The sequence below is a fragment of the Algoriphagus marinus genome (assembly GCF_001936475.1).
GTDB lineage: Bacteria > Bacteroidota > Bacteroidia > Cytophagales > Cyclobacteriaceae > Algoriphagus > Algoriphagus marinus.
Window position 1 is genome coordinate 576,714 of record NZ_MSPQ01000001.1, and the last position, 115,343, is coordinate 692,056.

Below are 115,343 nucleotides of genomic sequence, written 5' to 3' on the forward strand. Positions count from 1 at the left end.
CCCTTTTAACTATGGTACATTTGCGGGACTGATGGAAATAAAAGAATTCAACTATTCCGCGAATTTTTGCGAAGAAAATATATGGCACCTGTGCCAAAATCAAGAGTTGGTAGGGTTTTCGAAAAAAGTACTTATCATTTCCAATGCAAAAAGAAATTGCCCTTTTAAATTTCAGAAATCAATCAATGGAGATGAGGTAGTTTGGTGGAATTATCATGTGGTTTTATTGGCTGATAACAAGGATTCAGCATTTATTTATGATTTTGATTCAACCCTGCCGGTGCCTTCAACTGCAAAAGAATATTTCTCTAAAACTTTTGATTTTAGCATAAATGAGGGTGTGATAGATTCTCCATATTTCAAGATTATAGATTCTGACACTTATCTGGATTCATTTAATTCGGATAGAGGTCATATGAAAGACTCTTTTGGAAAATGGCTTTCTGAACCACCTAAATGGCAAATTATTGGAGGGGGCGGGGAACTACCATTGCCTGAATTATTGGATTTTACAGAAAGTAGTAAACACCAGATTTATAATCTTGATGAGATTTGGTCTCATGAACTGTCTTAATGCAAAGAATTTCGTCTAAATATTAATAGTTAAAATCTGGCAACTACCTGACATAAATTCTATTGTTAGGGGCAATCAATGCTCCTATTCAAATCTCCCTAAAAACTAGTTTGGAATATTTTTCAGGCTAATTTTTTGTGGATTTTATTTACCAGATATAAGGGCTAAATTTGTAACCTTTGATTTTTCAAACAAAATAAAAACTCAATATGGCTTGGTTTAAAAGAACTGATAAAGGAATTAAAACTTCGACCGCAGAGAAAAAAGATGCCCCCGACGGTCTTTGGTTTAAGACCCCAAACGGAAATATTATCCATACCCGAGAGCTCAAAAACAATTCTTACGTATGTCCAGACGATGATTTTCACGTTAAAATAGGCTCCAAAGAATACTTTGAAATTCTTTTTGATGGGAACAAATTCAAAGAATTGGATCTGAATATGAAATCTGGGGATCCATTGAAATTTGTAGACACCAAGCCTTATGGTTCTCGAATTGAAGCGACAATTACTAAAACTGAGCTAAATGACGCAGTAAGAACAGCTGTGGGAAAGATGAATGGCTTAGATTTAGTTGTTGCCTGTATGGATTTCAACTTTATTGGAGGATCAATGGGGTCTGTTGTTGGAGAGAAAATCGCTAGGGCCATAGACCATTCTTTGAAAAATAAAATCCCTTTCCTAATGATCTCCAAGTCAGGAGGGGCAAGAATGATGGAGGCTGGATTTTCCTTAATGCAAATGGCAAAAACTTCCGCTAAGCTTGCATTGCTAGATCAAGCAGGAATTCCTTATATATCTTTGCTGACAGATCCTACAACCGGTGGAGTTACAGCTTCCTATGCCATGCTAGGTGATTTTAATATTGCAGAACCTGGTGCCTTAATTGGTTTTGCTGGTCCTAGAGTAATTCGTGAAACTATCGGGAAAGATCTTCCAAAAGGATTTCAAAGTTCAGAGTTTGTTTTAGAACACGGATTCCTTGATTTCATCATCGATAGGAGGCAGTTGAAATCCAGACTTACAACTTTGTTAAACCTCTTGAACAATTAATCAGTTATAAAATTCAAGAGTATTAAAAATCAGGTCAAATTTGAATGATAATTTGGCCTGTATTAGTGATTAATAAATATATTTGTGCTCCCATATCGGGGTCAATCCATAAGAAAAATTAAACCAAAATTTCATGGGTTCTGTAATTATTACTTCCATTGTAGCATTTACCGTTATCATATTGCTACTGGTTTTTATTCTCCTTTTCGCTCAGTCTAAGCTTGTAGCTTCTGGAGATGTCAACATTATTATCAATGGAGACACAAGTTCACCGATCGTTACTTCGGCTGGTACTACGCTTTTATCCACTCTAGGTGGGCAGAAGATTTTTCTTCCTTCCGCTTGTGGAGGAGGAGGTACCTGTGCAATGTGTAAGTGTATCGTCGAAGAAGGTGGAGGAGAAGTCCTTCCTACTGAAGTCGGTCACCTTAGTCGAGCCGAACAGCAAAGTAATGTTCGCCTAGCTTGCCAAGTCAAGGTAAAAAACGACATGAAGATTCGGGTTCCTGAGGAAATCTTCGGCATTAAAAAGTGGGAATGCGAGGTAGTTTCAAACTACAACGTATCCACGTTTATTAAAGAATTCAAAGTAAAATTGCCTGAAGGTGAGACGCTTGATTTCGAATCAGGAGGATATATTCAGATTGATGTACCTGCGATTACTGTTAATTTCAAAGGCATGGACATCACTCCTCATCCGGATTTGGGTCACCCTGCGGATGTATATCAGAGCGATTGGGATAAATTTGGATTGTGGGATTTAGTCATGAAAAATGACGAGGAACTCTTCAGAGCATATTCCATGGCCAATCATCCAGCAGAGGGTAATATTGTCATGCTGACGATTCGTATTGCTACTCCACCTTGGGATCGTGCGAATAACAGATGGATGGATGTAAATCCAGGAGTTTGTTCTTCCTATGTGTTCTCTAGAAAGCCAGGTGATAAAGTAATGATCTCTGGTCCTTATGGAGAATTCCATATCAATCCGACTCAACGAGAAATGATCTATATCGGAGGAGGAGCAGGAATGGCGCCTTTAAGATCTCATATTTTCCATCTTTTCCACACGGAAAAAACTGATCGAAAAGTGTCTTATTGGTATGGTGGAAGATCTAAGAAAGAATTATTCTACACGCCTCAATTTAGAGATATTGAGAAAGATTTCCCTAATTTCCAATTTAATATTGGTCTTTCAGAACCACTACCTGAGGACAATTGGAAAATAAAGAAATCACTTGACGATAAAGAAGGAGATGGATATGTAGGCTTTATCCACCAAGTTCTTTATGATAACTATTTAAAAAATCATCCTGAGCCAGATGAGGTTGAATATTACCTTTGCGGTCCTCCTTTGATGAATGCTGCGGTATTAAAACTGTTAGATGATCTAGGAATTCCACAGGAAAACATCAGATTTGATGATTTCGGAGGTTAATAAAAATTTAGAATCCCGCTTCGGCGGGATTTTTTATTTAAGAACCATTTTTCATTATTTTTACCTCACACCATAGCCTAGTATGACTATTCAATCCTATTTTGATCCTGTAGCGGAATTCCTTTGGCAAAAAAAATTCCCTGACAGTTCGTTCTTTAAACAAATTCATTTCTACGGGGAAGAATTTCCCGATTTAAAAGGAGTTCAAATTGCCCTTGTCGGTTTAAAGGAGAATCGTGGAGCGCTGAAAGTAGAAAGTGCGAATCGTGGCAGTACAGAAATCCGTGAAAAACTGTATGAATTAAAGCGTGGCTTAGGATCCTATCGAGTAGCAGATTTGGGGGATTTAATTTCCGGTGAGACAATTCAGGAAACCTATTCTAAAATGCAGGAAGTAGGTGAGTACTTAATGAAAAATCAGATTCTTCCAGTCTATTTTGGGGGTTCTCATGACATGGACTACGGGCAATATTTGTCCTACGAGAAGATGAAGAAACTGGTCAGTCTCTTGACGGTGGATTCCAAATTCGATATGGAGGAAGAGGGCCCTAAGGTTGATCAGCATACTCAAGACATCATTTTACATCAGCCAAATTTCCTCTTTTCCTATTCTCATCTTGGTTATCAGAGTTTTTTGGTTGATCCCACTTTGATTAATGTTTTGGAGAAACTCTATTTTGAGCATGTACGATTAGGAGCTTTGCGGTCCGAATTTAAAGAAGTGGAGCCTCTGATTCGAAATGCTGATTTATTGAGTTTTGACATCTGCGCTATCCAATCTGCAGATGCTCCGGGTGCATTGGATGCTCAGCCTTTTGGTCTTACCGGAGAGGAGGCATGTCAGATTTGCTGGTTTGCAGGGACGAATGAAAAGCTTTCCTCCATAGGTATTTATGGCTACGAGCCTTATTATGATGATGCACCTAATAAAACCGCTAAAGTTATTGCTGTGATGATTTGGTATTTTCTTGAGGGGTTTTATTCAAGAAAAGACAGCCTTTCATTTAAAAGTAGTGATTATATTAAATACACGGTTTCGCTGGACGCAAAACCAAATAATCTCGTCTTCTATAAAAGTAAACGAAGTGGTAAATGGTGGTTGGAAATTCCGGTTAGCGATACAGAAAAATTTGATCGAATGAGTATCGTGCCTTGTAGCTATGCCGATTATCAACTCGCTCAAAAAGGAGAGATTCCAGAGCGATGGATTAATGCCCAGATTAAATTGCTTTGATGAAAGTCTTTAGTAAGCAGCAACTGGCTTTGAGAAATGGGCAGGACAAACCTGAGATTTGGGTCGCTTATAAAGGAATAATCTACGATGTTTCTGACTCAAGACTCTGGCGAAACGGGAAACATTATGAGCACTGGGCTGGTCAGGATTTGACCGAGGAACTTTCAGATGCTCCTCATACAGAAAAAGTTTTTGAAAAGTTTGAGCCCATTGGGCAGTTAGCATGATATTAATAGCAGATAGTGGCTCCAGTAAAACTGATTGGAGAGTTATCCATCAAGATGGACGAGTAAGCCAGCATAGAGGAGTTGGTTTTAATCCCTATTACCAGACCTCGGAGGAAATGGCTATTCAAATGCGGCATGATTTCCTTGTTAACCTGGAAAGCGAGATTAAAGAAATTTATTATTACGGAGCAGGATGCTCAAGTCCTGATCGAAAGGCTGAAGTTGTAGCCGCTTTGAGGACTATTTTTCCAAATTCAATGATTTTAGTGGATCATGATCTCGCAGCAGCAGCCAAAGCTACTTGTGGTCATCAGCCCGGTATTGCATGTATTTTGGGGACGGGTTCAAATAGCTGTGACTACGACGGGAAATCCATCATAGATACCAAACCAGCACCCGGATATATACTTGGTGATGAAGGAGGAGGAGGGTATGTGGGTAGAAAATTTCTAAGTGATTTTATTCATGATGAAATGCCAATTCACATTAAAGAAGAGCTTTTAAATAAATTCTCTCTCACTGCGACAACTATTCAAGAGCATGTGTATCAGAAACCTTTTCCCAATCGATATATGGCTAGCTTTTGCAGATTTATTTCTGAACACAAATCAGATCCTTATTGCTATATGCTTTACTATAATTCCTTTCAGGACTTTTTTAAAAAGCATGTTATGAAATATTCAAACTATCAGGAGAAGCCCGTAAATTTTGTAGGATCAATTGCTTATTATAATAGTGACATTCTCCGCAAAGCTGCATTTGACGCTAAGATTTCAGTTAACTTAATCATTGAAAGCCCAATTGCAGGTTTGACACTTTATCATCAAGAAGCCCTATGAAAGTAACTGAAAGTACCTCACTTTATGATAACCTTGAGCGTATGGAGGTAATCGAACTGCTTCAAAATATCAATCAGGAAGATCAAAAAGTACCTTTGGCGGTAAAGGAAGTTATTCCAATCATCGCAAAACTAGTTGAAGCTGTAGTTCCTCGGATGGAGCGAGGTGGCAGATTGATTTATATTGGAGCGGGGACGAGTGGCAGACTAGGTATTTTGGATGCATCTGAATGTCCCCCGACCTACGGAGTGCCATTTGACTGGGTTATAGGTTTGATCGCTGGAGGGGATAAAGCTATTCGAAAAGCTGTTGAAAATGCCGAGGATGATTCAGAACAAGCTTGGAAGGATATTTTAGAATACGGTTTCAATGTCGATGATACGATAATTGGAATTGCAGCTTCTGGATCAACTCCCTATGTCATCGGAGGGGTGAAAAACGCTAGGAAAAATGGACTCCTTACCGCAAGTATTACCTGTAATCCGAATTCGCTTTTATCCAAAGAAGTGGATTATGCAATCGAAGCTGTGGTTGGACCTGAATTTGTCACAGGAAGTACCCGAATGAAAGCGGGTACTGCTCAAAAGTTGGTTTTGAATATGATTTCCACGACAGTTATGATTAAGCTTGGACGGGTTAAAGGGAATAAAATGGTGGATATGCAGCTTTCAAATGCGAAATTAGTTCAGCGTGGAACAAATATGATCATGGAAGCTACTGGATTGGATGAAGCTACCGCCAAAAGCCTTTTGCTAAGCGAAGGTTCTGTCCGAAAAGCAACAGCTTATTTTTACAGTAAAAAGCAGTAATTGAATTTTTGTAAGCTATAGTATTTTATCTGATGATTGGGCGTATCTTTGCAGCCCGAATAAGAGGTTGAAAACCAATCCTTTATTAATTCACAATCAAATCCAGCAGTGATGCTGCAATTCCATGAAAAAGAACAATTCGAAAAAACCATTTTTCAACGAGGATAAGAAAGATTCCAAATCATTTAAAGGAGGTTTCAAAAAAAGATCCTCAGACCCTGATTTTGAAAAATCCGGATCAGATCGGAAATCATTTGGTAAAAAGGACGATTCATTTGGCAAACCTGCATCTGGAAAGAAGGCAGGATTTGGGGCTAAAAAAGCGAGTTTTAAGCCCAAGTTTGAGCGAAATGATTCCGAAAATAAATTCAAGAACACTGAAGATTCAAATACAGGGAAGAAAAAATTCTTTCAGAAGAAAGATGAATCAGGATCTGAAAGCAAGAAATTTCCTCCAAGAGGGGAGAAGCGTCCAGGAAAGTCCTTTGATAAAGATTTCAAATCAGACAAACCTTCGGGAAAAGAAGAGGGGTTAATTTATCGAGGCAGAGGGAAAGATCAGAAGCCAGTTTTTGAACCAGGAAGACCAGTTTATAAAAAAGAGAATAAGGAAGTTCGCGGATTTGGTAAGAAGCGATATGTAGATCAGGATACTAACCTAGAGCGACCGGATTATAAATTTGATGCATTGCCTTCTAAAAAGAAGAAGTTGGATGAAGCGGAAGGGGGTTTGATCAGATTGAATAAATTTATTTCGAACTCTGGAATTTGTGGAAGGAGAGAGGCAGATCAGTTGATTTCGCAAGGACTGATCACTGTGAACGGTGAGATTTGTACTGAGATGGGTCGAAAAGTTAAACGTACTGACCGAGTAGTTTATCAAGGAAGAAAGATCAATCCTGAAAAGCCAGTCTATGTACTATTAAATAAACCAAAGGATTTTATTACTACGACAGATGATCCAATGGATCGTAAGACGGTGATGAATCTTGTTGGGAATGCTTGTGAGGAACGAATCTTCCCTGTGGGAAGACTCGATCGAAATACAACTGGTTTATTACTTTTCACCAATGATGGAGAATTGGCAGCAAAGCTTTCTCATCCTTCCAATGAAATCAAAAAGATATATCAAGTCACTTTGGATAAGCCTTTGACTAAAAATGATGAAGAGGCAATAATTGAAGGTTTAACCTTAGAAGATGGACCTGCTGCGGTGGACGATTTGCAGGTTCTTTCCTTAGACCGTAAGATTATGGGGTTAGAGATTCATATTGGAAGAAACAGGATTGTAAGAAGAATTTTTGCCCATCTAGGCTATGAAGTTACTGCACTTGATCGAGTGATGTACGCAGGTTTAGATAAGAAAGACTTAAAGCGAGGACATTACCGATTTCTTTCTGAGCAGGAAGTTATTCGACTAAAGTTCTTTGTTTAAATTAAAAAAGCTCCTTAGGGAGCTTTTTTTATACAAATCCTTTCAGAGCCTTTTCCAGATCCCTCTTAGTTATTATTCCACCTTTTCGCCAAAGGATTTTACCTTTTTTAAAGAGAATATAGTGGGGGATAGATCGGACTCCAAATTGTTGGGAGAGCTGTGGATTTTTGTCTACATTCAATTTTAACAGTTTGATACGTCCTCCCAATTCTTCCAGCACTTCTTCAATAATAGGATTCATGGTCTGGCATGGTCCGCACCAATCAGCATAGAAATCCACCAGGATAGGTTCTTGGCTTTTAGAGATAGATTCTTTTGGATTTTTCTTGGGCATACTTCAAAAAAAAGGCCTTCCGATTTTTCAGAAGGCCTTAAATTACGTTTTGTTTTTCTTAGTTACCAGCTGGAGGGGTAGGAAGCTTAATGTTTAGCTTCGCAAGTACAAGTTCTGTAAACTTATCTTCCTCTTTGGTGTAAAGTAATATCGGAGCTTGGCCTGCAGTCTCAGCAAAGATATGTGTGTAGTTGTTTTCAGCAGCCACAGCATTGATCGCGTTCACTACTTTTGTTTGAACTGGCTCCAAAAGCTCTCCTAACTTTCTTTGATAAGAAACCTGGGCATCTTGCTCATACTTCTGAAGGTCACCTTGGATTTTAGTAAGCTCAGCTTCTTTTGCGGCTCTAGCCTCGTCAGTCATGCTTTGAGCAGCCTGCTGATAAGTTTGTACTTGGCGCTGAAAATCCGCTGCCTTAGTTTGGATATTGGTTTGTAATTGGGTCTGGTAGTCTTGGATATCAGCACCGATCTGTTCCATCTCTGGCATCAAGTCCATGATAAACTCCACATTTGTATACCCGATTTTAATTTCTTGCGCCTGAGCGACAAATCCTGCGCAAAGCATCACCACTGCGGAAAGGATAACTTTTACTTTCATCATTTTTTGGTTCTTTTTATTTGTTGTCTTCTATTCCTAATTCTTCCAGAACAAATTCCGAATAATCATGCCTTGGGTCTGTATAGATAATGGCAGATGGTTCAGCTGCTTTATCAAACAGGGTAGCTAGATTATTTCTTCTGGACACTTTTACTATTGCATCGTAGATTTTGGACTGTAAGGGCTGCATCAGTTCAGCTTGTTTCTGAAAATACTGCCCGTTGATTCCAAAGATCCTGTTGTAATATTCCTGTGAGTTTTTCTCTTTCAATTTTATCTGTTCCAGCCTTTGCTGATACATCTCTTCTGTCAATAAAACCTCTTCAGCTTTTAACTGTACGTAGAGTTCTTTTATCTCTTGGTCCAAATCTTGTGCCTGTTTCCTCCATTCGGCACTGATATTTTCTAACTCTTGCTGAATGACCTTATAATCCGGATGCTTATTCAGGATGTACTCTGAATCTATATATCCAAACTTTTGAGCCATTAAATGCTCGCTAGAGCCCATAAGGAGCAGCAAAAATACAATTTTCAATGATTTATTCATGGCTTGAATGCAGTTTCTGAGGGTTATTTCCTTCAAACGGATTGATTCCAGATTTAGCATAAATTAACCATTTAAACCAGAAAGTTTCTACTACCTGAATTGTTGTCCAATTGTAAAGTGGAATTGAGCTCCACTTGGTCTAAGCTGTCCAGGAATAGCGTCAAATCCATATCCCCAATCAATTCCAAGCAATCCAAATGCTGGCATAAAGATTCTAGCTCCCATACCTGCTGACTTTTTCAAATCGTACGGGTTGAAGTCCGCATAAGAACCCCAGTTATTTCCAGCCTCAGCAAATGCCAATACGAAAATGGTTGCAGAAGGATTTGGTGAAACCAAATATCTAACCTCCATCACATACTTATTATAGACAATACCTCCATAAGGATCAGGGTCAGCAGTTCCTCTAGTATCCCTACCTGGAGTGATCGATTGGTTTTCGTATCCTCTTAGACCGATGATTTCCTGGCCCAAAGCAAAGTTGTTAAAGGTCATTCCGTCCCCACCCATTACAAATCGTTCCAAAGGAATAATTCCAATCTTATTACCATATGAGCCTAAGAAGCCCATATGTGCTCTTGCACTTGCCACTAGTTTGGTGGACCCAAAGAGTGGGGTATAAATAGATGCATCAAACATCCACTTGTGGTATTCCAGCCACTTGTATTTCTCCTCATCTGGTGATTCTCGATCTATATTTTTATTCAATGAAGAATAAGGAGGAGTCGCTGAGATGGCAAGCATGATATTGGATCCGAATCTAGGATAGATAGGGTTATCCACGTTGTTTCTTGCAATCGTTGTATTTAAGGTGATACTGTTGGAAGTACCGGTCGGATAGCTCAGTCCAAAGGAAGTTCCGAACTGGTCAAATTCATAGACTTGGAACTGCAGGGAATTACTGACACTGAAATAATCATCCGGCCAAGTTACTCGTTTGGCCAAACCAAGTGTTACCCCTGTGATTTTAAAGAACCCAAGTTCATTACCAAAATTAGCTTGATTAAAGAAATCAACTTGACGCTGTACCGAGTGATTAAATGCAAAGCTTAATGCATTAGGTTTTTTACCTCCAAACCAAGGCTCAGTAAGAGAAACAGAATAATTTTGGAAAGACCTACCATTAGCCTGTACTCTCAAAGATAGCTTTTGTCCGTCACCTACCGGTAGTGGATCCCACTTGTCGAAATCACCAATGTTTTTGATTGAGAAGTTATTAAAGGACAAGCCAACAGTTCCCACAAATCCATAGAATCCTCCCCATCCACCGGATAGCTCAATTTGATCATTTGGCCGCTCTTCGAGTTCAAAAGTGATATCTACAGTAGCAGCTTCAAAATTTGGTCTAAGATCTGGATTGATTTTTTCCGGGTCAAAATAGCCCAACTGGGAAAGTTCTCGAATCGTTCGGACTAAAAGCGCCCGGTTAAATTTTTGGCCCGGTAAAATTCGGATTTCTCGCATCACCACGTGATCAGATGTCCGTTCATTGCCTTTAATATTGACGCTGTTTACGGTTACCTGCGGTCCTTCGAAAATTCTCATTTCGAGGTCAATCGAATCACCAGAAACATTGATTTCTACTGGGTCAATGTTGAAAAATAGATATCCGTTGTCTTGATAAAGTGAACTGACATCATCTCCTTTAGCCGGATCATAATTCAGACGTTTATCCAGCTTTTCCTTATCGTAAACATCGCCTTTCTTAATACCCAACTTAGTAAGTAAAACTTGATCAGGGTGAATAAAATTACCGTTGAAAGTGATATTTCGATAATAGTATTTTCTGCCTTCCTCTAGGGCAATATCAATGTTGATTTTATCCTGACCATAGTCATAGATAGAATCAGCTACAATCTTGGCATCTCTAAAACCCCTACTTTGGTAGAAATTGATAATATTATCCTTATCATTTCGATATTCTTTAGGAATGTATTTGGAACCGCTGAAGAAGTTGAGCTTGAAATTTTTATTGATATAATTTTTTGCATCTTCAGATGAAGCACTGTCAGTGTAGAATAGTGTATTTTTTACATCTGCAGGAGTGGCAGATTCTAATCTTGTGTAGGCATCTTTAAAGATGCTTACTCTAGCGTGCTCTTTGGTCTTTTTTAATTTGCCTTTAAGTTTAGAATCCGCAATTTCATTATTGCCATAAAAATCAATTTCGTTGATTCGGACTTTCGAATTCTGGGCTACGTCAAATCGTAGTTTTACAGAGTTTGGTAGGGTTGTATCTCGCTCTTGAATGATTTTGACTTCTGAGTTTAGAAAGCCCTTATCGATGTAGTATTTCTCGATATTTCGTTTCGCATTATTTAAGACGTCATCACGAACTACCCTGCCTCGGATATTTACTTTGTCCCTAAGTTCACTTTCCTGAGTTTTGTTCATGCCCGAAAATTCCACTCTTGAGAATCTTGGTCGCTCAGTTAAATCCAATAGAAGGTAAATATCTTCCCCTTCGATTTTAGTAACTAGAATTTTCACATCTCCAATTATTCCCTGTCCCCATAGCTTTTTCAAAGCATTGGAAATCGCATCTCCAGGCACTTCAATACGATCATCTACCTTCAGTCCGGAAAGAGATAGAATGGCAATTTCATCGAGTGTGGAAAGGCCTACTGCCTTTATTTCTGCAATTCTGTAAGTTTCGGGCTTTGCATAGTTTAGCTCCAAAATATCTATTGGCTTGCTCGAGGCATAGCGACTTTGACCCAAACGTATTTGTGCCATTGCTGAACTTGCCCAAATCAGACAAAACAGAATAAGTAAACTTCTTTTCATCAATTACTTAAGATTTAACTTGCTCACCTGTCATTCCAAATCTCCTTTCCCTTGATTGGAAATCGGAGACTGCGGCATTGAGGTGCTCTTTTCTAAAATCTGGCCATAATACCGGGCTAAAATATAGCTCCGTATACGCCAGTTGCCAAAGTAGGAAATTGCTTAATCTGAATTCTCCACTGGTCCGGATCATTAGTTCAGGATCAGGGATGCCTGCGGTATCCAGGTGATCGGCCATCACTTGTTGGGTAATTTCCGATGGTTTCAATTTCCCTTCTGAGATTTTTTGAGCAATGCGCTTTGTTGCTTGAGTGAGTTCCCATTGGCCACTGTAACTGAGAGCCAATATTACCTGAAGTCCAGTATTTGTGGAGGTAGTCTCTTTTGCCTCCTTCAATTTGGAATAAGCAGAAGGTGGAAGACTGTCTACATCACCAATAGATAGGAGTCGGATGTTATTTTTCATCATCATCGGAACTTCATCAGTAATGGTTTTTACCAACAATTCCATCAGTCCATTAATTTCATCTTGAGGACGAGACCAATTTTCTGTAGAAAATGAAAATAGGGTAAGGTATTCTACTCCAAGGTCTTCCGCACCTTCAATCGCATCCTTCACTGCTTGAATCGCATGTCTGTGACCAAAAATCCGCATGGCGCCTTTTTTCTTAGCCCATCGGCCATTGCCATCCATGATAATCGCGATATGTCGGGGGATTCTGTTACGGTCTTTTGTTTCCTTCATTCCAGTCGTTTCCGAAAGCCTACATTTTTTGGAGGTACAAAAATGCTATTTCTTTTTCAATAATCTACCCTAGGGTTCAATTAATTAATAAGCATAGCACCTTGTAGTCGCGAAAGTGTAACTAATCGTAACACCAAAGAAGTAATACCAATCCTTATCGTTTGGATTTCCAAAGTTGATCCCATAGGGTTCAGCTTGATTTGAGGGATTTACAAACCTCGGAATTGGTGGCTGTTTACTGTCAATTTTATCCAAGTAATCAGTTAAAGTAGGTCTAAAACCGATTTCAGATGCCAAAGTCCAACGATCATTGAGTCTGTATTTTACTCCACCTCCAAAAGGTAAGGTAAATGTTCCCAATGAATATTTTGTGGATTTATTGAAAGTAAACGTATTTCCTTTTGCTGTAAAGAAGGAATAGCCAATACCAAAGAAAGCATATGGGGAAAATCTGAATTCAGAACCAGTTCTCAGAAAGTCAAGAAAATTAAATTCCATCACTGCAGATCCTTCAATTATCCCTCCTCGGAATCGAGCATCTCTTACCCGAGCCAATCGATCTATTGGTTTAATGCTATCCGCTGCCTGTAGTATCCCGGAACTAATCCCCACTCTAAGCGTCCAAACATTGTCAAAATTTCTCTTGCCAAACAACGTGACTTGGGGTCCTAATTGGCCCAGGTCAATTTTTCTGATTATATCTCCGGAATAAGCCGCTACGCCTATTCCTCCTCCCAGTTCATATTCCTGAGCTTTTAACTCTTGAGATAAACTCAAAAGTAATAGACTGAAGATGAATAAGTGATTGAAAATCTGAAAATTGACCTTTTTCAAGACGATGCAAGTTATGAAGTACCTAACGTATAAAAAACGACTTCTCGTATTTAACGGGTTAATAATTGTTAAGCCAAAATTGAGATAATTTTCCCGAAAAGAAAATCAATTCCTCATATCGAAGCCCCAATTCAGTTTCTGACGAAGCGTATCGAAGAAATGATAATTTGGGAGTTTTACCAGCTTTGCTTCAAATACTTCCTTTTTGACAGAAAGTTTTACTTCTGAGGATACAGAGGTCGATCTAGAATCCAAAGAGATTAGAAATTTCTCTGTTCTTCCTTCAATTCTAAAGCTTATTTCACTTTCATCAGAGACGATAATTGGCCTTACATTTAAGTTGTGCGGACTTACTGGGGTGATTACTAGATTTTTTGCTTCAGGGGAAATTAAAGGTCCACCGCAACTTAGAGAGTATCCTGTTGAACCGGTTGGTGTGGCAACAATCAATCCGTCTGCCCAATAGCTGTTCAAATATTTTCCATCAATGTATGTATGAACTGTAATCATTGAAGAGGTATCTCGCTTATGAATGGTGAATTCATTTAGCGCAAAATTTAATCCATTGAAAAGCTTTTTATTTTGCTGAAGGGAAATCAGTGCTCTAGATTCAATTTGATAGTTATGATCTGCCAGGTGTCCTATTGCCTGGTCGATTGAATCTGTGGCAACTGTAGCTAAAAAGCCCATTCTACCTGTATTAAGACCCAAAATAGGAATTTCTAAATTTCCAACTTGGCATACTGCATCCAGTAGAGTCCCATCGCCTCCGATGGAAATCATGAAATCCATCTTTGCCATTTCCTCCTTGTTCTCAAGAACCCAATAGGGGGATACTAAATCCGAATGTGCTCTGATTTGTTTGTCAAATTGTTTAGTGACGAAGATTTCAAAATTATGCTTGGCTAAAGCTAGGAAGAGTGATTTGACCTCCAAAAAAAACTCCTTTTTCAAAGCCAAGCCATGAAGGGCGACTTTCATAATTTAAATATCTAAAAATCTAAGCAAGTTTCCGATACGATCCTCTTCACTGCTTGCCTCCTCGACTTCTTGGTATTGGTCCAGAATCCTATATCCAAATCTTTCTAAAGTGGCTTTAATATGGCGAAGTTCTGGCTTGTCGATTTTAAGGGTCAACTTGATTTTATTATTATCCAGTGGATCTGTTGAAATAAAAGAACTGAGAACTTTTCCATTTTCACTTTCAATGATTCTGGAGATTTCTGCCAGGCTGTATTCATTCATATTCATGGACAAAATCATCACGCTGCCATGGGATTGAATGGATAGGCTTTCTGCGAAAGCAGAAATTGAATCCTCCATGGTCACCACTCCGAGGTAGGTAGAATTTCTGTCCAAAATAGCGACTAAATTAGAGTGATGCTCTGAACTCACCCTAAGCACATCATAAATATGCTGATCAGCAAAAACCCAGCAACCGGAATTTTCTAAAGTCAGTTCTGAAATTAGAGTTTCCGGATTGTTCAAGTCAAAAATCAAGTCTCCATTTACCAGTCCCACGAAAACCCCATTGTCAACCACCGGTAGATTGTTGATTCGGATTTCTTCCATCCAAGACAAGGCCTTGCCAGTTTTGTCGCTTAGCTTTAATGGGGGAATGAGATTGTTTATGAATTCGTATGCTTGCATTTAAGAGAAAGATAGGGAATGATTTCAGATTTTAAAACGCTAGAATTCGGTTTCTTGTTCCAATTGCCGAATCTGAGGGGTTTTTGTTCGCCTTTTAAAAGAAGAAATTGTAACCTACTCCTAGTATAATTCCACCTGCAATTATCGCTGGAGAAGATATTTTGGTGAATTGCAACAACAGATAGGTACCCAAAATGAAAAATATGTTGATACCGTTAGCCTCAAGCGGTTCGAATAGTAAATAGGCAGCCGAGATCAGCATTCCACATGATACCGCATTGATTCCTTCCAAGGCTGCTCGAACTGGACGATATTTTTTTAACTGATCCCAAAATCGAATGACAAAGAAAATCAGAAAAATTCCAGGCAGAAAAATCCCTGCTGCAGCAATAAGTCCCCCGGCAAAGAAGCCAGCAGTGCCGAATTCTCTCATCGATAGCGCTCCTACGAATGAGGAAATACTAAAGGTAGGTCCAGGAATAGCTTGCGAAATGGCATATCCTGTCAAGAACTCTTCAGAACTTAAGAAATGTTTGAAGTCGACGAACTCAGTGTATAAATATGGAACCAATACTTGTCCTCCTCCAAAAATCAAACTTCCGTTTCTGTAGAAATTTTCAAAGAGTAGGATAGACTGATCCTTAGTAAGTGCACCTAAAATCGCTGCCAAAGCTAATGTCCCTGCCCAGAGATAGAAATTGGACCATTCTATTTTTAGTGGCGCATCCTTCTCCAATTTGGGTTGCTTCTTATATTTGATCGAGGTACTTAATCCACCTGCGATCAACAATAACGGGAAGATGTATGGGGAATTGTAGAAGAAAGAAATAAAGGTCGATATTAGAACTAGAACCATCGCCTCTGTTGTCTGAACCATTTTCCCGATGGTTTTTTGCGCAGCAAAAATTATAAATCCTATTGCCATAGGCTGTATAAAGCGCGCAAAATTCAAAGCTCCAGGGGTATTTTCTTGCAGAAAGAAAATCAAAATAGCTGCAAAAATCATAAACAAGGTTGCAGGAAGAATCCAAACAATCAATGCTAGATAAGCTAAGTTTGGTCCACCCACCCGAAAGCCAATAGCTGATATCAACTGAGTTGAAGAAGGGCCTGGGAGCATATTACATAGTGCATTTAGCTCCCAAAGTTCTTCTTCAGAGATATAAACCCTTTGTTTGACCATTCGCTCTAAGAGCATCGCCAAAAATGCTTGAGGTCCTCCAAATGCTGTCAAGCTGAGTATCAGGGTGTCTTTCAGGAAAAGGTAATAACGAACCCGCTTGACAGACATTTCTTATTTTTTTAGACCTAATTCACGAAGTCTCTCGTCAAGAAATTCTCCCGCAGTAATGTCTTCGAATTGCTTTGGATTCTGAGCAGTCACACAGCTCTCAAGGCAAGTCAAGTCCATCTCAGACCTAGGATGCATAAAGAATGGAATCGAATATCGACTAGAATTCATCTTTTCTCTAGGCGGATTAACTACTCGGTGAATCGTTGATTTTAGTTTTTTATTTGTCAGACGCTCTAGCATGTCTCCCACATTTACTACCAGCTGATCAGGAAGCGCAGTAATTGGAATCCACTTGCCATCTCTTCGAAGTACCTGGAGTCCATCAGCACTGGCTCCCATAAGAAGTGTAATCAAATTAATGTCTCCATGCTCAGCAGCTCGAACAGCATCAGCAGGAACTTCATCCGGGTTTTCGATAGGGAAGTAATGTATCTGTCTCAGGATCGAGTTTCCGTAGGCTACCTTGTCTTCAAAATAATCTTCTTCCAAATCCAATGAAAGTGCAATTGCCCGCAACATGGCTTTACCTGCATTTTCTAAAGTCCGATAGGCTTCATTGGCATCATTTTTAAATCCAGAGATCTCCGAAGGCCAAACGTTTTCAGGATATTCAACTTTTATAGGATCTGAATCAGGAATGTTGGAAAGTTCTTGACCCACATGGTAAAATTCTTTTAAATCACCAGTATTTCGCCCTTTTGCATGTTCTTTACCCTTTCCAGTATAACCTCTTTGAAAACCAATTTCCGGTTTTTCATATTTTGCTTTTATCTCATCTGGGAGTGAAAAAAAGTCTTTAATCGAGCCATAAAGACGATCCTGAAGGTCCTGAGATAGTCCATGGTTTTTGATGGCTACGAAACCAATGTTTTGGTATGCCTCAGCAAGTTTAGCGACAAAGGCCGCTTTTTGACTTGCAGAGCCACTTGTAAAGTCTGCTAAATCGAGGCTTGGGATTTCCTCAAATAAGATGTCCATGAGTTTGCTTTTTAATTGAAGAGCCAAATTTATCTTTAAATTAAATATCTTTATTCCAAATCGCCTCCCTCATGAAAAAAATCCTTACTATCCTCATCATTTTAGGGGTCATTTCAGCATGCAACTCTGAAAAGAAAAAGATTAATGAAGAAGTTGTTAATCTGCAGGAAGGTGAAATAATATCCTCTCCCGAGATTCCGAAGATAAGCTTTTTCCAGTATGAGGATTCATCTGCATATCCAGATGCAATTTTGGAATTATATACCCCTTTGGGTAATCAGATTTTCAAACCTGGAAAGGTTCCGTTTGAATTTAACATCAAAAACTTTCCTTTCGAATTAAACGAAAACCAAGAGTTTAAACTTTTCAACATTCTCAATGGTGGAGATCCTGTAGGTTTTTATTCTCCCATTTTTCAAAGAGAGTTGGCCGAGGGAAGCTATCGGGTAGTAGCATACCTGGTAGATGAAGAAGGACTTGCCCTAAAGAATTTTGGAAACTACATTGACAGAGACTTTCAAGTAGGAGATTCCAGGCCATTTCCCTATTCTGCCGAGCCATACCTTGCGCTTAATTTGCCCAGATCAAATCAGGTTTTCGATTTGGGTTCGGAAGTGGTTATTGATTTTTTAGTAGTTGGAGGAGATATGAAGCTGGACGGTCTTAAGGTGAAGATTCAGGTCAATGAGCTGACTTATGAGATTGATCATATGGCACCTGTACGTCTGGTAAATCTGCCGATTGGGAGCTATCAAGTGAAAGTTCAACTGCTTCGATCTGATGGAAAAGAACTTGAGGGACCATTTTCGAGTGTGAGTAAATCCATCATTGTTCGATAACATGATTATCTTTGGGGCTTTCATTCCTTAGATTTTATCATGCTGTTAGTTAATCAAATCAGAGAAAATTTTGCCGGTGTTCTTGCCGGTCTTCAAAAGCGAAATTTCCCCAATGCCGAAGCTGTTTTAAATCAGGCAGTTTCATTGGATGAGTTGAGGAAATCCACTCAAACTGAACGAGATCAAATTCAAGCAGAATCAAATGCGATTTCCAAAGAAATCGGGATTTTGATGCGAGAGGGAAAAGCAGAAGAAGCAGTCAAAATCCGCGAAAAAACTGCGGAACTCAAGACCCAGATCAAAGATTTAGAAGATCAGTACTCCTCTGCGGAGGAAGAATTGAGGCTTCTACTTTACACCATCCCAAATGTACCACATACATCAGTGCCTGCCGGGAAGTCCGCCGAAGACAATGAAATAGTGCTCGAAAGCGGGGTAATTCCAACTCTTTTTGAAGGGAAACTTCCGCACTGGGAGCTCATTAAGAAATATGATATTATCGACTTTGACCTCGGGGTAAAAATTACAGGAGCTGGCTTTCCAGTCTATAAGGGAAAAGGTGCAAGACTTCAACGCGCACTTATCAACTTTTTTCTTGACGAAGCGATAGCGGCAGGCTATATGGAAGTACAACCGCCAATCTTGGTAAATGAAGAATCTGGATATGCCACAGGCCAACTGCCTGACAAGGAAGGTCAAATGTATTTTGCAAGTGCTGATAATCTTTATCTCATCCCGACGGCAGAAGTGCCAATTACCAATTTGTATCGGGACGTGATTCTGTCAGAATCAGATCTTCCAATCAAGAATGTGGGTTACACTCCTTGTTTCCGAAGAGAAGCAGGAAGCTGGGGAGCACATGTGCGTGGACTGAATCGTTTGCATCAGTTTGATAAAGTGGAGATTGTACAGATCACACACCCGGAACATTCTTATCAGACACTTGAATCGATGAGTAGCTATGTTCAGGGTCTTTTGAAAAAGCTTGAGTTGCCTTACCGGGTACTTAGACTGTGTGGAGGCGATATGGGATTCACTTCTGCATTGACATATGATATGGAAGTGTATTCTGCCGCGCAAGAGAGATGGCTTGAAGTAAGCTCTGTTTCAAATTTTGAAACATATCAATCTAATCGTCTGAAACTTCGATTCAAAGGAGAGGATAAGAAAACCCAATTGGCACATTCTCTAAACGGAAGTGCTTTGGCTTTACCGAGAATTGTGGCCTCTATTCTGGAAAATAATCAAACACCTGATGGTATTTTGATGCCAAAAGTACTTCATTCATATTTAGGCTTTGATAAAATTTAATCGAAGCAAAAAAAGCTTAAGAAAGCGTGAGGATTGATTTCTCACGCTTTTTTTTATTTCACATTTTCTTCAAAAAGCTTTTCCAAAGTTTTTTCTAATTCGGCACTGAATCCCATGTGTGGTCGCGAAGTCTGAATAATAGAGCTCCTCACAGCAGTAAGCCAACGGAATCTTGATGCAAGGTCCATATCAGCGATTTTACCGCCATTTGATTTTCCTAAGCAGATTTTTTCAAAAGAGTGTAGGTTCAATTGGATCATCTCAATATCGGCAAGTGGATCCAAAGCCAATAGTTTTGACTCATTCAATTGTATTTTACAACCTAAAAAACCTGATTTAGCATCACCTAGGATTACTCCCACATTAATGAATTCCTCTCGCTCCACCCTAGGGACCACCCGGATGATGGCATACTCATATAAGTGTTTCCCTTGCATCTTGAGCTTCTTTGGTGAATTGATCAGAATAAGATAGTCGAAGGCTCAGAAAATCAGCGTACACTTGGCGCAATTCCTGAATATCATCAGAGTCTCTTCCAGCGAGGAGCCATTCATCGGGCAGCTCAGCAACAAGATTTCCGAATATCTCGTTATTTAGTTTTTGTTTGAATTCTTCATTTACGCCTTCTAATAAGCTCGCCTGCGGCAAAAGCACATGGTTTTGAATGATAGGAAATGGACCTGTGGCATTTCTTTTCCAATTTGTCCAAGCGTGTTGAAATAAAAAAGCAGCACCATGATCAATGAGCCAAAGTTCCCTGTTCCACATCAGCATATTCGTGTTGCGAAAAGTTCGATCCACATTGGTGATGAACATATCCAGCCAAACAATTTTTGAAGCTAGCAATGGATCTACAGGCTTGGCAATGGGGTCATAATTAATTGCTCCCGAAAGAAAATGCAAGGCAAGATTTAACCCTTGACTTCCTTTAAGTAAATCCTGAATCTCCTCATCACCTTCAGATCTCCCAAAAGCAGGATCTAAGTTTGCAAAGACTAATTCCGGCACATTTAAACCTAAGAGTCTGGCAATTTCTCCCCCTAGAAATTCGGAGATTAGGGCTTTTTCCCGTTGACCTGCTCCACGAAATTTTAATACATATTTGAACCCATCGTCCGCATCTGCCAAGGCAGGAAGCGAGCCACCTTCCCGAAGAGGTAAAATGTATCGAGTGACATTGACGGTACGAAGTTTGAAGGATTGATTCATGATTTTCAATTTGAAAAATAAGCTATTTCAGAATTAAGTATTTTAAATACGTGGTAAAAGTTCTAATCCAAAATTAGAAGATTCACGGCATAGTCGATTTAAGGACTTAGATTAACCAGTCAAAATTATTTTCAAAACATCTCTCAAATGAAGCACTTTCTAATTTTACTTCTTCTTTTTGCTACTTTTAACTTTAATGTAAATGGCCAAACGACCTCCGAGCGAGAGGCTATTATCCAAACGGTTCAGCTTTATTTTGATGGTATGATGGATCGAGATCGTACTAAGCTTGACCAAGCATTTCTTTCAGAAGCCAGATTAATCGGGTTCCGAGGAGATGAGCTCACAATTACATCTTATGATACTTGGGCTACCGGTACTTCAAAAGGAGAACCAAGAAATCGGACTCAGTATAAAAATGAGATTGTTTCGATTCGGGTTCAAGGTAATACAGCAGTGGCAGAGACTGAATTATATTGGCCGGGAATCTATTACTATGACTTCCTGACCCTGATTAAGATTGATGGCCAATGGAAAATAGTAAATAAGAGTTGGTCTGAGAAGAAGTTATAGGGATTTGGCTTTTAATTATCTTTTCCGAAAACCAGAAAGTGCTGAATTTTCAAGAATTTCCCATTTTGGATAAGTTTAAATCCATTCGCATTCAACTCCTTTTCAACTTGATTTACGGTCATTTTATGAAGTGGCTTGATTGGTATACTCGGATCTTCACCCCGGTATTCCAGAAGTAAAATTTTACCATCTGGTTTTAAGGACTCACGAATGGAGGCAAGCATTTCTTTTGGATAGGCAAGTTCGTGGTAGACATCTACCATGATTACAAGGTCTATTGAGTTCTTCTGAAGATTTGGATTTAGTTCGCTCCCCTTTACAGTAGATACATTTGTAAGTCCTAATTCCTTACTTTTCGCATCAAGGTAGTTGATTGCCTCCTGTTGAATCTCCACTGCATATACTTTTCCTTCTGGAACTTTAGGAGCAATTCGAAAAGTATAATACCCCGAGCCAGCTCCTATATCTGCTACAATGCTTTCTGGGGTGATCGGCAGATTTTTAAGGGCTATAGAAATTCCCTCCTCACGCTCTCGACTTGCACGCTCAAGCCAATCTTTTCCTTGGAATCCCATCACTTGAGAGATCTCCCGACCAAGATAAACCTTGCCCGTACCATCTCTTGTAGGTGTGATGTAAGTATAAGTAGAGTTTTCAGTTTTGGAGCTTGTTTGTGCTTGACACGAAAAAATGAAAGTCAAGATCACTGGAATCAGCAGCTGATATTTTAGAGATTTCATGAGATAGCTTTTTAAATAAACCTAAAGGAGCTATTCATGTTTAAAACAGCATGTTAGTTTTTGCAAAACTTTCCAAAAAGAGAATTATTGATTAATTCCCCCGGGCTTTCAATTGTTCGTGAATCTTCAAAATTTGCGGAATAAGAAGTTTATTATCTACATTCTTAATGACAAAATCAGCTAGTTCGTTTTTAGCTTCATCAGGCATTTGTTGATTGATTATATGGTTTATTTGCTCCTCTGAACGATGAGGATCCCGCATCAATATCCTGGAGATTCGGATTCTTAGTGGAGAGCTGACATTGATTACAGCATCTAAATGCTTATGGCCTTCAGTTTCAAAAATCAATGCAGCTTCTTTTAGTACGTATGGGCTTTTTTGAACTGCGGCCCATTCTTTGAAGTCAAGTGCTACGACTGGATGCACAATGCTATTGATTTTGATTACTTTTTCAGGATCGGAAAATACAGTTTCTGCCAAGTAGGATCGATTTAAAATCCCATTTAAATAACTCTGGCTACCGAATGCCTTGGAGATCTCGGACTTTAATTCCGGATTATTACTCATTAACCACTTAGCTCTGTCGTCGGCGTAATAGACAGGGATTCCCAAAATTTCAAAGACTTTTGCAACAGTTGATTTTCCTGATCCGATTCCTCCTGTGATTCCAATCAGCAGGGGGGAATTAGTTGCCATAGCGAAGTTTCAATTTAGGAGGGGTTACTCGTACTTGATCCAAAAATGAGGGTAAAGGTTTTACTTCGACTGTGATAGTACTATCCTCTTTGTTTCGCTTATAGTAATCTACAACTCCCTCAAATTCTAATTCTTTGAGTTGGTCCGAACTGCGCTCATCAACCAGATAGTTCATCATCAATTGTTCTTCCTCATTCTCTAAAGTAACTGATTTGGGAAAATTGATCTTTCTGATTTTTAATCGCTTATTTCCCTCCAGAAATGCGACAACATCTAATTTAACAATGACCGTTTTTTCTTTAATCGACACCAAAGATGCCATTTCCTTGGGCAGATTTAATTTCACTTCTTTTGACAAGTCTTTATTGATTTTATTTTCATTAAGATTGACTGTAAAAGTCTTTTTTAAAGAGTCTAAAAGTGAACTAGGACCAGTAAAGGTTAACTGTGGAGGATCAAATTCTGGGGTGCCTAGAAGTTTAAAGTTTTTATATAGACTATAACTGGTACTGTCCAACTTTGGTGTAATCTTAATGGTCTGAATCCGGTTGATATGATATTTAATTGAATCATCCAGGATAGATACAACCTGGGTAGGTCCTAAAAAATCACTCAGTCCACGCTTAAGGTCTGAGGTTAAGATAAAATCACGTGAAGATGGATTTGAGATTTCAACTGGAAAACTCTGGCTATTGAAATTGAAATACTTTCGGAGTAAATCCCATCCATTTCCTGAGATTTCGATTTGAATATTTTCCGGCTCCTCTGCCACGGAAACATACTTTTCCCTATCATATACCAACTCGATTGGAAAATCTACCACAGTGGTGTAATCGTCCTTATTGAGGGCATTTAAAATCCAAAAAGTGGTAGCCGCTGCGATGCAGAGTACTACCACTTTAAGATTAGAGAGTTTTTTAGCAGAAATCCTTGAAGAGGATTTTTTAGTTTCCGGCAAAATTCAATTTATTTGGTTGTTGCTGGTTTCTTTGAGAAGTCAAGAGAAATTGCAGACTTTTCTACTTTGACTTTTAGACCTCGGTCAAGTTCTAGAATCACAGTATCAGAGTCAGTACTGTAAACCTTTCCATGAAGGCCTCCTATAGTCACCACATCATCCCCTTTCTTGATCTCCTCAATAAACTTTTTCGAGTCTTTCTGTTTCTTTTGCTGTGGCCTGATCATGAAGAAATACATGATTAAGATGATTGAGCCAAATAAGAATACTTGGCCCAATATGCCACCGCCGCCTACTGAGGCCTGAGCTAATACAATTGAAAGCATATTTATTTTTTCACAGGTCCAACTGCTACGGAACCTGAATTTTTGGGATTAACTGATCCTTTAAGACGAAGTCTAGTCACAGTTGGGTTTGTATTTGCTTGAATAGTCACTGTAGGAGCCTGAGATCCGGATTTTGCAGTAGAATTAAATACTACTTTCACAAAACCTTCTTCGCCTGGCTTTACTGGTGTTTTAGTCCAGTCAGGGCTAGTACATCCGCAAGAAGCAGTAATATTTGATATCACCAATGGAGCCTGCCCGTTGTTTGTGAAATTAAAGACGTGCTCCACTACTTGACCTTCATTGATGGTGCCAAAGTCATATTCCATTGCTGGAAATTCAAACTGACCTAAAGAAGATGGGTCTGCTGCCTGAGTTGACTGAACATTTACAGGTGTTACTGCAGTATTTTGAGTCTCTAGTGCCGCAATTTTATCTTCCAATGCCTTGATTTTAGCATCTTGGGACTCTTTTGGATTACATGCTAACCCTAGGGATAACAGCATAGCGAAAGCGCCTACTTTGATTGAATTGATTTTCATAACGATTAGTTGTTACCTTGATTGATTTGATCTATTAATTTATTGACGTCACTTAGAAGGTTTTCAGCTTTATTTTTCGCGTCGGATATTACTCTTTTACCTTCCGTTTTTGCTTCATTAAGATGTGTCTCTTTTCCTTCTACCAAGTCTTCTATTAGGTCTTCAAGTTCCTTTTTGTACTTTGATAGTTTGAAAGAAAGTTTATCTCTGGTATTATTTCCTGCATCTGGTGCAAATAAAATTCCTAATGTGGCTCCTACTCCAGCTCCTATTAAGAATGCGATGAGTGAATTACTGTTTTTGCTCATGATTATATTATTTATTGTCTAAAAGTCCTCTACCACTCTTACGTATATCTCCTTTTTCGGTTAACTCTTTTGCCATTACATCCAGTAACCCATTTACAAAATGCTTACTTTTTGGAGTGCTGTAAGTCTTAGAAATATCAATGTATTCATTGATACTCACTTTAACCGGGATGCTTGGAAAATTTTTCATCTCGGCAAGAGCCATCGAGATAATGATTTTATCCGTATAGGCTAATCTGTCTATATCCCAATTTTTGGTTTTTTGAGAGATTAGTACCTTACTCTCAGCATCATTTTGAATCGTGAAGTTAAAGATATTTTCAAAAAACTCCTTATCCTCATCCCAGTTGATTGCGATCTCCGGCATTTGACCATCGCTTTCTTGATCTAGATTTGCGGCATTTTTCAATACTTTGGAAGCAAGACTTCTAACGACAGATTTATTTTCTGTCCAGTTAAGATCTTTCTCGGAAAAATAATTGAGGATAACTTCATTTTTGAAAATGATCTTCTTCAATAAGCTGTCTGCTGCTTCTAGATCTTCTTCAAGACTTGGGTTTTCAATCTTAAGGTAATCTTGATAAATCTCTGAGGTTTTGATATAATCTCTAAACCACTCTTTAACCTCTAACTCCAGATCATCAAGATTTACGTTGTTTCGAGCTAAAGCTGCCAAATAAGTTTCTGATTCACCTAGTGAATTCAGCACTTTGTTATTAGCCAAGTTTAGTTCATTCCCAAAACCAATTGGGGTGTTTCCTGCAAGCTTTTTCTTTTTTTCCACTTCCTTTTCGACATGTTTTCCAAAGGAGCGGAGAAGTTCGATTGCTGAAAGGTAAAGTTGTGGGATTCGCTCAGCTGAGATGACCATGTTTTTCAGAAGAAACTGATGATCTTTCTCGTTTGCTTGATGATACTGTTTTAGGGCTTCTAAAACTGTTTTTTTCACTTTTGCACTGGCCTCACTAGCTTTCAGTAACTCCTTTGATTCCAGGTTTTGATCAAACAGCTTAATCGCTTCTTCAGCCTCCTTGGTAAGAGCTACTTTATCCTGCACCTCCATACTGTTAAGGTCTGGCAGAAAAGCGGCTTTGATATAATCTTTGGCAAGGTTGAGGTTAGAACCTTTGCACTGCTCATAGGCATATAGGTTTTGGAAAGCCTTGACCCTGAGAATTCTTCTATTTAGCATAACGTTGAAAAGGAGCTGTAAATATAGTCAATTTGGCTTGGCTAATCCCTAGTTAGACAAGACAAAAAAACCACCGGAAATACTTTCCCGGTGGCCTTTTATTTGAGTGTGGTATGTTAAAAAGGCAATTTAACTCTGCCGATGGACTCTATTCTTGCTTTTGCTGTCTCTATAGCAGCTTGTTGAGCGGGGATATTTTCTTTTTCTGATTTTGCAAAAATCGTCATACAGGTCTCATAGATTTTTTCAGTTTGTTGAAAAACTATCTCTCTGTTGTAACCTCCCAAATACTCCATTCCTACATTGATTACACCACCTGCATTAATCAAGAAATCCGGAGCATAGACAATACCTTTCTGGATCAAAAGTTTGCCATGTTTATCCTCGTCTTTAAGTTGATTATTAGCTCCGCCTGCGATTACTGCACATTTCAATCGGTCAATGGTTTCATCGTTGATTGTTGCGCCTAAAGCATTCGGTGAGTAAATGTCCATTGGAAGGTCATAAATTACATTTGGATCGACTGCCTGAGCTCCTGTTGCTTTGGCTACTTCCCGTAGTTTCTCCTCGAAGATATCGGTCACTATCACTTCAGCGCCTTCCTTGATTAAGTATTCGATTAGGTACTTGCCGACTTGCCCTACTCCTTGAACGCCAATTTTTTTACCGGAAAGCGAATCAGAACCAAAAGCCTTTTTTGCGGCAGCTTTCATTCCCATGTAAACTCCAAAACCAGTTACTGGAGATGGGTCACCTGAACCACCTTTGATCTCAGGCAGTCCGGCTACGTGACGTGTCTCCATGGCAATGTACTCCATGTCGGAAGTTTTCATGTTTACATCCTCTGCGGTCACATATCTGCCACCCAGACTTTCGACAAATCTTCCGAATCGTCGCATAAATGCCTCGTTTTTAAGTTTTGGATCACCGATGATTACGGCTTTTCCACCCCCTAGATTCAAGCCTGCAAGGGCATTTTTAAAAGTCATGCCTCTGGATAGTCGGAGGACATCTGTAATTGCTTCTTGTTCCGAAGCATATGGCCACATTCTAGTACCTCCAAGAGCAGGCCCTAAAACGGTATTGTGAATTCCAATCAGTGCCTTAAGACCAGTTGCTTGATCATTACAAATGACAAGCTGCTCGTGGTCCATCTTGATGATTTGACCAAATATAGATCCCTCATTTACGGTTTCGGTCGGTTTAATCTCTAACATGTGAACTTAGCTTTTTAGAATGTGTTATATTTGGGTTGAAACATTGGTACGAGGTCCAATACAAAATTAAATACTTTTATTGGCCTTCAAAAGATTAATTTATCCAGTTTCCCTTAACTTATTTCTCGATTTTAAAATTTTTATTTGGTGAAACCACTTTGGAGACTCAATAAGTATTTCCTTAAATACAAGGGTTTTTTGCTCTTGGGAATAGTATTTACGGTGATATCAAATATTTTCGTAATTATCCCTGCCCAATTGGTTCGACTTGCCATAGATTATGTGGTTGAAAGTTTGTCCATTTATAGGCCTTTACAGCTCGGTGGAATAGGGGAAATAGCCCAGGAGAATTTTTTAAAATTTGTTTTTGTATTCGGTATTTTAATTCTGGTGATGGCATTACTGAGGGGATTTTTTCTATTTCTCATCAGGCAGACCATTATAATCATGTCTCGAAAAATCGAGTTTGACATGAAGAATGAAATCTATGCACATTATCAAAATTTACCATTAAGCTTTTATCGAAAAAATAGTACAGGCGACTTAATGGCCAGAATCACGGAGGATGTCAGTCGGGTTCGGATGTACCTGGGGCCCGCGATCATGTATGGGTTAAATTTATTGATCCTTTTCCCATTAGTGATTTCTTATATGATCATGATCAACCCGGAGTTGACCTTGTATTCACTTCTTCCACTTCCTGTGCTATCGCTCAGTATTTATTTTGTGAATAATATGATCAATGAGCGATCAGAAAAAATTCAGCGGAGTTTAAGCGGATTGAGCACTTTCGTTCAAGAAGCCTTTTCTGGAATACGAGTCTTAAAAGCTTTCGTCAGAGAGAAGGATAGTGCAAATGATTTTGCAAAAGCAAGTGAAGACTATAAGCTAAAATCCATTCGATTGACTCGGGTAAATGCTCTTTTCTTCCCTCTTATTATGGCCTTGGTAGGGATTTCCACCATTATCACAGTATATGTAGGAGGTTTACAGGTGATTAACGGAGAGATTGGATATGGGGTAATTGCAGAGTTTATCTTATATGTAAACATGCTAACTTGGCCGGTGACATCACTCGGCTGGATTACCAGTATTATTCAGCGTGCGGCAGCATCTCAAACGAGGATCAATGAATTTCTTGATATTAAAAATGATATTGTCAGTTCGGAAAACCTCCTAAAGGATATTCAAGGTTCGATTGAAGTGACCGACTTATCTTTTATTTATCCGGATTCAGGTATCAAGGCTTTGGATCACATCAATTTTAAAATTAGCGAAGGACAGACTTTGGGGATTATAGGAACTACGGGTTCTGGAAAATCGACTGTGGCTAATTTGTTGATGCGGATGTATGATCCCTCAAATGGAAATATTAAGATCGATGGAATCCCAATTCAGTCTTATGACATTTCTGATCTTCGCCGACAAATTGGATATGTGCCTCAGGATGTATTCCTGTTTTCTGATACGATTGCCAATAACATTGCTTTTGGTATAGATACTCCTGATGAGAAAATAATTTTTCAAGCAGCAAAAGATGCTGATGTCTATCAAAATATTCTTGACTTTCCTAAAGGGTTTGACACCATGCTTGGGGAGCGAGGAATAACTTTGTCTGGAGGTCAAAAGCAGCGGGTCTCCATCGCAAGAGCTATCGCAAAAGCTCCAAAAATCCTTATTTTAGACGATTGCCTTTCGGCTGTAGATACTAAAACTGAAAATGTCATACTTTCAGCATTGAAGAAAATCATGCAGGACAGAACTTCAATTATTATTTCTCACCGGGTTTCTTCCGCAAAATTGGCTGATCAAATTATCGTTTTGGATGATGGGAAAATAGTGGAAAGTGGTAATCATGAATCCCTTATGGCTCAAAAAGGAGTTTATGCAGAACTGTATGAGAAACAGACTCAAGCTAGTGAATCGATCGAAAATTAAAAGAACTTATATCGGGATAATTCTTTGTTGATTATTGCTAAATTGAAGTCTGACCAAAAAAAATGAATCATGGAAGAGCACCAATCAAAAACAAAAGACATCGAAAAAGTTCTCCAAGAGATTGGTGACAAAATAGAAGAATTGGTAAAGAAGGGTGCCGATGCAGGCATGGATGTAAAGGAGGAAATAGAAAAGAAAATTCAGGAACTCAAGGAAAACAAGACAACACTCGAAGCAGAGTTAAAAAAAGGAAAGGATTTGCTAGAGCGGGAGTTTAACGAGCGAAAGGAAGATATTGAACCAAAATTAAAGGAGTCCAAAGGCTTTTTATTAGAGGGCTTCAAACAATTCGGCTTGGCAATAAAAGCCCTTTTTGGAAAGAAATAAGAATCTAAAATTGTGTTAGAATTTCTCAATTAATGAAAAAAAAACCGAAGCATTAGCTTCGGTTTTTTTTTACTTTCCAGACAAGACATTGCAACGATCATATACTGGATCAAGGTCTATAAATATGTCTTCTTTAGCTGTGATAAACCATTTGCTCAAGAGCTCATCTTCTTTTCTACGAAGTGTTGCAGCCTTTAGCTTTTCATAGTCATCTTCCAAATTTGCGCGATGTGCTGGATATTTTGCTTTGTAATACAAGATTCTAAGCTTTGTGCCTTCTCGGGGATCTTCATACTGAATAGGCTTGGTGATTGCTCCAACTTCCATACTATCCAGCGTAAAGTATAAAACAGGATCTTCGAGTGTTCTAAGGGTCAGACGATTTGAGTTATTGGCAGGATCTGTGAAATATCCACCATTATCGGATGTTGCTCTATCGTCAGAATATTCCTTTGCTGCATTAGCAAACTCAATTCTACCGGCTTGAATTTCTATTTTCAAGCTATCCAAAAAGCGCTCGGATTTTTGGATGTCCTCAGCTGTAGGCTTTGGGATTCTAAGAATATGTCTGGTGTTGAAGGTTCCATTTTTCACCTCCAAAAGCTGGATCAAATGCACTCCAAAATCTGTCTCAACCGGATCACTCAACTCGCCCGGCTTCAATGCAAGGGCAGTAGACTCAAATTCCGGAGCAAGTTCACCTCTCCTGAAAAATCCAAGGTCTCCTCCTTGTGCTCCTGATCCCGGATCTTCTGAGTATTGTCGAGCTAGCGTGGCAAAGTCTGCCTTTCCTGTGCCGATGTCATTTTTAAATTGTCGCAGTTGTTCAAAGATCTCCTCTTTTGTTCTAGGGTTAACTTCCGGCTTTTTTACGATTTGGCCAACTGTTACTTCAGCAGAGAAGAAAGGCAATGAATCATTTGGAATGCTATTATAAAAAGCTCTTACCTCGGCTGGCGAGACTGTAAGGCCTTCAGTGATTTTGCTTCTCATCCGTTGTACGATGAGTTGCTCTCGGATCACTTCTTCAATTTCGTTTTTCAGCTGATCTGAAGTTTTGCCGTAGGCTTGAATTAAAGTGGCTTCGTCCCCGCCAAACTGCTGCATTACCATATTGAAGCGGGAATCAGTTTGAAGCATTACTTCTGCGTCTGTTACCAATACAGAATCAATTTCTGCTTTAGCCACCATCAATTTATTGATCATTAGTGATTCAAAGACTTCGCAGCGTGTTGGAGGTTCTAATCCTTGCTGTACCTGGGCAACTGCTTCGATGTAAGTTTTTTGTACGTCTGATTCCAGTAGAATGTAGTTGTCTACCTTTGCTACAATCTTGTCCAGAACTTGACCTGTAGTGGTTGTAGCTTGACCAAAAGCGGATGTAGCCAATAGTGTAGCCAGAAATGAAAACGTAAGTCGGTTGAGTAATTTCATGTTTGTTTTTCCTTCGGGGAGTTCGATTCCAAGGAACTTCCTTTGGTTATAATTTTACTGATTTAGCGAAATGAAGGCTTCTTCTTTCGCCTTATTATTGATTTGTACAGGATACTTCTTTCGGAGTTCAGAGACTAGTTCTTTTTCAAGCGACTCCTGAAAATCCCGAATGACTAATCCCCTTGTTTCTTCAAATTCTTTTGGTCCTGCAGGAATTTTATCCCCTAGCAAGATCAGATGTAGGTGACCGTTTGCTTCGATTTCCTGATAGGGAAGATCCAAATTTGCTTTTGATAAGACTGGGTCTGTCTCATAGGGTAGTAAACCCGACTCTGTTTGGTATGCCAAGGGACTATTTTCCCCGTAATACGATTCAAAACTGTTTACCAATTCCGGTGTAAGCGCTTTGTTAGCTAATAGTTCTTTAGCCTTTTCACTTTTTGTAAGATCCAACACCTTTACGATGTAGGCATTTACACGGTTTGGCCATTGGTACTTTTCAATATTTCTTTGAAAATAAGCTTTCTGTGCAACTGAATCCTCAATACCTTTTTGCCAAACTTCTTTATTCATCAAAGAAAAAAGAAGAATTCCATCTCGGTACTCTTTCAAGAGCATTTGATAGTCCTTATTATTGGTTAAAAGATCTTTTTCTTCAGCTTCATTGAGACTTTTTGCCACAAACCTGTCGTACCAAAAGTCAAATGATTTCTGATTCGTTTTGATAGCTAGCTCTTCCTGATCTAAGAAATCCAACAGGTCTGATGCCGTTTGACTTTTATTTCCAATTTTGAATAGGTCTTTGGAGGTTTCTCCATTGGTTTCTATGTAATTCCTGAATTCTGATTTGGACAGCTCGTTTAACTCACTTCTTAAGCTTGAGACATTTGTATCATTTTCCTCAAAATTATATCGGGATTTCTGAATGGCCATCACTTGAGATTTGATCATTGTGGATCTTGAGTCTCTCAAGATTCTGGATCTGATATTGTCTTCAAGGCTTTCAAAGGATTCAAGGGGCTTCTTTTCTTCCAGTCTTAGGATATGATACCCATATTGGGTACGAATAGGAGGTGAAACTTCCCCGGGTTCTGTGAGCATAAATGCTGCCATCTCAAATTCAGGAATCATAGATCCTACTGAAAACCAAGGGAGTAAGCCTCCTTTTTCGCGTGAGGAAGGATCTTCTGAATAATTTCTAACAATACCTTCCCATGTGGTAGATTCTTTTTGAATCTCAGTGTAAATGTCGTTGACTTTCCGCTTTGCCAGATCTTCACCATTTGGATTATTGGAATCAATTCGGACTAAAATATGAGACACCTGAACTTGACCGGGATTGGGCTGACGATCCTGAACTGCAATGATATGGTAACCAAAATTGGTAAGGACTGGATTTGAGACTTCTCCAGGCTTCATGTTATACGCTGCATCCTCGAAAGGCTGAACCATTTGTAAAGCAGTAAAATAGCCTAAATCACCTTTATTTTGCTTTGCAGATGGATCGTCTGAATATTCCAAGGCCAGTTCGTTGAAATTCCCCCCATTCTCCACCTCATTTTTTACCTTCAAAGCCATTTTCAAGACTATAAGACTATCTTCTTTTGAAGGGGTTGGAGGGAATTGAATTAGAATATGGCTAGCCCGAATGACTTCTTGCATTCTGGAATATGCTTTGCGAAGTTCCCCCTCTTCTAGGGAATTTTTGATCAGGAAGGGTGCTCTTAAATTTTCTTTAAAGGATTCAAATTCCCTCAAAAACTCTTCCGTCTGATCGAGACCTTGGGCTTCCGCTTCCCTTACTTTTAATTTGTAATTGATGAAAAGATCCAAGTTTTCATTAAACTCTTCACGTGAAATTCCACTTGAAACGGTCTCTGATGGTCCTTGTCCCTTGGATATCAAGTAGATTAATTCATCCTTGTCTATACTCTTACCACCTATGGTGAGCAGAGCTTCCTGTTGTGAGGTGGATTGTGGCTCAGTGCTTCCCTGTAAAGAGAGCCCCAAAGTCAATATCAGGGAAAGTATATATGCCGAAGTCGTTCGGTGTTTCATGGATTTGATTCCTGCTAAGCGAATGCAATTTTACAAATTTATTAGGATTTAAAGTCAAATACCCCGAATACTAAGCATTTAACAAGAATTAGGAGTGAAACCATTTGATCAGTCTACAGGTGTTGGTTCCTTTGTTTGATTCAAATTCAATTTCATCCATAATCTTTTTAACCAAAATGATGCCTAAACCACCTTTTCGCTTTTCTCCTTTCACTTTAATTAGGTTAGGGACTTCATAATCCAAGAGATTAAAAGCTATTCCTTGATCTTTTATTTCAAAAATAAGTTTATTCTCAGACTCTTTTACCTCCAGATCAATATGATCTGCTGCGTTACATTGATGAGAATGGATGATTAGATTAGCACACACCTCTTCTACCGCAAGAGTAATTTGCAGCTTCTCACTTTCGGAAAGCATTGGCATGGTTAAGGTGTTTCGGAGAAACTCCCTAAGCTCTGAAAGTGCGGTTGTCTGACAATATATGGTGATCCGATGCTCCATTTTAAGAATTAAAGGCAGCTTCCTTAGTTGGGTAAATATTCATCAATTGGTGTAAACCTAATATTTTGAATACCTCGAGAACTCCTTCAGGGAGCCCGAAAATTTTAAAGTCCACATTTTTTTCTTCGAAATCTTCCAAATAGGACATAAATACTCCCAGTCCTGCTGATGAAATGTATTCTAACTTTTGACCGTCAACAACAATAGATTTACTACCATCTCCAATTAATTTTTGAATCGCTTCGTCAATCATAACCGAATTACTAGCATCCACTTCTCCTTCAAGTGCTAAGATGTGGCTTCCATTTTCACTGGTATTTGTAATAGTTAGCATTTTAATATTTCTAGTTTACTTTATTAATTGAACTTGGCTACTACTAGCGAGTAATCGTCGTCAATCTTTATATCCCCTCCAACAAAGCTATGAAGAGAGTCTATGATTTTTGATTGGATTTCTATAGGGCTAAGTTCGTGATAGACTTCGAGCAACGTCCTCAATCGTTCGAACCCGAATTGTTGAGATTTTTGATTTTTTGCCTCAACTATTCCGTCTGTAAATAAAACCAAGACGTCTCCGGAATGGTAAGTAAATGTTTTTTGCTCAACGTGTTTCTCGTACTGTATGTTTCTTAAAATTCCTAATCCCAACCCATCTATTCCTAAATAATCGGATTTGTTGGATTGGGACTGGTAATAAAGTGAAGGAACGTGACCTGCTCGAGCATGACTTATAGTTTTATTACTAGTATCGATCAAGAAAATTGAAGAAGTGATGAAATGGTTTCTTTCCAAGCATTTGCCCAATGCTGCATTGGCTTTTATGAAAAATTCCGCAGGACCCAAGTTCAATTGAATCAGACTTTGAAATATTCCTTTCATCTGGGACATGTGAAATGCTGCAGAGGTACCTTTGCCCGAAACATCACCGATGATTAATACAAAACGATCTTCACTCAGCTTATAAGTATCATAATAATCACCACCCACCTCATCGGCTGCATTGGAATACGCACAAAGGTCAAAAGCAGAATTGTGATCCAAGGTAGTCGGAAGAAGTGCTTTCTGAACACGCTGTGCAATTTTTAACTCTTCTTGATACCGCTCATTCAATATCGCCTGATTGAGAAGTCGATGATTCTCGACTGAAATACAGGCTTGACTAACGAACGTGCTGACGATATTCATCATCTCTTTGTTAAAGCCATCTTTGACTTCTTTACATAAAACCATTCTTCCAATCGGTACTTTATTGATGATCAAGGGTACCAATAACACCGATTCGAATTTTGGATGATCTAGTCTAATCGCTAGTGGGCTCAAGTTTTCTGGTCGATTTTCTGAGATCCATTCTTTTGCAACCTTTGATTCTTCTATTAGATCGGATAGTTCTTTTCGAGTTTCTGAATCCAGAAATTGCTCTATCAAAAACCCTTCAGGATAGTCATTTCTTCCCATCTCTACCCAAGCCCCATCAGAGTATGTTGCACTCATACAAGAGTCCATCAAAATATCCAAAACCTGCTCTTCATTCTCTTCTGGCTTGATGGATTGGCTCAATCTCTGAAAGCTAATCGCTTCTGTAAGTTTTTGTTCAAAAACAGAAGAGGTAGGTAAATTGAAGAGAGTTACCAAAAAACTGAAAAGGGCATAGGAGAAAATAAAGCCAAATAAACTAATCAGAAATAGGTTGTCTGTTAAATTAACCGGGTAGATAACTTGGTCTGTATATCCTTGCATCTGCACAAAAAGGAATGTGCACGAAAGCAATATGATAGACAGAAAAAGTAAAGATTTCCATTTCTCTTTAAAAGTGAGGTAGGGGATCCACTTAAGATTACCCGAGAGTACAATCCCCAAGCCAACCAAAAGCACTAACCCAAATAAAAAGCTATAGTCAAGGGTATTTTGATTAAAGAAAATGAAAAACATCGCAAGTAACATCGCAAACTCATAAGCCTGCCATTGCTTTACCACTCGCTTACTCCTTTGATAAAGTATCAAGTGCTTCCAAAGTAAGGCGGAAGAAATCAGGAATACCGAGGTAAGTGCAAAATTGATATGATAAAAAAGATTTCTCAGGAAGGGTTCCTGCGAAAGCCTACTCTCGCTGATAGATCCATAGAATAGGAAGATTAAAGCTGAAACTCCTACTGCAAAAATACCGGTGGAGGCCGCTCTCCAAATTAAATTAATGAATTCATTTTTGGCATTTTTGGAAATAGAATAAGAGTAAAATAAATAGACCATTAGAAAAAAGAGAATTTCCAGAATCCAAGTGAATTCGATGGCAATTCCTGAATCCATCTCATTTAGTATTCCAAAAAGTCTCACTAAATCAACGAAAAGCAGCGCTAACCAAACCAAAATGGCAAGTAGCATACTGAGTTTTCCGATGTTGAATTGTGGTAGTTTGATCATTTATCCGCCAAAGTCAATGGGCAAGAATACTAAAATTAGAATATATGATGGACTAGGCAATTACTCGAGGTTGTTAAAAAGTCTAAAACGAAATCAGTGAAAAAAAATTATTGAAGTCCTAAATACAAACTAGATCTTCTACAACACCTTTACCGTACTTCTCCTCTATCAAAAGCATTAAACTGCTTTTATGCATCATCAATTCTTTCTTGATAGGTCCTGAAGTTAGCTTTACGAATAGCTTTTGATCTCTTATGAATACACTACTTGTCCGATCTGCTATGGTTTTCCCCACTAGTTCCGGCCAATCATGAATAAGGGACTTTTCTTTGAATTTACCTTCAATTCGGTATGCTTTGAGCAAATCGTTAAAAGCTGATTCAAGGGGAGCTGCCTCTTTTTTTCTACTGAAATATGGATTATTGTTCATAAAATTAATTCTTCCTAGATAAAAAGCGCTTCTGCGATGCTGTCGGCTAAAAGCTTACCACTTTTACTCAAAGATAAGTTTTTATCTTTCCAAACGAGCCAACCTTGATCTTCCATCTGACTTAAAATAGATTTTTTCAATTGCAAAAGATCTAGTTGATAAGCCTTCAAAATGTGATCAAAATCAATTCCCCACATCGTCCGAAGTCCAGTGAGAATATATTCATTGAGATGGTCATTTTTTAATAATTCCTCGATTTGGAAAGTGTGATGTCCCTGTTCCAGTGATTTCAGATACGAGAAATTATTTGCAGGATTAGAACCTCTGTTTTCACCATCGAATGAATGCGCACTTGGACCCACACCCAGATAAGGAACTCCCTTCCAATAATTGGTATTGTGGAGTGCAAACTGACTTGGTTTCCCGAAATTCGAAATCTCATATTGAACATAACCAGCCTTTTCGGTCGTTTCTTGAAGGATCTCAAATTGGGCGGCAATAAAATCCTCTGAAGCCGGAGTGAATTTTTTGTGTTTGGCCCAATTCCCCAAAGCTGTTTTTGGTTCAACAGTCAGGGCATAGCTTGAAATATGTCCTGAGTCTTGAGAAATAGCAATGGAAAGATCGCTCTTCCACAACTCATGATTTGGATGCGGGAATCCATAAATCAGATCAAGGCTGAATTTTTCAAAGCCAGCCTTTCGGGCATTTTCAATAGCGTTCTTTGATTCAGAAGCAGAATGCGCTCGGTTATAAAACTTTAATACGGAATCATCAAAGCTTTGAATTCCTAGGCTCAGGCGATCAATTCCGAGGCTTTTCCACGAAAAAAGGTTTTCCCGACTTAAATCATCAGGATTAGCTTCCAAAGTAATTTCACTCAATTCAGTTGGATAGAATGTATGGATAGCATTTAAAATCCGTTCTATCTGATCTGAACTGAGTAAGGAAGGCGTTCCCCCACCAAAGTAAATGGTTTTAACGGGGACTCCTTTGAGGTAAGTGTCGCGAAGTTTTAATTCCTCGATAATCGCATTGACCATTTGATCTTTTCGATCGAGATTGGTACTGAAGTGAAAGTCACAATAATGACAAGCTTGCTTGCAAAAAGGAATGTGTATGTAGATGCCCGCCAAGTTGAATTCTGTTATTTTGCGAATATAATCAATCCTTCGCGGCCCATTGAAGTTCCAATTTACCTTGATAGTCTTTTTGTGTTTTGCGTTCGGAATTTCCGTTGAGGCGCAGGAGACTTCTTTTTTGAAATGGGTATCTATTCCTGATACTGAGTGGAAAGGAACCAAAATATTTTTTTCCAACAAGATGGAAACTGAGTTCTTGGATTCGCTTCAGACTATTGTTAGAAATGAAGGTTATTTGGAAGCTTTTTTTAAAGAAGAGCGAAGGTCCGATTCGCTCTTTGTAGAAATACTTTTAGGGAAGAAATATCTTTGGAAAGCAATAGGAACTGAAAATGTACCTTCCGAATTTTCAAGAAGTCTTAATCCAATTGGAAAAAATTTCAATTCAGCTTTGGTCTGGATGCAAAATGTTGTGTCGGAAGCAGAAAATCAAGGCTTCCCTTTTGCAAAAATGAATTTTGGCGAAATCGTAGTCGAGGGAGATTCTATTCGTAGCAATTTGGTTTTTGATTCGGGGCCACTTATTCTATGGGATTCTGTGGAAGTGACAGGTAATACGAAAACTCAGGGGAAATACATTCAAAATCTAACGGGAATCATTCCCGGATCCCCTTTTTCCCAAAAGCAGCTAGATCAAGCAAGTCGGCAACTTCGGAGATCCCCTTATTTTTCACTTACTAGAGAGCCTTCGCTTTCTTTCCAAATCAAAAAAGCCCGTCCTACATTTGAGCTAAAAGATCGAAATACCAATGTTTTAGATGGTATTGTAGGATTACTTCCAAATGAAAACGAACCTGGGAAAATGCTGATTACAGGCCAATTGGATTTGGAATTGTATCATCTTGGAGGGAAAGGAAGAGATGTGGAGATCCACTGGCAGCGACTTAATTTACAAAGCCAGAGTTTAGATATCTCTGCTAAGGAATCATTCCTTTTTAACTCTCCAATTGATGTACAATTAGGATTCAATCTACTGAAACAGGACACCACTTTCTTGAACAGGTATTTAAGTCTTGATTTTGGTTATAGGATTTCTTCAAATAGTTACCTCAATTTCTTCTCCAAAAGACAGGCAGGTGATTTAATAAGCACTTTTGCATTTCGGGAGGTAACGGAACTGCCTGATGTGGCCGATTTTCGATGGAACCAATATGGGATCAGTCTCCATGTTAATTCCTTAGAAGATCCATTTATCCCAAGGAGAGGAGGCTTATTGAATTTGGAGCTAGCTGCCGGAAATAAGAAGATTCTCCAAAACACGGGTATTCCAGACGAGGTATATTCTGGTATCGATTTCAATACCCCACAGTATCAGATTCAGGGTAGCTACGAAAAACATTTTTTTATTGGGCCGACATGGGGTATGTGGTTCAAAGGCAGTGGAGGGTTAATTCAAAATGAAAATCTGCTTTTAAATGACCTCTTTAGACTTGGAGGACTAAAAACAATCCGTGGTTTTAACGAAAATTTCTTTTACGCCAGATCTTTTGGATACCTCAGCATGGAACAGCGATTATTTTTTGGAGAAAATTCATTTCTGATGGTATTTGCAGATGCAGGGATTCTTGAAAACCCGTACTTTGCAACGGCAATTGACCGACCAGTATCTTTTGGTGCTGGATTGAATTTGGAGACGGGATCAGGATTGTTTCGATTTATCTACGGAGTGGGGAAGTCGAATCTACAACCGCTTCAGTTTTCTTATTCGAGAATCCACTTTGGTTATTTGGCTAGATTTTAATTCATGAAGCAACGTATCTTTTTTCTTTTCTTGATTCTGGGATTTTCTTTTTTTTCAAAAGGAAAAGCTCAGGTATTGGAGAATTATAGTGATCAGTGGGTAGCCTCAGGTCGAGAAACTTGGTTTGATTCAAATGACCGCCTCTTGCTTCGATTGGATCTAAACTCATTCCCGAACTCATATTTTTCATTTCAGTTTCCTGAAGAGTCTGTGGCCTTTTTGGGTGAAAAGCTTTGGTTTTTCACTAAGGATGATACGACTTTCATTACAAGCCTAGAAAGTATAAGGACAATTTCTGACTCTTCTAAGGTTACATTAACTCTATTCAAGTCCGGTATTAGTTTGGAGGAGGTTAGTGCGAAGAAATTAATCCGACCTGTAGATCTACAATCAGGAACACAAGTAGTAGGAGCCGAATTACAAAAGCGAGATAGCGGGACAAGACAACAAATTAGAGATTTTTTCATTTTTGCACTTTTACTGATCTTGTTATTTGTTACCCTTTACAAAATTGCCTATCCCTACATATTTGTAATGATGACAAGACCGATTTCTTTATTGAATGCGGAAGATTTTTCCGATTCGGGGAGTCTCCAGAAATTCTTTTCATTTGATATCCTGGTTTTTGTTCTGATAGTCAATCTTATGTCTTCTCTAGGGTTAATCTTGGGAGCAGTATTATTTAAAATAGATTGGTTAGAATCAAGAGTTGATATTACGTTTCAAAATCTGCTGATTGGATGGCTAATTGGATCATTAATTCTATTAATACTTACCATAATTAAATTTACTGTTATTCGCGTAATAGCTTATTTATTCGAGTTAAATAAAATAGAATTTCCACATTTTTTCTATTTGTTACGCTTAGTCATGATAGCGATAACAGGCCTTATTTTGATCTCAGCCTACTTTTTAATGAATGATTACGATTTCGCAAAAAGTGCTGTAGGAATATCTTTTTCTACTTTTTTTTGGTTTTACATTGTAGGTGTTTTGGTTTTATTCTTTATTATGATGAATAGGCTCAGCTTTAAGAAATATCATTTATTTACTTACCTTTGCATCGCTGAATTGGTACCCTTTTTAATAATTGCAAAGTGGGTGATGATTCTCGGAGGATAATTTTGATATTCAAAACAATACAACAAGTATGAGCGCAGCTACAAAAGACAGGTTTAAACCGGTAAAAAGTATCCTTGTATCTCAACCTGCTCCAAGTGATGTGAATTCACCTTATAAACAATTGGCTGAAAAGTATAATCTTAAGATTGATTTTAGGCAGTTTATTAAAGTAGAGCCTGTGCCTTCTAAGGAATTCAGAAAACAAAAAATAGATATTCTTAAGCACACTGCTATCATTTTTACCAGCAGAAATGCAATAGATCATTTTTTTGCTATTTGCAAGGATTTTAAAATCGAGATGCCTGCTGATATGAAATACTTCTGTATTTCTGATCAGACTGCACATTACCTACAGAAATATATTGTCATCAGGAAGCGAAAGCTATTTGTAGGGCAAAGGACCGCAGAGGATTTATTTGATTATTTCAAGAAGCACAAATCCGAAAAATATCTTTTCCCATGTTCGGATATACGCAAAGATGATATACCTAACTATCTCGAAAAGGCAGGGATAGCCTATACCGAAGCAATTATTTACCATACTATAGCGGCGGATTTATCGGACTTAGCTGATGTTAAATATGATATACTTGCTTTCTTCAGCCCGTCCGGAATAAAATCTTTAAAGATAAATTTCCCGGATTTTTCACAAGGAAATACCAGGATAGCTGCATTTGGGCCAACTACCGCTCAGGCAGTCAGAGACTTAGATTTGATTCTCGATATTGAAGCACCACTGCCAAATGCACCAAGTATGACTGGAGCTTTGGAGCTTTATATCAAAAAAGCCAATAATTTGTAATTCTTGGAATCAAAATCAATGGTTTTTCAGTTTAAATCCTTACAATAGTTTTGAAATTGACCTAAACCAGATAATAATGCTTGAAAGAGGCCTGAGGAAGTACTTTTTAAATTGTTTCTTCCTGATTATTTTCTTTTTCGGATTTACATCTTTACGGGCCCAGCAAGATGCTCAGTTTACGCAGTACATGTACAATGGCATGTATTATAACCCGGCTTTTGCAGGAAAAGATGGTGGATATAGGTTCTCTGCATTACACAGGTCTCAATGGTTGAATTATTCGACCAATTCAGGTCAAGGAGGAGCGCCTGTCACCCAGCTTATCACAGCTCAGGGGAGTTTGGATGGGAAAAATATAGGGTACGGTCTCACTATAGTGAATGATCAGATCGGACCAACTAGTAATTTGGAGATCAACCTCCAGGGTGCTTATCATAAAAAATTGAAAAGGGCTACATTAAGTTTAGGAGCATACGCTGGATTATTTTCCAGCGCAATTGACTATGGGGAGTTGATTGTGGTCAATCCTGAACCGAATCTTCCAAATTCCGGGAAAGAAAGCCAAGTAAATTTAAATTTTGGAGCTGGGTTCTTATTTGATCGAGGCGATTACTACCTAGGTTTGAGTAGTAGACACCTCAATGAACCAGCATTTGATTTTGGAGATGGGGCCTATGCTAATCAACTTAGAAATCATTCCTATTTACTCTTTGGGTATAGATTCAGACCAGTTGGTCAATTGAGAATAGAGCCGAGTTTTTTGTTAAAATCTGTCTCTTTTAATAATTTTTCTTATGATGTGAGCGTTATTGCAACTCATCAGAACAAAATAAGTGGTGGCATAGGTTTTAGAGGAGAGGAGTCTGTTTCACTTATAATGGGATATAGTCTATTGAGAGACAATTCTTTAAAATTGGGATATTCATTTGACTTGGTTTTTGGAGGATTGGAAGCAAAAGCTCCAACCAGCCATGAATTGTTGTTACGATATTCTTTGTCAGATGTCACTAAAGATGTTCAGCGAGTGATTCAGAGGACACCTAGATTTAGGTTTTGAAATCCATAATATTTAACGCTTTATAAGAAGCTTTAACTTTACTTTAAATTTGGCAGGTTATTTGCATTATTGTGCCAAATTCAGCTAAATTTCGCATCTTGAGCACCTTAAGAGTTGAGGAAAATCTAATGAACGAAAAAACGTCATTTATGTATAAAAAAATGAACTTGCGCATTATGCCAATCACCTTGGGGTTGGTGGTAGCGACACTTTTACCTGGCTGTGGTCTATTTAACAAGAAAGGATCGGCTAGTGAAAAGATGAATAGAAGAGGAGAAGTAACTGGAGTTCCGAAACGAGATAGCTGGCAACAAAATCTTCCTTACGACATGGTTCCTGTAAAAGCTGGTACTTTTTGGATGGGTCAATCTGATGAAGATATTGCATTCACTCAGTCGTCTCTTAACAAACAGATTACGGTTTCGGAATTTTTTATGGACAAATACGAAGTGTCCAATAATAAATACAGACAATTTTTGGAATCTGTTAAGAATGGTGATTTAGATACAGGGACACCAACCACCCTAAAAGATCCTCCACAATTGAATTATGAAGAATTAAGACCTGATACAACCGTTTGGTCTACAAGTTTTACATACCATTATGGAGATCCCTTGATGGAGTTTTACTTCGATCATCCTGCTTTTGATGACTACCCTGTTGTTGGGGTGACTTATGATCAGGCTAATAAGTATGCTCAATGGAGAACTTATTACCAAAACTCAAGAGACGAATATGATTTTGATGCTCCTAGCTTCAGACTTCCTTCCGAGGCTGAGTGGGAATATGCTGCAAAAGGAGGAAAAGATGTGGCAAAATACCCTTGGGGAGGTCCTTACTTAAAAAATAAAAGAGGTTGTCTAATGGCAAACTTTAAGCCAGGCAGAGGAAATTACATTGACGATGGATTTGCTTACACTGCTCCAGTAGATGTTTTTGCTCCAAATGGTTTTGGCCTTTACAATATGTCTGGAAATGTAGCAGAATGGGTACTTGATGCTTATGCTACAACATCGAGAACTGTAACTTGGGATTTAGATCCAGTATTTGATGATCCTAATGAGCCAAGAAAAGTAGTAAGAGGCGGTAGCTGGAAAGATATTGCTCATTATTTAGAGACTAGTACAAGAACATACGAATATGAAGATGTTGCTCAGGCACACATTGGATTCAGAACTGCAATGACATTTATTGGTAGGTCAGGATCCATGGATGTTAAAAGCTCTCAAAGAAAAAGAAGATAAAAACAACCCACTAAAAAACACTTAAACCTTAATTTTATTCAAAAAATGGCTAGTAACAGCAACTCTTTCTCAGCTAAATTCTATTCCAGTATCATGCCGAAAGTATACGGTATAGGTGCTGCTGTCGTGATCCTTGGTGCAATGTTTAAAATCTTGGATTGGCAGTTTGCAAATGTTATGATCGGTGTAGGACTTTCTACTGAGGCATTGATTTTCTTCTTATCAGCTTTCGAGCCTAAGGCAGAAGAAGTAGATTGGTCTAAAGTATATCCAGAACTTGCAGGAGATGCTCCCGGAGTAAAGAGAACAGCAAAGGCATCAACTGGTGATAATACCGCTCAAAAGTTAGATGAAATGTTAGCAAACGCTAAAGTTGGTCCAGAACTTATCGAGAGCTTAGGAAAAGGAATGCAAAACCTTGCAACTTCTGCTGCCAAGATGGGTAATCTTGCTGATGCAGCAGTAGCAACCAATGAATATGCGACAAACGTAAAATCTGCTGCAAAGACCTTAGTAGATATGAATGCTTCTTACAGCAAGACTGCTGCTGCACTTACCGAAATGTCTTCTGCTTCACAAGATGCAAAAGCGTATCACACACAAGTTCAGACAGTCACTAAGAATTTATCAGCATTGAATTCTGTATATGAAATGGAACTTCAGGATGCAAATAGTCATGTGAAGACATTAAATAAATTCTACTCCAATATGACCGCTGCTATGGAAGGTCTTAGCGAGGCTGGAAAAGAAACAGAAGCTTTCAAAAACGAGCTTTCAAAATTGAATCAAAACGTGAGTTCATTGAATAAAATCTATGGTGGAATGCTTTCCGCTATGAAAGGTTAATTTCTCTTCAATTCATTTTAAAATCCATTAAAACTTAAAAATGGCAGGAGCTAAAGAGACACCTAGACAGCGGATGATTGGTATGATGTACCTGGTTTTGACAGCCTTATTGGCTCTCCAGGTCAGCAACCAAATCCTCCAGAAATTTATATTGATCAATGATGGGATGGAAAGAACTTCCAAAAACTTCATTGGTAAAAACGTTTCTACCGTTGAGTCTATCGCTTATACGGTAGAGCAGCAAGGAAATAAGGAAGTGGATGTGCCAAAGGTGGCAGCTGCAAAAGAGGTAAGAGAGGCTACTAAAGAAGTCTATGATTATTTGGAAGGGTTAAAACAGGATTTAATTATCCAATCCAATGCTAAGAATGATGAGGGCAACTTTGTCAATGCGAACTTGAAGAATACAGAAATAACTGGAAATCTCTTTGCCAATAATGGTCGTGGAGAAGAGATGAAAGAAAAACTGAACGCTTATCCAAATCAAATTTCGGCAATTCTGACAAAAATCGGATTTCCAGATATGCAATTCCAACCGATTGCTAAGGATGCAAAAGACATCGAGCTTTTTGCAAATGACATGGAAGTAAAGAATAAGGATTTTGTTGCTTTGACATTTGTTAAATCCCCAGTTGGAGCGGTTATCGCATTGCTTTCACAATTTCAAAATGAAGTTTTAAATATCGAAAGTGAATCCTTAAAAGCGATTCAAAATTCAATCGGTTCTTTCTTCTTCAAGGCTGACGTTACGGAGGCAAGAATTGCCGCATTATCAAATGTTGTGGCCGCTGGTACCAAGTTTGAAGCAGATATGTTTATTGCTTCAAGTTCTACTTCAGCCGCTCCTACTATGACAATTGATGGTAGATCTGTCCCTGTAGATGCAAAAGGATTTGGTAAAATCGAATTTTCTGTAACTCCAGCCGGTGAGTACGATGATAGAGGTTTGGCTAAGCGAATTTTGAAAGGTGAGATTATTACTAATGTAGGTGGTGAAGACAAGGTTCTTCCAGTTGAATACGAATACTTTGTGGCACAGCCTGTCATCAAGGTTTCTTCTGAGGTGGTTCAGCAACTTTACGCAGATTGCGCAAACGAATTATTAATCGAAGTGCCTGCTCTTGGGAATAGCTATTCTCCTGAATTTGCAGTTTCTAATGGTCAATCTATAAAGGGTAATAAGCCAGGTCAATTGACTGTAATACCAGGAGCATCTGGTAAAGTGAACATCGGAGTAAGTAGTGGAGGAAATAAAATTGGTGCGGTTGATTATGATATCAAGCCAGTTCCTGCTCCTTCATTAGTTCCTGTAACTTCAAATGGTAGTGAACTGGATCTTAGTCTCGCTCACCCAATTGGAACTTTGACTGGTATAAAGTTGCTTGCTAAGCCTGAGCCTACATTCGGTAGGACAATGGCTAAAGATGCTAATTTTGAGGTTACCGGTGGGGAAATGAGGTTATTGAGGAATGAAGTTCCAAGACAAACAGCTCAAATTTCTTCAGGCAATTCTTTGGCGATGCGTACGTTATTAGAAAGTGCCAAAGCAGGAGATGTTATCGTCTTCGAAATTAGACAAGTAACTCGTACAAATTTTAGAGGTAATAAAATTCCTACTGAATTGAGACAAGTTGTTCCAATCAGAATCAAGTAATCAGATTGGTAAGAGAAAAAATTATATAAATATGAAAAAGCTTCTTCCAAAATTTATCCTGTCCTTATTTCTTGTAGCAGGGCTAGCTCCTTTAAGGAGTGAAGCACAAATTGCTACAAGTGTAAATCCATCTGGATTTGGCGATAGACAATTTGAAATGGACACGGTCTTCTCTGCTAAGAGAATAAGGGAAGATGATAAGATGTATCAAATTGGTGTTTGGCGTCGAATTGACCTTAGGGAAAAGTATAATCTTCCACTTTATGGTTCTGGAGATACTAAGTCAAATGGGATTATAAATCAGATCTACAAATCTGTGGTAGATGAAAATGCACTTGAAGTTTTTGCTGATCCAGAGTTTACTACTCCACTTTCAATTGCTGAGTTCCAAGAAAATTTCTGGTTAAACGCTACTGGAGATAGTATTTTCGTGAAGCAGCTTTATTACTTGGATTTCAAGGAAGATTTTGTTTTTGATAAGCATCACTCTGAAACTGTATTTGATATTAAATACATTGAATTGGTCATGCCGTCAGCTACAAATTCTGACGCTGGTCAAAAAACTATCGCATTTATCCGATATAAAGATTTCTACAACTACTTCAAAAATCATCCTGAAGCACGCTGGATCAATTTCAACAATCTTTCTAAAAGTCTCACTTATGATGAAGCATTTGAGACAAGATTATTCAGATCGGTTGTTAGGAGATTTACGAATCCTGACGATGCGCTCATTGCAGATTTGATTTCATCTCAAAATCCAAATCAGGATATGCAAGCTTATTTAGATGCACTTGCATTTGAGTATAAGCTATTAGAGTTTGAAAATTCCCTTTGGGAATGGTAAAAGAAAAGGGGCTTTTTTAAGCCCCTTTATTTTTTTCTTTCCATTCAAAAAGTCCCCTTGCTTTACTAGGCCCGATAATACTTGCTATTTCCTCCTCAGTTGCTTGACTGATCTTCTTCACAGACTTAAAATGACTTAAGAGCTTATCCGCTGTATTTTCTCCAATTCCAGGAATAGCTGTCAATTGAGTTCCAAAAGCATTTTTGCTTCTCACATTTCGATGAAATGTTATTGCAAATCGGTGGGCCTCATCTCGAATTCGCTGTAAAAGTCGTAGACTCTCAGATTTTTTATCGATATGGATTGGGTAAGAATCCCCAGGGAAGTAAATTTCTTCGAGTCGCTTTGCAATACCAATAATTGGCATTTGACCATAAATCCCTAACTCCTTCAACGCATCAACTGCAGAGGATAGCTGTCCTTTTCCCCCATCAATTACTACTAATTTTGGCATTGGTTTACCCTCTTCCATCAGTCTTTTATAGCGCCTCCCCACGATCTCCTTCATGCTGGCAAAGTCATTTGGCCCTTCTACAGTTTTAATATGGTAATGTCGATATTCTTTTACTGCGGGCTTTCCGTTTAAGAAGCAAACCATACTTGCTACCGGATTAGTGCCCTGTATATTTGAATTGTCGAAACACTCAATGTGATCCGGAATCTCCTGAAGACTGAGATCTTCCTTCAATTGCTTTATTACTCTATCTTTTTTGTCTTGGTTTAAACCAATAAGTAATGCTTTTTCCTTTTTGTAGAATAAGGCATTTTTATAGGATAGTTCAATAAGTTTTTTCTTATCTCCTATTTTTGGGGTATTTACGTTTAGACCCTCAATCGGATCTGAAAGTTCAATGTTTAGCAGCACTTCATCTGCATCACTACTGAATTGATCTTGAAGTCGGATAAGTGCAGTTATTAGCAACTCTTCTTCCGTTTCATCGAGCCTTTTTTTCAATTCAACATTTTTGGAGGTGATCAAAGTCCCATTTTTAACCCGCATGAAGTTTACATAAGCTGTATTTTCATCGCTCACAATTGTACACACATCTAGATTTTTGATAGAGGGACTGGCTACAAGTGATTTTGATTGATATTTTTCGAGGAGTTCTAGCTTTTCCTTGAGCTTGTGTGCTTTTTCAAACTCAAGGTTTTCAGCATGAAATTGCATCTCTTGTTTGAAGAATGTTTTTGCTTGTCCCAGATTTCCTTTTAGGATATGCTTTGCTTGATCTAAATCTTTCAAGTAATCCTGCTCTTTTTGAAGCCCTACACATGGTCCTTGGCAATTTCCAATATGGTACTCGAGGCATACCTTGTATTTGCCTTCTGCTATCTTGTAGGGAGAGAGATCAAGTTTACAGGTCCTGATAGTGAAGAGTTCTCGGATTAGGTCCAATACGTTATTCATGGCCTTTACACTTGCAAAAGGGCCGTAATAGGTCCCACGCTTTGGGACCAATTTTCTTGTTTGAAAAATCCTGGGAAAATTTTCTTTGGTTACCAAGAGGTAAGGATAAGTCTTATCATCTCGAAGTAAGATATTATACTTCGGTTGGGACTTTTTAATAAGGTTATTCTCCAGCAGGAGGGCGTCAAGTTCACTATTGACGATGGTGATTTCAATCTTTCTGATTTCCTTCACCATTCTCCGGGTTTTAAGATTTACCCCTGAGTTTTTATTAAAATAGCTACTAACTCGCTTTTTAAGGCTTTTCGCTTTTCCAACATAAATTAGATCATCTTCATCATTAAAATACTTGTATACTCCCGGTTGATCTGGAAGATTCAAATGCTCACTAGGAAGATAGGAGGATGATTGCATTGTTTAAAATTAAAAAAACAGCCTTGGATTAAGGCTGTTTTAAAAAGAGTATTTTTTTATGTTTTAGAAATCGTTTTTCTTGGCGTCATAATCAAAGTCCGCAAATCGCTGACTTTCTTTTTCATAAACGTCACAGTCAATCTCAATACTTAGTGGACGCTCAGGTCTTGGAAAAGGGCCTTTGGTATAACCTAGACTTTTGTCAGCATATACTTTTTCCATAAATTTTACCCAAATCGGTCTTGCGGTACGTCCTCCTTGTCCTGCGGTCCAGCTTCTAAAGTGAATGGCTCTATCGTCACCACCTACCCAAGTGCCACTGACCAAGTCCTTGCTGATACCCATATACCAACCGTCAGAGGCATTTTGTGTTGTTCCTGTTTTTCCACCTAATTCATTTCCTTCTCGGATCGAATAAGGGACTCCTTGGCTAGTACCACCACGCTCTTCGAATCCACCTCTTAACATATAAGTCATGAGGTATGCGTGTTCTTCACTCATAGCAGGCCGTTTTTTTGCAGTAAATTGTTGGATTACATTCCCGTTTTTATCTTCAATTCTATCAATATAAATAGGTGTAGTATGCTCTCCTTTATTGACAAAAGTTCCAAATGCACCTACCATTTCAAAAATAGAAACGTCGTTTACTCCTAATGCTAAGGATGGGACCTCCTCTAAGTCACTAGTGATTCCTAATCTACGTGCAGTTTCTATTACGATCTTAGGACTTAGTTTTTTCATCATATAAGCCGTAATGGAATTAATAGATTCTGCCATTGCATGTCGGATAGTCATTTTTTCGTAAGAAAACTTTCCGTTCGCATTTGCAGGACTCCAAGCCGGTTGGCCTGGAATATACACTTCTACCGGTTGATCAATGACACTGTAGCAAGGACTATATCCATTCTCGATTGCCGCTGCATATACAAAAGGCTTGAATGTTGATCCTGGTTGTCTTTTACCACGCTTAACATGATCAAACTTAAAGTACTTATGATCCAGTCCACCTACCCAAGCTTTGATCTGTCCGGTATGTGGATCCATACTCATGAATCCCGCCTGAAGGAATTTTTTATAATATCTCATTGAATCCATCGTACTCATGAGTGTGTCTATCTCTCCTTTCTCCCAAGAAAAGACGTTCATCCGTTTTTTCTCATTCAGTTTTAAATTGATGGAATCAGTATCATTTCCGAATCTGATCTTTAAGAGACGATAGGCTTCTGTTCTTTTTACAGCATCTTCTATGAAATTTGGGATAATTCTGTTGTCACCATCAACCCATGGGTCTCGATTGCCCATTTCGTTATAGAAAGTTTTTTGGAGAGCTCGCATATGCTCGTCTACAGCCTCTTCGGCGTAGCGCTGCATACGGCTATCAATGGTTGTGTATATTTTTAAACCGTCTCCATAAAGATCATAAGCAGAACCGTCTGACTTCAGATTCTCTTTCGTCCATTGAAGTAAGTCAGCTTTGACGATTTCTCTGAAATAAGTTGCTAGACCTTTGTTTTGATTGGCTACACTATAGTCTAATTCTATAGGCAAAACTGATAGGGAATCAAACTCTTCCTCAGTTAACTGATCATTTTTCACCATTTGGTACAGCACAGTGTTTCTTCTCCTAAGTGAATTATCTGGATTATAAACCGGGCTGTAATAAGTTGGAGCTTTGAAAAGTCCTACCAAGACAGCAGCTTCCTGAACGGCTAAATCAGAAGGTTTTTTATTGAAAAAAGTCTCTGAGGCAGTTTTTATTCCATAAGCATTTGACCCAAACTCGGATGTGTTTAGATAAAGTGTCAGGATTTCATTTTTTGTGTATGCTTTTTCGAGTTGTGTTGCAACTATCCATTCTTTGGTTTTGATGATCAACATGCGAAGTCCAGGAATAGAACTTAAAACTCCCTGATTTTCATCAGTTCTAGTTTTGAACAAGTTTTTGGCCGTCTGTTGGCTTAGAGTTGACCCTCCACCAGCATCTTGACCTAGGATAATTGACTTTACAAAAACACGCATCATAGCAATCATGTCAATCCCAGAATGCTCATTAAAACGAACATCTTCAGTTGAAATCAGCGCATTTACCAAGTTTGGAGAAAGGTCCTCGTATTTGATAGGGCTTCTGTTTTCTCGATAATAGGTTCCTAAAAGAACTCCGTCCGCTGAATATAATCCCGAAGCAATCTCGGAATCAGGATTCTCTAAAGCTTTGAAATCCGGAAGGGTGCCGAATAACCCGAGGAAATTGATACTGATCATCCATACAAATAGTATGAATCCAAAAAAACCAGCTACAAATGCGATCCAAATGTATTTTATGACTTTGGATACCCAAGTTGTGCCTTTTGGTTTAATAGCTTTACTCATAGTTTACTTATAAACGGACTTGAAAAAAGCCCTGTATTCTTCCAGATTTTTACTTTTGTTTAACACTTGGAAATTCTCTATCGAAATAAAGAAGGAATTTCCTTTAACCTCAGCTGACATTCCTTCAGATTCAAAATCTTTTTGGAAGATGTTGAAATAGTCTAAGGCTTTTTCTGCATTAGAAAATGGGCTGATAATGTAAATCGCATTTTCTCGATTCATATTCATATTTCCCGTTCTTAATCTTGAATTAGAGAAATTCTTTGCGTGAAAATTCTCCAAATCACCGAGTAAATTTTTTGCTTCTTCCGCTTCACCCGGGCTCATCGCAACCACAAAGATATGCGTTTGGGAGTTGTTGACTTTAAAAGGTGAAACTGCTAAATCAATCGGGTCTTCCAATTCTTTCACTTCTTCACCTGCAAGTGCTGTAGAATCACTTATTTCCAGTTTTTTGGGATTCAACGCAGCCAACTCCTCTTCGGACAGTAAAGGATTAAGCATATTCTTTGCCAATTCTTTCAATGCCTCATCCTGTGAGTTGAGAATATAGGCTTCCAATCGCTCCCGGTAGAATGCTCGACTTTCTGTTTTTCCCGTAACCATGATGTCAAGGAGGATCAATCGTTCGGTATTTCGAGTCAATGGATATTCTTCCAGTGTAGATTGGATTAGTTCTTTGGTAGTCTGATATTGCCCTGCATAATAAGCTTCATAGGCTTTCTGATACCTTTGAGAGGATTCTAAATAAGCCATATTGCCTGAAGCAGCCTGCGGATTATTCACAGAGAAAGTATATTGAGACCTCGGGAATTCACGGTTCAGGCGTGTCACATATTGTTGTGAATTTCCACCAAGATCTTTTTGGCTTAGGTACAATAAATAATATGCTTCAGGTTTACGACTTGATCCTGGGTATAATCTTACCAAGGTTTCAAGATTATTAACACTTTGTTGAACTTCATCAAGATTGAAATAAAGTAATTTACCCAATTCGAAATAGGATTCCTCAAGCTGCAGATTCAATTCATTCAATTGATCTGGACTGTTAGGGATTTCTGAAAGCAAAGATTCTAGATCAGGAAGACTACTTAAAGGATTGTTTTCACTATCCAAGGCCGTCGAATCATTTTCTGAGGGCTCAGGAATTGTAGGGGTGGAGCTTTGAAAACTTACTGCGCTCCTCCTCCAATTATCTTGTAGTGGTCGGGTTCCCCATGTTCTTCGAAACTCTATCGCACCTTGTTGCATTGCAACTCCATTATCAAAGTAGAAAGTTGATGATCCTGCACCTCTATCACTAAAAGCAAGAAGGTTGTCAAAGAGACTTGTGTTTTTTGGTTTTTCGGCAGCTTTAGCTTCCGCCATGAGTCGTTCTTCTTCTGATTTAATAAAGTTTTCTGCAACTAGACGTTGTTCTTCAGGAGACATTTTGGCTAGAGTAATCAAGCTGTCATTCTTTTCGATTCGCTCGAAATGGAACACATAATTGTCCAATGATATTTTTTGCTCCTGAATTTGAAGTGCTACAGGATCAGATTCGTTTATGAAGGTCAATGCAGAATCCAAGTAATATTTTGTGGAACGATAGTCCTTAAGCTGATCCAGATTGATTTCAGCAAGTTTTTGATAGATATATCCTTTCAGCCTTGGGTTGCTTCCTGGTTCTTTGGCCGCTTGGTGAAGCAAGGATAGGGTCAATTCAGTGTCACCTTGTTTTTCCTCAAATAAGGCACGCTCATAAATTACAACGTCTTTTAGGTCTCTATTTTTAGGATCCTTATATAGATCCTCGTAATAATTCCGAACTTTTTTTAAGTCTTTGGAAGCGTTGAGCTCAGCTACTTGCTGTGCATAGAGCTGCGCAAAAAAGCTCCTTTCATAGGGAGGGTTTCCGTCTAGTGCTTTTTTATAATAATCATAGGCAAGAGCATCAAGTCCAATACGCTGATAGCGCTGGGCTAAGATGAAATTAATTCGAGACTCTTCTTTTTTATCACTTGCATATTCTAGAGCCTTATCCAATGCGCCGATTATTCCATTTTTGTCTTGTCGGGATTCGTAATAGTAGGCTAAGGTCCGGTATAGTTCATACCTGTTTTCCTCAGATATATCAGATTCTTTGGAAAGGTAATCGATAGTGAAGTTTGCTTTTTCTATTTCACCCAAATCGACGTAAAGTTTCAATAATGTGATCAGTGTCCTGTGTCGAATGTCATTATCTTTGGAGTTTACATTGACGTATTTAAATGTATTCTGGGCATCATCAAAGTGTGATTGGTAGTAATCAATCTTTCCTAATAGGTAATAACTATCATCTACCCATTTACTTATTTTATGCCATTCGATGGCTTTTGAGGCTAACTCCCGAGAAGATTGGAGCTTTTCCTGATTAGCTTGAATTGATGCCGAGTCAATTGGAATAAAGACGGGTAGCACCTGCGTGTAGTCTTCCTTATAGTTGGTCGCGATCTCCGCTTCCACTTCTTTAAGTTTTACGTCTGCAAGATAGTAAGCATTGTAGTGTGCAGTTAGATTATGAAAAGTTCTATTAGTGAACGTGTTGCGCTCGGAGGAGCATGCCGCCGCAAAAAATAATATTCCAAACGCTACTACCGAAAACTTCTTCATGGATGACTATTCCCAAATTGAGTACCAAAATAGGTTTTTTGACTTACTTAGCGAACGAAAATTAGCTTAGTTTATTTCCTGGGTTATAAATGGAGTATTTTTGTATGAGCAGTTTTATCGAACAGCATACAATGAAAATGAAATGAAACAAACTGGAGAAAAAAAGAAGTCAGCCGGAACTCCGATTTATGTCAAATACATAGGTCTTTCTTTCCAGCTATTTGGAGTCATTGGGGCCGGAACCTGGTTTGGATGGTGGATTCAGCAAAAAAGTGAAATGAAATTTCCAGTTTGGCTTTTGTTATTCTCTTTTTTATCTATTGGGATCGCTTTTTACCAACTCTGGATGTCTATGAAAGAGGATAATAAATGATTTTCTAAAATTGCTTTAATTTTGTGCTCTAAAACCGACAGCTATGGTCCTCGCTAAAAACATTCATTTTCGATTTCTTCTTTTTTCTTTGATAGTTGCGGCTTTGATCTGGATTTTGACGTGGATTTTCCCCGTTGTAATCCATGAGAAAATATGGAATATCTACTTTTTTCTTTTGATTTTTTCGTTTTTTATCACTTTGATCAATAGCTTTTTGTTAAAATCATTTGGCGAAAATTTCTTTCAGATCATGGTTTTGGCAATGATTCTGAGATTTATTGGGACATTAATCTTTATTGGGATAGCCGTTTGGCCTGCAATGGAGAATATTATTCTGTTTATCGCAGATTTCTTTATTATTTTTTTGTTCTACTTAGTTTTTGATATCTACGCCTTTCTGTCTAACTTGCGCCCGATTTCGAAGTAGCCCTCAAAATTTAGAGTTGATGACGCGTAAAATACTGGTACTAAGTCTTTTAATTTCAGCATTTTTGCTAGGTTTTGCCGGCAATACACAAGCTGCAGGTGGTGAAGAAGATAAGACAAGCTTCATCATGCACCACGTAAAAGACTCTCATGAGTGGCATTTCGCCACTTTTGGTCATACACACGTGACTTTGCCTCTCCCTGTTATCGTTTATTCAGGCGATAGAGGTTTGGAGTTTTTTAGCTCCTCAGATTTTCAAAATCACGAAACTCATTTATTTGGAGAAGAATATGCTCATGAAGGTTACTTCATTGACGAGCATGATCATTTAGGTAGGGTTGATGGTGCGAGTTTTATCGAATTCTCAATCACCAAGAATGTGGTGATGCTTTTTATAGTATTGATTTTTGTAGGTTGGTTTGCTTTATCAGCAGCCGGACATTACAAAAAGCATGGAGCTGTGGCTCCAAAAGGTGCAGCGGCTATCATCGAGCCAATTGTAATTTTTGTAAGAGACGAGATTGCTCAAAAATCGATCGGTCCACAGTACAAGCGGTTTGTTCCTTATCTAATCACCTTGTTCTTGTTTGTATGGTTTGGTAACCTTCTTGGATTGATTCCGGGTGCAGCAAACATGACTGGAAATATAGCAGTTACCATGGTGCTTGCGGTTTTGACTTTCATCATCACCAATGTCAATGGAAATAAGGGTTACTGGAAGCACGTCTTTATGACTCCTGGTGTTCCACCAGCTATGCTTTTGATAATCGTTCCGGTAGAAATTATCGGTTTGTTCACCAAGCCTTTTGCCTTGATGGTTCGACTTTTCGTCGCTATCACAGCAGGACACATTGTAATCCTCGGCTTCATCGCCTTGGCATTTATCTTTGAATCGTACACCATTGGTATTGCAAGTACCTTGATGGTTACCTTTATAAACTTGATCGAATTGTTAGTAGCCACTATTCAGGCTTATGTATTTACGCTTTTTTCAGCGATGTACATTGGCTCAGCAGTAGCGGAGCATGCACATGACGATCATCATTAAGAGTAGGAATTTCTTTGTTCAATTATATAAATAAAATGTTATGTTAACTATTATCTTGTTGACTGCTGGTTATGCTCTAATGGGAGCTGGAATCGGTGCAGGTATTGTTGCGATTGGCGCAGGCCTAGGTATCGGTCGTATTGGTGGACAGGCTATGGAAGCTATTGCTCGCCAGCCTGAAGCTGCTGGAAAGATCCAGGGTGCAATGTTGATCATTGCTGCCTTGATCGAGGTGGTTTCCCTATTTGCAGCAGTTATCTGTTTGTTGATCGCGCTAAACATCGCGGGTATCGCATAATTAACCTTGAAAAGGGATTGGCGCTAGGCCTTTCCCTTTTCTTTAGTTTATTGAACAATCTGAAATAAAATTTTAAACCATGGATTTAATCACACCAGGTACCGGTCTTATTTTCTGGCAATTATTTGGCTTTTTAGGCCTTCTATTCATTCTGATCAAGTTTGCTTGGAAGCCAATGCTAGAAGCACTTGAGGAAAGAGAAAGTAGCATTGAGAATGCATTGAAGTCTGCGGAGACAGCAAGAAATGAAATGGCTAACCTCAAAGCTGAAAATGAAAAGTTGTTAGCTGAAGCTAGACTCGAAAGAGACATTATCTTGAAAAAAGCACAGGATGCTTCTGTAAAGATGATCGAAGAGGCTAAAGAAGATGCTAGTAAGGTTGGAGCTCAAATGATAGCCAACGCAAAAGCAGTGATTGAAACTGAAAAGAAAGCTGCATTGGCAGATGTAAAAACTCAGGTTGCAACACTTTCCCTTGAAATAACAGAGAAATTATTAAGAAAGAATCTATCTGATGACAAAGCTCAAAAAGAGCTTGTGGATGGATTTGTAAATGAACTTAAGCTTAATTAATACCACTCCATGTCAAATCATAGAGTAGCACACCGGTATGCAAAATCTATCATGGAACTTTCCTTGGAAAAGGGAATCCTTGAGGAAGTGCACACTGATTTTGTAAAGCTTTCCTCAATGGCTAAAGGAAATCGGGATCTTACGCTTTTGCTTAACAATCCGATTATCTCATCCGAGAAAAAACTGAAAGTTCTTAATGCCCTTTATGCTACAGGTGCACAAAAGATGACCCTCACCTTTTTTGAGATTGTTTCAAGAAAAGGAAGAGAAAATATCTTGGTGGATGTGGCAAAAGAGTTTGAAAACCAATATAATCTTCACAAATCAATTCAAGTAGCTGAATTGACTACGACTTTTGCCATTGATGACAAGTTGCGCAAGCAATTTCTCGAGGTGGTAAAAGAAATCTCAGGTTTGGAAACCGTTCAACTTGTGGAAAAAATTAATCCAGATTTGATAGGTGGCTATATTCTAAAAGTTAATGACCGTCAATTGGATGAGTCACTTAGCTCTAAACTGAGAATTTTGAAAGCAGAGTTCAGCGAGAATCATTACGAAAGTAAAATCTAATTAAAAAGCATTAATCTACGATATCATGGCAGAAGTAAGACCAGATGAAGTTTCGGCAATTTTGAGAGAACAACTCTCAGGAACAAGAACAGCCGCGGAACTAGAAGAGGTGGGTACAGTCCTTCAAGTGGGGGATGGTGTAGCTCGTATCTATGGACTTTCCAAGGCGCAAGCCGGTGAATTGCTCGAATTCGACAATGGTTTGAAAGCAATGGTTCTGAACCTTGAAGAAGACAATGTCGGGGCCGTACTTTTTGGTGATTCAAAAGAAATCAAAGAAGGTGATACGGTAAAAAGAACTAAGAAAATTGCTTCTCTTATGGTAGGAGAAGGAATGCTTGGCCGAGTAGTCGATACCCTTGGTAATCCAATCGATGGTAAAGGACCTATCACTGGTGACTTATATGAGATGCCACTTGAGCGTAAAGCTCCTGGTGTAATTTACCGTCAACCAGTAACAGAGCCGCTTCAGACTGGTATCAAGTCAATTGATGCGATGATTCCAATCGGTCGTGGCCAACGAGAGCTTGTAATCGGTGATCGTCAGACAGGTAAAACTGCTGTGGTAATTGATGCAATCATCAACCAAAAAGAATTCTACGATAAAGGTGAGCCAGTTTTCTGTATCTATGTTGCTATCGGTCAGAAAGCTTCTACTGTTGCAAACGTAGTAGCTGCTCTTGAAAAAGGTGGTGCTCTTCCTTATACTGTTGTTGTAGCGGCTTCTGCTGCAGATCCTGCTCCTATGCAGTTCTTTGCTCCATTTACTGGTGCTGCAATTGGTGAATTCTTCAGAGATACTGGTCGTCCAGCATTGGTTGTTTATGATGACCTTTCCAAGCAGGCGGTAGCTTACCGTGAAGTTTCCTTGCTATTGAGAAGACCTCCGGGACGTGAAGCTTATCCAGGTGACGTATTCTATCTTCACTCAAGATTGCTTGAGAGAGCTGCAAAAATCAACAAATCAGATAAAATCGCTCAGCAAATGAATGATCTTCCTGATTCTTTGAGACCATTGGTAAAAGGCGGTGGATCACTTACTGCACTTCCAATTATCGAAACTCAAGCTGGTGACGTTTCCGCTTATATCCCTACGAACGTAATCTCGATTACTGACGGTCAGATCTTCTTGGAGACTAACCTATTCAACTCTGGTATTCGTCCAGCGATCAACGTGGGTATCTCAGTTTCTCGAGTAGGAGGTAACGCACAGATCAAATCAATGAAGAAAGTAGCGGGTACCTTGAAGCTTGATCAAGCGCAGTTCCGTGAGTTGGAGGCATTCTCTAAGTTTGGTTCTGACCTTGATGCAACTACTAAGCGTACAATCGAAAGAGGTAGAAGAAACCAAGAAATCTTGAAGCAGGCCCAGTATTCTCCGGTGTCTGTAGCAAACCAAGTGGCGATCATTTATGCTTCCACTAAAGGCTTGATGGATTCTGTACCTGTAGAGAAAGCTAGAGCATTCGAAAAAGAATTCTATACGCTATTGGAGTCAACTTACCCTGAAGCATTAACATTGATCCTTAAAGGTGATATTGATGGAGCAGGTAAGATTTTGGCTACTGCTGCTGCAGAATTAGCGCCTAAATACGCGAAATAATTGAACTGAATCCGGAAGGTTGATTCCTTCCGGTTTTTTATACCAAGTACAAAGCATTCACTGATGGCTAACCTTAAGGAAGTAAAGCAACGGATCACCTCAGTAGTCTCTACACAGCAGATTACTAAAGCCATGAAAATGGTATCCGCAGCGAAACTTAGAAGAGCACAGGACAAAATCACCCAGATGCGTCCCTACTCTCAAAAGTTGACTCAAATCCTGAATAACGTTTCCGCAGCTTCAGAAGGAGCAGCTGATATCGTCTATGCTGAAAAGCGAGAAGTTAATAAAGTACTAATCGTACCGGTAACTTCAGATAAAGGACTTTGTGGAGCTTTCAATTCAAATGTAATCAAGGCTTGTAATGCTTCCATTGCAGGTCAATTTGCAGGCAAGGAAATAACGATTTTACCTTTAGGTAAAAAAGCTTACGAATCATTCAAAAAGCGTGATTTCGCTGTAATTCCTGACTTCTACCAAGTTTTTGGTGACCTGACTTTCGACAATGTAAGAGCTGCAGCTGAGTATGCAATGAATGCATTCTTGGAGGGAGAATACGATCAGGTAGTTTTGGTTTTCAACGAATTCAAAAACGTCGCTACCCAAATCATTCAGACTGAGCAATTTTTGCCAATGGCAAATGCTGAAACTGATGAGGTAAAGACTGTGGAAGCGGATTATATTCTTGAACCTTCAAGAGCTTATATTATTGAGGAATTGGTCCCAACTTCATTGAAAATTCAGTTTTACAAAGCGGTCTTGGAAAGCAATGCTTCTGAGCATGGTGCTCGAATGACTGCTATGGACAAAGCAACAGAAAACGCAGGTGACTTGCTGAAAGAACTTCGATTGCTTTACAATAGAAGTCGTCAGGCAGCAATTACCAATGAAATTCTAGAAATCGTCGCAGGTGCAGAAGCACTTGGAGGAAAATAATTACAATAGCCCTAATTTCTAAACCACAATTCGAAAGGATTGTGGTTTTTTGCTTTTTGGCGAAAAATGGTTTTTCCCGATTTATCAGTAATTTGATGGGACTCAATTTGCTATGCCATGAAGAATGTCTCCAAACTCCTTTCATTTTTTTACATTCTAGTACTTTTTGGAGCTTGCTCCCCTCAGCCTTCCGAGAAAAAGCATCCAAATATCATCTTTATCCTAGCAGATGATTTAGGCTATGGAGACATCCAAGCTTTTAATTCAGAAGGTAAAATTCCTACACCGAATATTGATCAACTGGCGTCTGAGGGAATGCGATTTAGGGATGCGCATACCACCTCATCGGTTTGCACGCCTACCCGATATGCCTTACTTACCGGTCGATACAATTGGCGAAGTAGATTAAAGAGCGGAGTGCTTTATGGAAAATCAAAGGCATTGATTCCCAAAGAGCGGACTACTGCTGCTTCGCTTTTAAAAACGAAGGGATATGAAACTGCTTTTATTGGGAAATGGCATTTGGGCTGGGATTGGACGCTAAAAGATCCTGCAGTTGATGTCGAAAGCGGATCAAGTCCAGCTGATTTTGACCACATTGATTTTTCCAAACCAGTTTTAAATGGACCAAACGAACTTGGATTTGATTATTCCTATGGCCTTACTGCATCGCTGGATATGGCGCCTTATGTCTATGTTGAAAATGGAAAAGTCACTCAGATTCCGGACAAAGTGACAATCGATGAGGGGGAATATTCCTGGTGGCGGGAAGGCCCTACTTCACCGGATTTTATCCATGAGGATGTTACTCCTAATTTCTTTGAGCGAGCTTACGAATACATCGAAAGCAAAGCAAATCAAGAGAAACCATTCTTTCTTTACCTTGCTTTGCCTTCACCGCATACTCCGATCCTTCCCTCAGCAGCATGGCAGGGAAAAAGTGGAATCCTTCCCTATGGAGATTTTATGATGATGATCGATGATTACTTGGGTAAGCTAAATCAGACTTTGAAAAATGCTGGAATTGATGAAAACACGCTGGTCATATTCATGAGTGATAATGGCTGCTCGCCGGCTGCGGGATTTGATAAGCTAGTTGAAATGGGGCATATGCCGAGTGGGATTTTTAGAGGGCATAAAGCAGATATCTATGAGGGAGGACATCGAGTCCCCTTTATAGCTAAATGGCCAGCTCAGATAAAGGCTGGAACTGTCCGTGATGAAACGATTTCTATCGTGGACTTTTTTGCAACAGTTGCAGATCTAGTAGATTACGAAATTTCTGATTCAGAAGGAGAGGATAGCTATTCCATGCTTCCTTTATTTGATGTTGAAAACAAACCCGCTGAATTTCGAGAGGCAACAGTTTTTCATTCGGTGGAAGGGAGTTTCGCAATACGCAAAGGGGACTGGAAATTGATCTTAGCCAAAGGTTCGGGAGGCTGGAGCTTTCCAAGACCTGGGGATCCTGCAGAAGAAAATCTTCCCGATTTCCAGCTTTATAACTTGGCTTCCGATCCATCTGAGACAAGGAATCTTCAAGCCGAACAATCCGAAAAAGTGGAAGAGCTACGTCTATTATTGACTAAATACATCCAAGACGGCCGAAGCACAGCAAGAGCGCCTCAGGTAAATGATCCGTATGCAGGGGATTGGAAACAGACCTGGTTTATAAAAGAGTGATTGGTGCTTTTGTTCTTGATATTTCTACTGCATGGAGTTTTCCTGGCCGGTATGCAGGAAATCTGGATTAGTTCTTTTCCGCAAAACCACAAAGAACAGGAAGATTATCGCAGCGAAAACATAAACCTGATTGGTATCAAAGTCAATGCTTAGAAGTGGGAAATTCGACTAGATTTTTTTATTGGATCTTCATTGGTTCTGGACAGAAGCAATTTCCTAATTTCTAACCCTTTAATAATTCTTCTATTAGACTCAGAAATCATGTTTTGGCCGAAAGAATGGAGAATCAGGCCTAAATTATATATTCGGATTTGCTACTAAATTGGCCCGGATGGAAGGTGAGATCCAAAATAGCCTCAACTAGAATTGACGATTAATTTTTTCTTCAAATAAATTCTAGGCTAGTTATTCGCTGCTTCGACAAGCTCGATCATGTCTGCTTGAATTGACTTTCGTTCTTTAAATCTCGAGTCAATTAGTTGAAGTAAGTCAGGACTTTCTTGGTAAAACTCTTTTAGTAAATTTTTAAATTTATCGAGACTTTTCAATCCGGTAGTAACGAATGCAAAAGTGCCATCATTTTTTTCTAGCGTATAAAAAGTACCCAATGGAGCCCCATTTTGATCGTATGTCTGAAATTGATAAAGGCTGGATTTTTCTCCGAGGACCGTTGGCTCTAAAAACCGCAGGGTGGTTTCTGTAAAAATAGGCTTTGAGAATAGGCTGAAAACCTCTCCGTTATAGATAAATCCAAAACGCTTGATATCCTCTGGCTTAAATTTCTTCAAGTTATTGTTACTGTCCTGCACTTCTACTTTGAAGAGGAATTTGGAAAAGTCTACCGATCCAAAAACTGATTTTGGCATTTTGATTTGTATGGGAATACTATCATTGCTCAAAGAAATGTAGTAACCAGGTGCAGTGGTTTGAGCGAAGGAATAATTACAGAATGTGAAGAAAAGAAATAATAGAATAAAATTTCGGGGCATCATTCTGAAGTTTAGAGTTAGCTGCTTTCCTCAAATAATTTTTCGGCAAACATCGCGCTATTTATTCATTTTGTGTGCATAATGCAATAGCCTAAAAAAATATGTTTTTACGAATTCAGACCCTAGCTTTCTTTCAAATATCAAGATTAGCTTTTTAAACAATTGAATCTTGGCTTAAAAAGGAAATAAAAAAGCGTAGTTTTTAACTACGCTTCATAATGATTCTATTAGTCAAAAGGTTTGTTTACAACCGAATCGCCCTCGCAATCACCCTTGCCATAATTCCCAATCCTTCGGTATTGGGATGAACGCCATCCGGAAGCAAGTCTTCTTTTCCCATAAATGGGGTATACAAATCAATCAATTCTGAGCCACTTTCATGTGCAATATCGATCAGCATGAGACGCTGCTCATTATTCATTACATCGGGCGTGATTCCAAAATTCACCCGAGTCACCGGCACCGGAAGAATCACATAAACTTTACCATCCACGGGCATGGTTTTCTTGAATTCGTGGATCATATCCAAGTAATCTTGTCTGAACTCGGAAGCAAATTTCCAGTTTTGGGGTTTGGAGTCATTCGTACCGAGCATGATGATTAGCACATCCGCTGCAAAATCTTTGACCTGCTGAAACTGCGGTTCGTTCCAATATGGATAATCTCCTTTGCGAAGCATAGTCCGACCACTTACTCCGAAATTAGCTACTTGATAAGCATCGCCCAAAATAGCTTGCATTTGAAGTGGATAGCTATCGGGATTGTCGCGTCCAGGTCCTTGCGTGATGCTATTTCCCACACAGGCGACTTTGATGGGTGCTTGTGCAAAAGAGAAAGTGGCTAGTAGAAGAAAGGCAACGATAAGTTTGAGTGTTTTCATGGCTTGGGTTTAGGTTAAGAATTTGCCTTCTGACAGGAATGTGAATCAAACTAGTAAAAAATTTCCTAAGTTGAGTCAGTAAATTTGTAGATGCCTAGTTTTCCGCTTTGAAAATTCAAAAGCAATCTGAAATAGGATTATCGCTAACAAAAATGCTGCTTCGGTCTTCCATCATCGGTGTGGAAAAGCAAGGAAAATAAAGCTAAAAACATCATTTCAGGAAATTCGATCAACTTCATGTCCCTTCTAAGTAAACTCTACCTTCGCTTTTCTTGGCTTTCAATGGATGTGGTGTTTGGGGCTATAGCTGGGGCAGTATTTTTTTCAAAATTGCTTCGGGTCGAACTTGGATGGGCTATATACCTCCTCTTGGGGATGGCGGTTTGGAGCATTTATACGGCAGATCACTTGCTGGATAGTCGAAAGAAAACTGAAGCCAATCTTTCTCCAAGACATCAATTTCATTTGAGAAATAGTAAAGTCTTAAGTGCACTATTAGCTGTTTTTGCACTTGTTGGACTTGGTTTTGCCTACCAAATTTTTGGATTAAATAGAGAGTTGATCTGGAGCTTGATCCTTGGTGGGCTTATTCTGGCAAGTATGACTTTGATTCGGAAAGCAGGGAAAAACATGGTTTGGGCGAAAGAAATCAGTATCGCAATTTTTTATGTATTAGGGATCGCTTGGATTTCGCTTTTGCGAGTGGATTCCATCGATCTGAATTGGAATAGTTGGGCATTTTTAGGAATCTATAGCTTATTGGCTTTGATAAATCTCCTGATTCTATCTCATTTGGATCGTAAGCAGGATGAAGCAGCAGGATTTGCTTCTGCCGCGCAGCTATTTACTCCGATTAGTTTTATCGAGTTGATCCGACGTGCCTGTTTTCTCTTCTTGGTCCTCGTACTAGCTTGTTTTATCCTTTTCCCCTCATTCTATCGGCCTTTTGCCTGTGTTTTATTAGTGATGGGATTGGTGCATTACCTAGCCTTTTTCAATCCAAAGCTTACAGCTGAGCAAGTAAGAATGCGAACAGAAGCAATTTTCATGCTTCCGCTCGTTTTGTATTTTCTTTAGACAAAAGCGCTGTGTCCGGTAATGGCTCGCCCGACAATTAAGGAGTTGATTTCCTTGGTGCCCTCATAACTATAGACTGCCTCTGCATCTGCCACGAATCGTGCGATATCATGTCGCAGTAAGATTCCATTGCCACCAAATAATTCTCGGGAATGGTCCACAATAGACCGCATTCGAAGGGTGCAAAATACTTTGGCCAGGGAAGCATGCTCATCCTTGAGTATGTCCGCATCCTGCATTTCGGAAAGACGAAATACCATGGTCTGCATGGCGGTAAGATCTCCAAGCATAGTCACTAATAGGTCTTGCACCAGTTGAAAGGAAGCGATAGGTCGGCCAAACTGCTTTCGCTCGTTGGTGTAAGCCAAAGCCAACTCATAAGCTCCACGTGCGCAACCCACAGCCTGCCAAGCCACGCCAGCTCTGGTCATGCGCAGGACCTTTGCCGTATCCTTAAAGGAATTGGCCTCCTGAAGCCGGTCTGTCTCGGGGACTTCACAGTTGGTCAAGGTGATCAAGGCATTTTGAACGGTTCGAAGAGCCATTTTATCCTCCAGTTTTTCAGCTAAAAATCCCGGGTTTCCTTTTCTGACGATAAAGCCTTTGACCTGCTGATCCTCCAAGTCTCTTGCCCAAATAATGGTCATATCTGAGAAGGTAGCATTTCCGATCCATTTCTTCTGCCCATTGAGGATCCAGACATCCCCTTCTCGCTTGCAGGTGGTCGTCAATCCTCCCGCCACACCAGAACCTACTTCTGGTTCGGTCAATCCAAAGGCGCCAATTTTTTCCAGCTTTTGCATTTTGGGTAACCATTCCAGCTTTTGCGCTTCTGAGCCACAGAGGTAAATTGAACCCATCGCCAATCCGCTTTGTACTCCAAAAAAAGTGGAAATGGAGGTGTCTATCCGAGCCATTTCCATCGCTATAAATCCTTCCAAAAGTGCCGAATGTCCCGGGCAACCATAGCCTTGATAAGTCAATCCGGCAATGTCAAGCTCAGCCATTTTCGGTATGATCTGCATTGGGAATTCTCCACGATTCCAATAATCATTAGCGATCGGCTTGATTTCCCGTTCCATAAATTCACGAACCCGAAGTTGAATCTCTCGCTCATGATTCGGTAGACTTTTTCCCAACTCATAAAAGTCGCCATTGATTGGTGGGATCACTTTCGGCTTGCTTCCGCCTTTGAGCATCCCCATCATTTTGGAAAGATCCTCTTCACTCATCTGGGAGACTAGCCCAACCATTTTGGAGAGGTCCACTTTTTGGGATAGTTTGGAGATTTGATCTAGGTCCACCGAGGCTAAGAGTTGACGAAGTCCTCCGATCGTTTTGAAAATATTTTTCATAAAAAAGGAATTTTGGAGTTTATTCTATTCCTTTAATCTAGTGAAAGATCGGTACAGTTTTGTTGCACCCTATTATGATTTCCTTGTAAAGCTTGTATTTGGCAATGACTTGAAGGACTTGAAAACTTGGTTTATTACGAACCTAAACAAGAAAAAAATCCTGATTATCGGGGGTGGAGATGGAATGGATTATCGAGAATTTCAATCCGACTTGAAGGGGGAATATTGGGAGCTTTCAGAGGCGATGCTTTCTAAAGCCCAAAAAAATCTGGCGCAAAGTAAGCTCACGTTTCACTTAGGTGATTTCAAATCAAACCCTGATAATCAGTTTGATGAGATTTGGCTGCATTTTGTTCTGGATACATTCCCTGATTTGGAATTGGGGCTTTTTCTTTCGGAATTAAGAAAATCGATGAAGCCAAGTTCAACAATCTACTTGACTGATTTTTTTAATCCCCAGAGTCCCTTTCATCGAGTAATTCATGCGACAATGCTTGCCTACTTTCGAATGCTAACCAAGCATCAAAGAACAGATGTGCCTGATTATGAAATTGCTTTCCAAAAGGCTGGCTTTCAGAAATTAGATGAAATAAGAAAAAGAAAGGGCTGGATTCGAGCGCAACTTTGGGAAAGTGCTGCTAATTGACTTTTTCAATGATTCCCTTGATCATCGCATCAAAATAATCCCCATTTCCGGGTCCATACCAATTCATTTCACGGACCTCATGGAAGTGCTCATCATACAGATGATCCGGAGTGATGTAGCCAATGTAGCCACCGTTGAACGTTGTGATGATGAGATTTAGACCTTTTGCTTGAGCAGCCTTTTCCCATTTTTCATAAAAGACTCCTGACAATTCACCTGAGGAACCAATGAGTAAAGTGTTTCCGATTATGGTAAAATCCAGATGAGGATTGGTGTCGCCAAGTAAATAGTTAAATAGCCAAGGTCGAATCCGAATATTGTCAGAAATCCGCAAATGCGGTTCCCGTAGCGAAATGTCCAATCGTCCATATCCGATTTCCTTTCGGTTGACAGTAGCGAACTGGGTCATGTGAATTCGTATGGTAGAATCCAAGGCAGTGGCATATTCCGTAACTAATTCTGGAGTATTTCCGAATGAGAGAGGGCGATGACTTCCAACAGTCCCTGCGGCGAAAAGCGCAAAATCATATTCATTTGCCTCAAGTGCCTGCATTAAATAAAAAGGGTAATCCCCCGATAATCCCATGAACTTGGAGCTCATCGTGGTAGCATGGGCAGAATAGGTCAGAAAAGTAGCTTTCTTCCCATCTTTTTTGGAGAAAATCAACTGTCGTACAAAAGGATCTATCGGATCATCTTTGATAAAACGATTGGCCACAAAAGCTCCTGCGTCGGCTTTTCGAAAGGAAATAGAAACCGTGTCTTGATTTGAAATGGCTGTTTTCAAGGCAGAAACACTTTTTTCTACCATCATTGCCACAATTTGCTCATTAAAGCCACCAAATGCCATTTCACCTAAAGGTCCGGGCATATAGCCTCCCATTCCGGAATGGGTATGTGTAGCGGTGAAGTTCAATTGATCGATAGGAAGGTTTGCTTTTTTGACTCCATCTTGAATTGATTTGGCTAAAAAAGGGTGGACGATTAGCAGTTCAAAATTCAACCAGGCAATCTGAGTTTTTCCATTGCTTAGCGTTAGCGCTTTTACAAAACTGCTATCCTGTACAAACTCATATGGTCCTCTTGGTGCATAGCCAACCAAGTCAATTGGTTTATCAGGCGTCATGTTTGCTTTTGCCCAACCGGCAAGCCAAGTATCACCCATATTCCCTTCAATAGGCAAATTATCCAATCGAGCTAAAGTCTCTGAGTAGAATTCCTGCTCCTCGATAGGACTTCTATCCACTTTAGTGAAAAGGATAATCGCTAAAACAAAAAGCACTAAAAATATCCAAATGAATATTTTTAGTGCCTTTTTACCAATAGATTTCCAATCCATCAATTAGTATTCAAATTTGCCGTATTCGCTCTGAATGGTGACTTTTTTACCGGAATGTGGTTCCACGCGACCAATGATTTGAGCTTCCACTCCATGAGATTCAGCGATGTCAATGATTTCTTCAGCATAGCGTTCATCCAGGTAAATTTCCATGCGATGACCCATATTGAAGACTTTATACATTTCCTTCCAGTCCGTTTGGCTTTCCTCCTGAATGATTTTGAAAAGTGGAGGAGTATCGAAAAGATTGTCCTTGATGACATGCAAGTCATCCACAAAATGTAGCACCTTGGTTTGTGCTCCACCTGAGCAGTGAACCAAACCATGAACGTGCCCTCTCATGTAGTTCAACACATCTACCATAATTGGTGCATAAGTTCGGGTCGGTGAAAGCACCAACTTACCCATATCTACCGGAGCTCCCGGTGCTGGATCGATCAAGTTATATTTTCCTGAATAAACCAAGCTTTCTGGAACTACAGGATCATAGGATTCAGGGTATTTGGTCTTTAATACTTTATTGAATACATCGTGACGTGCAGAGGTGAGGCCATTTGAACCCATTCCCCCGTTGTATTGCGTTTCGTAATTCGCCTGACCAAATGAAGCCAAACCAACAATCACGTCACCTGCTTGGATTTTATCATTTGAGATGACTTCATCTCTTCGCATTCTACAAGTAACGGTGCTGTCTACGATGATGGTACGTACTAAATCGCCCACATCTGCTGTTTCACCTCCTGTAAGTACCGCATTTACTCCTTTATCTCGAAGCATCTGGAGAACTTCTTCGGTACCTTCTATGATCGCTGAAATGACTTCGCCTGGGATCAAATTTTTATTTCTTCCAATCGTGGAGGAAACCAAGATGTTGTTAATAGCTCCCACACAAAGCAAATCATCCGTGTTCATGATGATTGCATCCTGAGCGATTCCTTTCCAGACACTCAGGTCACCGGTTTCTTTCCAGTACAAGTACGCAAGGGAAGACTTGGTGCCCGCTCCGTCCGCATGCATGATGTTGCAATAGTCAGGATCATTACCGAGTGTGTCTTCTACGATTTTGCAAAAAGCTTTTGGGAAAAGACCCTTGTCCAGCTTGGAAATGGCCTGATGTACATCTTCTTTGGAAGCGGAGACGCCGCGCTGCATGTATCGCTCATTCATAGAGTACAAAGTTAAGTATTCCAAGGGAAATCGTGCCTTGCAAAGTGAAAAGTTGAGGGTTATGATGTTGATCTAATTAGAGTAAAATGTTTGCCGTGGAAAAAAAAGCGGTTGATCTATTTCTTAAGACCAACCGCTTTCCACAAAACTCAAATTGTAAATCTAAAAATCCTTAGCTACTCTTTGATCTCAATCACTTTAAACTCTGTTCTTCGGTTAACTTGATGCTCCTCTTCAGTTTGTGCATTTTGGATGATCAGTTGACGCTTACCATAGCCTTTTGCAATCATTCGTTCTGATGCAATACCCTGAGAAACTAAGTAATCCACCGCAGATTGTGCTCTTCGTTGGGTTAGATCATCGTTGTAGGCATCAGTCGCACGAGCATCCGCATGGGAACTTAACTCAATGCGAATTGATGGATTGTCCTTCATGATTTGAACAAGTTTGTCTAGTTCTAGCGCAGCATCTGGCCGAATATCTGCCTTATTCAAATCGTAGTAAATATTTTCTAAAACGATGGATCGATCTAGGATTAATTGATCTAGTACAATGGTTGTGTCCAAGGTAATATTGGTTACTTCTTGGATTAAAGTAGCTGGGTCTGGAGTTTTCCCTTTCGTTGTATATGGAACAGATTTAGAGAAATATCCTGTTTTGGAGGCTATAATCGTAAAATCGGCATTCGGACTTAGCGTAAATCGAACTCGACCATTGGTATTGGAGAAGTCTCCGCCAGCTTGTTTGTTATTTCCATCGTAAAGGACCACTCGAGCTTGATTCAAGATTTTATCCGGCTCACCTGCAATTCGTTCTTTGGTGATCACATTGAGCAATACATTGACGATTTTCGGCTTTGGTGTTTTATCCTCAAAAAAGTAAATATCATCATCACCCACACCGCCATCACGATTCGAAGAGATGTATCCAGCTTTAGGATATTCGGTGAAGAAAATCCCAAAATCATCATTGTTGCTGTTGAAATTCTCTCCCAGGTTGATGACCACTTGCTTTCCAGCTTCGTTTTTTTCTGCTACGAACAAATCTAATTTTCCATAGCCAGGATGTCCATCAGAGGAAAAGAAGAATTTACCATCAGGAGCCATTCTCGGGAAAAGCTCATTTCCTGGAGTATTGATGGTCGGGCCAAGATTTAGGGCATTCCCGAAATCTCCATTGGCAAGCTTGGTGGCTTTGTAAATATCTATCCCTCCAAATCCTCCTGGGCGGTTCGAAGCAAAATACAATTCAGATCCATCAGGGCTAAAAGCTGGGGTGGAATTCCACCAAAATTCATCTTCATTTACAGGCATCCAAATCGGCTGAGTAAATCCACCGCCACGGAAGTAGGAGGCAAATAATGCAGTTTCGGGAAGGTCTTTTGAAGAGGTTGAATTTCCTCTTGCATAGATTATTGTATTTCCATCTGGGCTAATGGCGATTGCAGCTTGGTTGAGTCCCTCTTCATTATTGAATTCAGGAAGCGCTTGTACCGCACTGACATCCACTTTCAATCCATCTGCTCGAGCTCTAAATAATTTGGTATATGGAGTTCCATCTGCAGGATATAAGCCAGAGGCTTGCCGACCGGAAGTGAAATAAATAAAGTCTTCGGAAATGACCGGTGCATAGTCAGCTCCGGCAGTATTCAAATCTTTATAATTGACCAACTCATGCATTGGCCAATAATCTGGAATGCCTTCAGCCAGTTTGATTGCTTCTATCTGACGCTGGGTTTCTGCAAGAAAACGATCTTCTTGTGTAAAGCCTTTAGCACTTTCGAAGGCAGCTTTAGCCTCCTCGTTTTTTCCTTGAGCTTTTAGGCTAAGCCCAAGTCTGTAATAGCTTTCAAAAGTAGGCTCAGATTCTATCAGTTTCTGATAATAAGGTGCAGCATCTTCCACTCGATTTGATAGGCGATAACTTTCCGCAATGATTTGATTCGCCTCTTGGTTAGTTGAATCATTAGCCAAAATTTGCGAAAACGTATTGATCGCATATTGATATTGACCTGATAAGTATTGCTCATTTCCTTTTTCTTGAAGGCTCTTGCAAGAACTAACTCCGACAAGGAGTAAAAGACAAATCCATAAAAAATGGTTTTTCATTTTAAAGCGCTATGATTGATCTATACTGAATATTACTAATTAATTTGGAAAGTATTTCTTTAACCAACTTTCATTCGCTGAAATCCATACATTTTCCAGGTCTTTCTTCACTTTTACCAGCGGGTTGAGTACCAGAGTATCCTGTTCAATTTCACCGGATAATACTTTTGACTTTATTCCCAAAGCCGGAAAAACCGACACTTGACCTTCACTTTTCTTAAAGCTTACTTTACCTTGATCTGTTAAGTTGATATCTAATTGTTTTTCCAGCTCACGCAAAGTCCTTACCGAACTGTCAATTGAGCAGCCACTTGCCCCAAGGCTACTTTCATCCACACCTAAGACAATTAATTGATCCTCCAAAATCTGAAAAGAAGTGGGCATTAGGTTTCCATGTGTATTCCATCCTTCGCAAAATTGCCGGAGGGTTTTGTTAATCAATTCAATTTCTTGGGAAGAAAAAGCCCGTTCAGACTGATAAAGCCAAATTCTTGAATGTGCTGCTAAACTCTCAAATGATACGTACATGGACTGGTTAATTTTAGGCAAAGAAAAACCCTTTCTACTTAACGGCAAAAAGGGTCAAATTGATTCAATGCTTTAGAATCAAATTCCCATGTCTTTCGCGATCATTTCTGCCAGATCGTAGACTTTGACATCTGCTTCGCGCTCTTTGTTCTTCACGCCATCAGTCATCATGGTCAGACAAAATGGACAACCCACGGCAATGGTAGTCGCGCCAGTCGCCAATGCCTCTTCGGTACGCTCCACATTGATGTCCTTTTTTCCCGGCTCAGGCTCTTTGAACATTTGGGCTCCACCAGCGCCACAACAAAGTCCTTTGGTCTTGCAACGCTTCATTTCTACCAATTCCACATCAAGGGCTTTAATTACCTCGCGTGGAGCTTCGTAGACATTATTTGCTCTTCCGAGGTAGCAAGAATCGTGGAAGGTGATTTTCTTACCCTTGAATTCTCCGCCGCCTTTGAGCGTTACTTTTCCTTCATTGATCAGCTGCTGAAGGAATTGGGAATGATGTATTACTTCATAATTCCCCCCTAAAGCCGGATATTCGTTTTTGATGGTATTGAAGCAATGTGGGCAAGCGGTGACTACTTTCTTAACCTCGTAGCCATTCATCACTTGAATATTTGCAACAGCCTGCATCTGAAAAAGAAATTCATTCCCAGCTCTTCTTGCCGGGTCTCCGGTACAGGCTTCCTCAGGACCAAGAACGGCAAAGCTCACGCCTACTTTATTTAATATTTTCACAAAAGCCTGTGTCACGGCTTTGTATCGTTCGTCGAAAGAACCCGCACAGCCTACCCAAAATAGGACTTCGGGAGTTTCACCTTTACCAGCCATTTCGGCCATTGTTGGTACTTTATAATTTTCTGACATAGTTGTTTACGATCTGGGAATTATGATTTAGGGGATCTTTTTTAAGCTTAAAAACCACATAAACCTCAATTATTTTTCTCCTGTTGAACTTTACTTTTTATACTCAATTTACTTTTATCCGACATCCGACATCCGACATCCGACATCCGACATCCGACATCCGACATCCGACATCCGACATCCAATCACATCTCTTCTTCCTTCACCTTCTCCGCCCAATTGAATCGATCAGAAGGACTGAATTTCCAAGGTGAAAAGCTGGTTTCCATATTTTGGAACATCGCATTCCATTGTGCTGGCGTTCCTGACTCTTCCATGGCCACATAGCGACGCATTTGAAGAATAATTGATAGCGGATCGATATTGACAGGGCAAGCTTCCACGCAAGCGTTGCAACTGGTGCAGGCGTTTAATTCCTCTTTAGTGATGTAATCTCCCAAAAGTGATTTTCCATCCTCCAATCCAGGGCCACCAGCATCGATGCTTTTGCCTACTTCCTCAGCACGGTCGCGCACATCCATCATGATTTTACGAGGGGAAAGTTTCTTCCCGGTCAGGTTGGCTGGACATTCAGAAGTACATCTCCCGCACTCGGTGCAGGAATAAGCATTCATCACATTAATCCAAGAAAGGTCATTGATGTCCTTCGCTCCAAACCTTCCGATTTCAGCAGACGGGTTACTTGCCGCTTCCGTTGGGATTCCGAGCATCATATTCACTTCATTGGTTACTTCTGGCATATTTACCATTTCACCTTTCGGTTTCAGATTGGAGTACCAGGTGTTTGGGAATGCCAAGAAAATATGTAAATGCTTGGAATAAGTCACGTAGACTGCGAAAGCTAAAATGCCTACGATATGGAACCACCAAGCAAATCGTTCAATGAAGTGTAAGGCCTCTAATGACATGCCTTCAAATAATGGACGAATCAATCCACTGAAGAAAAGTGGACCCAAGGCCAAATAATGATCAGCGCCACGCTCGGCAAGAATCTGGTCTGTCGCATTCATGGTCAAAACTGCAATCATCAAGATAATCTCGATCACCAAAATAAGTGTGGCATCAAGGGCTGGCCAGCCTTTCATTTCCGGTTTTTGGAATCGCTCTACTTTGGTGACATAGCGACGAGTCAGAAATACCACGCAGGAAAAAAGAACTGCTACCGCTAAAAATTCGAACATGTTCATAGCCGCGGTATAAACTCCACCTAGAAAAGGAGCGAATAATCGATGTGTACCTAAGATTCCATCCAGAATAAATTCCAGAACTTCCAGATTGATTACCACAAAGCCTACATAAATCAATAAGTGAAGCAGTGCAGGAATGATGCGTTTAAACATTTTTTGCTGACCAAAAGCGACCAAGGCCATGGTCTTCCAACGATCATCGGTGTGATCATTTCGGGTCTCGGCTTTCCCCAAAAAGATGTTTCTTCGAAGAAATTTGATCCTTTTGCTTAAAATATAGCCTGCAACGCCCAAAATTAGCACAAATGCAAGTTGTGGTAAAAAGCTCATATTGATTGATTTAGCGTGTTTCTTGAGTTTTTATAAATAATTTTTTTTCAAATGATTTGGTACAACTATCCAAATACCTACCTTTGCATCACTTTAAAAAACGGTGATATAGCTCAGTTGGTAGAGCATCGGACTGAAAATCCGTGAGTCGGTGGTTCGAGTCCACTTATCACCACCAGCCTCGACTTCGGTCGAGGCTTTTTTTATGCCCTTTTTTGAACTGTGTTTTCTCATTTATTCCTTGATTATTCTTGAGGCAAATTAATAAATAGTCGGCATGCATACTATTTTTCAAAATAATTTAAAATCAATCTATACTTCATAGTTTTGATTTCCATTAGATTAAAATTCAAATCTGAATATCCGCAATCTGGCCAGTAATCTAAAATTCTTTGCTCATCTGGCTAGAAGACCGAAGACCAGTGACCGAGCTTTAACCCCTTCCGTTATTGCTTTTAGCTATTTACTGGCAGAAAAGCAGATACACATAAATTCAAAATAGAAACTCAGAATGACCCACTGAGTTTCTAAAAAAAAATCATTCACTTAAAATATTTTTTGTAACATCCTGTAACATTCGCAAAACTCATGCATTACCGTAGCAAATGAAGTCATTTTTTGAAGCACATATTTGGCCGCAGCGGGGCAAACTATACCGTCTCGCTTTTAGCTGGGTAAAAGATCGGGCACTGGCCGAAGATGTACTTCAGAATGTTTTCGAAAAATCATTTACCCGCGAAAAAGAGCTGAGCAATCATGCAAATCTCTCAGGTTGGTTGGTGCTGAGTCTTAAAAACGAGGTCTTGTCTCACTTTCGACAGCATAAAAAAATCGGATCCTTGGAGGAAGTGAAACAATTAGTAAATGAAGAATCTCAGCTTGAGGATCAAAGTGATTCGGTTCAAAAAGTGATGCTTCTTTTGAAAGAATTGCCAGAGAAGCAGCAGGAAATCTTTCAATTGCGAGAAGTGGAGGGATTGGATTATGAGGAAATAGCGGCGCACTTGGAAATTTCGCTGGATCAGGTGAAAGTAAATCTCCACCGAGCCAGAAAAAAAATCCGGGAAATGATGATCAACAAACAACTAACTCCATGAACGAACGAATAGAAGATCTGCTTGCCAAATACTACGATGCGGAAACGAGTTTGGCAGAAGAGCAGGAGTTGAAAGTATTGCTTCGAGCGTCGGAAGGGTATATCAATGAAAAAATGCTCTTTGGAATTCTTGCAGATTTCAAAAAAGAGGAGCCTTCCAAAATTAGTATGCCTGAGGCAAAAGTGAGAAGACTGAATCCATCTTGGATGAGTTGGGCAGCTTCCGTAGCGATCTTGATTGGATCTGTCTGGGGTTGGCAAGTTTATGAACAAAAGCAAGCGGAGGAAGCCGCATATGAGGAAGTGATGATGGCGTTTGCACTGATTCAGAATAATTTGTCCAAGGGACAAGATCAGATGCAGCCGATGAATAATCTAAAATATTTGAATACTACAGACCAGATTTTTGGTCAACCTAAGAAATAGAAAAATGAAAAAATTACTGATTGTTCCGTTTTTACTGATGGCTGTCATTTTCCAGGCAAATGCCCAGGATGATGCGATCCAGAAGTTTTTCTCCAAGTACATGGATGATGACCGGTTCTCCAGAGTCTACATATCTCCCAAAATGATGCAAATGGCTGGAGGATTTCTTAAAAGTAATGCAGACTCGGATAAAGAGACTGAAGATCTCGGTACCCTGATCTCCAAAGTAAAAGGTATTCGTATCCTTTCTTCAGAAGAAGTCGATGGAATGGCTTTTTATAAGGAAGCAATGGGAACTCTTACTAAAAATAAGTATGAAGACTTGATGATCGTCGAAGACAAAGGAAGCAGCTTGAAATTTATGGTTCGAGAAGAAGGTGGTCTGGTGAAAGAGCTGATGATGATCTCTGGTGACGAGCGTGACTTTACCTTATTATCGATGCTGGGAAGCTTCACCTATGCAGATCTAAATATGCTTGCCGAAAAAACCAACATCCCCGGCATGGATCAATATGGAAAAGGAAGTAAAGGCCCAAAAGGGGCTAAATAAAATAAATAGGACAAGAAAAATTTTTAAACCACCAAAAAAACTAAATCCAACTAATTATGAAAAAACTACTCTTAACACTCGCACTAATCGGAGCTGTCATGACAGCTCAAGCCCAAAGCAAATCTGTCAAAGCCATTTATGAAAAATATAAAGCTAATGATGATTTCTTTCATCTGGAGCTTGGCGGAAATTTTATGAATTTTGCCGAAGGCTTTAAAATTGATCTCAATGAGGATGATATGGCAACAGTGGCCAAATCAATTGAGAAACTGAATTTCTTTACCCTTCCGGATAATGCGGACCAGAATCGGGCTGAATTTAAAGCCTTGCAAAAGGGTCTTGAAAAAGAGCGATATGATCTTTTGATGGAAACTTCAGAGGCGAAAAGTGGAATTTTAGTCTATTCGAAAGGAAGTTCAAAAATCTCTGACCTAGTCGTAGTGGTCAGCGGAGATGAGGGAGATTTGATGGTATTCGAGATGAAAGGAACCTTTGATCAGGAGACGATTGCAAAAGCGACGAGTTACAAGGGGAAAAATTAAAATCTGAAGAGCTTTTTAGCAAAGATGCCAGCAATAATTTGCTGGCATTTTTTTTTAGTCCTCTACTTTTACGCCTTTCCAAATGGCAATATAACCTTGGATTTCTTTGGCCGCGGATTTAGTTTCCAGCCATCCAATCTGCTAACCAAGTGTTGAAGAATAAACGATGGCAAGAAAAGGCTGAGCTTAAATTGGCTCCAAACTGCAGAACAATCCTTTCTGAGTGGGATTGGTCTCAAAATTCTGTTTTGTTCACTCGGGTCAAAATCAACCCAGTTGAAAACAATCTCTTACTTCCACCTCATTATTTCCAAACCATACTACTATGAGATAAGCATCATGATGAAATCGTCGAGTATCTTTTAGGACCTATAGGATCTTATCTTTTGTCTGTTCTTGAAGAAGATCAATATACCCAAATGAGTGAGTTAGTGGAGAATGTGAGTACCTTTTTTCAATTAGTGGGTGAAAAACAGATTCTGGAAATGATTTATGAAGAGATTCGCTTTTTAGCTTACAGTGGAGAAATCATTCTCAGTAAAGGCATGTAACATCAGTTTAGTAAATATTTACTTAATTTTAGTAAAAACGGTATAGGTATTTAGTTGAAAGTCAGATATTTTTATTTTTATAAGATCGGAAGTACCGATCTGGTTTTTCATTATTTAAAAATTAAAATCATGAAAAAGTTAAGTTTAGAAATGCTCCGACTCAGCACCGACGAAGTTTTGGGAAGAAGTCAGATGAAGAGTATATTAGGAGGCTTTTCTCTCGAATCAAATTGTTTAATTCGATGTATACCAGGTCAACCTTACGGAACAAGCGTAAATGATTGCACCAGAAACACAATGAATTTTTATTGTCCTGAGGATCAATACCCTGAAGCTACTTGCAATTGTACAGCTGGAAGTATAGGATAAAATTATAATCATCAAAAAAACAGGTTCAATGGATAAAGGTGGATTTATTTGCACCTTTATTTTTTCTGTTTCAGAAATATGGAAAAATTTATCTGCACAGCATTTTCTCTACTATTGTTTTTATCGTCCACCAAGGCTCAAGTTAGCCTTAAAAAAGTATCTGAATTTAAAATTGACAGCTTCTATGAGGTTGGGATCCTGGATTACTACGAAAAAGATCAAGTTTATTTAGGCTATACCAAAAGTAAAGATGCTGGTGTAGAAATAAGTTTATTTAATTCGAAGGGAACCAAGATCATTTCTAAAAATCTGTATGGGGAAGGTCCCAATGAGCATGTTTCTCTTTTAAGTGGTCTTGCCTTTTCCAAGGATGGAAATATTTGGGGGAAAACCGACATTGAAATTCTGCTTTATGACCGAAATTTGAAATTGATCAAAAAGACTAGATTTCTTCCGTTATCTACCTCAACAATTTATTTTCCGAAGAAACTGGCTATGCTAAAAAATGCCTCGGGTGAGAATATTGTTATCACAACTATCTCTAATGTCTTTTCTTTTGTTTTTGCCAAGGATTTTGGAAGTCTCAATTTTATCGAAGGAATTAATTTGAAATCCGAAAAATCCCTTGGACTTATTTCAGCTCGTTCTCTCCCAATTTTTTCAAAAACGGATATCAACATGAAAAATATGGTTGCTGCGATCTACACACTAAGTCCGGATGGACGCAGTTTTTATTTAACTTCTAGTTTTAATGATCAAATCACGGTTTTTGATTCTCAAAACTTAGTGGAAAAAGGTAAATTTGATATCGAGCACGAGTCATTTGATGCATTAGGGAGATCAAAATTATCGATTTCCAATTTGCAAAGATTAAATAACATTATTTTATCAGGAAGGAATTATGCCCTTCATGCTTGGGATAATGGCTTTATGGCAGTTGAATATCTTCAAGATATACCTAGTAGTTCTTTAGAAAAAAAACTAACAGAAGACAAATACTATAGCGTTTCAAGGGACCCAGCTTATCATAGGCTTATTTTATTCAAAGATAGTAAGCAGATTTCAGGTGATATTCCGATTCCCTATGGCGAGATTCAAATGGCACTTCCGGGCAACCGACTTTTAATCCGACTGATCAATCCGGATGAGGAAGAAGATTTTATGCGATTCGGGATTTTTGAATTAAAATAATTTTACTCTTTATTTAAATTACTCCAAGACCTTCACCCTTTTCCAAAAGGCAATATGTCCTTCGATTTCTTTGGCTGCCGGAGAAGGATCTGGATAAAACCAAGCAGCATCTTTGTCGGTCTCTCCGTCCACTTCGATGGTATAGTAGGAAGCCTTTCCCCTTCAAGGACAGGTAGTCTGAGTAGGAGAGGATTTGAGGTATTCCATCCGGACAGCATCCGGCGGGAAATAATGGTTGCCTCCAATGAGTACTATTTGGTCAAATTCTGCAATGATTTGATTGTTCCAAATAGCTTACATTTTGATTTTTCATTTACAAAATACCCTGAAATTAAATCTAGTTAGGAAAAAGTTTTTGCCAAATTTTATGTCTGAATCTGATACAATTGTTTTTATTTTAACAAATAATATTTCACAAAATCTATTTTTGCAGAATAAAAACATAGATTAATTCGTTTTTTCAAAATACCAGATACTCCGCTATCGATTGCTGGAAAATTTTATTGAATTCACAATAAAAGCTATAAAATGTTAAATAATCAGTAATTAAAATAATGTTTTGTTGAAACATTTGCAAAATTAAAACCGTTAGGTACCTTTGTAAAGTAATTTTATCACAACCGCATACCCGGTTGACTGAAGTAGCCCAAAATTCCCTCCGCGGATGAACCCATCTGCTGGTTACCAAAAATTAAGAACCTATTTAAACCAACTAGTAAACATGAAAAATCTATTCACCATGCTTTTTGTTGCAGGGATTGCAACAGGAGCCTTCGCAGCCGGAACTGACGCTGACGAAACAGTACAAATCAAACAAACTGAGACTTCTAAAGTGGCAGTGGCATTTTCAGAAGCTCCGAAAGGAACTGTAATTGTGAAAATTTCTGACGATCAGGATCGATTGATCATGAGAGATCGGATTAGCCAAACTGAAGCTTTTGCAAAAAAGTATGATTTGAAAGACCTTCCAAAAGGAACTTATTCAATTGAAGTATTGGATCAGTCGGGAGTAATTTCTTCTGCTTCAGTAGAAAATTTTACAGAAGTGAAACCCGAAGTATTTTCAAGAGTTTCTAAAATGAATGATAATTCTTACCGTTTGTTGGTAAGTAACCTTAAATCAAATGAGGTAGAGGTGTTGATCTATGATGGTGACAAAATGATCCATTCTGAGATGATCGACAATCCTCAGGGACTTCATAAGATCTATACTATCCAGAAAGCTGGAAAAGATGGAATCAGTTTCAAAGTGAAGACTGCTTCTGGATTTGAAAGCTTTGTTTCAACGCTTTAAATTAAACCAACTCGATTACCAAACCCTGCCAGAGCGATCCGGCAGGGTTTTTTGTTTGAAATTGATTAAGGCTATTAAAAAAAAAATCCCCGATTTAATCAAAAACCGGGGATTTAGAATCATAATTTAATTTTACTTCTTCCAGCTAGCTTTTCCACCTTTGGCAGAGTCCACCGTGATGGAATAATTTGATCCAGAAGATACTATCCACTTCACTTTCACCGCACTCATTCCGGGTACATTTTCTACTGCAATTCGCTCAGGAGACATTTTTTGCTCGGCAAGCTTATTGAAGTCTTCATCTTCTACCACGAATCCAGCAACTACCTTGGCTCCTGTGATCGTCACATAATCCGGTCGCTCGATTTTGTATTTCAAATCCTGACTGGCATGAGTCGGCATTAGTCGCTCATTGAAGATCGTGGCAGTGATAGCTTTCAATCCGCCACCAAGCTCTTCTTCCTTGACATCCATAATGCTCAACTTCGGCGTATGATAAGCATGGTAAATCGTAAAGGCAGCATTTCGATGGGCATCTTGCTCTAGTAAGAATCCAGGATGTGCCCGACCAAAAGTCTTTTTGAATCCACCGATTTCCACCGTACCAAACTGAGGATGTTCGTATTCATGCCAATTCACAAAGGCATCGCCCATGGTCAGGTATTTATCCACATCAAAGTTTTCATCCTGATTTCCTCTTCCAGCAGATTGCTTGTGGAAATAGAGGTATGAAGTCATCAATTCATTGGAGTAAGTGAAGATTCCCCGATTGCCATAGAACCAATCAAGCTCTCCACCGAAAACAGAATATAAATCCTTATAAACCACTATGTATCGATATCCAGGAAGTAATTCCTCTCCTTTTTTTCCGATGACATCATAGATGCGGATATCCTCTCGATTGTAGGTATTCACATCTTCCTCTGCGCCCGGACCTCGAAGGATCATTCCGCCGCTGTTGTGAAAGCTTTGTGCCCCTGCGATATTTGGGTGCTTCATCACAAACTCCATCACAGATCTGTTCTCTGGAAGCGTAAATGGGTACCTTAGGGCTCCTCGCTGAATGTAATCTGGCTGCCAATTCCATCCCCAATCCCGGTTTGGATCATAATATCCCACGCCATCGTCATTTACCCGACCGTCGCCATCGCCATCAGTTCCTTCCTGACCGATCATCTCGTATTCCCCAACTTTGTCTGCGTCGACCATGATTAGTTTTCTTGGATCCTGTGGGTCTTTGATAAATCTTCCCGTTGGTGATTTTCTGATCATCATCGTGATATGTCCATCACCGTCGAGGTCATCCATTCCATCTTCTCCAGCCTGACCATCTCCATCATTATCGAGCACCATCATGCCTGATCTTGGTGAGTTAGCAGTATTTGGTTCTAAGAAAAAGTCATTTCGAGCATCAGGGTTGATTGTAGGTGTGATATAGAAGGTCTTATCCCGAAGTAATTCCTGAATAAAATCATTATCTGCCTGCATTTCGGTCAGATACCAAGCTGCATAAAGGGAGAATTCTCCACCCTGAATCTCGTTGGAGTGAATATTACCATCAATCCACATTCCTGGTTTTTCTTCTGATTTGCCAACGGAAAAATCGGTAATCGTCAGGGTCATAATGTCTCGGCCTTGATAGGATTTACCGATTGACTCGATCTTTGCCAATCCGGGATGAGCAGCTGCGATTTTTTTCATTGCATCCACCAAACCCTCGTAAGTATAATATTTATTGAAAGTCAATTCGACTTTTGGCTTGTGGGGAGTACCCACAGCCCGAAAGAATTTCTCTTGCGCTTTTGCTGGGTTAACTGCTATCCAAAGGGTAGCAAAAGCCAGCATAACGATCATTTTTAAGGTATTTATCTTTTTCATGATGGCTTAGAGTTTAAAGTTAGCATTTACAAAACCTACATGCGTAGCACCGGCTTTCACAGGTACGGCTCCGGATCCTTTCACGATCCAGCTCAGTGACACTTTTTCGTAGGCACCGATTACATCAATCAGTTGAATTTTATCACCTGAGATGATCCGATCCTGAGGCACATCGAGATCTACCCTGACTTTGCGAAGCCATCTGGAGCGTTCGCCCATATCTGAATGCGTAGGAAGCGGGGAGTTATTGAATAGGTCAGCAGAGATTCTGGTCAATCCATTTCCTAGGGACTCTATTTTAATGTTAAGCATTTCAAGTTTTGGTTGCATTTCAGCAAGTTTCAGAATGAAATCAGTATGCTCTTCCGCTATTTTCCCAACTTGCTCATAAGGAGGATTTGCCATCCTAAACGGTTTGATTCCACCAACTTCGACCTTTTTTCCAGGGAAATCCGGATGCTGGATTTCGGTCCAAGGCACGTAGACATCATTCCAACCCAAGGAATCTGCCCAAGCCAAATAATTCGCTTCGGCATTTGATTTTCCTTTGCCATCTGCGCCTTTGTATTCAGGAACCCAGTAACCAGGTGTACTGAAGCTCAATCTGCCAAAGTGGAAATAAGCCCACTGGAAAAAGTCTCCGTCAGTTCCTTGATTGTTCTGCTGAAAAGCTTTCTGAGAAATTGTCTCGTTGTAAATGCCAGAAATCATCGCATTCACGGTCTGGTCCTTTTCCAAAATGGAAGTTACCACCCGCTTACGAGCATCTCCCGCATTGTACTTTAATGGAGCACTAAGGTTATTCGCTGGTGAAAAAGTCACGAAAGCGAAAATATTCCACTGCTCAAATAGGAAATCCAACATCGCACGAGATTCCAGCTGTGATACTGGAATGTCTCCGGCCAAAGGTTGGAAAACCGGGAATTTGTAGGTCATCGATTTGTTGAAAGCGATTCCTTCTTTCAGGTCCTCAGCGAAGTTGCCGTCTTTATCATCATCTCGACTTTCTTTATACACCAAGTATTTTCCTGCTTCACCTTTGGATCGATCAGCTTTTTCGAGAACGCGATCATCTTGTTTGGATACCACATAATCACCCATAGGATCCTCAACGCGCATCCAAGTAATTAAACCATCTCCATTCAAATCTGAATAGCCATTATCTGCTGCCTTTCCATCACGGTCATGATCGACGGAAGTAGCATTACCTCTCCGCTCATATTTCAAGGCAGCGTGGTATTGCTCGTAAGCATCAGGCGACATATTGGGAAAAATGTAGAAAGTGGTAGTTGCCAATGCATCTGCATGCTCTGCGACTAGCTTTTCCGCGAATTGAACTGCGAGTTCGGTACTTAAGACATGGAATCCTTCCACTCCACCAACGACGGCGATAGCGGGTTTTTGATCTAGATCACCAGTACCCACTTTGAGTACCCAGATGTCTTTTCCCCCAGCCGTTTTGACCAGTGAAGTGAGAGTGGCATTACTGTTTTTTGCCACTTGCTGCATGCGCTGATTGACTTGACTCAGCGTAGGGTAATCATCGGACTGTGCGAATGCAGTTCCGAAAAATCCCAGACTGGAAATCAACAACCAGCTGAATATAGATTTTTTCATAAATGAGATAGGGTTATTTTTATTGGATTCTAAAAAGACCAAGTACTAAATTTTGTCAAAAAATATGGAAAAATGGGTCTTCCTTTTTCCGAAAGTCAAATTAGGGCATAAATGGAAACTGTTCGGGATAAATGGATTCCATTGAGAATCTTGGAATGAAATAGAAAATTCGCTTATTTGAAGTACCTAGTCTCCAATTTATGTTTCGAAAAATCGCCCTTGCTATTGCTTTTTCCCCACGAATGGAAGCCTTACTTGCAGAAGTGAAGCGGCTTTCCATTCTTTTCGAATCGGATTTAATTTTGATACATATTGGAGAAAAGACAGAAGAGCAAGAATCCAAATTTCAGGAAATATTGGATCGTCATGAGCTGGACCACGATCGAACCAAATTGATTTGGAAACAGGGCAAGCCTGTGAAAATGATATTAGAAGTCTGTAGAGAGGAAGAAGTGAATCTTTTGGTAGCGGGGGCATTGAAAGAGGAAGGCTTACTGAAATACTATCTCGGATCAGTGGGAAGAAAAATCATCCGTAAATCCCCATGCTCTGTACTCACACTGATTGACCCAAAACCTGAGACGACAAGCTTTTCCAAGGTGGTGATCAATGGAACCCAACTTGACATTACACCTTTTGTGATCGCTCAGGGTGCTGTTTTTTCCAAAGCGGTCCAAGCAGATCAGGTTCATATTCTAAATGAAATCAAGATGTATGGCCTTCAAATGGGTACTGCGGGTGAGGATTCGGAAGAAGAAATAGCCAATACCCGAAGGCAATTGGTACAGGATGAAATGGACTATGTGGAAGAAATTCTAAAGGGTATTGATGTCAGTACTCTTAAAATAAATATCAAAGTAACCGGTGGGAAATGGGCTGTGGAGTTGGGTAGATTTTGTGAGAAAATAGGTGCAGATCTATTGGTAGTGGGCGATGATAGTCGGTTGACATTTTTTGACCGCTTATTCCCTCATGACCTCGAGGATCTCTTGAGTACTTTGCCTTGTAATCTATTAATCGTTAAAAATTAGACCTCCATGGAAACCTTAAACCATAAGGAGGTCATCAACCTTCTCCTTCAGCTTGCGACCATGTTGATCATGGCGCGAATCTTTGCCGAGATTGCCCGTAAACTAAGACAGCCTGCCGTTGTCGGGGAGATTCTGGCGGGAATCATAATAGGACCCACAATTTTAGGATCACTTTTTCCAGCAGCTCAGGATTATTTATTTGGGGCACATGCCATGTCCAACATTGCACTGGATGGTTTTGTGCAAATTTCTGTGGTATTACTTCTCTTCATCGCAGGATTGGAAGTGGAGCTTCAAGTCGTATGGAATCAGGGCAAAAATGCGCTGAAAATTGCAGTGGCTTCGATGGCGCTTCCCATCATTGCCGGGTTTGTGGTTGCCTATGCATTTCCTGAGTTTCTCGGAGTCAACATCAATGATCGAATTGTCGCTTCCACTTTTTTTGGATTAGCCATCTCTATTACCGCCTTGGCTGTCGTCGCTAGGGTATTAATGGATTTGAATCTATTCAAAACCCCAACTGGACTTCTAATCATTGCCGCTGCAATGATTGTGGATGTATTGGGATGGATAGTTTTTTCTGTGATTCTTTCACTTTCCGAGTCTGGAAGTGGAGGATTGGGGGTTTGGCCGACGATTGGTCTAACACTTTTCTTCACATTTTTCATGTTGACTCTTGGCAAGGGATTGATCAATAAGACCCTTCCTTGGATCAATAAAAAGCTTGCTTGGCCGGGAGGATTACTTTCACTTTCGCTAGCAATCTGCTTTTTGGCAGCGTCTTTTACAGAGTTCATTGGAATCCATGCGATTTTTGGAGCATTTATTATCGGGGTTGCACTTGGAGATTCTGAATATCTGACCGAAAAAGCAAAGGAAATTCTCCATCAGTTTATCAATAATATCTTCGCTCCGATCTTTTTTGTATCGATCGGACTCAAAGTGAATTTCATTGAGGCATTTGATCCCGGAATCGTAGGGGTAGTAGTCATCGTGGGGCTCTTGACCAAATATTGGGGAGCTTATATCGGAGGAAGATTTGCCAGTTTACCTCGGAAAAAAGCTATGGTAGTCGGGTTTGGATTAAGTACGCGTGGCAGTATGGATATCATACTTGGGTTAATCGCATTAGAAAATGGGCTGATTACTGAGTCTCTCTTTATCGGATTGGTAATTTTGGCTTTGATTTCAAGTATCAGCAGTGGACCATTGATGGGCTGGGCAGAAAAGTTGAAAATTTGACCAATTTATGAGGTTAGATATAAGATTTAGGATGTCTTCTCCATGAAAAAGCCTGATCTAATTTTTTCATTTTCTCAACTAGAAATATCGATTAAAACCAAAATTGAACCCTAAAATCATACGTCTAATTTCCAACATCGGTCATCCGACATCAAACATCCAACATCCAATTCACTAGGCAATCCAACTTTCTGCCTTAATTTTGGGTTCTCTTGGTCGAATCGATTATTAACACCCAATAAAATGTCAAAAACCGGAAAAACCGGCGTCCTGCTGGTTAACCTAGGCACTCCAGATAGTACAGCAACAGGTGATGTACGTAAATACCTTCGCGAATTTCTAATGGATGGCCGTGTCATAGACTTCCCATTTATTCCAAGGTGGATGCTCGTTAATCTGATTATTGCACCCTTTCGGGCTCCAAAATCTGCCGGAGAATACCGTAAACTTTGGACTGATCGTGGTTCGCCATTAATGTTTCATACGCAAGATTTGAAGGATAAATTGGTAGAAAAACTTGATCCAGATGAATATTTGGTAAGTATGGCTATGCGCTATCAATCTCCAAGTATAGAATCAGGACTGGAAGAGCTGATGAAGGCTAAAGTCAAAAAGATCATTGTGCTCCCACTTTTTCCTCAGTATGCCTCTGCTACCAATGGATCAGTAATCGACAGAGTAATGGAGATTGCGCGAGGTTGGCAGATCATTCCTGAGATCTCCTTTATCAATAATTTTGTTGAGCATCCGCTCTTTCTTCAGGCTTGGACGGAGCTCGGACAAGAGATGATGGCGAAGCAGGATTACGATATATTCCTTTTCTCTTATCATGGGCTTCCTGAGCGTCAGATTCGAAAAGGGTCTGTGGAAGGCTATTGCCAGCTTGGAGGCTGCTGCAATAAATACGGTCCTAAAAATCAATTTTGCTACCGAGCCCAGTGCTTTCATACCACAAGGCAAGTAGCGGCGAAACTTGGATTGCCTGATGAAAAGGTGATGACTTGCTTTCAAAGCCGCCTAGGCAAGGATCCTTGGATCAAGCCTTACACGGAAGATATCATTAAAGAATTGGCAGAAAAAGGAGTGAAGAAAGTACTAGTCTTCTCACCGGCTTTTGTTGCAGATTGTTTGGAGACAACGGTGGAAGTTGGTGAAGAATACAAAGAACAATTCGAGGAATTGGGTGGCGAGCATTGGGACTTGGTGCCTAGCTTAAACTCATCTGACACTTGGGTGGAATGCGTGAAGGACTTGGTGGAAAGTAGAAAGTAAGCAGTTTTCAGTTGGCAGCTTGCATTTGGCAGTATTCAGTGAGCTTTGGTGGTTTATTCATCTGGGATGTATACTTCCTGATCGTTTTTGAATAGGTGGCTTAACTTGCTTGCCTAGGTCTTTGATATATAAACCTTGATTCTTCTAAATCTCTAAATCTCCAATCTCTTTTTCTCTTAATCTCAAATTTTGAACAGCCCGACAACCAACAAAGGATTTCTAATTGCAGGGATTCTTCTTGTTTCGATCAACCTTCGAACTTCCATTTCTTCGGTGGGGCCATTGATTCCTTTTATTCGTGAGGATTTGGGACTTTCAAATGGATTGGCGGGATTTCTCACTACGCTTCCCTTATTGACTTTTGCGACTTTTTCTCTTTTTGCGCCAGCAATCGGAAAGAAGCTCGGAATGGGAAGGGCAGTTTTCTTAGGGATGATTATTCTGGCGGTAGGTGTGATTCTTCGGGTTTTGGGAGGAATTGAATTGCTTTTGCTGGGGACAGCTTTGACAGGAATTGGGATCGTGATAGCCAATGTCCTCTTGATCCCATTGATCAAATTCAGGTTGCCGGAGAAGTTGGGATTGATGACCGCATTACTGGCTACAATGATGTCTTTGTTTGCAGCCATTGCAGCAGGAGTATCAGTCCCTTTGGCAGTAGATCTTGATTTAGGTTGGAGGGGGTCTTTAGCATTTTGGTCAGTCTTTATACTGATTGCGCTGATCATTTGGATTCCACAGATTCAGCGTCCTAAAGCAAGCCTAAATGATGATCAAAAAGTTGCTAAAAACGTCTGGAAATCCAAGTTAGCTTGGCATGTAACCTTGTTTATGGGATGTCAATCGGTAATGTATTTTACTTTGACCGCTTGGCTTCCGGATATGCTGATTTCAAGAGGATGGAGCCCTGTGGAGGCAGGAGCAGTCTCATCGGTGATGCAATTATTCGGTTTGTTGGGATCTTATTTCGCACCAGCTATTTTGATTAGACAGCGGCAGCAGTCCACCTTCACCTTGATTGTAGGAATCATGTATGTCGTGGGGTTTTTAGGTCTGTTTATTCATCAGGAATGGGTCACTTATTTCTGTTTGGTCTTGATTGGAGTCGGCATGGGAGCCAGCCTTAGCATCGGGTATACTTTGATTTCCTTGCGGACGGCAGAAGATTCTACCACTGCCAAACTCTCAGCCATGGTCCAGTCTTCAGGCTATTATTTAGCAGCTTTGGGCCCAATGTTATTCGGGATTTCCCTCGATTTGTTTAATAACTGGAACTTTCTCATTTTTTTCATGCTCTTTTTCACGGTGCAGTTTATCTATTTTGGGATGTCGGCAGGAAGGGATTTGAAGATCTAATAAAAGTTTCATTCGACATTGCGGGAATCGGTCGTAATTTTGGACTTCATTAGCTTCTATCCATTATGCAAGACTTTCTACAAACTCTGGGGATTTCCGAACAATTATTCAATTATCTGATCATGCCCCTTTTGATTTTTTGTGCCAGGGTGGGCGATGTCTCAATCAATACCCTTCGGATCATGTTCATGATGAATGGAAAAAAATCTATCGTGCCTTTTTTGGGATTCTTTGAATCTATGATTTGGTTATTGGCGATTGGACAGATTTTCCAAAACATCAATAACCCCATGTCTTACATTGCTTATGCAGCCGGCTTTGGGACAGGAAACTATGTTGGGATGTATTTTGAAGAGAAACTCGCATTAGGCCGTGTATTGGTTCGAGTGATTACTCCAAACCCCTTGCCTGAACTGATGGAATACATGAAGGAGAAGGATTTTCGATTTACAAATGTGGGTGCAGAAGGGCGCTATGGAAAAGTACAGCTTACTTTTACAGTGATGAAACGAGAGTCACTCCCGGAATTTATTCAAAAAGTAAAAAGTCTGGATGAGAAGGCATTCTACACGATTGAAAGTGTGAAAAGAGTTTCCGAAGATGATCTCAATGTGATGGACGACAAGCCGAGATTCAATCTTAGCTTTTTCAGTAAAGCACGTACCTGATGGGAAACAGCTGGTTTCAATTTCAACAATTCAGAATCAATCAGGATCGTACAGCGATGAAAATCAGCACGGATGCGGTTCTCCTCGGGGCTTTGGCGAAAAAAGATGATCCAGCGCAGATCTTAGATATCGGGACAGGCACAGGTGTGATTTCACTGATGCTTGCTCAGCGATATTCGAATGCCAAAGTCCTTGGGATTGAAATAGATCTAGATGCAGCAGAACAGGCCAAAGAGAATGCAGAAGCAAGTGTTTTTTCGCATCGTGTTGAGATCTTACAAATGCCGATTCAGACTTTTAAAACTTCTCAGAAATTTGATTTGATCGTAAGTAATCCTCCATATTTCCCGGATCATTTAAAATCAACCGATCAGAAACGAAATCAAGCCTTGCATACAGATCAACTTTCCTTTGAGGAGTTGTTGGAAAAGGTAAAAGAACTTCTGGATCAGCGAGGCACTTTCTGGGTAATTCTGCCTCCAAGACAAATGCAGGATTTTGTACAATTGGCAGAAATGAAGGGGCTTTTTCCCTACGAAGTAAATCAAGTTAGAGATAGTGCCGGCAAAAAAGTACAGCGAGAAATAGTGGGATTTTCATTCGAGCAAGCTCTTTCAATTCAAAAGGAAATTTTGATTAAAGATGAATCTGGCGAAGCACATGAAAGTTACAGAAGCGTAGTGAAGGGGTTTTTACTGAATTTTTAAAAAAGGCGTCACTTCTTGGAGTATTGATCTTGATTTTAGCAAAGAAGTAAAATGGGATTTGTTGGAAGGGGAATGGATTTAGTTATTTTTGAAATTCCAATTATTTATCCACATGAGAAAATACCTCAGTTTAAGCATTCTATTGCTGCTTTTCATAGGTGGGAGCTGTACCGAGGATGAGACCGAAACGACCGTTTTGGTGACTGAAGAAGTACTCTACACCAGCGGTGAGCAAGTTCGTATTTTAGGTCGATTGATCACCAATCAATCAGTAACTGCCACAGATCATGGTTTTTACCTTAGTCAAGATCCTAATTTCACTTCGCCAGTAATCATCTCTCTAGGGGAGAAAGACGGAGCGGGTCGTTTTATCGGCGAGACCTCGGTATTGCAGGCCCAGAAAGTCTACTTTGCAAAGGCCTTTATGGATATTGGAAATGGGATTGAGTTCGGAAATACCATCGAGCTTCAGACTTTGGCGGCTGGAATCGAAAGTTATTCACCCTCTTTTGGTACTCCAAACCAGGAAATTTTTATTCTTGGGAAAAATTTTACCTCAGATACTAAAGTGTTTTTTGGAGAGGTAGAAGGGCAAGTACTTGAGAATTTATTTGAATCAAGACTTCGGGTGCGAATTCCGCAACCAAGCGGGAGTTCAAGTGTTGCAATCCGTGTAGAATCCCAAGATCAAGTTTTGACTTTTCCGATCAACTTTGAATACCAGACAGGTAGCTATCTTGCCTTAGCTTCTTTGCCTGACCAGGTTAGATTGGTGGATAATATCCATTTCCAATCGGGAAATCAGTTTTATGTTGGTTTGGGTTCGGATAGATTACTTCGCTTTTATGAGAAAATCTTCCAATATGATCCGGCAACAAATCAGTGGTCAGAATCAAACTTCCCCGGTTCTGCCCGATCATATGGTTTTGCTACAGCGAATTACATAGGAGGAGGAATAGCAGAGTTGGGTCGAGAGCCTTTCATTATGAATAATTCCTTTTGGCGAATTACCTCCGATGGCTACGTGAGATTGAAAGACCTCCCTTTTCCAAGTCGGGAATCTATAGCTTTTGAAATTTCCAACGAGCTTTATGTTTTGGGAGGAAAAGAAGGGAATACTTTTGCTGTTCATAAGTACAATGCAACGAACGATACTTGGACTACTTTAGCTGATAGCCCACAGGAGTTTGGGGATATCAATCCTTATTTTGTGTACCAAAACAAATTTCATGTCTTAGGGTCTGATAAAATCTTATACCGCTTTGATCCTGTTTCTGGTAGTTGGGATTCAATCAGCACCTTTCCTGGGACTCTTGGTTTAGGCTATGGCTTCGCTCATGTGATTGGAAATAGAGTCTATTTTGGAGGTTTTAAGAGAGACAATTCGATTTGGGAATTCAACTTAGAAACCCCAAACTGGGTGTCCAAGAACCCTATCCCGGGTTCCTTCCAAAATATCACAGCTGCAAGTTTTGTAAAGGGTGGGTTCATCTACTTCACACTCCAGCCGGATATTAATTTTGCTGGAAATTTCCCGCTTGAGCTTTACAGATTTGATCCAAATGGCATTTAATCATCCACCTATGAAAAGAAATTTACTCATTTTATTTCTTCTGATTTCGCAGCTGACTTTGGCTCAAACTACCGTGAAGCGCGAGGTGGTCGGTAGAGATATTGGTCAGTTAAAAGCGATTAAAATTTCTGGTCGAATCATCGATGAGATCACAGGAGAAGCCTTGGTAGGAGCTACAGTTACCGTTCCCGAACTGGATATAAATCGAATTACAGATACTAACGGGGCTTTTGAACTTACATTAGATCGTGCAGAGTATAATCTGATTTTTAGATATGTGGGTTACGAGACTATCAACTATCCAATCACTGCAGTTGGAGATGGAAGGATTTCCATCCGTATGATTCAAGAAGATTTCCAACTGGATGATGTAGTGATTTTTGGCAGAGATCCTGAGAAAAATATCCGATCTACTGACATGGGGGCAATCACGCTTAGCATGAACTCGATCAAGGAACTGCCTCCATTTTTGGGTGAGGTAGACATCATCCGCTCTATGGCTACTTTGCCTGGAGTCAGTCAGGTGGGAGAGGCCTCTGCTGGACTAAATGTACGTGGTGGAGGTGCTGACCAAAACCTGATTCAATTTGCCGGAGCTCCGATATATAATCCATCCCATTTATTTGGTTTGTTTACCTCATTCAATGCAGATTTGGTCAATGATGTAACCCTCTACAAATCTGTGATTCCTTCCAGATACGGAGGAAGAGGATCCTCAATTTTGGATATTGCTCCAAAAGCAGGAAGTGTTGCCAAATGGGGTGGTGACCTGATGGTTAGTAATTATTCTGGAAAAGTAGGATTCAACGGACCACTCGTAAAAGACAAAGTTTCTATCCGTGGAGGATTTAGAGGATCGTACATCAATTGGTTTTTGGGAGCGCTTTCCAATCCGGATCTAAAAAATAGTCAGGCTAATTTCTATGATGGAAACTTAGTCATTTCTGCTCCTATCAATGAGAAAAATGAATTCACTTACAGCTATTACACCAGCTATGATGACTTTGCGTTCGCATCAGATACGACGATCTCTTGGAAAAACAACAGTCATTCCCTGAACTGGAAAAGCCAGGTGAACGATAAGTTGAGTTTTGACATACTGGGTTATTATACCCAGTACGACTATAGTATTTTCAATCGCTCGGGGATTAATGATTTCGATTTGAATTCGGGAATTAAAGATTTTGGGTTCAAAGCCTATGCTAGCTATTTGATCAAAGAAGGTAATCGAATTACTGTCGGAGCCGATACCAAGCAGCTGACTTTGCAGCCTGGTGAACTAATCCCCACTGGCCCGGAACAGGATATTTTGCCAAAGAAAGTCCAGGATGAATATGGAAGGGAATCGGGTTTTCACTTTCAGCATGAATTCGAGCTCGGAGAAAAATTCGGAATGTCCTATGGTATCCGATATGATACTTACCAATATCTAGGCGCTAGAACTGTCCGTCAGTACGCGGAAAACCAACCACTGTCCGATGGTTCGGCAATAGGAGAGACGACCTATGGAGAAGGTGAAAAAATTACAAGTTTTGATGGCTTAGGCCCAAGAGGATCGATGCGATATTCTTTCTCTAAAAACAGTTCGGTGAAAGTTGGATACAACAAAATGTATCAATTCATTCATCTGATTTCCAATACTGCGACTATTGCACCTACAGATATTTGGAAGCTTGCTGATGAGTTTTTGGAGCCCCAGATTGTAGATCAGATTTCCTTGGGCTATTACCAAAATTTCAAAGGAAACATCTTCGAAACTTCGGTGGAGGTGTATTACAAGGATATTCAAAACGTAGTGGAATACAAGGATGGTGCGAATTTGATTCTCCAGAATCATATCGAGACAGAACTTGTGCCAGCACAAGGTCAGGCCTATGGAGTAGAAGTTTATGTGAAAAAGAACCTGGGTAGAATGACTGGTTGGATTTCTTATACCTACTCTAGAAGTTTGAGAAGAGTATTGACTCCATATGAGGAGGAGAATATCAATGATGGGGAGTGGTTTGCATCCAATTTTGACAAGCCACATGATTTGACTCTGATTGGAAATTATAAGGTAAGTACGAATACTTCTATCTCAGCGACCTTTGGCTACAGTACTGGTAGACCTGTTACTTATCCTGAGGCAAAGTTTGATTACTCCGGAAATTCCTTGGCCTATTTCGATCGTAGAAATGAGCAGCGATTACCTGATTTTCACCGATTGGATTTGGCAGTGAATTTTAAGCTTAAGGGTAATGGCAAGTTTTACGATGGTGATTGGACCTTTTCGATCTTGAACGTTTATGGCCGTAAAAATCCATTCTCATTATTCTTTGTGGACGAATTTGGTGCACCTCCTCAAGCCTTGCGCTTGGCTATTTTAGGGGTACCGCTTCCTAGTATTAGCTATGCGATTAAGTTTTAAAGGGATGAAAAGGTTTAGCTACATACTTTTGGTTTTGATCGGATTTGCTTGCATAGATCCCTTCACCACAGATACTATTGATGGTGTTCAGCTTTTGACTGTGGAGGGGATGGTGACCTCAGGTGCTGGACCGCATACCATCAAGCTTTCAAGAAGTGATACTTATGGATCCGTGTTTGAGGGACTCATTAGACCAGTCACTGGTGCTACCGTCATTGTCCGGGATGAAACAGGGGTAGTGACTTTCTTTGCTGAAAGTGCAGATGATCGGGGAAGTTATAATTCTCCAGCCTCTTTTTCAGCCATAATAGGCAGATCCTATACCTTGCAGATTCAGCTGAACGATGGTAGGGTGTATACCTCTTTCCCTGAGCGTGTAGAATCTGTTCCGGAAGTAAAGTCGCTGGGCTATCAGGTTCTTCAGATTCCTGTAGAAGGAGAGCCAATCCCTCGTTCAGGAGTACAATTGATTGCTGAAATCGATGATCCTGCTGATCAGAATAACTTCTACTTCTGGAGAAATTCACCTTCAGTTTATATTTTAAAAACCAGACCGGATTTATTTACTCCTAGACCTTCTGATTCCAATCCAAGCAGAGATCCCCAACCCAAAGACTGCTGTAATACTTGCTTCCGAAGTGAACTCGTAGGCAATGAAAGCATATTTCTGGCTCAGGATGACGCTTTTAATGGTTTGACAACAAAATTACCGGTAGGTTTTGTAGAAGATGATGGGTTGAGATTTATAGATACCTATCGAATCGATCTCAAGCAGATGAGCATTTCTCAAGAGGCTTATAGGTTTTTGAGACTAGTCAAGCAACAGACTGAGATCAGTGGGTCTGTATTTGACCCGCCTCCGGCGAATATTCGTGGGAATATCATTAGCCTTGATAATCCAGAGGAAGTTGTTTTGGGCTATTTCATTGCTGCGGGCGAAAGCTCTAAGCGAATCTACATCAAGGGAGCTGAAATGGATTTCAGACAAAATGTAGCGATCGTGCCCGATGACTGTCGAGTGATCGAGGGGGCCAGCATCAACCCTCCAATTGATTGGAATCCCTGATTAATCTAAAAAAATTGAAAAGATACATTTACTTATTTTTACTTCTGCTCACAGCTTGTATCGATCCATATGAGACTGAGGTCGAACAAGGACAGCAATACCTGACCATCGATGGGACGATTACCAGCGTAGCACAAGTGCATAGAGTTAGACTTACTAGAGGAGATACCTACGGGAGTATTTTTCAGGGATTGATTCGTCCCGTTACTGGCGCAACTGTGATAGTCAGAGATAATCTGGGTGAGGTTACTTTTTTGGAAGAAAATGAGGAGGATAGAGGTTATTACGAGACGCCAGCAACTTTTGCGGCAGTGGTAGGAAGATCATATTCCTTGCAGATTCAATTGGTTGATGGAAAAGTATATACCTCATTTCCCGAAAAAGTAGAAGCAGCACCTCTTATCAAAAGTTTGGGCTATCAATCCCAGCGAATCCCAGTTGAAGGAGAGGTAAATGATGCGTCGGGAGTACAATTGATAGTAGATATTGACGATCCTGCAGACCAGAATAACTTCTATTATTTCAGAAACTCAGAAGCTACTTATGTACTGGAAACTAGACCAGACCTCTATACCACTCCTCCGCCAGATCGAAGTCCTGCACCAAAAGATTGTTGTTTCACTTGCTTTCAGACAGAGACTGTAGGAAATCAATCCTACTTTATCAGTTCGGATGATAATTTTAATGGTTTGTCTACCCGGTTGATTGCAGGGTTTATTCCTGATAATGGAAGACGATTTGTGAATACCTATCGAATCGATTTGCGCCAATTAAATGTCAGCCAGGAAGCCTATCGGTTTTTGCGATTAGTCAAACAGCAATCTGAAATCAGCGGATCTGTATTTGACCCTCCTCCGGCAAATATCAGGGGAAATATGATCAGTCTAGATGATCCGGAAGAAGTGGTCTTGGGCTTTTTTATAGCTGCCGGAGAAAGTAAGAAACGAGTGTATATCAAAAATAGTGATCTTGATTTTGTTCAAAATATAGCAATCATCCCTGATGATTGCAGAGTAGTTCCCGGTGCAAGTCTGCTTCCTCCATTTGATTGGAGACCGAATGAGTAGGATAAAGAACCAATAGATTAAAGCCAAGATTCCAGATTTTAATTCGAACTAGTTCGACTCTATGCAGCTTTCTGAAAACTGCTAACTGGCAACTGAAAACTGCCCCTGCCTACTGATATTTTTCCTCAAATCGAATCCCCTCCACAGCTAATTGGCCTAAAATAGGATTGTAGATTTCAGGTAGAACTGGCACATGAAGTCCTGTCATATTTATTTTTTTATCCAAAAATAAATCTACTGCGATAGCAAGTGGTAATCCTACGGTCTTTGCCATGGCAGTATAAGTAGCATCTTCACCATAGCAAACCAAACTTGAGGATAGTTTTTGAATGCCATTATCAGTCTTGATCTCAAAGAGGTGTTGCATGACGATCATATCTTTGTCCTCCGGAGAAAGAGCCCAGTCTTTCTCTAAGATGGCTTGGAGGAGTTGAGCGGGTGATCCAGAGGTTCTAGGCAGTTGTTTTTTTCCAAAGAATCCTAACCATTGTAACTTTTCAAAAACCGGAAAATCCAAGTCGGCAATCACATTCCCGAGTTTTTCTTCGACCGATTGTTCTGCATCAAAAGGCAAAAATGAATTCATGAACTGGCGAAGTGTAGTTCCTTCAGGTAATTCCATTTGGAAAGAATCATCGCACATCCCGAGTTGGACAAACACATCCCAAGCCTTGCAGAATCCGGCTCTGCGAAGTGTGCCTCGGAGCATTGTGGGTATTTTTTCTAAGCCATACACCGAACGATAGCTTAAGGAATCACGATTTGGATACCCATCGAATTCACCCACACCATCAAATTTTACTGTTTCCAGTCGCTTGAAAAGTTGATGATAGGGTACAAATTTCAAGTCGCCTTTTTCAATATAGCGCGAGGTTCCTTGTCCTGCCAGCACCACATTTCGAGGATTCCACGTGAATTTGTATTTCCAAGGATTATCCTCGCTATCGGGAGCCAAAAGACCACCGCAATAAGACTTAAAAGAAGTGATTTCTTCTCCTTTTTTCTTTGCCTGATCAATGATCTGCATAGCAGACATATGGTCAATTCCAGGGTCTAAGCCACATTCATTAAGAAAAAACAGTCCTTTAGACTCGATTTCGGTTTTCATGTTTCGCATTTCCTCTGATTCGTAAGAGGCCGAAAAGAAGTGCTTGTTCAATTCGACACAGTCTTTTGCTACGATAGGATGCATGAAAGCCGGAAGCATTGAAATGACTACATCCGAATTTTGGATCAGCTCCTTTCTAAGCTTCTCATCTTCGATATTTAATTCTTTTGCTTCGGTGTTTGGACGGTTTCTAAGCTTTGAAGATGCAAGGCTGAGATCCAAATCTGCTAAAATCAGCTTGCGGTCTTTTTTAGAGCAAGAGTCTGCAAGGTAGTCGATCAAAAAAGTGGCAGATTTTCCTCCACCTAGAATTAATATAGTATGCATGGGTTAGTAATTTCTCTCCCTAAATTGACTAATATAATTTGAGCGAAAAAATTCTACTTGATCAAATCAGTGAACAAATCGGTATTTTGGACGTTTTCAGGGTTTTAACAAAATCAATAAATGACTCAAAAAATTATACTTCAGGGGGAAATCGAGTTGCTAGAGCCTTCCAATGTGAGCAAAGTAGAATTATCTCTTTTAAAAGCTGCTCAAAAAGTAAGTGAGAATTCCTACTCCCCTTATTCCAGTTTTCAGGTTGGGGCAGCAGTTCTTTTGGAAAATGGGGAGATTCTCCAGTCTAGCAATCAAGAAAATGTAAGCTATCCTGTCGGAGTTTGTGCGGAGCGACTAGTCTTGGGTTATGCAGGGGCGAATTTTCCGGACCAGTTTCCACAAATCATAGCCATTGTGGCAAGGCGAAAAGGGGACCAAAACTGGGCGAAAGTTAGCCCTTGTGGTATGTGTCTTCAGGGAATCAATGAGGTGGAACAGCGATTTGGAAAACCTATAACGATACTAATTTTGAGACCTGATCAATCGGTTTACCGTGTCGAAGGAGTAAAAAATTTGCTTCCTTTGAAGATAGACGATCTTACAAGTTAAGTTGAAAAAGCAAATTCGATTTGAATACGAGGCACAATATGCTGTCTCTCACGAACCCAATTTCCAGGAAAAAGAGATTTGGGTAGTCCTCCATGGATATGGGCAATTAGCAGAGTTTTTCATCAGAAAGTTTCAATCGTTCGATTCTCCAGACCGATTGTTTTTAGCTCCTGAAGGGACTAATTACCAATATCTAGAAGGTTTTTCGGGTAGAGTTGGTGCTAATTGGATGACGCGGCATGAAAGGGAAAGAGCAATTGCAAATAATCATCGTTTTCTTGATTACCTTATTCAAGACCTGCTTTCTAAATTTAAGAAAATGCCAAAAATAAATGTCTTGGGATTCTCTCAAGGAGCAGCTACAGCGACGCGATGGGCCAGTAACTGGGAGGGGAATATTGACCGTCTAGTCTTATGGGCTGGAGGCTTTGCCACTGACCTGATTTTAGAGGATGCAAGAGTAAAATTTTTGAACACTGAAATCAATTTAGTCTTGGGTGAAAAGGATGAATTGATTAGTCCGGAAAGCATTGAAATACAAGAAGAACTGATCCGGGATTTAGGAAAAGTAGTCCAAAGGCATTTTTTTTCGGGAGGACATGAGCTCGATCAAGAATTGCTAAAGAAAATTATTGATTAGAATCACTATTTACTCCTATATTGGCTTATCAATTGCATTTTAAAAAACATTACGCTAGTAATTAATTTGATTATTTTTCCGAAAACCTTTTAAAACAACAATGCTTTCGCTTACAGAAAAAGAGGTAGAGTCCATCTCTAACCAGTTAATCAAAGGAATGATTTGTTTTTATCAGATCGATAAAAAGAAAATCTACCACATGCCAGATGATGAGGATTATTTCAATTATGACCTCACTCCAGAAGAAGAGGATATCTTAGATGAGATTGATGAAAATCCTGACAATTTTGCTGAATTTACCAAAATGGAACCTGGTCAAGAACATCAGATGATGCAGGATTTTGTAGATCGAAAAGTAAAAGAACGAGCACTTGCAGAGGATTTGGTCAATGCATTAAGTAAACCAAAGGCAGTTACAGGCTTCAAATTCTTGATTGAAGAATCCAAGTATAAAAATGACTGGATCGAGTACCGTAAAGGGAAATACCAAGATTGGGTAAAGGAACAAGTCGATAGCTTCAACTATTCCGAAGAATAAAAATTACCGCCTTAATAGGGCGGTTTTTTTGTTTTGGACCAAGAACTGATCAAAATCTGCAAAACGCCAATTGATTAGTTTTTAAGGTTTAGTTGAATTGGAATTAAGGTATGTAAGAATTAATATTCTTAAATTTAAAAACGACCATCAAACATAAACCTCATGGAACAACCACTAAAATCCATTCGAAAGGTAATTAATCACTGGTATTTGGTGACGATTATCGGAGTAATATTCATCCTTTTGGGAATTTGGGTATTCCGAACTCCACTCGCATCCTATTTGATTTTGGCAACAATTTTCAGTGTTTCTTTTCTGATTGCAGGTATTGCGGAAATAGCATTTGCTTTGGGCAATCGAAAACAATTGGATCATTGGGGTTGGTTTTTCGGCTCTGGTATTTTAAGTACTTTAATTGGCATGTTATTGATTTCCAATCCAGGGCTTTCTATGGTGACGCTTCCCTTGTATATAGGTTTTGGAGTAATGTTTCGATCAATTTCTGCTATCAGCTTTGCGTTCAATTTGAAAGAAATAGGTTCCGAATACCATTCCATTCTTTATATGGGTTTGGTAGGAATGGTACTTTCCTTTCTGTTGATTTGGAATCCGACCGTGGTAGGAATGACACTTGTAACAATGACAGCATTAATATTTATACTTTTGGGAATGATAGCCATCATGCTTTCCCTTAAAATGAAAAAATTTCATGATTTTCCGGGTAAGCTTAAAGACCGAATAGCAGCCGAACAATAGATTTGAGCTGGCCCAAGTAATTGGGCTTTTTTTATCCAGTATTCCGAATTCAATACCTTTCCATATGAGAAAAATCCTCCTAATAATTCTTTGTTTAGTCAGCTCCATTTCCATAGGTTTTGCACAAAACTGGGATTGGGGTGGGCCTATAGACCCATTACAAGAAAAATTCAAAATAGAGCATTACCGACTGGATATTGAGCTTTTACCTGAAACTCAGAGCATCAAGGCCAAGAGCACTGTGACCTTCTCTACACCGGAGAAATTGGATATTCTTCGTCTTGATCTTATTGATCAATACACGGTGAGTAGTGTGAAGATGAATGGAGTTGAAGTTGAATTTTCACATCAAAATGACCTGCTTGATATCAAGGTGATTGATTGTACCTGCGATGCTGTGGATATCTATTATGAAGGGAAAACGCCGATAGCCCTTAATCCTCCCTGGCAGGGTGGTTTTACTTGGGAAATTGACCAGCTGGGGAATCACTGGATGGGGCTTTCTTCACAAGGTGAGGGAGCCAAGATCTTTATGCCTGCTCTTGATCATCCATCCTCTGAGGCTTCCAATGGGGTAGATCTTTTGGTGACAGTTCCTAATCCATATTTTGTGGCTGCAAATGGTAGATTAGATCAGGTCAAAAAGGAGGACGATAAGTTAACCTATCATTGGACAACCGATTACCCGATAAATAACTATGGAATCAACTTTACCATGGGTGTTTTTCATGAGGAGAAAATGAAATTCAAATCAGTTTCTGGTGCGGAGATTCCAATGAACGTCTGGGTGTTGCAGGAAAATAAATCAAAGGCGAAAGGTATTCTTGAAGTCCTGAAAGTTTCTACTCAGACCCATGAAAAATACTTTGGAGCATTTCCGTGGCCGGATGATAAGATTGCAATTGTGGAAACCCCCTACTTAGGTATGGAGCATCAGACTATCAATGCCTATGGCAACAATTTTCAATATGTCCGATTGGGGAATGTGAATTACGATAATTTACTACACCATGAACTCGGGCATGAGTGGTTTGGAAATAAAGTTTCCGTAGGGGATTGGGCAGATTTTTGGATTCATGAGGGGATTACCGCCTTTGGCGATTGGATGTTTTATTGGGAACATGGTGGACCAGACGCATATTTTAAAAATGCTAAAAATACGCTAAGACAAATTTCAAATTCTAAACCAGTAGTCAGTCCAATTAATAGTACAGAAGAGGAAGCCTATCATTCAGATATTTATACAAAAGGTGCCTTTGTGATGCATTCTTTACGCTGGGTACTTGGAGATGATGTCTTTTTTCCGATGCTGAAAGCATTTGCCAGCGACGCTCGATTCACTTATGAAAATCAAGTAAACACCCGTGATTTCATCGATTTTGTCAAAGCTTATTCGGGGAAAGATCTGGAAGGCTTTTTCCAACTTTATCTATACAGTACGGATTTGCCTAAAGTTAAAATCGCCAAGAAAGGGAAAAAAGGATTCGAAGTTTCTTTGGAGGGAATCAATTTTCAATTGCCAGTTGAAATTGAAACTGAGAAGGGAATTAAAACTGTAATGCTGGGTAAAGAACCATTACTTATTAATAGCGAATCAGCTCCTATTGTAGATCCGAAGGGTTGGCTTATGCTGAATAAGTAATGTTTTAATTTCGAATCGTCTATTGTCCAATTTAAATTTTCGAGTCCCTCAGGTTAAAAGCTTGAAGCATTTTAAAGCTATAATAATCAGGCAGATAATTAGCAATTGGCATTTTGCAATCGGGATTAAATTAGATTTAACCGTGCCCCTTTAGAATATTTTTATAATTTTGCCCCAATTTGGACTTAAGTAAAACTTTCTCTTCAACCTCCCTCTCTAATGCCTAAAGACAGTAGCATCAAGCACGTTCTCCTCATTGGTTCTGGTCCCATCGTCATCGGTCAAGCTTGTGAATTCGATTATTCCGGGTCTCAAGCGGCTCGTTCCCTTCGCGAAGAAGGGATTAAAGTCACGTTGATAAATTCCAATCCCGCGACGATAATGACAGATCCTGTGACGGCAGACAATGTGTATTTGCTTCCGCTGGAAAAGAAATCAATAATCAAAATCTTGACAGAGCATCCCGATATCGATGCTGTACTTCCTACTATGGGAGGTCAGACTGCCTTGAATCTTGCGATTGATTGTGATAAAGCCGGAATTTGGAAAAAATTCAATACCCATATGATCGGAGTAGATATCGATGCGATTGATACTGCTGAAAATCGGGAAAAATTCAAAGCCTTGATGGAAAAGATAGGCGTCGGAGTTTGTAAAGGAGCTACTGCAACCTCATTCCTTCAGGGTAAAGAAATTGCTCAGGAGATTGGCTTCCCGCTTATCATTAGAGCCTCTTATACTCTTGGTGGCGCAGGCGGTGCTTTTGTGGAAAAGGAAGAGGATTTTGAAAGATTATTGGTAGCAGGTCTTCAGGCTTCCCCTGTACATGAAGTGCTTATCGAGCAAAGCATCATGGGGTGGAAAGAGTATGAGCTTGAGGTCATGCGTGACAACATCGGTAACATGATCGTGATCTGTTCCATAGAGAACTTTGATCCTATGGGCGTACACACGGGAGACTCTATCACAGTGGCTCCAGCGATGACCTTACCGGACACTACTTACCAGCGCATGCGAAACTATGCGATTACGATGATGAATAGCATCGGTAATTTCGCAGGTGGATGTAATGTGCAGTTTGCTGTAAGTCATGATAACTCTGAGATTATCGGGATCGAGATCAACCCACGAGTTTCCAGGTCTTCAGCCTTGGCATCCAAAGCCACCGGATATCCAATCGCCAAAGTGGCTGCTAAACTAGCCATCGGCTACAACTTGGATGAGTTGAAAAACTCAATAACAGGAACGACCTCTGCATTTTTTGAACCTTCGATTGATTATGTGATCGTAAAAATCCCACGCTGGAACTTTGATAAATTCAAAGGCTCGGATCGTCGTTTGGGACTTTCAATGAAGGCAGTAGGAGAAGTGATGGGAATTGGTAGAAATTTCCAAGAGGCGCTTCAAAAAGCTTGTCAATCACTTGAAATTAAAAGAAATGGTCTTGGTGCTGACGGAAAAGAACTGAGAGATCAGGATAAGATTCTCTACTCTTTAGCAAACCCAAGCTGGAATAGATTATTCCATGTCTATGATGCTTTCAAGCTTGGAATCTCATTCCGAACCATCCATGAGCTTACGCAAATCGATAAATGGTTCCTCAAGCAAATTGAAGAATTGATTCATCTGGAAGGCGAAATAGAAAAGTATGATTTGGATACCATTCCATTGGAGCTAATGGATCTGGCAAAGAAAAAAGGATATGCAGATCGTCAGATCGCTCATTTGTTGGATTGCTTAGAAAGCGAAGTCTTCGATAAGCGATACAAAGAGATGGGCATCAAGCGAGTTTATAAACTAGTAGATACCTGTGCAGCAGAATTCGAGGCACAGACTCCATATTATTATTCCTCCTTTGGAGAGGAGAATGAATCCGTAAGATCCGACCGTAAAAAAGTAGTAGTCTTAGGTTCAGGTCCAAACCGGGTAGGTCAAGGAATTGAGTTTGATTACTCCTGCGTTCATGGGGTTTTGGCAGCAAAGGAATGTGGCTATGAGACTATCATGATCAATTGCAACCCGGAGACAGTTTCTACAGATTTTGATATTGCGGATAAGCTTTACTTCGAACCTGTATTCTGGGAGCACATTTATGAGATCATTTTGCATGAGAATCCACTTGGAGTTATCGTGCAGTTGGGTGGTCAAACGGCATTGAAGTTGGCTGAAAAGCTGGAGAAGTACGGAATCAAGATCATCGGAACAAGTTTCGAAGCACTTGATCTGGCGGAGGATAGAGGAAGGTTCTCTACATTATTGAAAGATCTTGACGTGCCTTATCCAGAGTTTGGTACGATTCACAATACCGACGAAGCATTGGAGCTTTGCAAGACAATCGGATTCCCATTATTGGTTAGACCTTCCTATGTGTTGGGTGGACAGGGGATGAAGATTGTGATCAATGAAAAAGAACTTGAGCAGCATGTGGTGAATGTGCTTCGGGATATCCCGAATAATGAAATCCTCCTGGATCACTTCTTGGAAGGGGCTATCGAGGCAGAAGCGGATGCGATTTGTGATGGTGAAAATGTTTATATCATCGGAATTATGCAACATATCGAGCCTGCGGGAATTCACTCAGGAGACTCATATGCGGTACTTCCTCCATATAATTTGGGTGATTTGGTGATTCGTCAAATCGAAACTTACACCCATAGAATTGCCTTGGCTTTGAAGACAGTTGGCTTAATTAATATCCAATTCGCTATCAAAAATGATAAAGTCTATATCATTGAGGCCAACCCAAGAGCTTCCAGAACGGTGCCATTCATCTGCAAAGCGTATCGGGAACCTTATGTAAACTATGCCGTAAAGGTGATGTTGGGTGAGAAAAAAGTGACAGATTTTGAATTCAAACCTTACAAGAAGGGTTATGCTATCAAAGAACCTGTCTTCTCCTTCCATAAATTCCCGAATGTGAATAAAGAACTTGGGCCTGAGATGAAGTCAACAGGAGAAGCGATTTACTTCATTGATGATTTGATGGATGATTACTTCTTGAAAATATACTCAGAGCGAAATCTCTATTTGAGTAGATAATTTGAAAGCTAAAAAGAAAAAACCTTGTTAAAGTTTTTAATCATATTTCTGGGAGTGGGTTGGCTTTTGGGCCAACTCATTCGCTATTTCCTTCGCACGAAGCTGGCAAAATTTGCTCAGCATGTAAATGAAATGGCAAAAGAGGAACAACGGTCAAAACAACATGCCAGTCGTTCCAAAGATGGTATTAATGTGGATTTCATTCCAAAGGAGCATCAGCAAAAACGTCAGAAAGATATTGAAGGCGGTGAATACGTCGATTATGAAGAAGTGAAGGAGTAATTCTTCACTTTTTTTAAGTGCTTAAAAACTACTAAGATCACAAAGGTTTCGAAAAGGAAGACATGTGCTTACTTAAGCAATCTGGTTCAAGTCTTCGGCTTGGACCTTTTTCTTTTATAGACAAAAATGAATCTTCAAACTATGCTTAAGTTTTTCAAAAAACCCAGCTTCAAAAAGCCTGTCCCCAAGTTCCGTAGGAACTCAAGCTCGGTAGTAAAAAAAGTCTAGATTGAAAGCTAGTCCCATCGGGACGATACTCAAATTTGTCGGCATCAAATTTATATTTTAAGGCTTCTGATTCGGTGTGATAGTGCTGCGTAATCATTAAGTCAATAGTCCTGAGGTTCTTTGAAAAGATATTTTTCGTCAAAATCAATCTCTAAATCCTTCAAAATTTTCAAATACTCTTCTTTAAAATTTATTGAAGAGTGATGAATTTTTTGATTTTCTATGTAATTAATAACTGCCTTCAAATGAGACTTTGTATAAGAAAATGCGCCAAATCCCTCTTGCCAAGCAAATTTCTCCTTCGTCAGTTTCTCCTCATTAATCCATTTAGATGTTGAAGATTTTGTTTTTTGGACTAGTTCGCTTAGACTTTGGTCAGGCCTAAACCCTATTAAAATATGAATATGATCTGGCATCCCATTGATTGCTAAAACCTTGTGTTTATGATTTTGCATAATAGCAATTATATATTCGAAGAGTCTTTTTTCCCACTCAGAATTAATCATTGCATGTCTAAATTTCACAGCAAAGATGACTTGAAGATGAATTTGAGTGAAAGTGTTAGCCATAAAATTTCTTTTTTAACTACCGTGCCTACGGCACTTTTAAAAATTACAATCTTAAAAACCTACCGAGCTTTTTTGCCTACGGCAAATCACATGTATTAAATTCGAACTATTAACTTGATTATTCAATAAGTGGGATAAAATATTTCAAAAAACCCAGCTTCAAAAAGCCTATCCCAAAGTTCCGTAGGAACTAAAGCTCGGTAGTAAAAAAAGTTTAGATTGAGCGCTAGTCCCATCGGGACGATACTCAAATCAGCTTACACCAAAAGACCTTAAAGCCGCTAGCTGTCTTGGTCCCGATTAAAAAATCATCTCCACCATCTTTCAATCCAAATTTCTTTTTGAATGCGTCTGATCCGGAAGCATAGTTTCGGGTAATTACATTGACTTTTCCACTTGGAAATTGCTTTTTCAGCTCATTCTTTTTAGGATTGATTTCTTCAAAAATCTCAAAAATCCGACCCGGGATATCAGGACTCACTTCATTTGTAGTGTAAAGGTGACTATTCGCATCCAGCTTTTTTAACCCAAAACGATTCCCAAATATCTTAAAAGCTCCAGCTTTTAAAACTGCTCCAAAAGGTTCGATTAGATACTTTTCTACTTCTCCAAAACTTGCTTGGGTACTTCCTTCCTCTCCTGGCGAAAAAGAAAAGGCTGAAGTTTCTTTTCCTAGATCTATTGCTTCAATTTCTAGAAAATCTTGTTTCGCTTTTTTGTTCCATAAAAGCAGGAGCTCTTTTACTTCATTCTTTACTGAAATGACTTGCACTTTTCGGATTTCCGGCAGCTCCTCCAAAGCCTGAGCGATATCAAGCATTGGGGAAAGTTTCAGTAAGATGGAATTTGCTTTACTCTTCATCAACTCCCACGCAGCAACTACATTGGGCTGACAATCTTCAAGTTTATAGAGCTTTTGATTAGAATCCCCTCTTCGTGCGGGATCAGCATAGATCAGATCAAAATGCTTTTCTGATTTGGCTAAGTAATCTAAGCCATCGCCAATTTCGATTTGAAATTTACCCGGAGCTAAAGTCTCCAAATTATGAATAGCAATTTTCGCAAGTTCTTCCTGCTGCTCGCAATAAATAGCTTTTTCAAAACCCTTGCTCAAATAAAAACTATCTACTCCAAATCCCCCCGTCAAATCGATCATAAGTTTTCCAGATTGTGATTTAGCTTTGAATTTGGCAGTTTCTTCGGAACTACTTTGCTCCAGTGAAACACTTGCAGGAAAAATCAAATCAGGATTTGAAGTCCAAGAGGAGAGTTTTTTCTTTGCCTTTTGTCGGGCAGAGATTTGCTGCACTGCAGCTTTCAGATCAAAATCAGTTTTGCCCTGATACTTAAAAAGTAAAAGTGCAGGATCTTCATTCAGATGATCCTGCACAAATTGTTTAAAGTCAGCCCGATGATATTGGCTCAACTCCATTTAGACTAGTTTATTTTCAAGCGCATAGGATGCGATTTGGACAGCATTGGTTGCTGCGCCTTTTCGAAGGTTATCCGCTACGATCCACATATTCAGTGTATTCGCTTGGGATTCATCTCTTCGAAGTCTTCCCACAAACACTTCATCCTTTTTATGAGCAGTAATTGGCATTGGATAAACGAAATTTGCAGGATCATCCTGTACAATTACTCCTGGCGCGTTTGAAAGTAATTCACGCACTTCAGCCAAATCGAAATCTTCCTTGAACTCTACATTCACCGCTTCAGAGTGTCCACCCATGGTTGGAATCCTTACTGTGGTTGCAGTTACTTTTATACTATCATCAGAGAAAATCTTCTTGGTCTCATTGATCATCTTCATCTCCTCTTTGGTATAGCCATTCGGCTGGAACACATCAATGTGAGGAAGCACGTTCATATCGATCTTATGCGGATAGACCATCTCCGGGGTAGTTCCAGCTCGCTCAGCCATCATCTGATCTACTGCGGCCTTCCCAGTGCCCGTCACGGACTGATAGGTTGAAACTACAATACGCTTAATGCCATACCGCTGACGCAAAGGCTCAAGAGCCAAGACCATCTGGATCGTGGAGCAATTTGGATTAGCAATGATTTTATCTTCCTTAGAAAGCTCTTTTGCATTAATCTCTGGCACTACCAATTTCTTGCTTGGATCCATTCTCCAGGCAGAAGAGTTATCGATAACCAATGTACCGACCTCTGCAAATTTCGGTGCCCACTCTAAAGATGTACTGCCTCCGGCAGAAAATATTGCAATCTCGGGTTTAAGAGATACCGCTTCTGCCAAACCAATAACCGAAAAGTCTTTACCCTTATAGGCTATTTTTTTACCTACAGACCGCTCACTGGCGACTAGTAGAAGTTCGTCAAAAGGGAAATTGTGCTCATCAAGCACTTCAAGAATTTCGGATCCTACCAAGCCGGTAGCTCCTACCACTGCTAATTTCATCGAAAGGGTCGTAATAGGTTGTTAAAATTGAAGGTGTAAAAGTAAGTACTATGCAGTCATTTTCAGGTTAATCCTGATAAATATTGATTCATTTAGATAGAAAAAAAATTAAGGGAAGTCTGTTATTTATCTCAAACTGATTTAGTAGATTAGTTCAAATTTTTATACTAATTCCTTTATGATCAATTTTTTAACATTGGTGTTAATCCAATTTCTTCCTCTTCTATTCATTAATAAAGTCCAAAATGGAAATCAAAAACAAGATTTTGAGGAAGAGTTTGCGATTGTTAATGCCCCGATGGAGTTTCTCCCAGGGTGGACAGCAAATGAATTGAGAGCAACCTCTTCAAGAATATTCCAAACTAACCTAGGAAGAAATAACTCCAAAGCCGTGGCAGTTCAGCCTATTTCAACTTTTAATGGGGAACTTACCGTCAGCCTTATAAATGAAGATTTTGAGGATCCAAAAGTTGAGTTTTGGGCGAGATCAATTCAAAATGGAACAGGAACCAGGTCAGCTGAAGTTTACTATTCATGGAAAAATGACTCTCAATCATCTTTTTCAGAGCCCACTTTACTTGGGAGTTTACAAGAGTTTGAAAATCAAAATCAAGATTTTAGGAAATTTCAAATGGAACTTCCGGATTCCTTAAGGACAATAACAAGAATAACCTTAAAAATAGAGGTTCGGTATGGAGCCGGAACAGGAAGTGCTGCAAGATGGATCATGGATGACTTTGAATTTGGCGATTTTGAGGTTGATTTGAAATCGCCAACTATAACCCAAATAAGGGGATTTGACTCCAATCAACTTGAGCTTACTTTCGATGAAGCATTGGATCCGGTCTTTCCGCTTTTTCAAGTAAACTATGATTTGGAGGGCACCGAACCAGAATCGGTAATTCTAAAGAATGATACCTTGGTTTATTTGTCATTTGATCAGGATTTGGCCAAAGGCAGGGATTATAATCTAAGAATGAAACAGATTCCCGATCTAATCGGCAATTTTCTTAGTGACACTTTGGTCAATTTTACTTTTTTTGACCCTACAGATATTCCGGCTAAAGGATTGGTGATCAATGAAATTATGCCTGCTCCAAGAGCGGATTTAGATCTGCCAAATGTAGAATATGTAGAGCTTTTTCATACAGGTGATTTTCCATATAGGTTAGAAAATGTCACTTGGGCAAATTCAAGAACTCAGGTGAAACTAAATGAATTTTGGATCTTCCCTGGGGAGTTTCTTCTTCTTGTTCCTCAAAATCAAGCAATAGGATTTGAGCTCTATGGGAAAGTTCTGGAAGTAGCTAGCTGGCCTACATTGCTAAATTCTGGGGATCGATTGCGGATCGAAACTGATAAGGGGGATAAAGTGGACGAGTTGGCTTACTCTACAGCGAATTGGGGTGGGAGTGAGTTTGCAAATGGTGGATATAGTCTAGAAGTAAGTAATCCTTTCTACGCTTGTGAGCAATCGGAGCTTCTAGTTCCTTCCAAGGATCCGCTACGGGGAACTCCCGGGAAGGTTAATTCTAATTTCGATCTCACTTCGGATTCTGATTTACCAAGATTGGAGGAGGGATATTTCATGAATTCGACAATGATCAACTTGAGGTTTTCAGAGCCGATCATTCCCAATGCATCTAGTCTAAATTTTTCTTTTTCGCCAGATCTTGAATTGGACTCAGTTATATTTTTAGACTCTCGATCCATTCAATTGATCCTAAAGTCTGAAGCCATATCGAATCAAGTTTATCAGCTTGAAATAAATGGAATCAGCGATTGTAGTGGAAACGAATCCTCTAATTCTTTTGAGTTGATATTACCGATTCCTGCAAAAAAAGGAGATTTAATCATTAATGAACTTTTATTCAACCCAAAAACAGGAAGTCCAAAATTTGTGGAAGTGTATAATCGTACAGGTTCATATCTGGAAATCGGAGATTGGAAATTAGCGAATCTGAATGAGCTAGGAGAAGTAGATCAAATCAGAAGGCTTGCTGAAAACCGACTTCAGATACCTCCAAAAAGCTATCTATCTATTACCACAAATATCGACCGATTAAAAATTGACTATCCACTAGCCTCTTCAGGAGCCTTCCATTTGCTCAGGACACTACCAAGCTATCCCATTTCAAGTGGAAATGTGGTTTTGCTGGATCCTGAGGAAAGCGTTGCGGAATTGTTTTCATACGAGGAAGATCTCCACCATCCACTATTGAGAGATCCGAAAGGTGTTTCTTTAGAGCGGATTTCCTCAGACAGCCCGATTTCCAACCCTTCTAATTGGCACTCGGCCTCGGGAATAGTGGGATATGCCACTCCGGGGATGAAAAATTCCCAACTGATTTCTAACGAATTTGATGGAGAAATACTGCAGATTGAACCCAAAGTATTTGATCCGGAAGGTAGCAAGGGTAATACTTTCACCAGTATCCGATATGAACTCGATCAAAGTGGTTGGGTTGGAAACTTTCGGATATACGCTATTTCCGGTCAGTTAATTCAGGTTTTAGCACAAAATGAGTTATTGGGTGTCAATGGTCTTTTCACTTGGACGGGAACTGATACTCAAGGAAGAATAGTAAGGCCCGGTTACTATATTTTGTTAGTTGAACTTTATGATGTGAAGGGAAATATTAAGGTCATAAAAGAGACGATTGCCATTGGTACATCTTTTTAAAAAATTTAAAAAAGTCTTTCAATTTCCGAGAGATTTTTATTAAGTTAATAGAAATTAACATACACCCATGGAAAAAGATCTGATTAATCAATCCCTTTACACTATTTGCCTTCAAAATGGCAAATCAATTGAGGACGCAATCCAGTATTTGAAGATGAAATACAAGCTGGATGTGGAAAACCTAGTCCTTGAAAAGCGTTTAAACAAAATTTTAAATGATGAAAAAGCCGTTGCATAACGGTTTTTTTTTGGATAAAATTTAAATTCATCTGATAATTAAGGTGTTATATTTTTTATATCTCTCGATCTATTAATTTGATTTTGTATTTCATTTCATTTTTATCATTTAGAAAATTTTATTTTTTGCAAATCCAAGGGCTAAATGTATTTTAGAGGTATCTATCAGGGTTGGTAGTCGATAAGAATAATCAACAAAACTAGTTTGCTATGAGTCAGGGAGAAAAAACAGCGTATTCTCAGGAGGAATTGAAAGAATTTGAAGAGATCATCCTCAGTAAACTTGCTAGTGCAAAGGAAGAGTTACATATACTAAAAGAATCTTTGAGCAAGAAAAATGACAGTGGTACGGACTTTACTGCTTCTACATCTAAGCTGCTAGAAGATGGAGCGGATACTTTAGAGCGAGAGAGCCAAAACCAACTTGCTGCAAGACAACAAAAATTCATCATTAATCTTGAGAATGCTTTGATTCGTATCAAAAATGGCACTTATGGGGTTTGTGTGGATACTGGTAAGTTGATCTCTAAAGAGCGATTAAAGGCAGTGCCACATACAATGCATTCCATTGAAGCTAAGCTGGCAAAGCAGTAAGTTTTGGACTTTTTGCATCGCCATATTGAAGCGTTAATCTTTTGTTCACCTGTACCACTTCCTCAAGCGGAAATTTTAAAATGCCTCAATGAGATGTTTGAAGCGGAGGTACCGAAAGAAGATGTTGCTGATGCGATTAAGGATTTAAGAGAAAAATATAAGTCTGAAGATTTTTCTTTTCAACTTGATTTTCTAGGTGGAGGCTATCAATTTTTGACTAAACCTGCCTACCAAACTTCAATTAGTATTCTTTTGCGGCAGCAATCTCAAAAAAGATTGTCTACTGCTCAGTTGGAAACCCTGTCAATTATTGCCTACAAACAACCGATTACCAAAGGGGAAATTGAACAGATAAGAGGAGTCAACAGTGACTATTCTGTCCAAAAATTATTAGAAAAAGAGTTAATAGAAATCCAAGGTAAGTCCGAGGGAGTAGGAAGGCCATTGATTTATGGTACTTCAGGGAAGTTTATGGAGTATTTTGGGATCAATACGATCAGTGATCTTCCGCAGCCTAAGGATTTTTCTCAGCCTGAAAATCAAATCGGAGAGCAGAGAGATTAATTATTCTTGGAGTTTGACTTTAGCCATTTGAGTGATCAGGAATTTTTTTCCGGATTTTACTTCTAGGCAAAGGACTCTTGTTCTTCTTGTCTCACCTTTTTCAAATTCTCTCCCGGATAGTAAAAAGCGATTTCCAGGTTTTAAATCTGATAGAAAAAGATCCTTCGCAAGTTCATTTTTTTGATCATACTTACTCATTTCTTTCATTAAAAAAAGATCAGCTGCAGAACTGGCTTTAGGATTTTGCATGTGCTTTCGCAAAGGAATCAGGATATCGAGCGGGAAAATCTCATCCTTTAATATGGGGAAAAGTAACTCTTGAAACGTGCTTTTCCATTCGATTCCATGTGGGTTGATATTTATGCTAAACTTCGTAAAAGCATAAAGATGTGCAACCTCGTGAATATAAGTGAGTAAAAATTGATAAGGGTTGAGGTCTCGGTTTATGGTGATTGTCTGGATCTTTCGATCTCTCCTATATCTAAAATCCCCGAGTTTGGTTTTTCTCGACTGGCTTACCTGGAAATTGAAAGGTTCTTTTTCCCACAAGTCTAAACAATATTGAATTGCGGATTTGGGAAGGTGGTTGCCGAAAATAAGTTTGAGGTTTTCCCTACTATTCATGGCTAAAAATACCAAAAAAAAGAGCTCCGGATTCCGGAGCTCAATTTTTTTAGAAGTGGAGAGTTAATTACTTAACTTCTTCAACAATCTCTTCTACTACTACAGCAGAAGAATCAGCAGTTTCTTCAACTACTTCGATTGTCTCTTCAACAACTACTTCAGTAGATTCTACTGTTTCTGTTGTCTCTTCAGTTACTTCTTTGTTGCCGCAAGATGCAGTTGCCATTAGGCCAACGATTGCGAAAATTGCAAATACCTTTTTCATTTTTTGTGGTTTTCTTAATTACGCTGCAAATGTATTATTACTTTGATCAATAAAACAACAAACCGCTCAAAATATTTTTATTTGTTTTTGTAAATAATTTTTACAGGAACTCCTTCGAAATCAAAGTTTTCCCGGAGTCTGTTTTCTAAATACCTAGTATATGGCGATTTGATGTACTGGGGAAGGTTACAGAAGAAAGCGATCACCGGATTTTTGGTTGGTAATTGGGTCACATATTTGATTTTGATGTATTTCCCTTTCCATGCGGGCGGCGGATATTTTTCAATTTCCGGAAGCATTACGTCATTTAATTTTGAAGTAGTGACCTTCCTAGTTTTATTTTCATAGACTTTTACCGCAAGTTCAATAGCCTGAAAGATTCGCTGCTTTTCAGTTACTGAGGTGAAAATGATAGGAATCCATTTGTTTTCTCCGAGTCTTTCGATCATATCATCTTTGATGGTTCCCATGGTTTTATGATCCTTTTCGATCAAATCCCATTTGTTTACCATGATCATCACCCCTTTGTTATTCTTGATTGCAAGAGCAATTAGATTGATATCTTGAGCCTCCAGACCTCTCGTAGCATCAACCATGATGATTACTACATCAGATTCTTCGAGAGTTCTTAATGAACGCATCACTGAATAAAACTCCACATCCTCGGTTACTTTAGCTTTTTTTCTTATTCCAGCCGTATCGGTGATAATAAAATCTTGGCCAAAAAGCTTGTATCTGGTATGAATAGCATCCCGAGTAGTGCCAGCCTCGTTGGTGACAATAGAACGCTCTTTTCCTAAAAGTGCATTTAGAAATGATGATTTCCCCACATTTGGTCTTCCAAGAATAGAAATTTTTGGAGTATCCGCATCAGGATCTTCCTCGCCTTCATCTTCGAATTGAGTGATAACATGATCCAATAATTCGCCAGTGCCACTTCCGCTCGCTGATGCTATTGGAAATACCTCATAGTCACTCACGCCCAAAGCGTAAAACTCATTCGCCATAAAGCTCTTTTCCTGATTATCCGCTTTGTTCGCAACAATGTAAACAGGCTTCTTCGTCGCTCTGAGTTCATGTGCAAAATCGGTATCCAAATCAGTGACACCATCATGGCAATCGACTACAAACAAAATCACATCTGCTTCTTCGATAGCAAGTTTTACTTGCTTTCTGATTTCTGCTTCATACATATCATCAGAACCAATGACATAACCTCCTGTGTCAATAACTGAGAAGAATTTTCCTGCCCACTGAGCATGGCCATAGTGTCTGTCTCGGGTTACCCCGCTCATGTTATCTTCGATCGCTTTACGCTCCTCTACCAGTCGGTTAAACAAAGTGGATTTCCCGACATTTGGTCTTCCTACTATTGCTACAATATTTGCCATAATCAAGTTGGGTCGTACCCAAATTTTTTCAGTTTCGATTTATTTTTTCTCCAGTCTTGCTCCACCTTCACAAAGGTTTCCAAGAAGACTTTTTTTCCGAAGAATTTTTCCAATTCTACGCGGGATTCTATCCCTACTTTTTTGAGCATTTTACCCTTTTCACCGATCAAAATCCCTTTTTGACTTTCACGCTCTACAAAGATATTTGCTCGCATCCGGATCATTGTAGCATCTTCTTTGAAGTCTTCAATACTCACTTCAGTGCTGTAGGGAACTTCTTTTTTATAGTTGGTGAAGATTTTCTCTCGAATGATCTCGGAGGCAAAGAACCGTTCGGAGCGATCGGAAAGTTCCTCTTTATCATAAAAGGCAGGATGTTCAGGTAATCGGTCTAAGATTTCCTGGTTTATTTTTTCGATGTTGAATTTTTCTACAGCAGAAATTGGGATGACTACTTCAGATTTAATTCTTGAAGTCCAATAAGTTGTCACTTCCTCCAATTGACCTTCTTTAGCCAAGTCAATTTTATTAATGACCAAAAGAACAGGAACCCCAGATTGATTGATTTTTTCAATCACATGTTCTATATCAGTGTCTGTTTCATAGAGATCAGTGACGAAGAGAATGATGTCGGCATCTTCTAAAGAGATATTTACGAAGCTCATCATATTCTTCTGAAGCTCATACTGGGGCTTCAGCATTCCTGGTGTATCCGAAAAAACTATTTGATAATTTTCAGAATTTGTAAGGCCTACAATTCTGTGTCGGGTTGTCTGGGCCTTGGAAGTAATAATCGAAACTCGCTCACCTACAAGGATATTCATCAATGTGGATTTACCTACGTTTGGTTTTCCAATAATATTTACGAATCCCGCTTGGTGTTTTTCTTGGCTCATTTTGAAAATTTTTACAAAGGTACTTGATTTTTGAGAGTTTGTCCTTACCTTTGTCTCACAATTAGCCGAAAGGGCATTTGAAATAGTAATTTAGACGAAAGTCAAAAGATATATCGCGGGATGGAGCATCCGCGATAGCTATCGGGAGGTAGCTATCGGGCTCAATCAGGCAAACAACATATCGCGGGATGGAGCAGTTGGTAGCTCGTCGGGCTCATAACCCGAAGGTCACAGGTTCGAGTCCTGTTCCCGCTACATTAGAGGATACTAGAAATGGTATCCTTTTTTTTGTTTTAAGTTTTTTTG

General features: G+C 39.6%; 109 protein-coding genes, 2 tRNA genes and 1 pseudogene (1 of these 112 only partly in view). 62 read left to right on the top strand and 50 right to left on the bottom strand.

The features are described from left to right. From BVC88_RS02380 to BVC88_RS02415, 8 genes are all read left to right on the top strand, one after another. Positions 1–574: the 3' portion of a protein N-terminal glutamine amidohydrolase gene (locus BVC88_RS02380; RefSeq protein WP_139316505.1), read on the top strand. The gene continues 68 nt to the left of window position 1, outside the view; 574 of the gene's 642 nt are visible here — the last part of the coding sequence; the start codon falls outside the window, past its left edge; its stop codon occupies positions 572–574. Positions 575–783: 209 nt separating this feature from the next. Next, positions 784–1,626, top strand: a complete 843-nt coding sequence (accD, locus tag BVC88_RS02385) for an acetyl-CoA carboxylase, carboxyltransferase subunit beta (protein WP_075349038.1) — start codon at positions 784–786, stop codon at positions 1,624–1,626. A 133-nt stretch (positions 1,627–1,759) separates the two neighbouring features. Beyond that, positions 1,760–3,064 (top strand): NADH:ubiquinone reductase (Na(+)-transporting) subunit F, encoded by a 1,305-nt coding sequence (nqrF, locus tag BVC88_RS02390; protein ID WP_075349039.1) that lies wholly within the window; start codon positions 1,760–1,762, stop codon positions 3,062–3,064. Between the two features lie 82 nt (positions 3,065–3,146). Beyond that, positions 3,147–4,298 (top strand): formimidoylglutamase, encoded by a 1,152-nt coding sequence (locus tag BVC88_RS02395; RefSeq protein ID WP_075349040.1) that lies wholly within the window; start codon positions 3,147–3,149, stop codon positions 4,296–4,298. Continuing rightward, the gene (locus tag BVC88_RS02400) at positions 4,298–4,525 is read left to right on the top strand and encodes a cytochrome b5 domain-containing protein (RefSeq protein ID WP_075349041.1); all 228 of its coding nucleotides are present in this window, start codon (positions 4,298–4,300) and stop codon (positions 4,523–4,525) included. Before BVC88_RS02395 ends, BVC88_RS02400 begins: the two co-directional genes overlap by 1 nt. Next, the gene (locus BVC88_RS02405; protein WP_075349042.1) at positions 4,522–5,364 is read left to right on the top strand and encodes an N-acetylglucosamine kinase; all 843 of its coding nucleotides are present in this window, start codon (positions 4,522–4,524) and stop codon (positions 5,362–5,364) included. Before BVC88_RS02400 ends, BVC88_RS02405 begins: the two co-directional genes overlap by 4 nt. Further along, positions 5,361–6,173, top strand: coding sequence for an N-acetylmuramic acid 6-phosphate etherase (gene murQ / locus BVC88_RS02410; RefSeq protein ID WP_075349043.1), 813 nt, complete (start codon positions 5,361–5,363; stop codon positions 6,171–6,173). The genes BVC88_RS02405 and murQ overlap by 4 nt, the downstream gene beginning before the upstream one ends. A gap of 124 nt (positions 6,174–6,297) precedes the next feature. After that, positions 6,298–7,608, top strand: coding sequence for a pseudouridine synthase (locus tag BVC88_RS02415; protein WP_075349044.1), 1,311 nt, complete (start codon positions 6,298–6,300; stop codon positions 7,606–7,608). Positions 7,609–7,636: 28 nt separating this feature from the next. Here BVC88_RS02415 and trxA read toward each other — a convergent pair whose 3' ends face one another. From trxA to BVC88_RS02465, 10 genes are all read right to left on the bottom strand, one after another. Further along, entirely contained in the window at positions 7,637–7,942 is a 306-nt protein-coding gene (gene trxA / locus BVC88_RS02420) for a thioredoxin (protein WP_075349045.1), read from the bottom strand. A gap of 58 nt (positions 7,943–8,000) precedes the next feature. Next, positions 8,001–8,546 carry an OmpH family outer membrane protein gene (locus tag BVC88_RS02425; RefSeq protein ID WP_075349046.1) on the bottom strand — a complete coding sequence of 182 codons (546 nt, stop codon included), beginning with the start codon at positions 8,544–8,546 and terminating at the stop codon, positions 8,001–8,003. 13 nt (positions 8,547–8,559) lie between these two features. Then, a complete protein-coding gene (locus BVC88_RS02430) occupies positions 8,560–9,090 on the bottom strand; it encodes an OmpH family outer membrane protein (protein WP_075349428.1) in 531 nt (176 codons plus the stop codon). A 90-nt stretch (positions 9,091–9,180) separates the two neighbouring features. Then, positions 9,181–11,877 carry a BamA/OMP85 family outer membrane protein gene (locus tag BVC88_RS02435; RefSeq protein ID WP_075349429.1) on the bottom strand — a complete coding sequence of 899 codons (2,697 nt, stop codon included), beginning with the start codon at positions 11,875–11,877 and terminating at the stop codon, positions 9,181–9,183. 7 nt (positions 11,878–11,884) lie between these two features. Next, entirely contained in the window at positions 11,885–12,622 is a 738-nt protein-coding gene (locus BVC88_RS02440; protein ID WP_075349047.1) for an isoprenyl transferase, read from the bottom strand. 84 nt (positions 12,623–12,706) lie between these two features. Further along, positions 12,707–13,456: a type IX secretion system protein PorG gene (porG, locus tag BVC88_RS02445; protein WP_075349048.1), complete on the bottom strand. Its 750-nt coding sequence runs from the start codon at positions 13,454–13,456 to the stop codon at positions 12,707–12,709. A 105-nt stretch (positions 13,457–13,561) separates the two neighbouring features. Next, entirely contained in the window at positions 13,562–14,437 is an 876-nt protein-coding gene (locus BVC88_RS02450; RefSeq protein ID WP_075349049.1) for an NAD kinase, read from the bottom strand. Between the two features lie 3 nt (positions 14,438–14,440). After that, positions 14,441–15,106, bottom strand: coding sequence for a CBS domain-containing protein (locus BVC88_RS02455; RefSeq protein ID WP_075349050.1), 666 nt, complete (start codon positions 15,104–15,106; stop codon positions 14,441–14,443). Positions 15,107–15,200: 94 nt separating this feature from the next. Next, on the bottom strand, positions 15,201–16,397 hold the full coding sequence (chrA, locus tag BVC88_RS02460) for a chromate efflux transporter (RefSeq protein WP_075349051.1): 1,197 nt from the start codon (positions 16,395–16,397) through the stop codon (positions 15,201–15,203). Between the two features lie 3 nt (positions 16,398–16,400). Continuing rightward, positions 16,401–17,378, bottom strand: coding sequence for an isopenicillin N synthase family dioxygenase (locus BVC88_RS02465; RefSeq protein WP_075349052.1), 978 nt, complete (start codon positions 17,376–17,378; stop codon positions 16,401–16,403). 71 nt (positions 17,379–17,449) lie between these two features. Here BVC88_RS02465 and BVC88_RS02470 point away from each other — a divergent pair, with 71 nt between their 5' ends. Both BVC88_RS02470 and serS read left to right on the top strand, forming a co-directional pair. Next, on the top strand, positions 17,450–18,217 hold the full coding sequence (locus BVC88_RS02470; RefSeq protein ID WP_075349053.1) for a hypothetical protein: 768 nt from the start codon (positions 17,450–17,452) through the stop codon (positions 18,215–18,217). 39 nt (positions 18,218–18,256) lie between these two features. Beyond that, on the top strand, positions 18,257–19,528 hold the full coding sequence (gene serS, locus BVC88_RS02475) for a serine--tRNA ligase (protein ID WP_075349054.1): 1,272 nt from the start codon (positions 18,257–18,259) through the stop codon (positions 19,526–19,528). 53 nt (positions 19,529–19,581) lie between these two features. Here the strand turns inward: serS and BVC88_RS02480 are convergent, their stop codons facing one another. Further along, a complete protein-coding gene (locus BVC88_RS02480) occupies positions 19,582–19,965 on the bottom strand; it encodes a DUF3037 domain-containing protein (protein WP_075349055.1) in 384 nt (127 codons plus the stop codon). Next, a complete protein-coding gene (locus BVC88_RS02485) occupies positions 19,943–20,737 on the bottom strand; it encodes a HipA family kinase (RefSeq protein ID WP_075349056.1) in 795 nt (264 codons plus the stop codon). Before BVC88_RS02485 ends, BVC88_RS02480 begins: the two co-directional genes overlap by 23 nt. Before the next feature lie 147 nt (positions 20,738–20,884). On the opposite strand from BVC88_RS02485, the gene BVC88_RS02490 reads away from it, so the two are divergent. Next, positions 20,885–21,310 (top strand): nuclear transport factor 2 family protein, encoded by a 426-nt coding sequence (locus BVC88_RS02490; RefSeq protein WP_075349057.1) that lies wholly within the window; start codon positions 20,885–20,887, stop codon positions 21,308–21,310. An 11-nt stretch (positions 21,311–21,321) separates the two neighbouring features. Here the strand turns inward: BVC88_RS02490 and BVC88_RS02495 are convergent, their stop codons facing one another. From BVC88_RS02495 to BVC88_RS02530, 8 genes are all read right to left on the bottom strand, one after another. Then, on the bottom strand, positions 21,322–22,050 hold the full coding sequence (locus BVC88_RS02495; RefSeq protein ID WP_075349058.1) for a class I SAM-dependent methyltransferase: 729 nt from the start codon (positions 22,048–22,050) through the stop codon (positions 21,322–21,324). A 91-nt stretch (positions 22,051–22,141) separates the two neighbouring features. Next, entirely contained in the window at positions 22,142–22,747 is a 606-nt protein-coding gene (coaE, locus tag BVC88_RS02500; RefSeq protein WP_075349059.1) for a dephospho-CoA kinase, read from the bottom strand. After that, positions 22,737–23,705 carry a YbbR-like domain-containing protein gene (locus BVC88_RS02505; RefSeq protein ID WP_075349060.1) on the bottom strand — a complete coding sequence of 323 codons (969 nt, stop codon included), beginning with the start codon at positions 23,703–23,705 and terminating at the stop codon, positions 22,737–22,739. The genes coaE and BVC88_RS02505 overlap by 11 nt, the downstream gene beginning before the upstream one ends. 8 nt (positions 23,706–23,713) lie before the next feature. After that, on the bottom strand, positions 23,714–24,031 hold the full coding sequence (gene yajC / locus BVC88_RS02510) for a preprotein translocase subunit YajC (RefSeq protein ID WP_075349061.1): 318 nt from the start codon (positions 24,029–24,031) through the stop codon (positions 23,714–23,716). Positions 24,032–24,033: 2 nt separating this feature from the next. Then, entirely contained in the window at positions 24,034–24,573 is a 540-nt protein-coding gene (locus tag BVC88_RS02515; RefSeq protein WP_075349062.1) for a DUF1573 domain-containing protein, read from the bottom strand. 5 nt (positions 24,574–24,578) lie between these two features. Then, complete coding sequence (locus BVC88_RS02520) at positions 24,579–24,881, bottom strand: YtxH domain-containing protein (protein ID WP_075349063.1); 303 nt, start codon at positions 24,879–24,881, stop codon at positions 24,579–24,581. A gap of 7 nt (positions 24,882–24,888) precedes the next feature. Next, the gene (gene nusB / locus BVC88_RS02525) at positions 24,889–26,073 is read right to left on the bottom strand and encodes a transcription antitermination factor NusB (protein ID WP_075349064.1); all 1,185 of its coding nucleotides are present in this window, start codon (positions 26,071–26,073) and stop codon (positions 24,889–24,891) included. Between the two features lie 116 nt (positions 26,074–26,189). Continuing rightward, positions 26,190–27,290: a Glu/Leu/Phe/Val dehydrogenase dimerization domain-containing protein gene (locus tag BVC88_RS02530; RefSeq protein ID WP_075349065.1), complete on the bottom strand. Its 1,101-nt coding sequence runs from the start codon at positions 27,288–27,290 to the stop codon at positions 26,190–26,192. A 147-nt stretch (positions 27,291–27,437) separates the two neighbouring features. Between BVC88_RS02530 and BVC88_RS02535 the strand changes: the two genes are divergently transcribed. Together BVC88_RS02535 and BVC88_RS02540 are read left to right on the top strand one after the other, a co-directional pair. Continuing rightward, positions 27,438–29,228: an ABC transporter ATP-binding protein gene (locus BVC88_RS02535; RefSeq protein ID WP_075349430.1), complete on the top strand. Its 1,791-nt coding sequence runs from the start codon at positions 27,438–27,440 to the stop codon at positions 29,226–29,228. Between the two features lie 69 nt (positions 29,229–29,297). Next, positions 29,298–29,615, top strand: coding sequence for a hypothetical protein (locus tag BVC88_RS02540; protein WP_075349066.1), 318 nt, complete (start codon positions 29,298–29,300; stop codon positions 29,613–29,615). 69 nt (positions 29,616–29,684) lie between these two features. On the opposite strand, the gene BVC88_RS02545 is transcribed toward BVC88_RS02540, so the two are convergent. The 7 genes from BVC88_RS02545 to hemW all read right to left on the bottom strand — a co-directional run bounded on the left by BVC88_RS02545 (position 29,685) and on the right by hemW (position 37,776). Continuing rightward, positions 29,685–31,049 (bottom strand): peptidylprolyl isomerase, encoded by a 1,365-nt coding sequence (locus tag BVC88_RS02545; protein ID WP_075349067.1) that lies wholly within the window; start codon positions 31,047–31,049, stop codon positions 29,685–29,687. A 54-nt stretch (positions 31,050–31,103) separates the two neighbouring features. Beyond that, positions 31,104–33,107: a peptidylprolyl isomerase gene (locus tag BVC88_RS02550; protein ID WP_075349068.1), complete on the bottom strand. Its 2,004-nt coding sequence runs from the start codon at positions 33,105–33,107 to the stop codon at positions 31,104–31,106. Positions 33,108–33,195: 88 nt separating this feature from the next. Continuing rightward, the gene (locus BVC88_RS02555; RefSeq protein WP_075349069.1) at positions 33,196–33,609 is read right to left on the bottom strand and encodes an ATP-binding protein; all 414 of its coding nucleotides are present in this window, start codon (positions 33,607–33,609) and stop codon (positions 33,196–33,198) included. Between the two features lies 1 nt (position 33,610). After that, on the bottom strand, positions 33,611–33,943 hold the full coding sequence (locus tag BVC88_RS02560) for an STAS domain-containing protein (RefSeq protein ID WP_075349070.1): 333 nt from the start codon (positions 33,941–33,943) through the stop codon (positions 33,611–33,613). Positions 33,944–33,966: 23 nt separating this feature from the next. Then, positions 33,967–36,027 carry a GAF domain-containing SpoIIE family protein phosphatase gene (locus BVC88_RS02565; protein ID WP_075349071.1) on the bottom strand — a complete coding sequence of 687 codons (2,061 nt, stop codon included), beginning with the start codon at positions 36,025–36,027 and terminating at the stop codon, positions 33,967–33,969. Between the two features lie 118 nt (positions 36,028–36,145). Next, positions 36,146–36,457, bottom strand: a complete 312-nt coding sequence (locus BVC88_RS02570) for a DUF721 domain-containing protein (RefSeq protein ID WP_075349072.1) — start codon at positions 36,455–36,457, stop codon at positions 36,146–36,148. Between the two features lie 14 nt (positions 36,458–36,471). Continuing rightward, a complete protein-coding gene (hemW, locus tag BVC88_RS02575) occupies positions 36,472–37,776 on the bottom strand; it encodes a radical SAM family heme chaperone HemW (RefSeq protein WP_317044959.1) in 1,305 nt (434 codons plus the stop codon). 4 nt (positions 37,777–37,780) lie between these two features. Here hemW and BVC88_RS02580 point away from each other — a divergent pair, with 4 nt between their 5' ends. The 8 genes from BVC88_RS02580 to porN all read left to right on the top strand — a co-directional run bounded on the left by BVC88_RS02580 (position 37,781) and on the right by porN (position 46,912). Continuing rightward, a complete protein-coding gene (locus BVC88_RS02580; protein WP_083638981.1) occupies positions 37,781–39,340 on the top strand; it encodes a BamA/TamA family outer membrane protein in 1,560 nt (519 codons plus the stop codon). A gap of 3 nt (positions 39,341–39,343) precedes the next feature. Further along, on the top strand, positions 39,344–40,462 hold the full coding sequence (locus tag BVC88_RS02585; RefSeq protein ID WP_075349074.1) for a DUF4271 domain-containing protein: 1,119 nt from the start codon (positions 39,344–39,346) through the stop codon (positions 40,460–40,462). 28 nt (positions 40,463–40,490) lie between these two features. Next, complete coding sequence (locus BVC88_RS02590; RefSeq protein WP_075349075.1) at positions 40,491–41,264, top strand: uroporphyrinogen-III synthase; 774 nt, start codon at positions 40,491–40,493, stop codon at positions 41,262–41,264. Between the two features lie 76 nt (positions 41,265–41,340). Continuing rightward, positions 41,341–42,321, top strand: coding sequence for a PorP/SprF family type IX secretion system membrane protein (locus BVC88_RS02595; RefSeq protein WP_075349076.1), 981 nt, complete (start codon positions 41,341–41,343; stop codon positions 42,319–42,321). A 149-nt stretch (positions 42,322–42,470) separates the two neighbouring features. Beyond that, positions 42,471–43,565, top strand: coding sequence for a T9SS ring complex lipoprotein PorK/GldK (gene porK, locus BVC88_RS02600; protein WP_075349432.1), 1,095 nt, complete (start codon positions 42,471–42,473; stop codon positions 43,563–43,565). Between the two features lie 45 nt (positions 43,566–43,610). Continuing rightward, a complete protein-coding gene (gene porL, locus BVC88_RS02605) occupies positions 43,611–44,411 on the top strand; it encodes a type IX secretion system motor protein PorL/GldL (RefSeq protein WP_075349077.1) in 801 nt (266 codons plus the stop codon). Positions 44,412–44,451: 40 nt separating this feature from the next. Then, positions 44,452–46,065: a type IX secretion system motor protein PorM/GldM gene (porM, locus tag BVC88_RS02610; protein WP_075349078.1), complete on the top strand. Its 1,614-nt coding sequence runs from the start codon at positions 44,452–44,454 to the stop codon at positions 46,063–46,065. Between the two features lie 31 nt (positions 46,066–46,096). Beyond that, positions 46,097–46,912 (top strand): type IX secretion system ring subunit PorN/GldN, encoded by an 816-nt coding sequence (porN, locus tag BVC88_RS02615; protein ID WP_083639002.1) that lies wholly within the window; start codon positions 46,097–46,099, stop codon positions 46,910–46,912. Between the two features lie 16 nt (positions 46,913–46,928). Here the strand turns inward: porN and uvrC are convergent, their stop codons facing one another. From uvrC to porW, 3 genes are all read right to left on the bottom strand, one after another. Next, positions 46,929–48,734 (bottom strand): excinuclease ABC subunit UvrC, encoded by a 1,806-nt coding sequence (gene uvrC / locus BVC88_RS02620; RefSeq protein ID WP_075349079.1) that lies wholly within the window; start codon positions 48,732–48,734, stop codon positions 46,929–46,931. A 63-nt stretch (positions 48,735–48,797) separates the two neighbouring features. Next, on the bottom strand, positions 48,798–51,104 hold the full coding sequence (locus tag BVC88_RS02625) for a penicillin-binding protein 1A (RefSeq protein WP_075349080.1): 2,307 nt from the start codon (positions 51,102–51,104) through the stop codon (positions 48,798–48,800). Between the two features lie 3 nt (positions 51,105–51,107). Beyond that, the gene (porW, locus tag BVC88_RS02630; RefSeq protein ID WP_075349081.1) at positions 51,108–53,735 is read right to left on the bottom strand and encodes a type IX secretion system periplasmic lipoprotein PorW/SprE; all 2,628 of its coding nucleotides are present in this window, start codon (positions 53,733–53,735) and stop codon (positions 51,108–51,110) included. A 142-nt stretch (positions 53,736–53,877) separates the two neighbouring features. Between porW and BVC88_RS02635 the strand changes: the two genes are divergently transcribed. From BVC88_RS02635 to BVC88_RS02675, 8 genes are all read left to right on the top strand, one after another. After that, positions 53,878–54,108, top strand: coding sequence for an AtpZ/AtpI family protein (locus BVC88_RS02635; RefSeq protein WP_075349434.1), 231 nt, complete (start codon positions 53,878–53,880; stop codon positions 54,106–54,108). Between the two features lie 446 nt (positions 54,109–54,554). Further along, positions 54,555–55,583, top strand: coding sequence for a F0F1 ATP synthase subunit A (gene atpB / locus BVC88_RS02645; RefSeq protein WP_075349083.1), 1,029 nt, complete (start codon positions 54,555–54,557; stop codon positions 55,581–55,583). A gap of 40 nt (positions 55,584–55,623) precedes the next feature. Next, entirely contained in the window at positions 55,624–55,881 is a 258-nt protein-coding gene (gene atpE / locus BVC88_RS02650) for an ATP synthase F0 subunit C (RefSeq protein ID WP_075349084.1), read from the top strand. Positions 55,882–55,960: 79 nt separating this feature from the next. Then, positions 55,961–56,455 carry a F0F1 ATP synthase subunit B gene (locus BVC88_RS02655; RefSeq protein WP_075349085.1) on the top strand — a complete coding sequence of 165 codons (495 nt, stop codon included), beginning with the start codon at positions 55,961–55,963 and terminating at the stop codon, positions 56,453–56,455. A gap of 9 nt (positions 56,456–56,464) precedes the next feature. Further along, positions 56,465–57,025, top strand: a complete 561-nt coding sequence (gene atpH / locus BVC88_RS02660; RefSeq protein WP_075349086.1) for an ATP synthase F1 subunit delta — start codon at positions 56,465–56,467, stop codon at positions 57,023–57,025. A 25-nt stretch (positions 57,026–57,050) separates the two neighbouring features. Next, the gene (gene atpA, locus BVC88_RS02665; RefSeq protein WP_075349087.1) at positions 57,051–58,628 is read left to right on the top strand and encodes a F0F1 ATP synthase subunit alpha; all 1,578 of its coding nucleotides are present in this window, start codon (positions 57,051–57,053) and stop codon (positions 58,626–58,628) included. 63 nt (positions 58,629–58,691) lie between these two features. After that, complete coding sequence (atpG, locus tag BVC88_RS02670; RefSeq protein ID WP_075349088.1) at positions 58,692–59,564, top strand: ATP synthase F1 subunit gamma; 873 nt, start codon at positions 58,692–58,694, stop codon at positions 59,562–59,564. 117 nt (positions 59,565–59,681) lie between these two features. Further along, the gene (locus tag BVC88_RS02675; RefSeq protein ID WP_075349089.1) at positions 59,682–61,247 is read left to right on the top strand and encodes a sulfatase family protein; all 1,566 of its coding nucleotides are present in this window, start codon (positions 59,682–59,684) and stop codon (positions 61,245–61,247) included. Positions 61,248–61,648: 401 nt separating this feature from the next. Here BVC88_RS02675 and BVC88_RS02680 read toward each other — a convergent pair whose 3' ends face one another. Both BVC88_RS02680 and BVC88_RS02685 read right to left on the bottom strand, forming a co-directional pair. Beyond that, positions 61,649–62,239 carry a hypothetical protein gene (locus BVC88_RS02680; protein ID WP_139316506.1) on the bottom strand — a complete coding sequence of 197 codons (591 nt, stop codon included), beginning with the start codon at positions 62,237–62,239 and terminating at the stop codon, positions 61,649–61,651. Positions 62,240–62,480: 241 nt separating this feature from the next. Then, positions 62,481–63,116: a GDSL-type esterase/lipase family protein gene (locus BVC88_RS02685; RefSeq protein ID WP_075349091.1), complete on the bottom strand. Its 636-nt coding sequence runs from the start codon at positions 63,114–63,116 to the stop codon at positions 62,481–62,483. Positions 63,117–63,353: 237 nt separating this feature from the next. On the opposite strand from BVC88_RS02685, the gene BVC88_RS02690 reads away from it, so the two are divergent. Continuing rightward, positions 63,354–64,193 carry a hypothetical protein gene (locus BVC88_RS02690; RefSeq protein ID WP_139316507.1) on the top strand — a complete coding sequence of 280 codons (840 nt, stop codon included), beginning with the start codon at positions 63,354–63,356 and terminating at the stop codon, positions 64,191–64,193. On the opposite strand, the gene BVC88_RS02695 is transcribed toward BVC88_RS02690, so the two are convergent. Further along, positions 64,190–65,548 carry an acyl-CoA dehydrogenase family protein gene (locus BVC88_RS02695; protein WP_075349093.1) on the bottom strand — a complete coding sequence of 453 codons (1,359 nt, stop codon included), beginning with the start codon at positions 65,546–65,548 and terminating at the stop codon, positions 64,190–64,192. The genes BVC88_RS02690 and BVC88_RS02695 overlap by 4 nt on opposite strands. Before the next feature lie 40 nt (positions 65,549–65,588). Here BVC88_RS02695 and BVC88_RS02700 point away from each other — a divergent pair, with 40 nt between their 5' ends. After that, entirely contained in the window at positions 65,589–66,194 is a 606-nt protein-coding gene (locus BVC88_RS02700) for a class I SAM-dependent methyltransferase (RefSeq protein WP_139316508.1), read from the top strand. Here the strand turns inward: BVC88_RS02700 and BVC88_RS02705 are convergent. The 6 genes from BVC88_RS02705 to BVC88_RS02730 form a co-directional block, all read right to left on the bottom strand. Next, positions 66,187–67,533, bottom strand: coding sequence for a neutral/alkaline non-lysosomal ceramidase N-terminal domain-containing protein (locus BVC88_RS02705; protein WP_075349095.1), 1,347 nt, complete (start codon positions 67,531–67,533; stop codon positions 66,187–66,189). The genes BVC88_RS02700 and BVC88_RS02705 overlap by 8 nt on opposite strands. Positions 67,534–67,536: 3 nt before the next feature. Continuing rightward, positions 67,537–68,700, bottom strand: a complete 1,164-nt coding sequence (locus tag BVC88_RS02710; RefSeq protein WP_075349096.1) for an AIR synthase related protein — start codon at positions 68,698–68,700, stop codon at positions 67,537–67,539. 176 nt (positions 68,701–68,876) lie between these two features. Beyond that, entirely contained in the window at positions 68,877–70,808 is a 1,932-nt protein-coding gene (locus BVC88_RS02715; protein WP_075349097.1) for an OmpA family protein, read from the bottom strand. Between the two features lie 39 nt (positions 70,809–70,847). Then, positions 70,848–71,336 (bottom strand): hypothetical protein, encoded by a 489-nt coding sequence (locus tag BVC88_RS02720; protein ID WP_075349098.1) that lies wholly within the window; start codon positions 71,334–71,336, stop codon positions 70,848–70,850. A gap of 78 nt (positions 71,337–71,414) precedes the next feature. After that, entirely contained in the window at positions 71,415–72,209 is a 795-nt protein-coding gene (locus tag BVC88_RS02725) for a (Fe-S)-binding protein (protein WP_175574364.1), read from the bottom strand. A gap of 185 nt (positions 72,210–72,394) precedes the next feature. Beyond that, the gene (locus tag BVC88_RS02730; protein WP_075349099.1) at positions 72,395–73,726 is read right to left on the bottom strand and encodes a 4Fe-4S dicluster domain-containing protein; all 1,332 of its coding nucleotides are present in this window, start codon (positions 73,724–73,726) and stop codon (positions 72,395–72,397) included. 102 nt (positions 73,727–73,828) lie between these two features. Between BVC88_RS02730 and BVC88_RS02735 the strand changes: the two genes are divergently transcribed. The 8 genes from BVC88_RS02735 to BVC88_RS02765 all read left to right on the top strand — a co-directional run bounded on the left by BVC88_RS02735 (position 73,829) and on the right by BVC88_RS02765 (position 78,451). Continuing rightward, positions 73,829–73,904: transfer RNA gene (locus tag BVC88_RS02735), tRNA-Phe, on the top strand. Between the two features lie 427 nt (positions 73,905–74,331). Next, a complete protein-coding gene (locus BVC88_RS02740) occupies positions 74,332–74,823 on the top strand; it encodes an RNA polymerase sigma factor (RefSeq protein WP_075349100.1) in 492 nt (163 codons plus the stop codon). Further along, positions 74,820–75,248: a hypothetical protein gene (locus BVC88_RS02745; RefSeq protein ID WP_075349101.1), complete on the top strand. Its 429-nt coding sequence runs from the start codon at positions 74,820–74,822 to the stop codon at positions 75,246–75,248. Before BVC88_RS02740 ends, BVC88_RS02745 begins: the two co-directional genes overlap by 4 nt. Before the next feature lie 4 nt (positions 75,249–75,252). Continuing rightward, positions 75,253–75,798 carry a DUF4252 domain-containing protein gene (locus tag BVC88_RS02750; protein ID WP_075349102.1) on the top strand — a complete coding sequence of 182 codons (546 nt, stop codon included), beginning with the start codon at positions 75,253–75,255 and terminating at the stop codon, positions 75,796–75,798. 56 nt (positions 75,799–75,854) lie between these two features. Further along, on the top strand, positions 75,855–76,340 hold the full coding sequence (locus BVC88_RS02755) for a DUF4252 domain-containing protein (RefSeq protein ID WP_075349103.1): 486 nt from the start codon (positions 75,855–75,857) through the stop codon (positions 76,338–76,340). A 419-nt stretch (positions 76,341–76,759) separates the two neighbouring features. Continuing rightward, positions 76,760–76,891, top strand: coding sequence for a hypothetical protein (locus BVC88_RS21665; protein ID WP_262481233.1), 132 nt, complete (start codon positions 76,760–76,762; stop codon positions 76,889–76,891). Positions 76,892–77,020: 129 nt separating this feature from the next. Beyond that, the gene (locus BVC88_RS02760; protein WP_139316509.1) at positions 77,021–77,260 is read left to right on the top strand and encodes a hypothetical protein; all 240 of its coding nucleotides are present in this window, start codon (positions 77,021–77,023) and stop codon (positions 77,258–77,260) included. Positions 77,261–77,338: 78 nt separating this feature from the next. Beyond that, positions 77,339–78,451: a hypothetical protein gene (locus BVC88_RS02765; protein WP_075349105.1), complete on the top strand. Its 1,113-nt coding sequence runs from the start codon at positions 77,339–77,341 to the stop codon at positions 78,449–78,451. Positions 78,452–78,469: 18 nt separating this feature from the next. Here the strand turns inward: BVC88_RS02765 and BVC88_RS02770 are convergent. Continuing rightward, a pseudogene (locus tag BVC88_RS02770) lies at positions 78,470–78,742 on the bottom strand (DUF427 domain-containing protein). Positions 78,743–79,172: 430 nt separating this feature from the next. Between BVC88_RS02770 and BVC88_RS02775 the strand changes: the two are divergent. After that, complete coding sequence (locus BVC88_RS02775) at positions 79,173–79,745, top strand: hypothetical protein (RefSeq protein ID WP_075349106.1); 573 nt, start codon at positions 79,173–79,175, stop codon at positions 79,743–79,745. A 132-nt stretch (positions 79,746–79,877) separates the two neighbouring features. On the opposite strand, the gene BVC88_RS02780 is transcribed toward BVC88_RS02775, so the two are convergent. Both BVC88_RS02780 and BVC88_RS02785 read right to left on the bottom strand, forming a co-directional pair. Continuing rightward, the gene (locus tag BVC88_RS02780) at positions 79,878–81,590 is read right to left on the bottom strand and encodes a M14 family metallopeptidase (RefSeq protein WP_394332874.1); all 1,713 of its coding nucleotides are present in this window, start codon (positions 81,588–81,590) and stop codon (positions 79,878–79,880) included. Between the two features lie 39 nt (positions 81,591–81,629). Beyond that, the gene (locus BVC88_RS02785; RefSeq protein ID WP_075349108.1) at positions 81,630–83,240 is read right to left on the bottom strand and encodes a M14 family metallopeptidase; all 1,611 of its coding nucleotides are present in this window, start codon (positions 83,238–83,240) and stop codon (positions 81,630–81,632) included. Between the two features lie 200 nt (positions 83,241–83,440). Between BVC88_RS02785 and BVC88_RS02790 the strand changes: the two genes are divergently transcribed. The 10 genes from BVC88_RS02790 (at position 83,441) to BVC88_RS02835 (ending at position 95,629) form a co-directional block, all read left to right on the top strand. Beyond that, positions 83,441–84,271 carry a universal stress protein gene (locus BVC88_RS02790; protein WP_075349109.1) on the top strand — a complete coding sequence of 277 codons (831 nt, stop codon included), beginning with the start codon at positions 83,441–83,443 and terminating at the stop codon, positions 84,269–84,271. Between the two features lie 6 nt (positions 84,272–84,277). Beyond that, positions 84,278–85,513 carry a cation:proton antiporter gene (locus BVC88_RS02795; RefSeq protein ID WP_075349110.1) on the top strand — a complete coding sequence of 412 codons (1,236 nt, stop codon included), beginning with the start codon at positions 84,278–84,280 and terminating at the stop codon, positions 85,511–85,513. Between the two features lie 243 nt (positions 85,514–85,756). Continuing rightward, entirely contained in the window at positions 85,757–86,785 is a 1,029-nt protein-coding gene (gene hemH, locus BVC88_RS02800; RefSeq protein ID WP_075349111.1) for a ferrochelatase, read from the top strand. A gap of 189 nt (positions 86,786–86,974) precedes the next feature. Further along, positions 86,975–88,141 (top strand): CynX/NimT family MFS transporter, encoded by a 1,167-nt coding sequence (locus BVC88_RS02805; protein WP_089153052.1) that lies wholly within the window; start codon positions 86,975–86,977, stop codon positions 88,139–88,141. 65 nt (positions 88,142–88,206) lie between these two features. Continuing rightward, positions 88,207–88,809 carry a DUF2179 domain-containing protein gene (locus tag BVC88_RS02810; RefSeq protein WP_075349113.1) on the top strand — a complete coding sequence of 201 codons (603 nt, stop codon included), beginning with the start codon at positions 88,207–88,209 and terminating at the stop codon, positions 88,807–88,809. Further along, entirely contained in the window at positions 88,809–89,516 is a 708-nt protein-coding gene (locus tag BVC88_RS02815; RefSeq protein ID WP_075349114.1) for a tRNA1(Val) (adenine(37)-N6)-methyltransferase, read from the top strand. Before BVC88_RS02810 ends, BVC88_RS02815 begins: the two co-directional genes overlap by 1 nt. A gap of 112 nt (positions 89,517–89,628) precedes the next feature. Continuing rightward, entirely contained in the window at positions 89,629–91,089 is a 1,461-nt protein-coding gene (locus tag BVC88_RS02820; protein ID WP_075349115.1) for an IPT/TIG domain-containing protein, read from the top strand. 10 nt (positions 91,090–91,099) lie between these two features. After that, on the top strand, positions 91,100–93,496 hold the full coding sequence (locus BVC88_RS02825) for a TonB-dependent receptor (RefSeq protein WP_075349436.1): 2,397 nt from the start codon (positions 91,100–91,102) through the stop codon (positions 93,494–93,496). Positions 93,497–93,500: 4 nt separating this feature from the next. Continuing rightward, positions 93,501–94,562, top strand: a complete 1,062-nt coding sequence (locus BVC88_RS02830) for a DUF4249 domain-containing protein (protein ID WP_075349437.1) — start codon at positions 93,501–93,503, stop codon at positions 94,560–94,562. A gap of 14 nt (positions 94,563–94,576) precedes the next feature. After that, positions 94,577–95,629 carry a DUF4249 domain-containing protein gene (locus tag BVC88_RS02835; RefSeq protein ID WP_075349438.1) on the top strand — a complete coding sequence of 351 codons (1,053 nt, stop codon included), beginning with the start codon at positions 94,577–94,579 and terminating at the stop codon, positions 95,627–95,629. A gap of 109 nt (positions 95,630–95,738) precedes the next feature. On the opposite strand, the gene BVC88_RS02840 is transcribed toward BVC88_RS02835, so the two are convergent. Then, positions 95,739–97,064, bottom strand: coding sequence for a saccharopine dehydrogenase C-terminal domain-containing protein (locus BVC88_RS02840; protein WP_075349116.1), 1,326 nt, complete (start codon positions 97,062–97,064; stop codon positions 95,739–95,741). 120 nt (positions 97,065–97,184) lie between these two features. On the opposite strand from BVC88_RS02840, the gene BVC88_RS02845 reads away from it, so the two are divergent. From BVC88_RS02845 to BVC88_RS02875, 7 genes are all read left to right on the top strand, one after another. Then, entirely contained in the window at positions 97,185–97,667 is a 483-nt protein-coding gene (locus BVC88_RS02845; RefSeq protein WP_075349117.1) for a cytidine deaminase, read from the top strand. Between the two features lies 1 nt (position 97,668). Beyond that, positions 97,669–98,307 carry an alpha/beta hydrolase gene (locus BVC88_RS02850; protein ID WP_075349118.1) on the top strand — a complete coding sequence of 213 codons (639 nt, stop codon included), beginning with the start codon at positions 97,669–97,671 and terminating at the stop codon, positions 98,305–98,307. Positions 98,308–98,407: 100 nt separating this feature from the next. Beyond that, positions 98,408–98,845, top strand: coding sequence for a UPF0158 family protein (locus tag BVC88_RS02855; RefSeq protein WP_075349119.1), 438 nt, complete (start codon positions 98,408–98,410; stop codon positions 98,843–98,845). Between the two features lie 162 nt (positions 98,846–99,007). Beyond that, positions 99,008–99,601, top strand: coding sequence for an HdeD family acid-resistance protein (locus BVC88_RS02860; RefSeq protein ID WP_075349120.1), 594 nt, complete (start codon positions 99,008–99,010; stop codon positions 99,599–99,601). Positions 99,602–99,665: 64 nt separating this feature from the next. After that, positions 99,666–101,243 (top strand): M1 family metallopeptidase, encoded by a 1,578-nt coding sequence (locus BVC88_RS02865; protein ID WP_075349121.1) that lies wholly within the window; start codon positions 99,666–99,668, stop codon positions 101,241–101,243. A 219-nt stretch (positions 101,244–101,462) separates the two neighbouring features. Further along, positions 101,463–104,282, top strand: coding sequence for a carbamoyl-phosphate synthase large subunit (carB, locus tag BVC88_RS02870; RefSeq protein WP_075349122.1), 2,820 nt, complete (start codon positions 101,463–101,465; stop codon positions 104,280–104,282). Between the two features lie 24 nt (positions 104,283–104,306). Then, the gene (locus tag BVC88_RS02875) at positions 104,307–104,564 is read left to right on the top strand and encodes a DUF4834 family protein (RefSeq protein WP_075349123.1); all 258 of its coding nucleotides are present in this window, start codon (positions 104,307–104,309) and stop codon (positions 104,562–104,564) included. Between the two features lie 329 nt (positions 104,565–104,893). Here BVC88_RS02875 and tnpA read toward each other — a convergent pair whose 3' ends face one another. From tnpA to BVC88_RS02890, 3 genes are all read right to left on the bottom strand, one after another. Then, on the bottom strand, positions 104,894–105,361 hold the full coding sequence (gene tnpA / locus BVC88_RS02880) for an IS200/IS605 family transposase (protein ID WP_075349124.1): 468 nt from the start codon (positions 105,359–105,361) through the stop codon (positions 104,894–104,896). A 247-nt stretch (positions 105,362–105,608) separates the two neighbouring features. Further along, positions 105,609–106,793, bottom strand: a complete 1,185-nt coding sequence (locus BVC88_RS02885; RefSeq protein WP_075349125.1) for a class I SAM-dependent methyltransferase — start codon at positions 106,791–106,793, stop codon at positions 105,609–105,611. Continuing rightward, the gene (locus tag BVC88_RS02890; RefSeq protein WP_075349126.1) at positions 106,794–107,783 is read right to left on the bottom strand and encodes an aspartate-semialdehyde dehydrogenase; all 990 of its coding nucleotides are present in this window, start codon (positions 107,781–107,783) and stop codon (positions 106,794–106,796) included. It abuts the gene before it with no gap. A 178-nt stretch (positions 107,784–107,961) separates the two neighbouring features. Between BVC88_RS02890 and BVC88_RS02895 the strand changes: the two genes are divergently transcribed. The 4 genes from BVC88_RS02895 to scpB all read left to right on the top strand — a co-directional run bounded on the left by BVC88_RS02895 (position 107,962) and on the right by scpB (position 111,861). After that, positions 107,962–110,466 (top strand): lamin tail domain-containing protein, encoded by a 2,505-nt coding sequence (locus BVC88_RS02895; protein WP_075349127.1) that lies wholly within the window; start codon positions 107,962–107,964, stop codon positions 110,464–110,466. 67 nt (positions 110,467–110,533) lie between these two features. Further along, positions 110,534–110,704: a hypothetical protein gene (locus BVC88_RS21265; RefSeq protein ID WP_175574365.1), complete on the top strand. Its 171-nt coding sequence runs from the start codon at positions 110,534–110,536 to the stop codon at positions 110,702–110,704. Positions 110,705–110,913: 209 nt separating this feature from the next. Continuing rightward, positions 110,914–111,297, top strand: coding sequence for a TraR/DksA family transcriptional regulator (locus BVC88_RS02900; RefSeq protein WP_075349128.1), 384 nt, complete (start codon positions 110,914–110,916; stop codon positions 111,295–111,297). Positions 111,298–111,300: 3 nt separating this feature from the next. Then, positions 111,301–111,861 carry an SMC-Scp complex subunit ScpB gene (scpB, locus tag BVC88_RS02905; protein ID WP_075349129.1) on the top strand — a complete coding sequence of 187 codons (561 nt, stop codon included), beginning with the start codon at positions 111,301–111,303 and terminating at the stop codon, positions 111,859–111,861. Here scpB and BVC88_RS02910 read toward each other — a convergent pair whose 3' ends face one another. From BVC88_RS02910 to era, 4 genes are all read right to left on the bottom strand, one after another. Further along, positions 111,862–112,485: a SprT-like domain-containing protein gene (locus tag BVC88_RS02910; protein WP_075349130.1), complete on the bottom strand. Its 624-nt coding sequence runs from the start codon at positions 112,483–112,485 to the stop codon at positions 111,862–111,864. Positions 112,486–112,552: 67 nt separating this feature from the next. Continuing rightward, complete coding sequence (locus BVC88_RS02915; protein WP_075349131.1) at positions 112,553–112,750, bottom strand: hypothetical protein; 198 nt, start codon at positions 112,748–112,750, stop codon at positions 112,553–112,555. 77 nt (positions 112,751–112,827) lie between these two features. Further along, positions 112,828–114,141, bottom strand: coding sequence for a ribosome biogenesis GTPase Der (gene der / locus BVC88_RS02920; RefSeq protein WP_075349132.1), 1,314 nt, complete (start codon positions 114,139–114,141; stop codon positions 112,828–112,830). 2 nt (positions 114,142–114,143) lie between these two features. Continuing rightward, on the bottom strand, positions 114,144–115,127 hold the full coding sequence (era, locus tag BVC88_RS02925) for a GTPase Era (protein ID WP_394332875.1): 984 nt from the start codon (positions 115,125–115,127) through the stop codon (positions 114,144–114,146). A gap of 92 nt (positions 115,128–115,219) precedes the next feature. On the opposite strand from era, the gene BVC88_RS02930 reads away from it, so the two are divergent. Then, positions 115,220–115,292: transfer RNA gene (locus BVC88_RS02930), tRNA-Met, on the top strand. The last annotated feature ends 51 nt before the right edge of the window (positions 115,293–115,343 follow it).

What these genes read in the sequence shown, in the direction of transcription:
- accD (WP_075349038.1), top strand. Translation starts at nt 784, where the DNA reads ATGGCTTGGTTTAAAAGAACTGATAAAGGAATTAAAACTTCGACCGCA.
- nqrF (WP_075349039.1), top strand. Translation starts at nt 1,760, where the DNA reads ATGGGTTCTGTAATTATTACTTCCATTGTAGCATTTACCGTTATCATA.
- BVC88_RS02395 (WP_075349040.1), top strand. Translation starts at nt 3,147, where the DNA reads ATGACTATTCAATCCTATTTTGATCCTGTAGCGGAATTCCTTTGGCAA.
- BVC88_RS02400 (WP_075349041.1), top strand. Translation starts at nt 4,298, where the DNA reads ATGAAAGTCTTTAGTAAGCAGCAACTGGCTTTGAGAAATGGGCAGGAC.
- BVC88_RS02405 (WP_075349042.1), top strand. Translation starts at nt 4,522, where the DNA reads ATGATATTAATAGCAGATAGTGGCTCCAGTAAAACTGATTGGAGAGTT.
- murQ (WP_075349043.1), top strand. Translation starts at nt 5,361, where the DNA reads ATGAAAGTAACTGAAAGTACCTCACTTTATGATAACCTTGAGCGTATG.
- BVC88_RS02415 (WP_075349044.1), top strand. Translation starts at nt 6,298, where the DNA reads ATGAAAAAGAACAATTCGAAAAAACCATTTTTCAACGAGGATAAGAAA.
- trxA (WP_075349045.1), bottom strand. Translation starts at nt 7,942, where the DNA reads ATGCCCAAGAAAAATCCAAAAGAATCTATCTCTAAAAGCCAAGAACCT.
- BVC88_RS02425 (WP_075349046.1), bottom strand. Translation starts at nt 8,546, where the DNA reads ATGATGAAAGTAAAAGTTATCCTTTCCGCAGTGGTGATGCTTTGCGCA.
- BVC88_RS02430 (WP_075349428.1), bottom strand. Translation starts at nt 9,090, where the DNA reads ATGAATAAATCATTGAAAATTGTATTTTTGCTGCTCCTTATGGGCTCT.
- BVC88_RS02435 (WP_075349429.1), bottom strand. Translation starts at nt 11,877, where the DNA reads ATGAAAAGAAGTTTACTTATTCTGTTTTGTCTGATTTGGGCAAGTTCA.
- BVC88_RS02440 (WP_075349047.1), bottom strand. Translation starts at nt 12,622, where the DNA reads ATGAAGGAAACAAAAGACCGTAACAGAATCCCCCGACATATCGCGATT.
- BVC88_RS02450 (WP_075349049.1), bottom strand. Translation starts at nt 14,437, where the DNA reads ATGAAAGTCGCCCTTCATGGCTTGGCTTTGAAAAAGGAGTTTTTTTTG.
- BVC88_RS02455 (WP_075349050.1), bottom strand. Translation starts at nt 15,106, where the DNA reads ATGCAAGCATACGAATTCATAAACAATCTCATTCCCCCATTAAAGCTA.
- chrA (WP_075349051.1), bottom strand. Translation starts at nt 16,397, where the DNA reads ATGTCTGTCAAGCGGGTTCGTTATTACCTTTTCCTGAAAGACACCCTG.
- BVC88_RS02465 (WP_075349052.1), bottom strand. Translation starts at nt 17,378, where the DNA reads ATGGACATCTTATTTGAGGAAATCCCAAGCCTCGATTTAGCAGACTTT.
- BVC88_RS02470 (WP_075349053.1), top strand. Translation starts at nt 17,450, where the DNA reads ATGAAAAAAATCCTTACTATCCTCATCATTTTAGGGGTCATTTCAGCA.
- serS (WP_075349054.1), top strand. Translation starts at nt 18,257, where the DNA reads ATGCTGTTAGTTAATCAAATCAGAGAAAATTTTGCCGGTGTTCTTGCC.
- BVC88_RS02480 (WP_075349055.1), bottom strand. Translation starts at nt 19,965, where the DNA reads ATGCAAGGGAAACACTTATATGAGTATGCCATCATCCGGGTGGTCCCT.
- BVC88_RS02485 (WP_075349056.1), bottom strand. Translation starts at nt 20,737, where the DNA reads ATGAATCAATCCTTCAAACTTCGTACCGTCAATGTCACTCGATACATT.
- BVC88_RS02490 (WP_075349057.1), top strand. Translation starts at nt 20,885, where the DNA reads ATGAAGCACTTTCTAATTTTACTTCTTCTTTTTGCTACTTTTAACTTT.
- BVC88_RS02495 (WP_075349058.1), bottom strand. Translation starts at nt 22,050, where the DNA reads ATGAAATCTCTAAAATATCAGCTGCTGATTCCAGTGATCTTGACTTTC.
- coaE (WP_075349059.1), bottom strand. Translation starts at nt 22,747, where the DNA reads ATGGCAACTAATTCCCCCCTGCTGATTGGAATCACAGGAGGAATCGGA.
- yajC (WP_075349061.1), bottom strand. Translation starts at nt 24,031, where the DNA reads ATGCTTTCAATTGTATTAGCTCAGGCCTCAGTAGGCGGCGGTGGCATA.
- BVC88_RS02515 (WP_075349062.1), bottom strand. Translation starts at nt 24,573, where the DNA reads ATGAAAATCAATTCAATCAAAGTAGGCGCTTTCGCTATGCTGTTATCC.
- BVC88_RS02520 (WP_075349063.1), bottom strand. Translation starts at nt 24,881, where the DNA reads ATGAGCAAAAACAGTAATTCACTCATCGCATTCTTAATAGGAGCTGGA.
- nusB (WP_075349064.1), bottom strand. Translation starts at nt 26,073, where the DNA reads ATGCTAAATAGAAGAATTCTCAGGGTCAAGGCTTTCCAAAACCTATAT.
- BVC88_RS02530 (WP_075349065.1), bottom strand. Translation starts at nt 27,290, where the DNA reads ATGTTAGAGATTAAACCGACCGAAACCGTAAATGAGGGATCTATATTT.
- BVC88_RS02540 (WP_075349066.1), top strand. Translation starts at nt 29,298, where the DNA reads ATGGAAGAGCACCAATCAAAAACAAAAGACATCGAAAAAGTTCTCCAA.
- BVC88_RS02545 (WP_075349067.1), bottom strand. Translation starts at nt 31,049, where the DNA reads ATGAAATTACTCAACCGACTTACGTTTTCATTTCTGGCTACACTATTG.
- BVC88_RS02550 (WP_075349068.1), bottom strand. Translation starts at nt 33,107, where the DNA reads ATGAAACACCGAACGACTTCGGCATATATACTTTCCCTGATATTGACT.
- BVC88_RS02555 (WP_075349069.1), bottom strand. Translation starts at nt 33,609, where the DNA reads ATGGAGCATCGGATCACCATATATTGTCAGACAACCGCACTTTCAGAG.
- BVC88_RS02560 (WP_075349070.1), bottom strand. Translation starts at nt 33,943, where the DNA reads ATGCTAACTATTACAAATACCAGTGAAAATGGAAGCCACATCTTAGCA.
- BVC88_RS02565 (WP_075349071.1), bottom strand. Translation starts at nt 36,027, where the DNA reads ATGATCAAACTACCACAATTCAACATCGGAAAACTCAGTATGCTACTT.
- BVC88_RS02570 (WP_075349072.1), bottom strand. Translation starts at nt 36,457, where the DNA reads ATGAACAATAATCCATATTTCAGTAGAAAAAAAGAGGCAGCTCCCCTT.
- BVC88_RS02580 (WP_083638981.1), top strand. Translation starts at nt 37,781, where the DNA reads ATGGAAACTGAGTTCTTGGATTCGCTTCAGACTATTGTTAGAAATGAA.
- BVC88_RS02585 (WP_075349074.1), top strand. Translation starts at nt 39,344, where the DNA reads ATGAAGCAACGTATCTTTTTTCTTTTCTTGATTCTGGGATTTTCTTTT.
- BVC88_RS02590 (WP_075349075.1), top strand. Translation starts at nt 40,491, where the DNA reads ATGAGCGCAGCTACAAAAGACAGGTTTAAACCGGTAAAAAGTATCCTT.
- BVC88_RS02595 (WP_075349076.1), top strand. Translation starts at nt 41,341, where the DNA reads ATGCTTGAAAGAGGCCTGAGGAAGTACTTTTTAAATTGTTTCTTCCTG.
- porK (WP_075349432.1), top strand. Translation starts at nt 42,471, where the DNA reads ATGTATAAAAAAATGAACTTGCGCATTATGCCAATCACCTTGGGGTTG.
- porL (WP_075349077.1), top strand. Translation starts at nt 43,611, where the DNA reads ATGGCTAGTAACAGCAACTCTTTCTCAGCTAAATTCTATTCCAGTATC.
- porM (WP_075349078.1), top strand. Translation starts at nt 44,452, where the DNA reads ATGGCAGGAGCTAAAGAGACACCTAGACAGCGGATGATTGGTATGATG.
- porN (WP_083639002.1), top strand. Translation starts at nt 46,097, where the DNA reads ATGAAAAAGCTTCTTCCAAAATTTATCCTGTCCTTATTTCTTGTAGCA.
- uvrC (WP_075349079.1), bottom strand. Translation starts at nt 48,734, where the DNA reads ATGCAATCATCCTCCTATCTTCCTAGTGAGCATTTGAATCTTCCAGAT.
- BVC88_RS02625 (WP_075349080.1), bottom strand. Translation starts at nt 51,104, where the DNA reads ATGAGTAAAGCTATTAAACCAAAAGGCACAACTTGGGTATCCAAAGTC.
- porW (WP_075349081.1), bottom strand. Translation starts at nt 53,735, where the DNA reads ATGAAGAAGTTTTCGGTAGTAGCGTTTGGAATATTATTTTTTGCGGCG.
- BVC88_RS02635 (WP_075349434.1), top strand. Translation starts at nt 53,878, where the DNA reads ATGAAACAAACTGGAGAAAAAAAGAAGTCAGCCGGAACTCCGATTTAT.
- atpB (WP_075349083.1), top strand. Translation starts at nt 54,555, where the DNA reads ATGACGCGTAAAATACTGGTACTAAGTCTTTTAATTTCAGCATTTTTG.
- atpE (WP_075349084.1), top strand. Translation starts at nt 55,624, where the DNA reads ATGTTAACTATTATCTTGTTGACTGCTGGTTATGCTCTAATGGGAGCT.
- BVC88_RS02655 (WP_075349085.1), top strand. Translation starts at nt 55,961, where the DNA reads ATGGATTTAATCACACCAGGTACCGGTCTTATTTTCTGGCAATTATTT.
- atpH (WP_075349086.1), top strand. Translation starts at nt 56,465, where the DNA reads ATGTCAAATCATAGAGTAGCACACCGGTATGCAAAATCTATCATGGAA.
- atpA (WP_075349087.1), top strand. Translation starts at nt 57,051, where the DNA reads ATGGCAGAAGTAAGACCAGATGAAGTTTCGGCAATTTTGAGAGAACAA.
- atpG (WP_075349088.1), top strand. Translation starts at nt 58,692, where the DNA reads ATGGCTAACCTTAAGGAAGTAAAGCAACGGATCACCTCAGTAGTCTCT.
- BVC88_RS02675 (WP_075349089.1), top strand. Translation starts at nt 59,682, where the DNA reads ATGAAGAATGTCTCCAAACTCCTTTCATTTTTTTACATTCTAGTACTT.
- BVC88_RS02680 (WP_139316506.1), bottom strand. Translation starts at nt 62,239, where the DNA reads ATGATGCCCCGAAATTTTATTCTATTATTTCTTTTCTTCACATTCTGT.
- BVC88_RS02685 (WP_075349091.1), bottom strand. Translation starts at nt 63,116, where the DNA reads ATGAAAACACTCAAACTTATCGTTGCCTTTCTTCTACTAGCCACTTTC.
- BVC88_RS02690 (WP_139316507.1), top strand. Translation starts at nt 63,354, where the DNA reads ATGTCCCTTCTAAGTAAACTCTACCTTCGCTTTTCTTGGCTTTCAATG.
- BVC88_RS02695 (WP_075349093.1), bottom strand. Translation starts at nt 65,548, where the DNA reads ATGAAAAATATTTTCAAAACGATCGGAGGACTTCGTCAACTCTTAGCC.
- BVC88_RS02705 (WP_075349095.1), bottom strand. Translation starts at nt 67,533, where the DNA reads ATGGATTGGAAATCTATTGGTAAAAAGGCACTAAAAATATTCATTTGG.
- BVC88_RS02710 (WP_075349096.1), bottom strand. Translation starts at nt 68,700, where the DNA reads ATGAATGAGCGATACATGCAGCGCGGCGTCTCCGCTTCCAAAGAAGAT.
- BVC88_RS02715 (WP_075349097.1), bottom strand. Translation starts at nt 70,808, where the DNA reads ATGAAAAACCATTTTTTATGGATTTGTCTTTTACTCCTTGTCGGAGTT.
- BVC88_RS02720 (WP_075349098.1), bottom strand. Translation starts at nt 71,336, where the DNA reads ATGTACGTATCATTTGAGAGTTTAGCAGCACATTCAAGAATTTGGCTT.
- BVC88_RS02725 (WP_175574364.1), bottom strand. Translation starts at nt 72,209, where the DNA reads ATGTCAGAAAATTATAAAGTACCAACAATGGCCGAAATGGCTGGTAAA.
- BVC88_RS02730 (WP_075349099.1), bottom strand. Translation starts at nt 73,726, where the DNA reads ATGAGCTTTTTACCACAACTTGCATTTGTGCTAATTTTGGGCGTTGCA.
- BVC88_RS02740 (WP_075349100.1), top strand. Translation starts at nt 74,332, where the DNA reads ATGAAGTCATTTTTTGAAGCACATATTTGGCCGCAGCGGGGCAAACTA.
- BVC88_RS02745 (WP_075349101.1), top strand. Translation starts at nt 74,820, where the DNA reads ATGAACGAACGAATAGAAGATCTGCTTGCCAAATACTACGATGCGGAA.
- BVC88_RS02750 (WP_075349102.1), top strand. Translation starts at nt 75,253, where the DNA reads ATGAAAAAATTACTGATTGTTCCGTTTTTACTGATGGCTGTCATTTTC.
- BVC88_RS02755 (WP_075349103.1), top strand. Translation starts at nt 75,855, where the DNA reads ATGAAAAAACTACTCTTAACACTCGCACTAATCGGAGCTGTCATGACA.
- BVC88_RS21665 (WP_262481233.1), top strand. Translation starts at nt 76,760, where the DNA reads ATGAGTGAGTTAGTGGAGAATGTGAGTACCTTTTTTCAATTAGTGGGT.
- BVC88_RS02760 (WP_139316509.1), top strand. Translation starts at nt 77,021, where the DNA reads ATGAAAAAGTTAAGTTTAGAAATGCTCCGACTCAGCACCGACGAAGTT.
- BVC88_RS02765 (WP_075349105.1), top strand. Translation starts at nt 77,339, where the DNA reads ATGGAAAAATTTATCTGCACAGCATTTTCTCTACTATTGTTTTTATCG.
- BVC88_RS02775 (WP_075349106.1), top strand. Translation starts at nt 79,173, where the DNA reads ATGAAAAATCTATTCACCATGCTTTTTGTTGCAGGGATTGCAACAGGA.
- BVC88_RS02780 (WP_394332874.1), bottom strand. Translation starts at nt 81,590, where the DNA reads ATGCTGGCTTTTGCTACCCTTTGGATAGCAGTTAACCCAGCAAAAGCG.
- BVC88_RS02785 (WP_075349108.1), bottom strand. Translation starts at nt 83,240, where the DNA reads ATGAAAAAATCTATATTCAGCTGGTTGTTGATTTCCAGTCTGGGATTT.
- BVC88_RS02790 (WP_075349109.1), top strand. Translation starts at nt 83,441, where the DNA reads ATGTTTCGAAAAATCGCCCTTGCTATTGCTTTTTCCCCACGAATGGAA.
- BVC88_RS02795 (WP_075349110.1), top strand. Translation starts at nt 84,278, where the DNA reads ATGGAAACCTTAAACCATAAGGAGGTCATCAACCTTCTCCTTCAGCTT.
- hemH (WP_075349111.1), top strand. Translation starts at nt 85,757, where the DNA reads ATGTCAAAAACCGGAAAAACCGGCGTCCTGCTGGTTAACCTAGGCACT.
- BVC88_RS02810 (WP_075349113.1), top strand. Translation starts at nt 88,207, where the DNA reads ATGCAAGACTTTCTACAAACTCTGGGGATTTCCGAACAATTATTCAAT.
- BVC88_RS02815 (WP_075349114.1), top strand. Translation starts at nt 88,809, where the DNA reads ATGGGAAACAGCTGGTTTCAATTTCAACAATTCAGAATCAATCAGGAT.
- BVC88_RS02820 (WP_075349115.1), top strand. Translation starts at nt 89,629, where the DNA reads ATGAGAAAATACCTCAGTTTAAGCATTCTATTGCTGCTTTTCATAGGT.
- BVC88_RS02825 (WP_075349436.1), top strand. Translation starts at nt 91,100, where the DNA reads ATGAAAAGAAATTTACTCATTTTATTTCTTCTGATTTCGCAGCTGACT.
- BVC88_RS02830 (WP_075349437.1), top strand. Translation starts at nt 93,501, where the DNA reads ATGAAAAGGTTTAGCTACATACTTTTGGTTTTGATCGGATTTGCTTGC.
- BVC88_RS02840 (WP_075349116.1), bottom strand. Translation starts at nt 97,064, where the DNA reads ATGCATACTATATTAATTCTAGGTGGAGGAAAATCTGCCACTTTTTTG.
- BVC88_RS02845 (WP_075349117.1), top strand. Translation starts at nt 97,185, where the DNA reads ATGACTCAAAAAATTATACTTCAGGGGGAAATCGAGTTGCTAGAGCCT.
- BVC88_RS02855 (WP_075349119.1), top strand. Translation starts at nt 98,408, where the DNA reads ATGCTTTCGCTTACAGAAAAAGAGGTAGAGTCCATCTCTAACCAGTTA.
- BVC88_RS02860 (WP_075349120.1), top strand. Translation starts at nt 99,008, where the DNA reads ATGGAACAACCACTAAAATCCATTCGAAAGGTAATTAATCACTGGTAT.
- BVC88_RS02865 (WP_075349121.1), top strand. Translation starts at nt 99,666, where the DNA reads ATGAGAAAAATCCTCCTAATAATTCTTTGTTTAGTCAGCTCCATTTCC.
- carB (WP_075349122.1), top strand. Translation starts at nt 101,463, where the DNA reads ATGCCTAAAGACAGTAGCATCAAGCACGTTCTCCTCATTGGTTCTGGT.
- tnpA (WP_075349124.1), bottom strand. Translation starts at nt 105,361, where the DNA reads ATGGCTAACACTTTCACTCAAATTCATCTTCAAGTCATCTTTGCTGTG.
- BVC88_RS02885 (WP_075349125.1), bottom strand. Translation starts at nt 106,793, where the DNA reads ATGGAGTTGAGCCAATATCATCGGGCTGACTTTAAACAATTTGTGCAG.
- BVC88_RS02890 (WP_075349126.1), bottom strand. Translation starts at nt 107,783, where the DNA reads ATGAAATTAGCAGTGGTAGGAGCTACCGGCTTGGTAGGATCCGAAATT.
- BVC88_RS02895 (WP_075349127.1), top strand. Translation starts at nt 107,962, where the DNA reads ATGATCAATTTTTTAACATTGGTGTTAATCCAATTTCTTCCTCTTCTA.
- BVC88_RS21265 (WP_175574365.1), top strand. Translation starts at nt 110,534, where the DNA reads ATGGAAAAAGATCTGATTAATCAATCCCTTTACACTATTTGCCTTCAA.
- BVC88_RS02900 (WP_075349128.1), top strand. Translation starts at nt 110,914, where the DNA reads ATGAGTCAGGGAGAAAAAACAGCGTATTCTCAGGAGGAATTGAAAGAA.
- BVC88_RS02910 (WP_075349130.1), bottom strand. Translation starts at nt 112,485, where the DNA reads ATGAATAGTAGGGAAAACCTCAAACTTATTTTCGGCAACCACCTTCCC.
- BVC88_RS02915 (WP_075349131.1), bottom strand. Translation starts at nt 112,750, where the DNA reads ATGAAAAAGGTATTTGCAATTTTCGCAATCGTTGGCCTAATGGCAACT.
- der (WP_075349132.1), bottom strand. Translation starts at nt 114,141, where the DNA reads ATGGCAAATATTGTAGCAATAGTAGGAAGACCAAATGTCGGGAAATCC.